This is a genomic window from Nocardioides sp. CFH 31398, assembly GCF_022436705.1.
Classification (GTDB): Bacteria; Actinomycetota; Actinomycetes; order Propionibacteriales; family Nocardioidaceae; genus Nocardioides.
This window is the reverse complement of the sequence record NZ_JAKUHT010000013.1, coordinates 114,800-229,774: the sequence shown is the minus strand read 5'-3', so window position 1 is coordinate 229,774 and position 114,975 is coordinate 114,800. Positions and strand designations below refer to the sequence as shown.

At 74.0% G+C, this 114,975-nt stretch carries 98 protein-coding genes and 4 tRNA genes (2 of these 102 only partly in view); 38 read left to right on the top strand and 64 right to left on the bottom strand.

Going from position 1 to position 114,975, the window contains the following annotated elements:
• On the bottom strand, nucleotides 1-1,640 hold the 5' portion of the coding sequence (locus MJ876_RS13590; RefSeq protein ID WP_240236896.1) for an FAD-dependent oxidoreductase. The gene continues 37 nt to the left of window position 1, outside the view; only the first 1,640 of its 1,677 coding nucleotides appear in the window; it begins with the start codon at nucleotides 1,638-1,640; its stop codon lies off the left edge, out of view.
• 36 nt (nucleotides 1,641-1,676) lie between these two features.
• Nucleotides 1,677-2,657 carry a diiron oxygenase gene (locus MJ876_RS13585; protein ID WP_240236894.1) on the bottom strand — a complete coding sequence of 327 codons (981 nt, stop codon included), beginning with the start codon at nucleotides 2,655-2,657 and terminating at the stop codon, nucleotides 1,677-1,679.
• A gap of 288 nt (nucleotides 2,658-2,945) precedes the next feature.
• Between MJ876_RS13585 and MJ876_RS13580 the strand changes: the two genes are divergently transcribed.
• Entirely contained in the window at nucleotides 2,946-3,923 is a 978-nt protein-coding gene (locus MJ876_RS13580) for a hypothetical protein (RefSeq protein WP_240236892.1), read from the top strand.
• 162 nt (nucleotides 3,924-4,085) lie between these two features.
• Here the strand turns inward: MJ876_RS13580 and MJ876_RS13575 are convergent, their stop codons facing one another.
• Both MJ876_RS13575 and thrS read right to left on the bottom strand, forming a co-directional pair.
• Entirely contained in the window at nucleotides 4,086-5,093 is a 1,008-nt protein-coding gene (locus tag MJ876_RS13575) for a hypothetical protein (protein ID WP_240236890.1), read from the bottom strand.
• Nucleotides 5,093-7,075, bottom strand: a complete 1,983-nt coding sequence (gene thrS, locus MJ876_RS13570) for a threonine--tRNA ligase (RefSeq protein ID WP_240236888.1) — start codon at nucleotides 7,073-7,075, stop codon at nucleotides 5,093-5,095. The genes MJ876_RS13575 and thrS overlap by 1 nt, the downstream gene beginning before the upstream one ends.
• Nucleotides 7,076-7,185: 110 nt before the next feature.
• Between thrS and MJ876_RS13565 the strand changes: the two genes are divergently transcribed.
• On the top strand, nucleotides 7,186-7,578 hold the full coding sequence (locus MJ876_RS13565) for a Rid family hydrolase (protein ID WP_240236886.1): 393 nt from the start codon (nucleotides 7,186-7,188) through the stop codon (nucleotides 7,576-7,578).
• 200 nt (nucleotides 7,579-7,778) lie between these two features.
• Here MJ876_RS13565 and MJ876_RS13560 read toward each other — a convergent pair whose 3' ends face one another.
• From MJ876_RS13560 to MJ876_RS13550, 3 genes are all read right to left on the bottom strand, one after another.
• A complete protein-coding gene (locus tag MJ876_RS13560; RefSeq protein WP_240236884.1) occupies nucleotides 7,779-8,543 on the bottom strand; it encodes a hypothetical protein in 765 nt (254 codons plus the stop codon).
• Between the two features lie 38 nt (nucleotides 8,544-8,581).
• A tRNA-Val gene (locus MJ876_RS13555) sits at nucleotides 8,582-8,656 on the bottom strand.
• 50 nt (nucleotides 8,657-8,706) lie between these two features.
• Nucleotides 8,707-9,528 (bottom strand): aminotransferase class IV, encoded by an 822-nt coding sequence (locus tag MJ876_RS13550; protein WP_240236882.1) that lies wholly within the window; start codon nucleotides 9,526-9,528, stop codon nucleotides 8,707-8,709.
• A gap of 174 nt (nucleotides 9,529-9,702) precedes the next feature.
• Between MJ876_RS13550 and MJ876_RS13545 the strand changes: the two genes are divergently transcribed.
• The 5 genes from MJ876_RS13545 (at nucleotide 9,703) to MJ876_RS13525 (ending at nucleotide 11,960) form a co-directional block, all read left to right on the top strand.
• Nucleotides 9,703-9,775, top strand: a tRNA-Gly gene (locus MJ876_RS13545).
• Nucleotides 9,776-9,806: 31 nt separating this feature from the next.
• Nucleotides 9,807-9,877 (top strand) — tRNA-Cys (locus tag MJ876_RS13540).
• A 19-nt stretch (nucleotides 9,878-9,896) separates the two neighbouring features.
• A tRNA-Val gene (locus tag MJ876_RS13535) sits at nucleotides 9,897-9,971 on the top strand.
• A 440-nt stretch (nucleotides 9,972-10,411) separates the two neighbouring features.
• Complete coding sequence (locus MJ876_RS13530) at nucleotides 10,412-11,041, top strand: hypothetical protein (RefSeq protein ID WP_240236880.1); 630 nt, start codon at nucleotides 10,412-10,414, stop codon at nucleotides 11,039-11,041.
• A gap of 772 nt (nucleotides 11,042-11,813) precedes the next feature.
• Nucleotides 11,814-11,960, top strand: coding sequence for a hypothetical protein (locus tag MJ876_RS13525; RefSeq protein WP_240236878.1), 147 nt, complete (start codon nucleotides 11,814-11,816; stop codon nucleotides 11,958-11,960).
• Nucleotides 11,961-12,150: 190 nt separating this feature from the next.
• Here MJ876_RS13525 and MJ876_RS13520 read toward each other — a convergent pair whose 3' ends face one another.
• The gene (locus MJ876_RS13520) at nucleotides 12,151-12,495 is read right to left on the bottom strand and encodes a hypothetical protein (RefSeq protein WP_240236876.1); all 345 of its coding nucleotides are present in this window, start codon (nucleotides 12,493-12,495) and stop codon (nucleotides 12,151-12,153) included.
• Between the two features lie 331 nt (nucleotides 12,496-12,826).
• Here MJ876_RS13520 and MJ876_RS13515 point away from each other — a divergent pair, with 331 nt between their 5' ends.
• A complete protein-coding gene (locus tag MJ876_RS13515; protein ID WP_240236874.1) occupies nucleotides 12,827-13,069 on the top strand; it encodes a DUF6411 family protein in 243 nt (80 codons plus the stop codon).
• A 3-nt stretch (nucleotides 13,070-13,072) separates the two neighbouring features.
• Here the strand turns inward: MJ876_RS13515 and MJ876_RS13510 are convergent, their stop codons facing one another.
• A complete protein-coding gene (locus MJ876_RS13510; RefSeq protein WP_240236872.1) occupies nucleotides 13,073-14,188 on the bottom strand; it encodes a glutamate--cysteine ligase in 1,116 nt (371 codons plus the stop codon).
• Nucleotides 14,189-14,251: 63 nt separating this feature from the next.
• On the opposite strand from MJ876_RS13510, the gene MJ876_RS13505 reads away from it, so the two are divergent.
• Entirely contained in the window at nucleotides 14,252-15,361 is a 1,110-nt protein-coding gene (locus MJ876_RS13505) for a spore photoproduct lyase family protein (protein ID WP_240236870.1), read from the top strand.
• On the opposite strand, the gene MJ876_RS13500 is transcribed toward MJ876_RS13505, so the two are convergent.
• Both MJ876_RS13500 and MJ876_RS13495 read right to left on the bottom strand, forming a co-directional pair.
• On the bottom strand, nucleotides 15,358-16,719 hold the full coding sequence (locus MJ876_RS13500) for a hypothetical protein (protein ID WP_240236869.1): 1,362 nt from the start codon (nucleotides 16,717-16,719) through the stop codon (nucleotides 15,358-15,360). The two genes, MJ876_RS13505 and MJ876_RS13500, sit on opposite strands and share 4 nt — an antisense overlap.
• A gap of 11 nt (nucleotides 16,720-16,730) precedes the next feature.
• Nucleotides 16,731-18,110: a lipopolysaccharide biosynthesis protein gene (locus tag MJ876_RS13495; protein ID WP_240236867.1), complete on the bottom strand. Its 1,380-nt coding sequence runs from the start codon at nucleotides 18,108-18,110 to the stop codon at nucleotides 16,731-16,733.
• A 54-nt stretch (nucleotides 18,111-18,164) separates the two neighbouring features.
• Between MJ876_RS13495 and MJ876_RS13490 the strand changes: the two genes are divergently transcribed.
• A complete protein-coding gene (locus tag MJ876_RS13490; RefSeq protein ID WP_240236865.1) occupies nucleotides 18,165-19,796 on the top strand; it encodes a polysaccharide biosynthesis tyrosine autokinase in 1,632 nt (543 codons plus the stop codon).
• On the opposite strand, the gene MJ876_RS21805 is transcribed toward MJ876_RS13490, so the two are convergent.
• Entirely contained in the window at nucleotides 19,720-20,376 is a 657-nt protein-coding gene (locus tag MJ876_RS21805; protein WP_308192603.1) for a hypothetical protein, read from the bottom strand. The two genes, MJ876_RS13490 and MJ876_RS21805, sit on opposite strands and share 77 nt — an antisense overlap.
• A gap of 5 nt (nucleotides 20,377-20,381) precedes the next feature.
• Nucleotides 20,382-21,311, bottom strand: coding sequence for a hypothetical protein (locus MJ876_RS13480; protein WP_240236861.1), 930 nt, complete (start codon nucleotides 21,309-21,311; stop codon nucleotides 20,382-20,384).
• A gap of 81 nt (nucleotides 21,312-21,392) precedes the next feature.
• On the opposite strand from MJ876_RS13480, the gene MJ876_RS13475 reads away from it, so the two are divergent.
• From MJ876_RS13475 to MJ876_RS13465, 3 genes are read left to right on the top strand one after another with little or no spacing between them, the layout of a single operon-like run.
• Nucleotides 21,393-22,661, top strand: a complete 1,269-nt coding sequence (locus MJ876_RS13475; protein WP_240236859.1) for a hypothetical protein — start codon at nucleotides 21,393-21,395, stop codon at nucleotides 22,659-22,661.
• A 59-nt stretch (nucleotides 22,662-22,720) separates the two neighbouring features.
• Entirely contained in the window at nucleotides 22,721-23,671 is a 951-nt protein-coding gene (locus tag MJ876_RS13470; protein WP_240236857.1) for a sulfotransferase, read from the top strand.
• A gap of 59 nt (nucleotides 23,672-23,730) precedes the next feature.
• The gene (locus tag MJ876_RS13465; RefSeq protein ID WP_240236855.1) at nucleotides 23,731-24,843 is read left to right on the top strand and encodes a glycosyltransferase family 1 protein; all 1,113 of its coding nucleotides are present in this window, start codon (nucleotides 23,731-23,733) and stop codon (nucleotides 24,841-24,843) included.
• Nucleotides 24,844-25,022: 179 nt separating this feature from the next.
• On the opposite strand, the gene MJ876_RS13460 is transcribed toward MJ876_RS13465, so the two are convergent.
• The 14 genes from MJ876_RS13460 to MJ876_RS13395 form a co-directional block, all read right to left on the bottom strand.
• Nucleotides 25,023-26,111 carry a glycosyltransferase gene (locus MJ876_RS13460; protein WP_240236854.1) on the bottom strand — a complete coding sequence of 363 codons (1,089 nt, stop codon included), beginning with the start codon at nucleotides 26,109-26,111 and terminating at the stop codon, nucleotides 25,023-25,025.
• A 54-nt stretch (nucleotides 26,112-26,165) separates the two neighbouring features.
• Complete coding sequence (locus tag MJ876_RS13455; protein ID WP_240236852.1) at nucleotides 26,166-27,086, bottom strand: sulfotransferase domain-containing protein; 921 nt, start codon at nucleotides 27,084-27,086, stop codon at nucleotides 26,166-26,168.
• Nucleotides 27,087-27,378: 292 nt separating this feature from the next.
• Complete coding sequence (locus MJ876_RS13450) at nucleotides 27,379-29,868, bottom strand: malectin domain-containing carbohydrate-binding protein (protein WP_240236850.1); 2,490 nt, start codon at nucleotides 29,866-29,868, stop codon at nucleotides 27,379-27,381.
• 315 nt (nucleotides 29,869-30,183) lie between these two features.
• Complete coding sequence (locus MJ876_RS13445) at nucleotides 30,184-30,567, bottom strand: phosphomannose isomerase type II C-terminal cupin domain (RefSeq protein ID WP_240236848.1); 384 nt, start codon at nucleotides 30,565-30,567, stop codon at nucleotides 30,184-30,186.
• 43 nt (nucleotides 30,568-30,610) lie between these two features.
• Nucleotides 30,611-32,026 (bottom strand): exopolysaccharide biosynthesis polyprenyl glycosylphosphotransferase, encoded by a 1,416-nt coding sequence (locus MJ876_RS13440; RefSeq protein ID WP_240236845.1) that lies wholly within the window; start codon nucleotides 32,024-32,026, stop codon nucleotides 30,611-30,613.
• A gap of 198 nt (nucleotides 32,027-32,224) precedes the next feature.
• Entirely contained in the window at nucleotides 32,225-32,872 is a 648-nt protein-coding gene (locus tag MJ876_RS13435) for a LuxR C-terminal-related transcriptional regulator (protein WP_240236843.1), read from the bottom strand.
• 16 nt (nucleotides 32,873-32,888) lie between these two features.
• Nucleotides 32,889-34,319, bottom strand: coding sequence for a HAMP domain-containing sensor histidine kinase (locus tag MJ876_RS13430; protein ID WP_240236841.1), 1,431 nt, complete (start codon nucleotides 34,317-34,319; stop codon nucleotides 32,889-32,891).
• A 448-nt stretch (nucleotides 34,320-34,767) separates the two neighbouring features.
• Entirely contained in the window at nucleotides 34,768-35,613 is an 846-nt protein-coding gene (locus MJ876_RS13425) for an ABC transporter permease subunit (RefSeq protein WP_240236839.1), read from the bottom strand.
• Nucleotides 35,610-38,387, bottom strand: a complete 2,778-nt coding sequence (locus MJ876_RS13420; protein WP_240236837.1) for an ATP-binding cassette domain-containing protein — start codon at nucleotides 38,385-38,387, stop codon at nucleotides 35,610-35,612. Before MJ876_RS13420 ends, MJ876_RS13425 begins: the two co-directional genes overlap by 4 nt.
• Nucleotides 38,388-38,483: 96 nt before the next feature.
• Nucleotides 38,484-39,140, bottom strand: a complete 657-nt coding sequence (locus MJ876_RS13415; protein ID WP_240236835.1) for a TrkA family potassium uptake protein — start codon at nucleotides 39,138-39,140, stop codon at nucleotides 38,484-38,486.
• 19 nt (nucleotides 39,141-39,159) lie between these two features.
• On the bottom strand, nucleotides 39,160-40,530 hold the full coding sequence (locus MJ876_RS13410) for a TrkH family potassium uptake protein (protein ID WP_240236833.1): 1,371 nt from the start codon (nucleotides 40,528-40,530) through the stop codon (nucleotides 39,160-39,162).
• A 13-nt stretch (nucleotides 40,531-40,543) separates the two neighbouring features.
• The gene (locus MJ876_RS13405) at nucleotides 40,544-41,647 is read right to left on the bottom strand and encodes an NAD-binding protein (RefSeq protein ID WP_240236831.1); all 1,104 of its coding nucleotides are present in this window, start codon (nucleotides 41,645-41,647) and stop codon (nucleotides 40,544-40,546) included.
• A gap of 10 nt (nucleotides 41,648-41,657) precedes the next feature.
• Nucleotides 41,658-42,053 carry a hypothetical protein gene (locus MJ876_RS13400; RefSeq protein ID WP_240236829.1) on the bottom strand — a complete coding sequence of 132 codons (396 nt, stop codon included), beginning with the start codon at nucleotides 42,051-42,053 and terminating at the stop codon, nucleotides 41,658-41,660.
• Nucleotides 42,054-42,058: 5 nt separating this feature from the next.
• Nucleotides 42,059-43,084 carry a YihY/virulence factor BrkB family protein gene (locus tag MJ876_RS13395; protein WP_240236827.1) on the bottom strand — a complete coding sequence of 342 codons (1,026 nt, stop codon included), beginning with the start codon at nucleotides 43,082-43,084 and terminating at the stop codon, nucleotides 42,059-42,061.
• Nucleotides 43,085-43,101: 17 nt separating this feature from the next.
• On the opposite strand from MJ876_RS13395, the gene MJ876_RS13390 reads away from it, so the two are divergent.
• Nucleotides 43,102-44,811 carry an acyl-CoA dehydrogenase family protein gene (locus tag MJ876_RS13390; protein WP_240236825.1) on the top strand — a complete coding sequence of 570 codons (1,710 nt, stop codon included), beginning with the start codon at nucleotides 43,102-43,104 and terminating at the stop codon, nucleotides 44,809-44,811.
• Complete coding sequence (locus tag MJ876_RS13385; protein WP_240236823.1) at nucleotides 44,808-45,827, top strand: TRM11 family methyltransferase; 1,020 nt, start codon at nucleotides 44,808-44,810, stop codon at nucleotides 45,825-45,827. The genes MJ876_RS13390 and MJ876_RS13385 overlap by 4 nt, the downstream gene beginning before the upstream one ends.
• A gap of 161 nt (nucleotides 45,828-45,988) precedes the next feature.
• Here MJ876_RS13385 and MJ876_RS13380 read toward each other — a convergent pair whose 3' ends face one another.
• Entirely contained in the window at nucleotides 45,989-47,389 is a 1,401-nt protein-coding gene (locus MJ876_RS13380) for a cation:dicarboxylate symporter family transporter (protein WP_240236821.1), read from the bottom strand.
• A 116-nt stretch (nucleotides 47,390-47,505) separates the two neighbouring features.
• Here MJ876_RS13380 and MJ876_RS13375 point away from each other — a divergent pair, with 116 nt between their 5' ends.
• Together MJ876_RS13375 and MJ876_RS22270 are read left to right on the top strand one after the other, a co-directional pair.
• On the top strand, nucleotides 47,506-49,116 hold the full coding sequence (locus MJ876_RS13375; protein ID WP_240236819.1) for an ATP-binding protein: 1,611 nt from the start codon (nucleotides 47,506-47,508) through the stop codon (nucleotides 49,114-49,116).
• Nucleotides 49,113-49,814 carry a response regulator gene (locus MJ876_RS22270; RefSeq protein ID WP_240236816.1) on the top strand — a complete coding sequence of 234 codons (702 nt, stop codon included), beginning with the start codon at nucleotides 49,113-49,115 and terminating at the stop codon, nucleotides 49,812-49,814. Before MJ876_RS13375 ends, MJ876_RS22270 begins: the two co-directional genes overlap by 4 nt.
• Before the next feature lie 378 nt (nucleotides 49,815-50,192).
• On the opposite strand, the gene MJ876_RS13365 is transcribed toward MJ876_RS22270, so the two are convergent.
• Nucleotides 50,193-51,635 (bottom strand): glycine hydroxymethyltransferase, encoded by a 1,443-nt coding sequence (locus MJ876_RS13365; protein ID WP_240236814.1) that lies wholly within the window; start codon nucleotides 51,633-51,635, stop codon nucleotides 50,193-50,195.
• 79 nt (nucleotides 51,636-51,714) lie between these two features.
• Here MJ876_RS13365 and MJ876_RS13360 point away from each other — a divergent pair, with 79 nt between their 5' ends.
• From MJ876_RS13360 to MJ876_RS13335, 6 genes are all read left to right on the top strand, one after another.
• Nucleotides 51,715-52,143 (top strand): hypothetical protein, encoded by a 429-nt coding sequence (locus MJ876_RS13360; RefSeq protein ID WP_240236812.1) that lies wholly within the window; start codon nucleotides 51,715-51,717, stop codon nucleotides 52,141-52,143.
• 53 nt (nucleotides 52,144-52,196) lie between these two features.
• Nucleotides 52,197-52,619 carry a hypothetical protein gene (locus MJ876_RS13355; RefSeq protein ID WP_240236810.1) on the top strand — a complete coding sequence of 141 codons (423 nt, stop codon included), beginning with the start codon at nucleotides 52,197-52,199 and terminating at the stop codon, nucleotides 52,617-52,619.
• A 261-nt stretch (nucleotides 52,620-52,880) separates the two neighbouring features.
• Complete coding sequence (locus MJ876_RS13350; protein ID WP_240236808.1) at nucleotides 52,881-54,596, top strand: nitrite/sulfite reductase; 1,716 nt, start codon at nucleotides 52,881-52,883, stop codon at nucleotides 54,594-54,596.
• Nucleotides 54,593-54,754 carry a hypothetical protein gene (locus tag MJ876_RS13345; RefSeq protein WP_240236806.1) on the top strand — a complete coding sequence of 54 codons (162 nt, stop codon included), beginning with the start codon at nucleotides 54,593-54,595 and terminating at the stop codon, nucleotides 54,752-54,754. Before MJ876_RS13350 ends, MJ876_RS13345 begins: the two co-directional genes overlap by 4 nt.
• Nucleotides 54,751-55,497, top strand: a complete 747-nt coding sequence (locus tag MJ876_RS13340; protein ID WP_240236804.1) for a phosphoadenylyl-sulfate reductase — start codon at nucleotides 54,751-54,753, stop codon at nucleotides 55,495-55,497. The genes MJ876_RS13345 and MJ876_RS13340 overlap by 4 nt, the downstream gene beginning before the upstream one ends.
• A 46-nt stretch (nucleotides 55,498-55,543) precedes the next feature.
• Nucleotides 55,544-56,296, top strand: a complete 753-nt coding sequence (locus MJ876_RS13335) for a sirohydrochlorin chelatase (RefSeq protein ID WP_240236802.1) — start codon at nucleotides 55,544-55,546, stop codon at nucleotides 56,294-56,296.
• Nucleotides 56,297-56,451: 155 nt separating this feature from the next.
• Here MJ876_RS13335 and MJ876_RS13330 read toward each other — a convergent pair whose 3' ends face one another.
• From MJ876_RS13330 to MJ876_RS13285, 10 genes are all read right to left on the bottom strand, one after another.
• Nucleotides 56,452-56,835: a DUF3037 domain-containing protein gene (locus MJ876_RS13330; protein ID WP_240236800.1), complete on the bottom strand. Its 384-nt coding sequence runs from the start codon at nucleotides 56,833-56,835 to the stop codon at nucleotides 56,452-56,454.
• Nucleotides 56,832-57,623, bottom strand: coding sequence for a HipA family kinase (locus MJ876_RS13325; protein WP_240236796.1), 792 nt, complete (start codon nucleotides 57,621-57,623; stop codon nucleotides 56,832-56,834). The genes MJ876_RS13330 and MJ876_RS13325 overlap by 4 nt, the downstream gene beginning before the upstream one ends.
• Entirely contained in the window at nucleotides 57,620-58,459 is an 840-nt protein-coding gene (locus tag MJ876_RS13320) for a polyphosphate kinase 2 family protein (protein WP_240236794.1), read from the bottom strand. Before MJ876_RS13320 ends, MJ876_RS13325 begins: the two co-directional genes overlap by 4 nt.
• A 10-nt stretch (nucleotides 58,460-58,469) precedes the next feature.
• Nucleotides 58,470-59,069: a regulatory protein RecX gene (locus MJ876_RS13315; RefSeq protein ID WP_240236792.1), complete on the bottom strand. Its 600-nt coding sequence runs from the start codon at nucleotides 59,067-59,069 to the stop codon at nucleotides 58,470-58,472.
• Nucleotides 59,059-60,111, bottom strand: a complete 1,053-nt coding sequence (recA, locus tag MJ876_RS13310; RefSeq protein WP_240236929.1) for a recombinase RecA — start codon at nucleotides 60,109-60,111, stop codon at nucleotides 59,059-59,061. The genes MJ876_RS13315 and recA overlap by 11 nt, the downstream gene beginning before the upstream one ends.
• Before the next feature lie 165 nt (nucleotides 60,112-60,276).
• Nucleotides 60,277-60,753 (bottom strand): hypothetical protein, encoded by a 477-nt coding sequence (locus MJ876_RS13305; RefSeq protein ID WP_240236790.1) that lies wholly within the window; start codon nucleotides 60,751-60,753, stop codon nucleotides 60,277-60,279.
• The gene (locus tag MJ876_RS13300) at nucleotides 60,750-61,931 is read right to left on the bottom strand and encodes a molybdopterin-dependent oxidoreductase (protein WP_240236788.1); all 1,182 of its coding nucleotides are present in this window, start codon (nucleotides 61,929-61,931) and stop codon (nucleotides 60,750-60,752) included. Before MJ876_RS13300 ends, MJ876_RS13305 begins: the two co-directional genes overlap by 4 nt.
• An 11-nt stretch (nucleotides 61,932-61,942) precedes the next feature.
• The gene (locus MJ876_RS13295) at nucleotides 61,943-62,623 is read right to left on the bottom strand and encodes a methyltransferase domain-containing protein (protein WP_240236786.1); all 681 of its coding nucleotides are present in this window, start codon (nucleotides 62,621-62,623) and stop codon (nucleotides 61,943-61,945) included.
• Nucleotides 62,620-63,360, bottom strand: a complete 741-nt coding sequence (locus MJ876_RS13290; protein ID WP_240236784.1) for a DUF2064 domain-containing protein — start codon at nucleotides 63,358-63,360, stop codon at nucleotides 62,620-62,622. Before MJ876_RS13290 ends, MJ876_RS13295 begins: the two co-directional genes overlap by 4 nt.
• The gene (locus tag MJ876_RS13285; protein WP_240236782.1) at nucleotides 63,357-64,046 is read right to left on the bottom strand and encodes a glycosyltransferase family 2 protein; all 690 of its coding nucleotides are present in this window, start codon (nucleotides 64,044-64,046) and stop codon (nucleotides 63,357-63,359) included. Before MJ876_RS13285 ends, MJ876_RS13290 begins: the two co-directional genes overlap by 4 nt.
• Nucleotides 64,047-64,097: 51 nt before the next feature.
• Between MJ876_RS13285 and MJ876_RS13280 the strand changes: the two genes are divergently transcribed.
• Nucleotides 64,098-65,507, top strand: a complete 1,410-nt coding sequence (locus tag MJ876_RS13280) for a hypothetical protein (protein ID WP_240236780.1) — start codon at nucleotides 64,098-64,100, stop codon at nucleotides 65,505-65,507.
• Between the two features lie 182 nt (nucleotides 65,508-65,689).
• Here MJ876_RS13280 and MJ876_RS13275 read toward each other — a convergent pair whose 3' ends face one another.
• Genes MJ876_RS13275 through MJ876_RS13265 form a run of 3 tightly spaced genes read right to left on the bottom strand, consistent with a single transcriptional unit; the run spans nucleotide 65,690 to nucleotide 67,771 of the window.
• Nucleotides 65,690-66,733, bottom strand: coding sequence for an NAD(P)-dependent oxidoreductase (locus MJ876_RS13275; protein ID WP_240236779.1), 1,044 nt, complete (start codon nucleotides 66,731-66,733; stop codon nucleotides 65,690-65,692).
• Entirely contained in the window at nucleotides 66,733-67,551 is an 819-nt protein-coding gene (locus MJ876_RS13270) for an S-methyl-5'-thioadenosine phosphorylase (RefSeq protein WP_240236778.1), read from the bottom strand. The genes MJ876_RS13275 and MJ876_RS13270 overlap by 1 nt, the downstream gene beginning before the upstream one ends.
• Nucleotides 67,552-67,576: 25 nt before the next feature.
• On the bottom strand, nucleotides 67,577-67,771 hold the full coding sequence (locus tag MJ876_RS13265) for a DUF3046 domain-containing protein (RefSeq protein WP_240236777.1): 195 nt from the start codon (nucleotides 67,769-67,771) through the stop codon (nucleotides 67,577-67,579).
• Nucleotides 67,772-67,833: 62 nt separating this feature from the next.
• On the opposite strand from MJ876_RS13265, the gene MJ876_RS13260 reads away from it, so the two are divergent.
• Together MJ876_RS13260 and MJ876_RS13255 are read left to right on the top strand one after the other, a co-directional pair.
• Entirely contained in the window at nucleotides 67,834-68,343 is a 510-nt protein-coding gene (locus tag MJ876_RS13260; RefSeq protein ID WP_240236776.1) for a GNAT family N-acetyltransferase, read from the top strand.
• A 65-nt stretch (nucleotides 68,344-68,408) separates the two neighbouring features.
• Nucleotides 68,409-73,187 (top strand): DEAD/DEAH box helicase, encoded by a 4,779-nt coding sequence (locus MJ876_RS13255; protein ID WP_240236775.1) that lies wholly within the window; start codon nucleotides 68,409-68,411, stop codon nucleotides 73,185-73,187.
• A gap of 9 nt (nucleotides 73,188-73,196) precedes the next feature.
• On the opposite strand, the gene MJ876_RS13250 is transcribed toward MJ876_RS13255, so the two are convergent.
• The 6 genes from MJ876_RS13250 to MJ876_RS13225 all read right to left on the bottom strand — a co-directional run bounded on the left by MJ876_RS13250 (nucleotide 73,197) and on the right by MJ876_RS13225 (nucleotide 85,814).
• Nucleotides 73,197-73,496, bottom strand: coding sequence for a helix-turn-helix domain-containing protein (locus tag MJ876_RS13250; protein ID WP_240236774.1), 300 nt, complete (start codon nucleotides 73,494-73,496; stop codon nucleotides 73,197-73,199).
• 363 nt (nucleotides 73,497-73,859) lie between these two features.
• Nucleotides 73,860-78,704, bottom strand: a complete 4,845-nt coding sequence (locus MJ876_RS22265) for an ExeM/NucH family extracellular endonuclease (protein WP_240236773.1) — start codon at nucleotides 78,702-78,704, stop codon at nucleotides 73,860-73,862.
• Nucleotides 78,705-78,825: 121 nt separating this feature from the next.
• Nucleotides 78,826-79,443: a CDP-diacylglycerol--glycerol-3-phosphate 3-phosphatidyltransferase gene (gene pgsA / locus MJ876_RS13240; protein WP_240236772.1), complete on the bottom strand. Its 618-nt coding sequence runs from the start codon at nucleotides 79,441-79,443 to the stop codon at nucleotides 78,826-78,828.
• Nucleotides 79,440-80,969 (bottom strand): 30S ribosomal protein S12 methylthiotransferase RimO, encoded by a 1,530-nt coding sequence (gene rimO, locus MJ876_RS13235; RefSeq protein ID WP_240236771.1) that lies wholly within the window; start codon nucleotides 80,967-80,969, stop codon nucleotides 79,440-79,442. Before rimO ends, pgsA begins: the two co-directional genes overlap by 4 nt.
• A gap of 82 nt (nucleotides 80,970-81,051) precedes the next feature.
• The gene (locus MJ876_RS13230) at nucleotides 81,052-83,115 is read right to left on the bottom strand and encodes a RodZ domain-containing protein (protein WP_240236770.1); all 2,064 of its coding nucleotides are present in this window, start codon (nucleotides 83,113-83,115) and stop codon (nucleotides 81,052-81,054) included.
• Complete coding sequence (locus MJ876_RS13225; protein ID WP_240236769.1) at nucleotides 83,115-85,814, bottom strand: DNA translocase FtsK; 2,700 nt, start codon at nucleotides 85,812-85,814, stop codon at nucleotides 83,115-83,117. Before MJ876_RS13225 ends, MJ876_RS13230 begins: the two co-directional genes overlap by 1 nt.
• Before the next feature lie 364 nt (nucleotides 85,815-86,178).
• Here MJ876_RS13225 and MJ876_RS13220 point away from each other — a divergent pair, with 364 nt between their 5' ends.
• From MJ876_RS13220 to MJ876_RS13210, 3 genes are read left to right on the top strand one after another with little or no spacing between them, the layout of a single operon-like run.
• The gene (locus MJ876_RS13220) at nucleotides 86,179-87,213 is read left to right on the top strand and encodes a 3-oxoacyl-ACP synthase III (RefSeq protein WP_240236768.1); all 1,035 of its coding nucleotides are present in this window, start codon (nucleotides 86,179-86,181) and stop codon (nucleotides 87,211-87,213) included.
• Complete coding sequence (locus tag MJ876_RS13215; RefSeq protein WP_240236767.1) at nucleotides 87,210-89,798, top strand: alpha/beta fold hydrolase; 2,589 nt, start codon at nucleotides 87,210-87,212, stop codon at nucleotides 89,796-89,798. Before MJ876_RS13220 ends, MJ876_RS13215 begins: the two co-directional genes overlap by 4 nt.
• The gene (locus MJ876_RS13210; protein WP_240236766.1) at nucleotides 89,795-90,799 is read left to right on the top strand and encodes an NAD(P)-dependent oxidoreductase; all 1,005 of its coding nucleotides are present in this window, start codon (nucleotides 89,795-89,797) and stop codon (nucleotides 90,797-90,799) included. Before MJ876_RS13215 ends, MJ876_RS13210 begins: the two co-directional genes overlap by 4 nt.
• A 72-nt stretch (nucleotides 90,800-90,871) precedes the next feature.
• On the opposite strand, the gene MJ876_RS13205 is transcribed toward MJ876_RS13210, so the two are convergent.
• From MJ876_RS13205 to gcvT, 8 genes are all read right to left on the bottom strand, one after another.
• Nucleotides 90,872-92,335 carry a phospholipase D-like domain-containing protein gene (locus tag MJ876_RS13205; protein ID WP_240236765.1) on the bottom strand — a complete coding sequence of 488 codons (1,464 nt, stop codon included), beginning with the start codon at nucleotides 92,333-92,335 and terminating at the stop codon, nucleotides 90,872-90,874.
• Nucleotides 92,336-92,391: 56 nt separating this feature from the next.
• A complete protein-coding gene (locus MJ876_RS13200) occupies nucleotides 92,392-94,077 on the bottom strand; it encodes a ribonuclease J (protein ID WP_240236764.1) in 1,686 nt (561 codons plus the stop codon).
• Between the two features lie 21 nt (nucleotides 94,078-94,098).
• Nucleotides 94,099-95,007 carry a 4-hydroxy-tetrahydrodipicolinate synthase gene (gene dapA, locus MJ876_RS13195; RefSeq protein WP_240236763.1) on the bottom strand — a complete coding sequence of 303 codons (909 nt, stop codon included), beginning with the start codon at nucleotides 95,005-95,007 and terminating at the stop codon, nucleotides 94,099-94,101.
• 50 nt (nucleotides 95,008-95,057) lie between these two features.
• Nucleotides 95,058-95,984 (bottom strand): LLM class F420-dependent oxidoreductase, encoded by a 927-nt coding sequence (locus MJ876_RS13190; RefSeq protein ID WP_240236762.1) that lies wholly within the window; start codon nucleotides 95,982-95,984, stop codon nucleotides 95,058-95,060.
• A 5-nt stretch (nucleotides 95,985-95,989) separates the two neighbouring features.
• Complete coding sequence (locus tag MJ876_RS13185) at nucleotides 95,990-96,484, bottom strand: dihydrofolate reductase (RefSeq protein ID WP_240236761.1); 495 nt, start codon at nucleotides 96,482-96,484, stop codon at nucleotides 95,990-95,992.
• A 7-nt stretch (nucleotides 96,485-96,491) separates the two neighbouring features.
• The gene (locus MJ876_RS13180; protein ID WP_240236760.1) at nucleotides 96,492-97,295 is read right to left on the bottom strand and encodes a thymidylate synthase; all 804 of its coding nucleotides are present in this window, start codon (nucleotides 97,293-97,295) and stop codon (nucleotides 96,492-96,494) included.
• Nucleotides 97,296-97,423: 128 nt separating this feature from the next.
• Nucleotides 97,424-97,681, bottom strand: coding sequence for a hypothetical protein (locus tag MJ876_RS13175; protein ID WP_240236759.1), 258 nt, complete (start codon nucleotides 97,679-97,681; stop codon nucleotides 97,424-97,426).
• A gap of 52 nt (nucleotides 97,682-97,733) precedes the next feature.
• Nucleotides 97,734-98,861: a glycine cleavage system aminomethyltransferase GcvT gene (gene gcvT, locus MJ876_RS13170; RefSeq protein WP_240236758.1), complete on the bottom strand. Its 1,128-nt coding sequence runs from the start codon at nucleotides 98,859-98,861 to the stop codon at nucleotides 97,734-97,736.
• 45 nt (nucleotides 98,862-98,906) lie between these two features.
• On the opposite strand from gcvT, the gene MJ876_RS13165 reads away from it, so the two are divergent.
• On the top strand, nucleotides 98,907-100,460 hold the full coding sequence (locus tag MJ876_RS13165; protein WP_240236757.1) for a leucyl aminopeptidase: 1,554 nt from the start codon (nucleotides 98,907-98,909) through the stop codon (nucleotides 100,458-100,460).
• An 85-nt stretch (nucleotides 100,461-100,545) separates the two neighbouring features.
• Here the strand turns inward: MJ876_RS13165 and MJ876_RS13160 are convergent, their stop codons facing one another.
• Nucleotides 100,546-100,938: a hypothetical protein gene (locus tag MJ876_RS13160; RefSeq protein WP_240236756.1), complete on the bottom strand. Its 393-nt coding sequence runs from the start codon at nucleotides 100,936-100,938 to the stop codon at nucleotides 100,546-100,548.
• Nucleotides 100,939-101,059: 121 nt separating this feature from the next.
• Between MJ876_RS13160 and lpdA the strand changes: the two genes are divergently transcribed.
• Genes lpdA through MJ876_RS13145 form a run of 3 tightly spaced genes read left to right on the top strand, consistent with a single transcriptional unit; the run spans nucleotide 101,060 to nucleotide 105,431 of the window.
• A complete protein-coding gene (gene lpdA, locus MJ876_RS13155) occupies nucleotides 101,060-102,451 on the top strand; it encodes a dihydrolipoyl dehydrogenase (RefSeq protein WP_240236755.1) in 1,392 nt (463 codons plus the stop codon).
• Nucleotides 102,452-102,478: 27 nt separating this feature from the next.
• Nucleotides 102,479-104,503: a 2-oxoglutarate dehydrogenase, E2 component, dihydrolipoamide succinyltransferase gene (gene sucB, locus MJ876_RS13150; protein WP_240236754.1), complete on the top strand. Its 2,025-nt coding sequence runs from the start codon at nucleotides 102,479-102,481 to the stop codon at nucleotides 104,501-104,503.
• A gap of 37 nt (nucleotides 104,504-104,540) precedes the next feature.
• On the top strand, nucleotides 104,541-105,431 hold the full coding sequence (locus MJ876_RS13145; protein WP_240236753.1) for a TIGR01777 family oxidoreductase: 891 nt from the start codon (nucleotides 104,541-104,543) through the stop codon (nucleotides 105,429-105,431).
• A 58-nt stretch (nucleotides 105,432-105,489) separates the two neighbouring features.
• Here the strand turns inward: MJ876_RS13145 and MJ876_RS13140 are convergent, their stop codons facing one another.
• Together MJ876_RS13140 and MJ876_RS13135 are read right to left on the bottom strand one after the other, a co-directional pair.
• On the bottom strand, nucleotides 105,490-106,116 hold the full coding sequence (locus MJ876_RS13140) for a PH domain-containing protein (protein WP_240236752.1): 627 nt from the start codon (nucleotides 106,114-106,116) through the stop codon (nucleotides 105,490-105,492).
• An 87-nt stretch (nucleotides 106,117-106,203) separates the two neighbouring features.
• Complete coding sequence (locus tag MJ876_RS13135; RefSeq protein ID WP_240236751.1) at nucleotides 106,204-106,767, bottom strand: hypothetical protein; 564 nt, start codon at nucleotides 106,765-106,767, stop codon at nucleotides 106,204-106,206.
• Between the two features lie 150 nt (nucleotides 106,768-106,917).
• On the opposite strand from MJ876_RS13135, the gene lipB reads away from it, so the two are divergent.
• From lipB to MJ876_RS13115, 4 genes are all read left to right on the top strand, one after another.
• A complete protein-coding gene (lipB, locus tag MJ876_RS13130; RefSeq protein WP_240236750.1) occupies nucleotides 106,918-107,661 on the top strand; it encodes a lipoyl(octanoyl) transferase LipB in 744 nt (247 codons plus the stop codon).
• 168 nt (nucleotides 107,662-107,829) lie between these two features.
• Complete coding sequence (gene lipA, locus MJ876_RS13125) at nucleotides 107,830-108,756, top strand: lipoyl synthase (protein ID WP_275694958.1); 927 nt, start codon at nucleotides 107,830-107,832, stop codon at nucleotides 108,754-108,756.
• A gap of 24 nt (nucleotides 108,757-108,780) precedes the next feature.
• Complete coding sequence (locus MJ876_RS13120) at nucleotides 108,781-109,527, top strand: DUF4191 domain-containing protein (protein ID WP_240236748.1); 747 nt, start codon at nucleotides 108,781-108,783, stop codon at nucleotides 109,525-109,527.
• Between the two features lie 136 nt (nucleotides 109,528-109,663).
• Nucleotides 109,664-109,888, top strand: a complete 225-nt coding sequence (locus MJ876_RS13115) for a hypothetical protein (RefSeq protein WP_240236747.1) — start codon at nucleotides 109,664-109,666, stop codon at nucleotides 109,886-109,888.
• 79 nt (nucleotides 109,889-109,967) lie between these two features.
• Here the strand turns inward: MJ876_RS13115 and MJ876_RS13110 are convergent, their stop codons facing one another.
• The 4 genes from MJ876_RS13110 to MJ876_RS13095 all read right to left on the bottom strand — a co-directional run bounded on the left by MJ876_RS13110 (nucleotide 109,968) and on the right by MJ876_RS13095 (nucleotide 112,476).
• Entirely contained in the window at nucleotides 109,968-110,393 is a 426-nt protein-coding gene (locus MJ876_RS13110; RefSeq protein ID WP_240236746.1) for a hypothetical protein, read from the bottom strand.
• Between the two features lie 181 nt (nucleotides 110,394-110,574).
• Nucleotides 110,575-111,324, bottom strand: coding sequence for a hypothetical protein (locus tag MJ876_RS13105; RefSeq protein ID WP_240236745.1), 750 nt, complete (start codon nucleotides 111,322-111,324; stop codon nucleotides 110,575-110,577).
• Nucleotide 111,325: 1 nt separating this feature from the next.
• Nucleotides 111,326-112,009, bottom strand: coding sequence for a SatD family protein (locus tag MJ876_RS13100; RefSeq protein ID WP_240236744.1), 684 nt, complete (start codon nucleotides 112,007-112,009; stop codon nucleotides 111,326-111,328).
• Between the two features lie 38 nt (nucleotides 112,010-112,047).
• On the bottom strand, nucleotides 112,048-112,476 hold the full coding sequence (locus MJ876_RS13095) for an RDD family protein (protein WP_240236743.1): 429 nt from the start codon (nucleotides 112,474-112,476) through the stop codon (nucleotides 112,048-112,050).
• A 171-nt stretch (nucleotides 112,477-112,647) separates the two neighbouring features.
• On the opposite strand from MJ876_RS13095, the gene glnA reads away from it, so the two are divergent.
• Entirely contained in the window at nucleotides 112,648-114,078 is a 1,431-nt protein-coding gene (gene glnA / locus MJ876_RS13090; RefSeq protein WP_240236742.1) for a type I glutamate--ammonia ligase, read from the top strand.
• A 144-nt stretch (nucleotides 114,079-114,222) separates the two neighbouring features.
• On the opposite strand, the gene MJ876_RS13085 is transcribed toward glnA, so the two are convergent.
• Nucleotides 114,223-114,975, bottom strand: the 3' end of a protein-coding gene (locus MJ876_RS13085) for a hypothetical protein (protein ID WP_240236741.1). The gene runs 921 nt beyond the window's last position; the window shows 753 of its 1,674 coding nt (coding positions 922-1,674); the start codon falls outside the window, past its right edge; it ends in the stop codon at nucleotides 114,223-114,225.

Below are 114,975 nucleotides of genomic sequence, written 5' to 3'. Positions count from 1 at the left end.
TTGGCTCCGGCAGCCACCTCGTCGAGCTCCGGACGCGTCGTGATCTTGCTGCGCGGACGTCCCTCCGCCTCACCCCGGCGGCGCTCCTCGGCGTCGATGGCGCGCCAGCCCCGCCGACCGTGGGCCGCGACGCCGCGCGAGCGCAGCAGGGCCGGCAGGTCGTCGGCCCGCTCGGTGGTCCCGCGACGCCGCGCCGTCCCGGCGTCCAGGTCGTCGAGGATGCTCGTGACCGTCTCGGCGGCGTCCGACTTGTTGGTGCCGAGGAAGCCGGTCGGGCCCCGCTTGATCCAGCCGACGACGTACGTCCCGGGCTCGACACGACCCCGCTCGTGGGGGACCGTCCCCACGGCCTCGTCGAACGGCAGGCCGGGCACCGGCCGCGCCCGGTAGCCGACGGAGCGGAGGACGGTGCCGGTGGCGAGCACCTCGGTCTCGTCGGTCACCACGGCCCGCCAGACGCCGTCCGCGTCGGCCTCGAGGCGGGTGCGGGCGACCTCGAGCCCGGTCACGCGGCCCCCCTCGCCGAGCACCCGCACGGGCACCGTGAGGAACCGCAGCACGATGCGGCGCAGGCCGGGTCGGGGCGTGCGCGCGGCGAGGTCGGCGAGCAGCCGCTCGGTCTGGGACTCGCCGAGCCCGGCCCCGTTCGTCTCCACGACGACGTCGATCTCCCCGGCGTCCGCGAGACCGACCAGGCCGACGAGCTCCGGCACCGTGAACGCCGCCTGAGCCGGGCCGCGACGCCCCAGGACGACGACCTCGCGCACGCCGCTGCTGGCGATGGCCTCGTACGCCGGCCGCGCGATGTCGGTGCCGACCAGCCGCTCGGGCGCGGCGGTGAGGATCCGCGCGGCGTCGAGCGCCACGTTGCCGTTGCCGACGACCACGACCCGCTCGTGCGACAGGTCGAGGCCCAGGTCCTGGTGGTCCGGGTGGCCGTTGTACCAGCCGACGAGGTCGGTGGCGGAGACCGAGCCGGCGAGGTCCTCGCCGTCGATCCCGAGCCGACGGTCGGTGGACGCGCCGACGGCGTACACGACGGCGTCGTAGCGCGCGGTCAGCTCCTCGTGGAGGAGGTCGCGGCCGACCTCGGCACCGAGCAGGTAGCGGAAGCCGGGCTGCGACTCGATCTGCCCGAAGAGCCGCTCGGCCTGCTTGGTGTGCTGGTGGTCGGGGGCGACGCCGGCGCGCAGCAGCCCGTACGGCGTGGGCAGGCGGTCCAGGACGTCCACCCGGACCTCCGGGTGCTTGAGCAGCTCGTCGGCGGTGTACAGCCCGGCCGGCCCGGCCCCGACGACGGCCACCGCGACCTCGCCCTCGCCGCGGTCGCCGAGGAGGCGGCGCTGCTTGCCGACCACCGCGAGCGGCGTCCGGTCGGGGTGGCTGAACACGTCGTAGTACTCCGCGTTCATCGCGGCGAAGACCTGCTGGTCGGGCGCGAGCGCGGTGTCGGGCTTGATCGCGTCGACCGGGCAGGCGGTGGCGCACGCCCCGCACCCGACGCACGAGCGCGGGTCGATGTAGACCATCTCCGCCTCGGCGAACCCGGGCTCACCGGGTGCGGGGTGGATGCAGTTGACCGGGCACGCCAGGACGCACGAGGCGTCGGCGCAGCACGGTTGCGTGACGACGTACGCCATCGGTGCGGTCCTGCCTGCTCGTGCCGGTGCGCCGCCTCAGGCGGCGGCGGAGGAGGGCTCGCTGCGGAAGCGCGCGGCGCGGCCGTCGATCTTCAGCAGGCGCCACAGGAGCCGCGACGAGCGGGTCATCAGGCCGCTGTTCTCGGCGAGCATCCGGACGTCCGCGAACAGGTCGCGCAGCATCTTCCGCGAGGCGGGGTCGCGCCAGTAGAGGTCCTTGACCACCCAGCGCGGCACGCCCATCTGCGCCTGCGCCTTGCGGCTCGGGACGACGATGACGTCGCAGAGGAAGCGCATGAGGATCGGCAGGATCAGGGCGACGGCGGCGCGGCGCACGCGGCTGAGGCGGGGCGCGTGGTTCTCGACGTACTGGTGGGCGAACCCGATGTGGCGGGCCTCCTCGGCGACGTGGATCTGCATGATCCGCTGGAGCAGCGGGTGCATCGTCCTCCCGGCGCGGAGGATGGACTTCTGCAGGTGGTCGATCGGCTCCTCGCCGGCCAGGACGCCGAGGAAGAACGGCAGCGGCGTCCAGCGCGCGAAGAGCGGCAGGAAGGGCGCGAGCACGCGGAACAGGAGCGGGCCGCCGGGGGCGTCGACCCCGGTGCGGTTCACGAACTCCTGGAACATCTGCGTGTGGTGGGTCTCCTCGGTCGCCTCGTGCGTGCAGTAGCGGAACTCCGCCGAGCGGTTCGGGAGCGCGAAGGTGTAGTTCATGAGGCCGGCGACGAGGATCTGCTCGAACTGCAGGCCGACCTTCGCGACGTTGGCCTGACGCATCAGGCCGATGCGGATCTGGTCCTCCTGCGGCAGCGACCGGTACCAGCGGTGCCCGCCGAGGGTGTCGACCTCCGGGAGGATCCAGCGCGGGTCGTCCGGGTCGACGGCGTACGCCGGGTCGTCCCAGGCGATGTCCTCGAACGCGTCGAAGTGCTGGTCCACGCTGGCCTCGGAGAGGATCCGCAGCCGGTCCTCGTAGGCGGCCGCGCTGGTGGTCTCCTGCTCGACGGCGGTCATGGTGCACTCCTCGCTGGTCGGGGACGTGTCGCATGCTGCTGGGACGTTCGGTGACGCTGTGTCGCAGATAGGTTAGCGCGACACGGCGTCCCGTGTACAGCAGTATGCGTGACGCCGCGTCCCGAGTATCGACACCGTGTCGCAGACACGCCGTCACAGGCACTTTCCCGAGGTCGAGTCGGCACGTCTGCGCACGGATCCGGGGTCGAGTCGGCACGTCTGCGCAGGTTCTCCACAGGCACCGAACCCGCAGGTGTCCGTCGTCCGGCCGACGGGCAGGTCTGCGGCATGACCCTCCTCGCCCCCACCGCCACCCCCTCCTTCCTCCCGCCGGACTCACCCCTCCCTCGCGACCGGCCCTTCACCCGCGCCGAGGCGCTCGACCTGGTCCCGAACCCCCGGGAGCTGACTCGTCTGTGCGGACGCGGTCTCCTGCGACGACCGGTCAAGGGGGTGTACCTGGCGACGGAGGCCGGTGACTCCCCCGCGCTCCGTGCCGCGTCGATCGGGCTGGTGGCGTCGTCGGACTGCGTGGTGTGCGACCAGCACGCGGCGTGGCTGCTCGGGACGACCGGCGCACTCGCGCCCGGCGAGCACCTCGCCCTGCGCCCCCTGTCCCTCTTCCGGCCGTCGGGTCGGGGGCGGGTGCGCACCGAGATCGTGGACGGCGGCGAGCGCAACCTGCGCGAGGACGACGTCACCTCGGTGCACGGCGTCCGCGTCACCACACCGCTCCGGACTGCGCACGACCTGGGTCGCGTCCGGCACCCCGATCGGGCGATCGCCGGCATGGACGCCGTCGCCCGTCTCGGCACGTTCTCGATCGAGGAGCTGCTCGCTGGCGTCGAGCGGTACGCCCGGATGCGGTGGGTGACCACGTTGCGGGAGATCGCGCCCCTGGTCGACCCGCGCGCCGAGTCCCCGGCGGAGTCCGTGCTCCGTCTGCGGTGCCTGCAGGTGGGCGAGGCGCCCTTCGAGCCGCAGGTGGGCGTCGTCGAGGACGGTGTCGAGATCGCGCGCCTCGACCTGGCCAACCGTGAGCTCAAGGTCGCGATCGAGTACGACGGCGAGGAGTGGCACGCCGGTCCGGGACGACGCCGGCACGACGCACGGCGCCGGGAGTACCTCACCCGGATCCACGGCTGGACGTTCGTCGTGGTCGTCCGCGACGACCTCTTCGGACCGGACCAGGTCATGCTCGAGGCGCGGATCCGTCAGGCGGTCATCGCCGCGCGACGGCGGGCCGGCGCGCGCCCGTCGTACTGAGCTGCGCAGACGTGCCGACTCGGCGTCTCCCACGTGCGCAGACGTGCCGACTCGACCCCTCCCAGCTGCGCAGACGTGCCGACTCGACCCCTCCCGGCTGCGCAGACGTGCCGACTCGGCGTCTCTTCGGGAGGGAGGCGTGTCCTCGCGGCCCCCGCGCACTCAGTACTGGTGGAAGTACAGGTCCAGGTCGCGCGCGGCCCCGTCGCAGGTGAGGTTCTGGTCGCGGCTGGCCTCGACCCACTGCCCCATCACGGCCTCGCCGCCCTGGATGACCCAGTCGTCGCCGCACCGGCTCAGCGCCTCGGCGGCGGAGGTCTGGCCCGCGGCCCGCCACTCCGGGATCCCCAGCTCCAGGTCGCCGACCACGCCGGCCCACAGCGCCGGCGTCGAGTAGACCCCGATGCCGTAGCCCGAGTCGGTGTAGCCGCGCGCGATGCCCCGCACCACCTCGGCGTTGGCGGCCGGGTCGGCGCTCCACTCGAAGTCCGGCACCGGTTCGACGTCGATCCACACGAACGGCGTCTCGAAGCCCGTCGCCTCCATCGACGCGACGTTGTACAGCGCCTGCTGGTAGCCCGTGTTGCGCAGCGCCCCCGCCGGCGTCGAACCGTCGTACGGGCCGTCGTCCGCGTGCTCCTCGAGCTGCGCGGCGTCCGGGTAGCTCGCCACCGAGTACGCCGAGATCAGCTTGCCCGAGCGCCGCGTCTGCGCCACCTGGTCGGCCAGGCACGGGTTCGGCGTGAAGCCGGGGCCGTTCGTCAGCCCGACGATCACGTACTCCGCCTCGGGCAGCGGGCCGGGCATGCCGAGCGTCCGCTTCTCCGGGATGCCCATGCCCACCGGGCACTGCGGCCACGAGATGTCGCTGCCCAGCACGTTCCCGGAGCGCGGCGCGATGCGGGTCTCCTCGGCGAGGCCCTCCGCCTGCTCGGCGAGGTCCTGCGCGCCCTCCCCCGGCTCGCCGGCGCGGTCACCGTCGGTCGGGGACGGCGTCGCCTGCGTCGGGTACGGCGAGGGGTCGGTCTCGCCCGACGGGCTCGGCACGCCCTCGTCCCCGGCCCCCGACGACGGGGACGACGACTCGTCCGCGCCGCCGCACCCGGCGAGCGCGAGCACGCCGACGAGGGCGGCGGCGGTCGCCGCCGCCCGCCCCCGTCGTCCGCGCATCAGACCTGCTCGCGCGACGCGACCGCGGCGGCGACGCGCTCGATGGCTTCGGCGACCGGGACCTGGTTGTCCTGGCGGCCGTCGCGGTAGCGGAACGACACCGCGCCGGCCTCGACGTCCGCGTCTCCGGCGATGACCATGAACGGCACCTTCTGCAGCTGCGCGTTGCGGATCTTCTTCTGCATCCGGTCGTCGGAGTCGTCGACCTCGACCCTCAGGCCCTTCGCCCTCAGCTGCTTCGCGACGTCGTACAGGTAGTCCGCGTGGCGCTCGGCGATCGGGATGGCCTGCACCTGGACCGGCGCCAGCCAGGGCGGGAAGGCGCCGGCGTAGTGCTCGACGAGCACGCCGATGAACCGCTCGATGGAGCCGAACTTCGCCGAGTGGATCATCACCGGCTGCTGCCGCGAGCCGTCCGCGGCCTGGTAGGTCAGGTCGAAGCCGGCCGGCTGGTTGAAGTCGTACTGGATGGTCGACATCTGCCAGGTCCGCCCGATGGCGTCGCGCGCCTGCACGGAGATCTTGGGCCCGTAGAAGGCCGCGCCGCCCGGGTCCGGGACGAGCTCGACGCCCGAGTCGGTGGCGACCTTCTCCAGCACCGCGGTCGCCTCGTCCCACTGCGCGTCGTCCCCGACGAACTTGTCGGGCTTGGAGTCGTCGCGGGTCGACAGCTCGAGGTAGAAGTCGTCGAGCCCGAAGTCGCGCAGCAGCCCGAGCACGAAGTCGAGCAGGTGCTTCACCTCGCCGGGCGCCTGCTCCTTGGTGACGTAGGAGTGGGAGTCGTCCTGGGTCAGGGCCCGCACCCGGGTCAGGCCGTGGACGACGCCGGACTTCTCGTAGCGGTAGACCGACCCGAACTCGAACAGCCGCAGCGGCAGCTCGCGGTACGAGCGCCCCTTGCTGCGGAAGATCAGGTTGTGCATCGGGCAGTTCATCGCCTTCAGGAAGTACCGCGACGACTCCAGCTCCATCGGCGGGAACATGGTGTCCTCGTAGTACGGCAGGTGCCCGGAGGTGTGGAACAGCCCCTCCTTGCTGATGTGCGGGGTGCCGACGTAGTCGAAGCCCTCCTCGATGTGCCGACGGCGGACGTAGTCCTCCATCTCCCGCTTGATCACCCCGCCCTTGGGGTGGAAGACGGCCATGCCGGAGCCGATCTCGTCGGGGAACGAGTAGAGGTCGAGCTCGCGGCCGAGACGGCGGTGGTCGCGCTTCTCGGCCTCCTCGATGCGGTGGAGGTAGTCGGCCAGCGCGTCCTTGCTCGGCCACGCGGTGCCGTACAGGCGCTGCAGCTGCTTGTTCTTCTCGTCGCCGCGCCAGTACGCCGCCGCCGAACGCATGAGCTTGAAGGCCGGGATCCGCTTGGTGGTCGGCAGGTGGGGACCGCGGCAGAGGTCGGACCAGGCGACCTCGCCGTCGCGCCGGACGTTGTCGTAGATGGTCAGCTCGCCGCCACCGACCTCGACCGACGCCCCCTCGGCGGCGTCCTCGACGCCGGCGCCGCCCTTGAGGCCGATGAGCTCTATCTTGTACGGCTCGGCCTTGAGCTCGTCGATCGCCTCGGCGTCGGAGGTGACGCGGCGCTCGAAGCGCTGGCCCTCCTTGATGATCTTGCGCATCCGGGTCTCGATCTTCTCGAGGTCGTCCGGGGTGAAGGGGGTCTCGACGTCGAAGTCGTAGTAGAAGCCGTCGCGGATCGGCGGGCCGATGCCGAGCTTGGCGTCGGCGAAGAGGTCCTGCACGGCCTGCGCCATCACGTGGGCGCAGGAGTGGCGGAGGATGTCGAGGCCGTCGGGGCTGTCGACGGCGACGCCCTCGACGACCTGGCCGTCCTCGACGTCGCGCGACAGGTCGCGCAGCTCGCCGTCCACGCGGGCGGCGACGACGTCCGGGTCGTCGCGGAACAGCTCCCAGAGCCGGGTGCCGGCCTCGACGCTGCGGTCCTCGCGCTGCTCGGCGTGGACGAGGGTGATCTCGGGCATGCGGCACTCCTTCGGTGGCGCTGCGGCATACGGCGCCGCGGCTCGTGGGTGAGCCGATCGTATCGGCGTGCAGGGCTCGCACCCCACCGGGTTTCGGGCAGCATCCGGGCATGGACCACCTGCTCTCCCCCGCCCACGCCGCCCTCGGCGCGCAGTGGGCCTTCAGCGACGTCGTGGCGGCCTCCGGGCTCCTGCTCTGCTCCGGGGTGACCGGCGCCCGCCCCGACGGGAACGTGGACGACGACCCGGCGACGCAGTTCGAGACGGCCTTCGCGCACCTCGGGCGGGCCCTCGCCCTGGCCGGCGCGACGACCGCCGACGTCGTCGAGCTCACGACGTACCACGTCGGGCTGCGGGAGCACCTCGAGACGTTCGCCGCGGTCAAGGCGCGCCACGTCGCGGCGCCGTACCCGGCGTGGTCGGCGATCGGCGTCGCCGAGCTCGCCGTGCCCGGCACCCTCGTCGAGCTCCGCGCCGTGGCGAGGGACCCGCGGTCCCGCTAGGTCGCAGCCCGGACCGCCCTCGCCCCCGTGCACAGGGCGGGCCGAGCGACGAGACGGTCCGCCGCGATCTCGGGTCGCGGGATCCGCCGGAGACATCCTGGGGCACGTCGGGCCGTCCATCGGGCCGCCGGGCATCGATTGCAGGAACCTGCACCGTGATCCGGGTCGCAACCCGCGTCCGAGGCGGGCCCGTACCCGGACTAGTCCTGCGCGCGCAGCCGCCCGAGCGCCACGCCGGCGGCGAAGCGTGAGCCGACCCCCAGCCGGTCCTTCACCGCGGCGACCTCGGCGCGCAGGGTCCGGACCGAGATGCCGAGCAGCTCGGCCGCCCTGTCGTCGGCGACGTCACGGGTGAGCAGGGCGATGACCGCGCGCTGTCGGGCGCTGAACTGCGCCAGCGCCGCGGGCCCGCGCTCCGCCACCTCGGCGGCGGGACGCGCGGCCCGACGCGCGGCCTGCCAGTAGGCGCGGGCGGCGGCCAGGACGGCGGGGTGCTCGACGATCATCAGCGAGCGCTCGTCGCCGACCTGCGGGCCCTCGAGCATGACCTTGTGCTGGTCGAGGATCTTCATCTCGAACGGGACGAAGCCGAGGCGGGACTCCGACGGCTGCCCGCCCAGCAGCTCCGGCAGGTCGTCGCCGAACCCGTGGTCGGCGAAGACGCTCTCCATCCGGGTGCCGGTGTCGATGATGCGCCGGTTGTTCCGCAGTCCGGCCAGGATCCCCGCGGCCCCGGACGGACTGGCCGTCCGCGTCGCGAGCAGCTCCCGCCACCCGAACGAGGCCGCCATGACGTAGTCGAAGAGCTGCTCACCACGGGCGACCACCCGGCCGTGGTCGTCACCCTCGGTGGCGGCGTACCGGGCGGCGAAGGCGTCACGCGCACGGCTGAGGCGGAGCGCCGCCTCGAGGACCTCGTCGTGCAGGCCCGGACCCGGGGACGGTGGGTCGGAGGACGGCGTCACGATGAGCTCCCCACGATGCTCAGCGGCTGGTACGGAACTGGTGGGCGATACTGGGTTCGAACCAGTGACCTCTTCGGTGTGAACGAAGCGCGCTACCACTGCGCCAATCGCCCGGGACGGAGCCGGTGCCGCTCACGCGGCGTCCGCGACTTTAACGCATGGCTCAGGGGTCGACGTCCTCGCCCTCCCTGGCCCGCCACGCGGCCTGGGCCTCGGCCGTGACCGGACCCGGCGTCGACCACTCCCGACTCCCCCAGCGGTGCACGGGCTGCACGGCCCGGGTGGTCGAGACGATGAACACCTCGTCGGCGGCCTCGGCGACCCCGATGGGCTCGTCGACCTCGCGGCCGCCGTACCACTCGAGGACGAGGGCCCGGGTGACGCCGGCGAGGCAGCCGGAGGCGAGCGTCGGCGTCCGCAGCTCGCCGTCGACGACGTAGAACACGTTGCTGCCGGTCCCCTCGCAGAGGTTGCCGGCGAGGTTGGCGAAGATCGCCTCGCTCGCGCCGTGCTTGCGCGCCTCGGCCAGCGCGACGACGTTGTCGGCGTACGAGGTGGTCTTGAGCCCGGCGAGCGCACCCCGCTCGTTGCGCAGCCACGGCACGGTGACGATCGCCGCCGAGGCGTCGCTCGGGCCGATGGGCTCGGCGGCGACGACCACGGTCAGCGGGCCGTCGCCACGACCCGAGCCGAGCGGTCCGGGCCCGCCGGTGACGGTGATGCGCAGCTTGCCGCGCTCGAGGTGCTCGGCCGCCAGGGTCGCGTCCACGCCCGCGCGGACGTCGCCCAGGTCGACGCCGGTCAGCCCCAGGCCGGCGGCGGAGACGAGGAGCCGGTCGAGGTGGCGGGTCAGCGCGAACGCGCGACCGTCGTTGACCTCGACGGACTCGAACACCCCGTCCCCCACCACGAGGCCGTGGTCGTCGACGCGCAGCGTGGGCGCGGTCGGGTCGTCGAGCAGCTGTCCGTTCACCCACACGTGCACGTGAATCACCCTAGGAGGAGAGCGTGTCGCCCGTGGCGCACCCGGTGGGTCACAGGCGACACGATCGCCGCCCGCCCGGGCCTCCCGCGCCGAGGGAGGGGGGTGATTTTGCGGCCCCTGAGGCATCGGCTAGTGTTCCTGACGCACTCACGGCCGCAAGGTCGGGAGCCGCAAGCGGACGTAGCTCAGTTGGTAGAGCGCAACCTTGCCAAGGTTGAGGTCGCGAGTTCGAGCCTCGTCGTCCGCTCGGAGAGGTTCTCTCTTGGTTGGGCCTCCATGGTGGGTTGGCCGAGAGGCGAGGCAACGGACTGCAAATCCGTGTACACGGGTTCAAATCCCGTACCCACCTCGACACCACAACTCCACACGGGCGATTGGCGCAGTGGTAGCGCGCTTCCTTGACACGGAAGAGGTCACTGGTTCAAACCCAGTATCGCCCACCAGATCAGATACCGCCTCTGACCTGCGGAAACGCAGAGTCGGAGGCGGTTTTCCGTTGTTCTCGTCCGCGGGCTCCGACCTGCCCGCGACGCTGTCGGAGGACAGATTTCCGGCACCCGGTCGTGCCGTCGGAGGTGGCGGCACCGCCGAGGACCGAGCCCCGCTGCACAGGCGCCCGAGCGAGGGCCGCCCCGCCCGGCATGGGGTGCAGGCGGGACGGCCAGGAAGAAGTCTGGCCCCCGTCTCGCAAGGTAGACCGGAGGCGCGGTCACGGCTCCTGCTGCGATCTCGCAAGACCCGGTCGGGCGTCGTCGAGGAACGGCCGAGGCCGCGAGATTCGGCAAAGTCACGGTGGCCGATCCGGACGGGTGCGACCATGCGCGCGTCGAGCCAGTCGGTGCGGCACCCCCGGGTCTCCGGACCCACGTCGTGAAGAGGTCGCATGCGCGCCACCCGTCCCTTGCTCCGTTCGATCACCTCGGCTGCTGTCCTCGCTGTCGCGGCCTCGCTGCTCGTCACCTCCCCCGCGCAGGCGGAGACTCGGAACACGTATGACCCCATCGGCGACGCGACCCTGTCCGGCGACCCCGACTTCCCCGGCCGAGAGGGGGTCGAGGCGAGTGCGGACATCCGCCGCCTGCGCGTCGACACCACCGAAGGCATCGTGACGGCCGTCATCACGGTCGCTGACCTGACCCTCGCCTCCACCGACTACACGAGCGCCTCGGTGCGATTCGTCAGCAACCTGGGCGACGACCGGAGAGCGACGCTGCGGGGCGAGGGCTCCCGCAAGCGTGCGGTCCTGACCGACGACGCCACGGGCCAGCCCGTGGAGTGCGACGGCCTGGAGGTCCGCCGCTCCGCCAGGAAGGACCAGTACAGCTTCTCGCTGCCGGCCTCCTGCCTGGGTGATGAGGTCAGCTCATTCCAGTTCGGTGCCCTCGTGTTGATCGGGGACGTCACCAGCGGCAATCCCGCCTGCTGCCCCAACAGCTACATAGACGACGCTCGCCGCGACGGCAGGCTGGGCAAGCGGATCAAGCTCGGGAACCGAGCCGTCGTCATCGAGTGAGCACGGGGTCTGCTCACCCACCAGGAGGCCGCCCGGCGCCTCGGGTGGGCGAGTCGACCGGTCGACCCCAGTCACCGAGCCGGGCTCGCGCCCGGCTCGACTCGAGGAGCGGGCCGACGTCGAGGCCGAGCGTCCTCGCCGTCGCGACCTGCACGCCAGTTCAACTCCCGTGCCCGACCGGACGGCAGTGTGCTGGTCCCGTCCGAGGTGTGGCCGGCGCCGGCGTGCGCGCACCGGGCTGAGACACCCCCACGCCGCGAGGGGCGAGACGTGGGGGTGTCACGGGGGATCGATCGTCGTCCGGGCGGCAGCAACGCAGAGGCCCCCCAAGTACATCGCTGCTCGGGCCCGGGACCGGCCCCGGGTGAATCGTAAGGCAGTTGAGGGTTCGGCCGCAGGAGAACGTCAGCCGTCGCCGACTGACGGCCGCACCCCGGCTCTCGACCCAGCAGGGCGCGGGCGTGCGCTGCCCACGGCGGCCGTCGAGCGGGTCCGATGGTTCCGGCGGGGCAGGCGGGCCGCGCATCTCCCTGGGGGGCAGAGAGGAGCGGCCCGCCGCATCGTGCTGTCGGAGCAGCCCGATGTCTCCGACGTCGGGGACCGTACTCCGCCGCCAGGGTCCGGGGGTGGTTTCCACAGAAGTCCACAGGAAGTGGACAGGCGCCGACAACCATCCGCCTCGGGGGCATCGCGGGTGCCCCGTGACCGCCGCGGTCCGTCGCCGGGGCCGGTCGGGACGAGTGCCCGGCGCCGCTCCGGCAACCGTGCGGAGGTGATTGCGAAGAAGTGGATCCCGTTCCTCGCCCTCGGCGCCGTGCTGCTCGTCGCGCTCGTCCTGCTCGGCGTCGGAGGTCTCGTGGGCGACGACGCCGACACGGGCCCCGAGCAGCAGCCGACGCGGACCAGCAACCCGGAGTAGGGCGACGGGCGCGGTCGTCGTGCGACGTGGGTGGCCGTCCCACCCAGCATGGGGTCCAGGTGGGACGGCCAGGAACGACACTAGGGATCCAGCCTCATCCGCGGCTCAAGGATCGGACCCGGCCCGCACTGGACCGTTGCAAGAGACGCTCATGGAGCCGTGGCCCGGTGCCGACGACGCGCCGTCGACCTCAGCCGCCACGGCGGTGGTGGGCGAAGATCAGGGCCAGGGTGCCGTCGGCGCAGTCACAGGCCCGGACGGACCACACCGCCCCGTTGCCGTCGGGCGCCACCCACGAGGCCAGGGCGCCCTGCTCGGAGAGCTCGAGGCTGTCGCCGATCTCCGCCATGAGGGCCAGCTCGACGGCGTCCTCCGCCGGAGCGCCCCACTGCAGCAGCGCCGAGTCCATGACCGCGTCGATCGCCTCGCCCACGGTCGCGAACGCCGGCCGGTCACTGGGGTAGGCGAGCGACGAGACGCCGTCGAGCTGGTGAGGCTCGCCGTGGACCTGCTGCTCCACCGCGTGGAAGTGCATGGCCCCCGCCCGGGTCGCAGATCGTGTCCTACCGTGCTGTGGACGGTGCCCGTCGAGACGATCGCTACACGTGCTCGGCCCCATCGGTGTCGGGTCACGGTCGGTCCGGGTCCTCGGCCCCCGGGGCGCCCGGTCGAGGCCACGGCGACGGAGGCGAGCGCACAGGCGCACCCGGCCAGCGCGATCCCGGTGGTGGGGCCCTGACCGGCTGACCGGCCCGCGACGGGCCCGTGGGCGACTCCCCGGCGATGCTTGTTGCGTGCACCGGTCGTGGGGTCCACAGTGATCCAGACCAGACCGGGACCTCCGCCCCGCTGGCCGGGAGCCCGTCATGGTCATCGCCGTCATCATCGTCATCGTCGTCGTCCTCGCCGTCCTGGCGTTCCTGCTCCCCCGCCTGTCCCGCCACCCCGAGCGCGCGACGAAGAAGACCGTCGGCACCGCCGGGAACGTGGCCGGCAAGCTCCCCGGCCCGCTGGGACGCTGGGGCCGCAAGCCGTTCGACTCGACCGCGAAGTGGGCGGGCAAGGGCGCCTCGGCCGGGCGCAAGGGCCGGGGCAAGACGCCGGCCTGACGGTCAGGGACCGGCGCCGTCCGCCCAGGTCGCCTCGGTGCGGGCGGCGAGGTCCAGGACGACGTCCCGCACGGTCCCGCCGCGCTCGTACGCCGACCGCTGCCAGGAGGCACCGCCGCGGGCGAGCACGCGCTCCAGGCCGTCGTCGACACGCTCCAGGTCGCCGGCCTCCGCGAGCAGGTCCGCGAGCTCGTCACGGACGACCCGCAGCACCTCGCGGGCGGCTGTCGTCTCGCCGGTCACCGGGTGCAGCAGAGCCCCGGTGACGCCGTCGCGGGACGCCCGCCACTGCGCGGCGCGGAGCTCCTGGACCCGCCACGACGGCAGCGTCTCGCCGGCGTCCTCGGCGCGCACGGACCTCTCGACGAGCGCACGGGCGAGGGCGGCGACCAGCAGGGCGTCCTCGACGTCGGTGCACACGTCGGTCACCCGGAGCTCGACGGTCGGTGTGCCCTGGCCGAGGCGGGCGTCGAAGTAGAGCATCCCCTCGTCACGGGCCGCACCGGACGCGAGCAACCGCTCCCCGACGCGCCGGTACTCGGCGAGCGAGCCGAAGGGCTCGGCCGGCCCCGCCGTCGGCCAGCGCGACCACACCTGCGCCCGCCACGACGAGTAGCCGGTGTCCTGGTCGTCGTAGAAGGGTGAGTTGGCCGAGATCGCGAGCAGCACCGGCAGCCACGGCGCGACCCGGTCGATGACCGCGACCCCCTGCTCCGGGGAGTCGACGTCGACGTGGACGTGCATGCCGCACGTCCCCGCCGCGCGGGCCAGCGCGCCGAAACGGTCGACGATGTCGCGGTAGCGGTCGTCGGGTGACGGCACCGCCCCGTCGGAGGCGCGCGGCACCACGCCGCACGCGACCAGCGCGAGGCCCTCGGCGCCCGCGGCCTCCCCCGCCGTACGACGGGCGCGGCGCAGGTCGTCGCCGATCGCGGCCAGCGACGTCGACGGCGCCGAGGCCGTCTCGACCTGGTGGCGGAAGAGCTCCATCTCGACCGGCAGCGCGTCGTCCTGCGGGTCGGCCTGCCCCTGCAGCACCCGCGGCGCCGCGGACCTGACCTGTCCCGTCGCGGGGTCGACGAGCAGCAGCTCCTCCTCCAGACCGACGCTGCGCACCATCCCGCGACGCTAGTGGGTCGCCCGTGCGGGAAGCGGACCCCGGGGGGCCTCGGTTGACCAGGGGTGAGCCCCGCACCCGGCACCGACCTGCTCGCCGACGCCCCGACCCGCCTGTGGCGTCCCCGCCACGTCCTGGTGACCCGGTCAGCCGCCGAGCGCGACCACGGCCGGCGGATCGTCGAGCGCTGCGAGGCGGCTGGCGTCGACGACGTCCGGCTGCTCGACGGGGACCGCCTCCCGACGCTGCGCGGCGAGACCGAGCGCGAGACCTACGCGCGGGCCAAGCGGACCCTCGCGGTCGTCGTCGCCCCGCCGAGCCAGCTGCGGCCGCAGCCCATCCCGCCCAGCGCCGACTGGCGCCTGGACCTCGCGAGGGGCTGCCCGGCCCACTGCCAGTACTGCTACCTCGCCGGCTCGCTGCAGGGCCCGCCCGTCACCCGCGCCTACGCCAACCTGGACGACGTGCTGGCACCGGTCCGCGACCTCGCCGGCTCCGGCACGGTGACCACCGGGGACGCCGCGCGCGGCGACGAGGGCACGACGTTCGAGCTGTCGTGCTACACCGACCCCCTGGGTCTCGAGCGGGTGACGGGGTCGCTGTCCACCGCGATCACGCAGGTGGGTCGCGGCGAGCACGGCGACGGCGTCGGTCTGCGCTTCACCACCAAGTACGACGACGCCGCGGCCCTGGTCGGCCTCCCCCACGGCGGACGCACCCGCATGCGGGTGTCCGTGAACTCGGCGTCCGTCGCGCACCGCTTCGAGGGCGGGACGGCGAGCGTCGCCGCGCGCCTCGCGGCGCTGCGCGCCGTGGCGGCCGACGGCTACCCCGTGGGAATGACGGTGGCGCCGGTGATGCCGCTGCCGGGTTGGCGCGAGGAGTACGCCGCCCTGCTCGGCGACGCCGCGGCGGCGCTGTCCGGGCTGCCGGACGTCGACCTCACCGTCGAGCTCATCACCCACCGCTTCACCGAGGCCAGCCGCCGGGTGCTCCTGTCGTGGTACCCGGGCACGCGCCTCGACCTCGACGAGTCCCACCGCACCGAGAAGCGCTCGAAGTTCGGTGGGGTGAAGTACGTCTACCCCCGCGAGGTGATGCGCGAGATGCGCGACACCCTGGAGTCGCAGGTGGCGACCCGGCTGCCCCGGGCGCGCGTCCTCTACTGGACCTAGGTCGGTGCGGGCGCGGGCTCGGTGTCCTCGGCCGGCTGCTCGACCCGCCGTCGTCGCGGTGCGACGTAGAACGACAGCACCCACAGCGGCACCAGCCAGATGACGAACTTCATCAGCACCTGGTTGTCCCAGCCGAGCGGGAGCACGAACACCGCGGCGACCACGGCGACGCCGGTGTTGAAGCCGCTGGCCGGCCGCCGTCGTTGCGCCGCGGCGAGCATGCCGATGACGAGCCCCGAGACCAGGCCGCCGAGCGGCAGGCCCCACCAGCCGAAGTTGAGGTACCAGACCGCCGCCGCGCCCATCGGCCAGCCGTTGAGCTTCCGGGGCTCGTAGACCTGGCGGAACCACTTGCCCGGCGGGATGCCCGTCGGCTTGTCCTTCCACACGAACCGCGGCACGACGCCGACGGCCCCGTTCGCGAAGTCCTCCCCCTGCCGCAACGGGTAGCGCGACGGGAAGTCGCGGAACGACAGCATCGCCGCGTCGAAGTAGATCGAGTTCGTGCCGACCGCCGCCTGCCGCCACGAGCTGGACGCGGCGTAGTTGGCCTGCACCTCGCCGTGGCTCAGGTTGTCCCGGGCGATCCGCATGCCGGACGCCGCCACGACGACCAGGACGACGGCCACCAGCAGCCGGGCCAGCACCCGCTCCCGTCGCACCGGCCGGCGACGGCGACGGTCGGGCTGCAGACCCAGGATCAGCACCACCGCCACCACGATGAGCACACCCCGGCTCCCCCACATGAACACGAAGAAGGCGTTCGCGAACGCGCTCAGCAGGACGGCGGCCCGCACCCAGCGCGACGGCAGCCCTTGTCGTCGCATGTCGATGAAGGTCGTGACCGCGACGATGGCGCCCACGCCGGAGATCGACCGCAGCGCGTAGAGGCCGCCGAGCGCCTTGTCGTACTTGCTGGCGACGATGACGCCGCCGACCCCGCCGTACCGGGCCATCAGGTAGACCGAGACCAGGGTGCCGACCGCGGTGAGCACGAGCGTGACGGTCAGCGCCCGCCGCAGGTCGGTCTCGGCGGGCGCGAAGAACGGCGCCCACCCGTGCGACCCGGAGCGGCTGATCGCGGCGATGCCCAGCATCGCGAAGGCGAGGTAGAGGCTCAGCGCGAGCAGCGTCGACGGCAGCAACGACGGCATCTCCTCGGGGAAGAACAGCTCCGTCGGGTAGGGCACGTCCAGGCCGAGGATGAACATCATCGGGCGGAAGCCGTAGAAGAGGCAGAAGACCAGCACGAACAGCAGGACCATGTCCGTCGGGCCCCGCCCGAGCATGACCGCGCAGGTCACCAGCAGGCCGAAGAACAGCGTCGCCGCCAGCAGCGAGGCGAAGGTGAGCTCCACAGCGGTTCCCCCTAGCCGGACGTCCTCCGCAGCAGGGTCAGCTCGGGACGCAGTGTGACGTGGGTGGCGATCCCGAGAGCCCGACGGCTCCGCCACCACATCACTGTGAACACGATCGACGAGACAAGCAAGGCCGAGATCGCGAGTCCGTGCAACCCGAGGGTGAGGGCGGCCGGGACGCCGAGGGCCACGCGGAGCACCACACCCAGCCACTGGACGCGCGCGGCGACGTCCTCGCGGCCCAGCATCGAGAGCGCGGTCCCGGCCATCCCGGTGGCCACGTTGCCGATCGACCCGACCGACACCAGCAGCAGCACCGGGACTGCTGCGGAGAACCCCGGGCCGTAGACGAGACCGAGGACCGGGCCCGGTGCCACGAGGATCGGCAGGGCGAGCACGAGCGCGAGGACCGTCGCGAGGGTGGCCCCCGTCCGCACCAGGCGTTCGAGCTCGGGACGACGGTCGCCACCGGCGTCGGCGGGCGGCGGGGCGGGCGCGGTGACCGAGCGCGCGATCACGGGTGCGAGGACGACCTGCAGCGCGGTCAGCGGGAGCACGAGCAGCAGGGCGAGCCGCTGACCGGCCGAGAACATCGAGGTGTCCACCGCCGTCAGCACCAGGCCGGCCAGCCAGATCTCCGTCGTGCCGTTGAGGAACGTGGCCACCTGCGCGGAGAGGAACCGCCAGTCCCGCCCCACCGTGTGCCGCAGGTCGCGGAGCAACCGCGCCCGCGGGCCGGGCAGGCCCCGCCACCGCCGCCGCACCACGAGCCACGCCGAGGTCACGGGGACGACGAACCCCACGGCCACCGCCGCGACGGCGCCGACGAGGTCCCACCCGGGCGCCAGCCACCACACCAGGACGACGCAGCCCGCCTGGAGCCCCGCGACCAGGGCGCCGCCGGAGCGGCCCTCCAGCATGCTCGCGAACCGCACGTGGCCCAGCCCGCGCACGTAGTTGGCCCACAGCTGCTGCTGACCGCCGAGGACGACGAGCGCCCCCACCGCCACCGCGAGCGTGACCCGCTCCGGGCCCGAGGAGTCCTGCGCGAGGACCCAGGTGGCGACGCCCCCCACCAGGCCCGCGACGGGGAGCGTGGTGAGGCACACGGCCCGCACCCCGTTGCGCAGCACGACCATCGCGGCGGGGTCCGCGCTGTCGCGCAGCCGGGCCACCTCGCGCAGCCCGGAGCGGTGCGAGCCGACCAGACCGACCTGGCTGAGCAGCCCGGCGGCGGTGAGGCTGACGACGAAGAACCCGAAGTCGTCGGGCCCCAGCCACCGCCCCGCCGCGGCGTTCAGGCCGAGCACGCCGAGCACCGACCCGGCGTACGACGCGACGAACCAGACCATGGCCCCGCCCACCGACGTCCTGGCGCGATGGGGGTCCATCCGGCTTAGACTGCCCCAAACAACGAATGCGGGGGGCGTTCGCGGATGACAGACATGACTGCTGTCGGAGCCTCGGACCGACCCGGCCTCCGTGACCACGCGCGCGCCCTGCGCCGACGGTGGCGCACGGGTGTCGCCGTGCTGCTGCTCTGCGTGGGGCTCGCCCTCGCCTACTCGCTGGCCGCCACCCCGACGTACGCCGCGTCGGCCGACGTGCTGCTCGAGCCGTCCGGTCCCCAGACCGACACCGGCGACGGCCAGATCGACGCCGAGGAGGTCGCGACGCAGACGCAGGTCGTCACCTCGCTGCCGGTGGCCCGCCTGGTCCAGTCGCGCTACGGGCTCGCCTCCCCGCCCGACCTCGACGAGCTGGTCACCGTGCAGGCGGTGGGCACCAGCCGCGTCCTGCGGATCACCGCCCAGGACTCCGACGCCGACCGCGCCGCACGGACGGCGTCGGTGGTGGCGACGGCGTACCTGCAGTTCCGCGAGCAGGACTCGGTCGGCAGCTACGAGCAGGCGCGCGAGCGGCTGGCCTCCGAGCGGGCCGACGTCGAGACCCGGCTGGGGCAGATCGACGACGAGCTCGCCGACCAGCCCGGTCAGGAGGCCCTCGCCAGCGAGCGGCGGACCCTGCTCAGCACGCAGACGCAGCTCGACTCCCAGGCGGACGCCCTCACCGAGTCGCTGACGACGGCCGCCACCGGCGGTGAGCTCCTGCGGAACCCCGAGGCGCCGGAGGCCCCGGTGACGCCGCAGACGCTGCTGAACGTCGTCCTCGGCGGCCTCGTCGGCCTCGTCCTCGGCGTCGGCGCCGCCCTCCTGCGCGACCGCCTCGACGACAAGGTGCACGAGGAGGCGACCGTGCACCAGACCCTCGGTGGTGCCGTGCTGGGGCGGGTCCCCGAGTGGCGCGACCGGGCCCTGTCGGAGCGGGTCGCCACGCTGCTCCGGCCCCACGACCCGGTGAGCGAGGAGTACCAGCGCCTCGCCGCGAACCTCCGCTTCGTGCTCGCCACGCGGACCACCGACGCCGCGCCCGTCGTCCTCATGACCTCCGCGCAGCAGGGTGAGGGCAAGACGGTGACGAGCGCCAACCTCGCCGTGGCGGCCGCGCGGCTCGGCCTGCGCGTCGTGCTCGTGGACGGCGACCTGCGACGCGCCGCCGTCGCCCCGCGCTTCGGCCTGGGCGACCCGCCGGGGCTCTCCGACCTGCTCGCGAGCGGGCAGCCGGCCGACACCCACCTGCTCGACGTCGGGGTCGACGACCTCCGCGTGCTCGCCGCCGGCACCCCCGCCCCGAACCCCGCCGCCCTGCTGAGCTCGCCACGGATGGGCGAGCTGCTCGACGAGCTCGTCGCCTCGGCCGACCTCGTCGTGGTCGACAGCCCGCCCGTGCTCCTGGGGGCGGACACCCTCGAGCTCGTCACCCGGGCCGACCTGGTGGTGGCGGTGACGCGGGTCGGGGTCACCCGACGGCGTCAGCTCGTCGCGCTGCGGGAGGCGCTGCGCACCGTCGGGGTCACCCCCGCCGGCGTCGTCCTCAACGGGGTCGACGAGTCACACCTGACGAGCTACGACTACCGGCGGGCCCGGCCCGCGGAGGACGTCACGACGTCGCCGGACGCGGCGTCCCCGGGCCCGGCGGAGCCGGAGGCCCGCCTGTCGGGCCAGGCGCAGGGTTGACCGGCCCCGCCGCGCCGTACCCCGCCGCGTCGTACCCCGTCAGCCGGTCGCACGCCTGCACCAGGCGGGCCACCACCGCCCGGAGCTCCTGCGGCCCGCGCCCGACCGGGTCCGGCACGTCCTCGGGGACGCCCGGGCCCAGCTCGAGGGGACGCCGCCGGTGCGCCCGCGCCGCGACCTCGGCCAGGGGTCCCCCGAGGGGGACGTCGTTGCCGTCGGCCGGCCCGGGGCCGGTCAGGCGGACGAGCTCGAGCAGCGTGAAGGTCCGGGGCACAGCGGCGGGCAGGGTGCGCACGAGCGCCGAGCGCTGCGCCTCGGTCATGGCCAGCACCAGGGCGGACGCCGCCAGGAGGTCCGCCGTCACCGGTCGGGAGACGTGGTCGGCGAGGTCGACGCCGGCCCGCGCCGCGACGGCGACCGTGTCGTCGTCGGCCCGCAGGCCGGGCTCGGCGTGGAGCCCCGCCGACGCGACCTCGCGGCGTCCGCCCGGACCACGCCGCAGCAGGCCCGCCGCCACGGGGCTCCGGATCAGGTTGGCCCGGCAGACCACCAGCAGACCCCCCGCCGTCGTCCCCGTCACCGCCGTCAGCCCCCGGGGGCACCCGGGACCGGCAGGCACAGCACGCGGCTGTTCTCGCCCTCGCTGCCCAGCAGCACCCAGCGCCCGTCCTCGGTGAACGTCACGGCCTCGCCCTGACGCTGCTGAGGCAGGTCCACCACCTCGGTCTCGTCGCGGAACCCGTCGCCGAAGAACGCGCGGCGCTGGGTGCGCAGGACGATGCGCTCCCCGTCCGGCGAGAACGCCCCGCCGCTGACCGCCGCCGGCGCCTCGCTCACGGCCCGCAGCACGTTGACGCGGTCCTCGCGCAGCCGCACCGGCGCGACGTACGCCGTGCCGGACGGCTCCTCCTTGGTCACCACCCACACCCGGTCGTCACGCGGGTCGACGAGCAGCGCCTCGGCGTCGTGCGGCCCGTCCTCGTACTGCAGCTCGTACGTCGTCGCGGCCAGGGTCGTGCTCGTCAGGACGTCCGGCTCCTCGACGACGGCGACCGACACCGAACCACGGACCTCGTCGTTGTCGCCGATGTCGCCGACCCACAGCCGACCGTCGGGCGTGGTCGCGACGTCCTCCCAGTCGACGCCCAGCACGGCCAGGTCGAGCACCGCGCGGGTGCCGCTGGCGTCGACGGCGAACACCGACGGCGCGTTGCCGGCGTCGTTGTGCGTGTAGAGCACGCCGGGGTGCACGCGGCTCAGCGCCATGCCGCTCGACTCGGTGATCCGCGGGTCGTCGATCGTCCAGCCCCCGGGTCGCGGGCAGGAGGTCGGACCCGCGCCGCCGGCCCCGTCGCTCGGGACCTCGCCGGCCCCACCGTCGCCCGCTCGCGCCGCGGGCTCGTCCGTCCGGCCCGCGGGCTCCAGGGGGTCGGCGGGTGCGGCGGACGAGCACCCGGTCACCAGCAGCGCGGCGGCCGCGAGCAGCGTCGTCCGCATCTCGGTGCTCGTGGTCACAGCCCACCCCCGCCGCCGTCGGGTCGCCTAGTCTGCCCCCACGATCCGGGTCCCGACAACGGGCCGAGGGCGGGAGCGGGGATGCGCGGGCAGCACCGGCAGCGCGGGCAGCACGGGCCCGAGGACGGGCGGGCGGAGGCCGACGGCCTGCTCCTCGGCTCCGCACGCGTGCTGTGGCCGGAGGGTGTCAGGCTCACCCGGGGGCGCCGTCCGCCGGCGGGGACGTCGGACTGGCTGGTGCTCCCGGCCGTCGCCGCGCCCCGCTGGCTGGTGCCCGCGCGGGCGCCGTGGACGTCCGCCGCGCTGGAGGGCCAGGAGTCCTCGCGCCTGCGCCGACTCGGGGCGGCGGCGCTGGCGGCGGGCCACCGCCGCGGGCTGCTGGCCCGTCTGCCCCTCCGGCGGCTGCGGGTGGCCGACACCGGGTCCCTCGTCGCGGCGGTGCGGGACCACCTCGGCGGGCCCGCCGACGTCGCCGTCCGCCTCGGCAGCTGGCAGCACGCACGGACCGTGGTCCTGCGCGCCCTGGCCCCGGACTCCTCGACCCTCGCCTTCGGCAAGCTCGGCATCGACCCCGCCGGCCGGGCCGCCGTCCGGGCCGAGACCGACGCCCTCGAGCGTGTCGGCGGCCTCGGGCTGCGCCTCGTCGTCCACTCGACGGTGCTGCACCGGGGCACGTGGCGCGGACACGAGCTGCTCCTGGTCTCCCCGCTGCTCGCGGACGACGGCGGGACGGGGGGCGGGGACGCGGGCCGGCCCGTCGACGCCATGCGCGAGCTGGCCGCCGCCCCCGGGTCGCGCACCGCCCCGCTGGCCGACAGCGGCTGGTGGGCCCGCACGACGCGGCGCCTGGCCGACGTGGACGACCCCACGCTGCGCGCCGAGCTCGGCTCCCACCTCCAGGCCGTCGGCCGCGCCGCGGGGACCGCCCCGCTGGGTCTCGGCCCGTGCCACGGGGACTGGACCGCGTGGAACATGGTCCGCGACGGCGAGCGGGTGCTGCTGTGGGACTGGGAGCACTACGGCGAGGACGTCCCGGTGGGGTTCGACGCCGTCCACTTCCTCGCCCAGGAGCTCCGGGTGCACGAGGGCACCGGGGACGCCGAGGAGCGGGCGTGGCTGGACCGGGCCGGCGCCGCGCTCCGGCAGGACCTCGGTCTGCCCGTGGCCGAGCAGGACGTCGTCCTGGCGGCGTACCTGCTCGACGTGAACCTGCGCTTCGTGCTCGACCGGCAACGGACCCCGCTGGCGGCGGTCGCCCGCCGGGGCTGGGGGCTGCCGCTGCTGCGGAGCGCCGTCGCCGCGCTCGGGGAGGACAGCGGCGGGCCGGCGGAACGTACCCAAAACGGGTGACGACCCCCGGATCCCGAGCGTCGACCCTGGTGCCGTCGGCGTCGACGGGAGGGGGTCCGATGACCGAGGGGGGTCCGACCTTCGTGGTCGCCGGCGCGGGGCGTGCGGGGACGACGGGGCTGCTGGAAGGTCTGCGTCGTCGTCCCGACGTCCACGTGACCACACCGAAGGAGCCGCACTACCTGGCCCTGCACGGCACCCGGGTCGACTTCCGGGGGCCCGGGGACGAGGAGAGCCTCAACCGGACGGCCGTCACCAGCGAACGCGACTACCTGGCGCTGTTCGCCGCGGCGGGCGACCGTCCCGCGCGGGGCGAGGGCTCGGTCTCGACGATGTACCACCACGAGCGCGCCGTCCCCGAGCTCCTGCGGCTCTCGCCGGACGCGCGGGTCGTGCTGCTCCTGCGGGAGCCCGTGGAGCGCGCGTGGTCGAGCCACCAGTACCTGAGGGCCCAGGGACGCGAGCCCGAGGCCGACTTCCTCCGCGCCGTGGCCGACGAGGAGTGCCGCGTGCACCAGCGCTGGCACCACCTGTGGCACTACACCGCCATGAGCCACTACGCCGAGGCGGTCGAGGCGATGACGCGCACGCTGCCGCCCGGTCACCTGCGGGTCTGGTTCCACGACGACCTGGAGGCCGACTACGAGGGCACCCTCGACGAGGTCGCCGCCTTCCTCGGCCTGCCCGCCCTGCCCCGGCCCACGGAGGCCGTCCCGCGGGTCAACGTCTCCGGCAGCCCGCGACACCCGCGGCTCCAGCAGGTGCTCTGGCGGGCGCAGGGCCACGACGTCGCCCGCCGCGCCGGCCGGCTCGTGACCACCTGGCGCTTCCGCGAGGCCGTGCGGCGCCGCATGCTGCAGCGCCACGGCGTCCCGGACGACGTCCGCTCGTCGCTCGGCCCCCTGTTCGCCGACGACCTCGCCCGGCTCGACGCCGTGCTGCCGGAGCACACCCGGCGCCCCGCGTGGCTGCTCGACGCGGTCTCCGACGCCGGCCGTCCGGCGCGATGACCACGGCGGTCCGCCGGCGCGGTGTCCCCCGCCGGCTCCACGTCGACGGACGGTTCCTGATGCAGGACGTGACCGGCATCCAGCGGGTCGCCATCGAGCTGGTCACCGCGCTCGACGAGCTCCTCGCCGAGGGTGCCCTGCCGGGGCTCCAGGTCGTCGTCTGGGCGCCGGCACGGGGTGACCTCGTCACCGTGCCGCGCTTCCGTTCCGCCGTGCTGCGACGGTCAGGCCGCCTCACCTCCCACGCGTGGGAGCAGCTCGAGCTGCCGGGACTGGTGGGCGACGAGCCGCTGCTGTGCCTGGGGAACCTCGCCCCGCTGTCGCTGCTGCTCACGCGGCACCGGCAGGTGCACACGATGGTGCACGACCTGTCGTACTCGTACTTCCCGCAGGCCTACAGCCGATCGTTCCGCCTGCTCTACTCCACGCTCGTGCCGGTCGTCCTGGCCCGGTCGCAGCGGGTCTTCACGGTCTCCCGCAGCGAGCGCGACGCGATCCTCGAGAGGCACCCGCGCCTGATCACCTCGGCGCGGCTGACCGCGGTGCAGAACGGCGGCGGCGAGGGCGCCGGGACCGCTCGGGGCTCGGCCGACCCGGCCACCCTCGAGGCCGGCCACCCCGACGTCCCGGCGCGCGACCTGCGGGACCGGCGCTGCCTGTACGTCGGCTCCATGACGCGCCGCAAGAACGCCGACGGACTGGCGCGGGCCGCGGTCGAGCTGGCGAGCACCGACGCCGTGGACTTCCACCTCGTCGGGGGCACCGGCGCCCAGTTCGGGGCGTCCGGCGCACGGGTCCCCGAGCACCTGCACGACCGGGTGAGGCTCCTCGGCCAGGTGAACGACGTGGAGGCGCTCGAGGAGCAGTACCGGCGGGCGTCGGTGTTCCTCTTCCCCTCCCACTACGAGGCCTCTCCCCTGCCGCCCGTCGAGGCGATGCGGTTCGGCTGCCCCGTGGTGGCCGCCGACATCCCGAGCCTGCGTGAGCGCTGCGGCGACGCCGTCCTCTACTGCGACCCGCACGACGTGGGGTCGATGACCCGCCAGGTCCGCCGGCTCCTCGACGACCCCGCGCTCTGGTCCCGGATGCAGGCGGCGGGCCTCGACCGTGCCGCCGGCTTCTCCTGGGCGTCGCAGGCCTCGACGGTCCTGCGCCACGTCGTCCCCGCCTGAGGCGTCGGGGGCCGACCGCACCACTGGGCGGTGGTGCGGGCGGCCCCGGCTGCGCAGACGTGCCGACTCGACGTTCCCCGGCTGCGCAGACATGCCGACTCGACGTCCTCCGGCTGCGCAGACGTGCCGACTCGACGTCCCCCGGCTGCGCAGACGTGCCGACTCGACGCCGGGGGGGCTCAGGCGGCGTGGACGTGGGTGTCCTCGCCGGCGAGGAGGGCGCGGATGGTGCGCTGGAAGGTCGCGGGGGCGTAGCGGACGGCGTGGCGGCGGATCCGGTCCGGGTCGAAGGACCCGGGCAGCTGCTCGAGCGCCTCCAGGAACGCCTCCTGGGTCGGCGCCTCCGCGAACACCCCGGTGACCCCCTCGACCATGGAGTCGAGGAACCCGCCGCCGCGCAGGAGGACGGCGGGGGTCCCGAAGCCGAACCCCTCGACCGGCGTCAGGCCGAAGTCCTCGTGGGAGAGCGACACCACGGCGGCGGCGTTCGCGTACAGCCACCGCAGCTCGTCGTCGGTGACCCCCTGCAGCCGGGTGACGTTCGACAGGGTCTCGACGCCGTCGTACCCGCCGACGACCACGAGGCGTGCCGTGCCGTGCCGGGCGACGGCCTCCGCGACGACGTCGATGTGCTTGTAGCCACGGCCGCGGCCGACGCTGAGCAGGAAGCCCGGCTCGACGCCGGCGACCGCGCGCCGCGGCCCGGCGGGGTCCAGCGCGCTCGGCGGGTTCACGACGACGGCGTCGATGCCGTAGACCGCCTTGATCCGCCGGGCGACGGCGCTGGAGTTCGCGACGTACAGGTCGGCGGACTCCGCTGCCGCCCGGTCCCACCGCCGCAGGCGGGGTGACATCGAGCGCGCGGCCGCGGTGACCGCCCGAGAGCGGTCACCGAAGTAGTCCTCGGCCTGGTAGAGCCACCGGGCCGGGTTGTGGCAGTAGACGAGCTTGCGCACCCCGGGCGGGACCCGCAGGCCGTGCGCCCACCCGGAGCTGCTGCACACCACGGCGGAGGCCCCGGGCGGGGTGATCCTGTCCCAGGCGTGCGCCAGCAGCGGGAAGGCCCGCCGCGGGTCGTGCCGCAGGGGCACGTACCGCTGCAGGTGCGAGGTCCGCACCGGGTGGTCGCCGAAGCCGGCGAAGGTGCTGCGGGACTCGTGCAGCGAGGTGACGAGCACCGAGTCGTCGAAGGCCTCGAGGAGCGTCAGGGCGACGCGCTCGGCGCCACCGCGCTGGGTGCAGTAGTCGTGGGCGATGCAGACGGTCATGCGTCTCACCTGGTCCTGTGGTGGCGGGCTGCCGGCACGCCGAGGTGGCCGGGGTCAGTCCCAGCCGAGGTCACGGCCGAGACGCTCGGCGAGCGCCTCGTTGTGCGGGCGGTAGTACTCCGCGAGCCGGGCTCGGGTCCGCGGGTCCATGGGCGGCTTCGACCGTTCGTTGTAGGTGCGCAGGTCGACGCCGTCGTGGTGGCGCAGGCCGAGGAACCGCTCGACGCGGCGGAACTCGGCGGCCGGGTCGGCGTACATGTCCTCGGCGCGGAGGACGAGCACCTGCTCGGCCGGGTAGGTGTCGAGCCAGGAGCTCAGGTGCTCCAGGTAGCGGCCCCGGGCCAGGTAGGTGAACTGGTCGTGGGCGAGCGAGTAGTAGCAGGGGTCGTTCCGCAGCCGCTCCTCGTCGACCCCGGCCAGGCGGCCCGGTTCGGCGTCGATGGCCGCCTCGAAGGTGGGAAGGGTCTCCGTGCCGGCGGCGACGCGGTCGTGGTAGTTCGAGTAGGCGCGGCTGACCGGGTCGCGGAGGACGGCGATGATCTTCGCGTCCGGCACCACGGACCGCGCCCGCCCGGCCGCGGCGGGGTGGAACATGTAGTACGGGCTCGCCTCGCCGACCACCGCACCGGGGTGCCGCAACCGGGCCCGCGCGGTCGGGAAGTGGCCGCGGTACCAGTCGACGCCCTCGTGGAAGGCGATGTCGAAGAAGTGCGCGCTCTTCAGCGGCTGGTAGGACGGGAACATGCGCAGGTGACCGGGGTGCTGGATCAACCAGTTCGTCAGCGACGAGGTCCCACCCTTCTTGGCCCCGATGATCAGGTAGTCGGGCAGCGGGCGCAGGCCACCGGTCGCGGCGCCGAAGCGCCGGACGGCGGTCTTCAGCGCGAGCTGGGCGGGTCGGGGCGTCGCCCGGCGCACGGCCTGCACCGACCGGGGCATCTCGACCCCGCGCACGGGGCGGACGGTCTGGGTCACGGGTCTCTCCTGGTGGGTCCGACGGGCGGTCAGTTCTGGGCAGTCCGGGCACGGCTGAGCACGTCTGGGCACGTCCGGGCTGGGCCCGGCACGGCACGGTCGGCGCATGGGGTCGCCGTCGCGCCGTGCCGGGGGTGGGCGGGGCCCCGGGGGCCCACCCCCGGGGCCCCGGGCCCCGGTGGCGGGGGGGGGGGGGCCCCGCCCGCCCCGGCCGGCCGCTGGGGCCCCCCGCCCCGCGGGGGGGGGGGGGGGGGGCCCCGGCCCCCCCCCCCGCGCCCCCCGGCCCCCCGGGTCAGGGGGCTCGGAGGAACAGGGCCCCGTTGCTCCACGAGCGGCCGTCGACGTCGGGCCCGCTCATGACGGTGCTGGCCCCGACGGCGCCGTCCTGCCAGGCGACGGACCGCAGGGTCCCGTCGCTGCCGGCGTACTGGAGCCGGCCGTTGGCCAGGAAGCCGCCGGTGACCTTGCTCCAGTCGATGCCCGCGGTGCTCGGGACCGTGAACCGCACCGCTCCCACCACCGAGCTCTCGGGGGTGAAGTAGCGGTAGTACAGCTGGTTCTGCCCGCGCATCGTGTAGTACATGCGACCGGTGGTCCGGTCGAACCACATGCCGCGGACGCCGGGCAGCTCGGCGGCGAACTGGGTCAGGTCGTTCAGGTCGACCGTGCGTGGCGCCCCGAAGGTGGAGCCGTTGTAGCTCCGCCAGGTGAAGGTGCCGTCGGCCCAGCCCGTGTAGAGCCGGCCGTCGACCATGAAGGCCCCGCGGGCGCTGCTCCAGTCCACGCCACCCGAGGGGACCTGGGTGGTGGTCGTGGCGCCGGACGTCGTGAGCGAGGTGCGGTAGACGTCGTCGGTGCTGCTGTCGACCGGGGTGACGTCGGTGCGGACGACCTCGATCGCGCTGATCAGCGGGTTCTCGGCGACGTGCGAGAAGTCGATGTCCACGTTGCCGTCGCTCGTGACGTCGAAGGCCCGCATCGTGCCGCGCGAGTCACCGCCGGCGTCGGCGACGATGTCGTAGTCGTCGAGGACGGTCGAGCCCTCGACCGCGACGTCGAACACGCGCTGCCCGACCTGGCTGGTCCCGCCGTACCCGTTGGCGAAGTACAGCCGGACCTGCAGGGGCACGCCCACGGGCGCGGGCAGGTTCCACTCCATCCGGGGGTCGCCGTTCGGGTCCCACCGCTCGTCGGTGAAGACATCGGTGGGGGTGGTCGCCGGCACCTGGGCGGTGCGGCTGAACTGCTGGCCCCAGGACGCCGTGGCGCTGCCGTCGCTGCGCAGCGGCGAGCTCGCGTCCTGGTCGGCCTCCCAGTCGCCGTACGCGTCGAGCGACGGGATCGTCGGGCCACCCGCGTTGATGCGGTGGAGCACGGGGCTCGGACCCGTCGGGTTGCCGAGGGTGCCGGCCAGGAACGCGTCACCGGGCAGCGAGCCCGTGTTGTCGGGCGGGATCGACTTGCCCCCCGCGAGCGGCATCAGCCCGAGCCGGCCGGTGGCCTCGTTGCCCAGGGTGTCGCCGTCGTGCGCCACCCACAGGCCCTGGGCCGTCGAGACGAAGCGGTTGACCCCCCAGCGCAGCGGCAGCTTGCCCGCGTTGAACGAGAACGGCAGACCGTTGCGGGGGTCGAGGGCCGCCATGCCCTTGCGGTCCACGGAGCCCGGCCCGGCCGCGTCACCGGCGTAGGGGTCGTTCGCCCAGCGGAAGTGCCCACCGATGTAGACCGCCGAGCCGGTGACGTGGATGGCGTTGCTGGTGTCACCGCCCATGTAGTCGACCCAGGTCGGCTGCTGGTTCGGGGCGGAGCCGGCGAGCTCCCACCGGCTGATGGCGTCGCACATGGTGCCCGAGCCGACGCCGCCGGAGAACGCGCCGCCCGTCGCGACGGCGAACCAGCGGCCGTCGGGCGAGACGTCGACGCCGAGGGTGTACGTCGGGAAGTTCGGGTGGCAGCCGGACGCGAAGCGGGTCGTCGACCAGCCGCTCACGCTCGCCCGGGCGCCGGCCGTGTCGAGGACGGCGACCTGGGCCCGGGGCTGGCCGCTGACCGTGCGGAAGTTGCCGATGGCCACGAGCCTCGAGCCGTCGGGCGTGACGGCGAACTTCTCGACGCCGACGCCGCGGTTGCCCGACGGGATCGAGGCGGACGAGGAGTCGTGGAAGACGTCGGCGAAGGTGACGTCGTCAAGGTGGTCCGTCAGGGCCCCCGTGGTCGGGTTGAGCGCGACGAGCCCGACGCGGGGCAGGCCGCCCACGGTCTTGAAGTAGCCGCCGACGTACAGCCGCCCGTTGACGAGCTGGAGGTCGGTGACGATGTTGTCGAAGCCGGGCGAGCGGAACGTCGTCATGACCTGGCCGGTGCTCACGTTGATGCGGGCGACGCGGTTGGTCCGCGCGAGGCCGTCGACGTTCGAGAACTGGCCGCCGACGTAGACGCTGACCCCGTCGCCGGCGGGGACGACGTCCCACACCCGCGTCGCGATGTCGGGGGTGAACGTGGAGCTGATGGCCCCGTTCGCGTCGAAGGCGAGGATGTTCTCCCGGGTCACCGCGGTCCCGCCACGGGGTCGGACGCGGGTGAAGCTGCCGCCCACGACCGTCGTGCTCCCGACCGTCGCGACGCCGAAGGCGCCCGCCCCGTCCTCGATCACCGGCACCGTGTCGGCCGGGTTGGTCGAGACCACCCGGTCGTGCTGGGTCCCGGCGTGGGCAGGGGTCAGGGCGGCGAGCAGCACTGCCGCCGCCCCCAGCCCGACGCCCCACGTCCTCGTCCACCGCATGTCGTGCTCCTCTGGTCCGCGGGCGCGCGCTCACGCGTCCGGATGCCGTTGCTGGCACCGCGCCCGGCCGCGGTGGTCACAGTGTTCGTCCGCCGGCCAGCACCCCGCCTGCCCGAAATGGGTGATGTTCGGCGACGTCCTCGAGGGCGCGGGCAGCCGCTGGTCCGCGGTGGTCGGGCAGCCTGCGGACCACGCCGCGGACGGGTCACGACGACGCGGGACGGCCGTCGCGACCCGGCGGCTCGACCACCGTGGTGCCCGGGTCGTGCGGCCCCGGTGGGGCGCGCCGGGTCAGGCGCCGGGTCAGCCGCCGCGTCAGGCGTCGGTGCGGCCGAAGTCGTCGCTGAGGCGACAGATGTCGTCCTCGCCCAGGTAGGCCCCGCGCTGCACCTCGACCACGACGAGGTCGACGTCCTCGCCGTTCGCCAGCCGGTGCGCCGCACCCTGGGGGACGTCGACGGACTCCCCCGGCCCGGCGTGCCGGACCTCACCGTCGAGCGTGCAGGTCGCCCGTCCGTGGATGACGACCCAGTGCTCGCTGCGGTGCTCGTGGGTCTGGTAGGAGAGCCGGCGTCCGGGCAGCACGAGCAGCCGCTTCACCTGGTAGCCGGGGCCGGCGTCCACCACGCACCAGCTGCCCCAGGGCCTGGTCTCGGACGCCAGGACGGCGCCTGCGGACAGAGCGGTGTCGATGCTCATGCGGGCTCCTGGTGGTGGTCGGGTCGCGACGGGTCGCGGGAGGTCAGTAGGCGCCGCGGTGACCGAGCACGGCCCGGACGGTGCGGCACAGGATGGTCACGTCCAGCCCCAGTGACCAGTTGTCGACGTAGGCGAGGTCGAGACGGACGGTCTGGTCCCAGGACAGGTCCGAGCGGCCGGAGACCTGCCACAACCCCGTGAGGCCGGGCTTCACCGCGAGGCGTCGCGTCGGGTCGACGTCGTACGCCGAGACCTCCGACGGCAGCGCGGGGCGCGGGCCGACCAGCGACATCTCACCGCGCAGCACGTTCACCAGCTGCGGCAGCTCGTCGACGGAGTAGCGCCGCAGCCGTGCGCCGAGCGGGGTCACCCGGGGGTCGCTCCGCATCTTGAAGAGCACGCCGTCGCCGCAGTCGTTCGTGGCGGCCAGTGCCGCGAGCCGGGTGTCGGCCCCCTGGGTCATCGTGCGGAGCTTCAGCATGACGAAGGGCCGTCCGTCCCGACCCACCCGCACCTGCCGGTAGACGGCCGGCCCGGGCGAGCCGCGGCGGACGGCGACGCCCACCGCGACCAGCAGCGGCAGCGCGAGCAGGAGGACGACCGACGCGGTGAGGCGCTCGACCACCTCCTTGGCCCACCGGCTGGGCCCCCGGCTCGGCGCGGGGCGGACGTGGAGCATCCGCAGGCCCCCGGCCCGGACGAGGCTGGCCCGGGACGGTGACACGTCCAGCAGGCCGGTCCCGACGTAGAGGTCGATGCCGGCGCTCTCGAGGGCCCAGGCGGAGCGGCGCAGGCAGGCGGGGTCGAGCCGACCACCGGGGGCGAGGACGACGGTCGCCGCGCCGCTGTCGAGCGCGGCCGCCGTCAGGCGTTCGAAGCCCGAGGTGACCGGGACGCCGAAGCCGCCGTCCGGCTCCGCGGTGGGGAGGACGACGCCGACGACGTCCCAGCGGCGATCGGTGGCCGCGTGCAGCTCGACCAGGACGCGCCCGACCTCGTCCGGCTCGCCGGCCAGCACGACGGGAACCGGTCGCGAGGACCGCCACAGGCCGCCGACCACCCGGTGCGAGGCCGACAGGACGACCATCGCGGCGGTGAGGAGCAGCAGCCGGCGCAGGTCGACCGCGGGCCCGACGACGGCCGCCGAGACCGCGGCGCCGACGGCCAGCTGGGCTCCGCCGGCGCCGACCGTGCGCACCGCCGCGGCCTCGGGTCCCGCGCGGTAGGCACCCGCGCAGAGCAGCAGCCCCGTCCAGATCACCGGCAGCGACCAGGCCCAGACCGGCACTCCCCCGGAGCGCTCGTGCTCCACCGTCAGGACGACGAGGACGGCGACGACGTCGAGGGCCGGGCCGAGGCGGCGGACGGCGGAGCCCGACCTCAGCCGCGCGCCCTGGCGGCGGACCTGGTCGGTGAGGCCGGGGCCCACCGGGGTGGAGATCGGTGTCGACGTGGCCACGTGCTGCCCTCCCATGAGACGAGTTCCTGCGTCGACTCCCGGGCGGCGACGTGGCCGCCACAGTAGGAGCGCCGTCTCGGGCTCGGCATGCCACAAATAGGGCATGTCCTGGACCGTCCCGCCGGCGCTCGGAGGTGTGGGCGCAGGCCGGACCGCCCCGTCGGACCGAGGGGTCACAGGGGCGGACCGGGATGCTCGTCAGGTGCGGCTCAGGCGCCACCCGGCACGGTGCGCGATGCCGACGGCAGCGAGCTGCGACGACACCTCCAGCTTGGCCAGGATCGACTTCACCTGCGTCCGCACGGTGGCCTCGGCGACCACGGCCTGCTCGGCGATCTCCCGCACGGTCCGGCCGGACACCAGCTGGTCGAGGACCTGCTGCTCGCGGCGCGTCAGTCGTTCGAGGCGGGTGTTGAGCTCCTCGACGGCGCGGCGCTGCTCGCTGAACAGCCGCAGCAGGTGGTCGCGCTCAGCGGGGGCCATCGCCGGGAAGCCCTCGTGGACCCGTCGCACCGTGGCGACGACCTCCCGCAACGGGCGGCCCTTCGACAGCACCGTCCGGGCACCGTGGCGCAGGCACTCCCCCCAGCGGGCGCGGTCGCCGGAGGCGGTGACCACCACGACGCGGACGCCGGCGTGCGCCAGGGGCCCGATGAGGCGGACGCCGTCCCCGCTCCGCCCCAGGTCGAGGTCGAGCAGCACGATCTCGGGCCGGGTCCGCAGGATCGTCGACAGCAGCAGGGCGGTCGACATCCCGTCGTCCGCGGGCTCGATCCTGCGGACGTCGAAGCCCTCGGAGCTGAGGGTCATCTCGAGGGCCTCCGCGAGGAGGACGTGGTCCTCCACGACGGTCAGGCGCGGCCTACCCGGCGACGGCACGACGCGACGTCCTCACGACCGGCAGCTCCACGACGAAGGCCGTCCCGGCCCCGTGACCCGGCGACCACCGCAGGTGCCCTCCCTGCTCGGCCACCAGCTGCTGGGCGACGTGCAGCCCGATCCCCTGGCCCGACGACCCTCGCCCGCGCACGCCCCAGTCGAACAGGGAGTCGCGGACGTCGGGGTCCACCCCCGGGCCGTCGTCCGACACGACGATCTCGACCCGGTCCGCGCACGGCCGGACGTCGACGGACACACCCTCGCCCCCGGCGTGGCAGGCGGAGTTCTCGAGCAGGATCCCGACGACCTCCGTGACCTGGTCGGGCCGACCACAGGCGACCACCTCGCTCGGCCGCCAGTCCACGTCGACGCCGCGGGCGCCCAGGCGCGTCACCAGCGGTCGGATGGCCTCGTCCAGGTCGACGGGCTGCAGGGCCGACACGTCGTCCGCGGCGAGCAGCCGCTCGACCCGGGCCGTCTCCGACTGCAGCATCTCGGCGAGCCGCGCGGCACGGCCCGGCGACAGCCGCCCGGCGTCCTGCAGCAGCTGGGAGGCCGAGGCGATCCCGGCCACCGTGGCCTTGATCTCGTGCAGCCTGGCCCTCTCGACGCGGTTCTGCTCCTCGGTCTCGGCCAGTCGGCACCGGAGACGGGCGAGCACCAGCTGGCCCTCGCGGATCGAGTGACGCAGCAGGCCGATGCTCGTGCTGAGCAGCAGGACGCCGGCAACGACCTGGCACACCACCATCACCCCGGTCGTCGGCGACCCGGGGCGGAGGTAGAGGGCGATCTCGCCCACCACGAGCAGCCCCACGGCCGCGGCGATCCGCGCGAGCACCCAGCTCGGCAGGCCGGGCACGCGGCTGACGGCCCAGGCCACCGCCAGGCCGACCCCGAGCACTGCCAGCCCGAGGGCGACGGTCGCGACGTGCGGCACGGCCAGCGGCGGCGCGAGGTCGACGAGCACCCAGCGGACGGCGGCGGCCGTGAGCCCACCGCACAGCCCCAGGAGCAGCGGGTCGGTCAGCAGGATGGCCCGCCGCACCAGGGACGCACCGGCGAGCAGCAGCAGGCCCACGGCCAGGTGGACCGTCAGCATCCACCCCTCGCCGCGCGCCATCCGGCCGGGCTCGGCGACGTACAGCGTCTCCAGCAGCGCGGCCTGGGTGGCGACCAGGGTCACCGCGGCCACCAGCCAGGCGGCCGCCGGGTGGGTCACGAGACGCCAGTGCACGTACAGGACCAGGGACACCCCCAGCCCGATGACGGCGACGGTCAGGCCCCCGTGGGCCAGGACTCGCTCGACCGGCAGGTCGAGCTGGGCCGCCAGGAGCAGCGGCGTGAGGAGCACGGCGACGACGACGGCGGTGCCGCCGGGTCCCCACACGTCCCTCGGCATGGTTCGAGCACTCATGATTTCCCCCCTCGGATTGCACCGAAGGCCCCCCACACACGCTTGCGCGCCCCCATGCCCGCAGCGGACCCGGGGCCGGCCTCGCCTCCCCGCGACCCGGCCCCTTACCCCATCCAGCCCCCGAGAGGTGGATGAACAGACGATACGCCCCTCCGGGGGGCTGCGGGATACCGCAAATTGGGTACAGGGCGCCGCCGAGGACCTGTCAGACCCACCAGCCACCGGCGACCCGCGCACGGTGCGCGGGCCCGGCGCGGCGGGCGGCCCCGAGCCGAGGGGGGTTCGTCCGGGGCACCCGTGACGCGACGGGAGTCCGGTGACTGGTGGGCCGCTCGGTGGGAGAGAAGACGACCCACCACCACCGTGCGCCGTCGGCGGCCCGGTCGCATCCCAAGAGTTGGGGACCTCGGTGACGGGGCACCGCCGCCCGTCGACGGCGGCGCACGCCTCAGGTCAGCACGTCCTTGCGCGCGAACACGACGTACGACGCCCCGAGCAGCAGCACGGCCCAGCCCACCGACCAGGTGGCGCCGGTGGCCATGGCGGAGCCGTCCACCTCGGCGGCGAGGACGTCGGCCCACGCGAACTGGAAGTGGGTCGGCAGCGCGTCGCGGAGGTCCCCGAGCGCGTCGATCGTGTCGAGGATGCTCGACACGATCGTCACCACCACCGCGGTGCCGACCGCCCCGAGCGGTGCGTCGGTGAGGGTGCCGACGAAGAACGCGAGCGCGCCGACGAACAGCAGGTTGACGAAGAGGTAGGCGACGGCCACGCCGAGCCGTGGCCACAGGTCGGGCCACGCGATCGTCTCGCCGGCGAGCCCCTGGTACGGCGCACCGCCGTACGCGACGAGGCCGACGAGGAGGGTCCAGGCGGGCAGCAGCACCAGGGCCACGGCGGTCGACAGCGCGGCCACCGCCAGCTTCACCGTGAGCAGCCGCCCGCGGGGCACCGGGGCGACGAGCAGGTAGCGCAGCGAGGCCCAGCTGGCCTCCGCGGGGACCGCGTCGCCCCAGAACAGCGCCACCACGACCACCAGGAGGAACCCGGTCGAGGCGAACAGCGTGAAGACGGTGAGGTTCGCGGCCCCCACCTGCGCCAGGTCGACGAACGACGGCGCCGCACCGGGCTCGTCGTCGCCGCCGAGGGCGAAGGCGCCGACGAGCAGCAGCGGCAGGAGGAGCAGGAAACCGAGGATCAGGCGCGTGCGGCGACGTCCGAGCTGGCGTCGGACCTCGGCGCCGAGGGGCAGCGGACGGCGGGCGGGGCGGGCGGGTCGTGCGGGGGTGCTCACCGGGGGGCCTCCTCGAGCTGCGCGGGACGGTCCTCGCCGACCAGGCCCATGAAGACCTCCTCGAGGTGGCGGCGCCCGTCGACCCCGACGACGCCGTACCCGGCGCGGACCAGGGTCGCGACGACGACGTCGCGGGTCGGGGTGCCCTCGACGCGCAGCCGCCCGTCCTCGGTCGGCCGCGCCGCGGTGACGCCCGCGGTGGCGCCCAGCAGCGCCGCCGCGCCCTCGACGTCCTGGCCGTCGGCGAGGGCCACCACGGTGGTGCCGGTGTCGTCGGTGAGCTCGTCGACGGCGCCGGTGAGCACGACGCGACCGCGGTGCATGACGACGACGTGCGTGCAGGTCTGCTCGACCTCGCCGAGCAGGTGGCTCGAGACCACCACCGTGCGCCCCGACGCGGCGTACGACGTCAGGACGTCGCGCATCGCCCGGATCTGCGGCGGGTCCAGGCCGTTGGTCGGCTCGTCGAGCAGCAGCAGGTCGGGGCTGCCGAGCATGGCCTGGGCGATGCCGAGCCGCTGCCGCATGCCCTGCGAGTAGGAGCGGACCGGCTTGTCGGCCGCGGCGCCGAGGTCGGCGACGGCGAGGGCGTCGTCGAAGCCGGCCTCGTCGGCGGGGCGGCCGGTGGCCGCCCAGTAGGCGCGCAGGTTCTGACGTCCGGTCAGGTGGGGCAGGAAGCCCGGGCCCTCGATCAGGGCACCGACCCGGCCGAGCACGGCCGACCCGGCCTCCACGCGACGTCCGAGCACGGTGACGGACCCGTCGTCCGCGCTGATCAGGCCGACGAGCATGCGGATCGTGGTCGTCTTGCCGGCGCCGTTGGGGCCGAGCAGGCCGACGACCTGGCCGCGCTCGGCGCGCCACGAGACGCCGTCGACGGCACGGAAGCCGTTGCTGTACTCCTTGACCAGCCCGTCGACGACGAGCGGGACGTCGTCGGTGCCGGGCGGACCGGCCCGCCGGCGGCGTCCGCCGCGGACGGCGCCGACGACGGCACCGAGCACCGCGAGGCCCAGCAGCGCCGCGACGCCGGCGAGCAGCGGGGTCGGGACCAGCGGACCGGAGGAGCCGCCCGCCTCGGTCTCGGGGACCGGCAGCGTGAGCGCCGAGTCGGTGAGCCCCACGCTGTAGGCGCGGGCGTCGCCGGGCACGGCGTACGCCGCGTCGGTGCTGGCGACGACCAGGCGCAGGCGCTGGCCCGGCTCGACCCGGTACGCCGAGGTGGGCAGCCGCACGGTGACGGTGCGGGTCTCCCCCGGCGCCGGCACCTCGACCCGCAGCGGCGAGACCAGCTGGCGCGGCAGGACGGCGCTGTCGTCCTCGGCCACGACCCACAGCGAGGCGAACAGGGTCGCGTCCTGCGCCGTGCTGGTGACCTCCATCCGCACGCTCGGGGCGCCGACGACCGTGAGGGTCTCGCCCACCGGCGCGGTGTCGAACACCGCGGTGGCGCCGGGCAGGGCCGCCAGCCGGAAGCTCTGGCCGAGGCCGCCGAGGGCGTCCAGGGCCCCGCCGGTCCCGGGCAGGGTGGTCAGCGCCGACGGCTCGCCACCGGGCGGGCTGATCACCGGCTGCACCGGCCCGTCCAGCGTCAGCTCGGTGGTCGCCGGATCCGTCACGTCCTCGTACGACGGCGCGGTGAGCCGCTCGGGCTCGCCCTCGCCCAGCGCCGGTGCGGGCAGGACCAGGTCGAAGGCCGTGCCCGGGTCCGGACCGCCGCGCAGGTGGTGGTCGAACCAGCCGAGGGCGCCGTCGACGAGGTCGTCCTCGTCGATCACCGGGACGGCGTCGTGGCCGCCGTCGACCCAGCGGACGGCCACGTCCGTGCCGGCCTCGGTCAGGGCGCGGGCGGTGGCGTCGGCCTGGTCGAGGCCGAACAGCGAGTCGGACTCGCCCTGCAGCAGCAGCGTCGGGGCCCGGACGCGGTCGAGCACGGGCGCCGGCGACGAGCGCCGCAGGGTCGCGAGGGTCCCCTCCGCGGGGCGGCCGGTCTGCGCCACCTGCTGGTAGAGGCGGCAGATCGCGGGCGCGAACCGACCGCAGACACCCCCGGGCAGCGCTTCGGAGGGGGCCCCGGACGGGGCCCCGGGGAGGGAGCCCCCCACGTCGGCGGCGCTGCCCAGCGGCTGGCCCGCGCCGAACAGCAGGGCGGCCCAGCGCTCCTTGAACACGCCCGCGGGCACGGCACCGGGGCCGTCGGCGTTCTGACCGAACAGGGCGGTGCCCAGGTCGTTCCACGTCACCGCGGGCACGACGGCGTCGACGCGGTCGTCGTACGCCGCCCCCATCAGCGCGGCACCCCCGCCGTACGACGCGCCGGCGATGCCGACGACCGGGTCCCCGTCGCCGTCCAGGCGGACGTCGTCCCGCTCGGCGAGCGCGTCGACGAGGGCGGAGACGTCGGCGATCTCCCACCCGGGGGCCGAGAGGTGGATGAGGCCGCCGGAGTCGCCGAAGCCACGGGCCGTCCAGGTCAGGACGACGTACCCCTCGGCGGCGACGGCGCGGGCCTGGTCGACGAGGTCGTCCTTGGACCCGCCGAAGCCGTGCGCGAGCATCACGGCCGCGCGGCGTCCCTCGGCGTCCGCGCCGGGGGCGTCGGCGGCCGGGGTGAAGACGGAGACGTCCAGGGCGGTCGGGCCGCGACCCGGCTCGGGGCGACCCTGGACGGTCCCCTCGGTCTCGGTGACCTCGACGCCGTCGCCGTCGGAGGTGAGGACGAACCCGCCCACCGCCGCGGCGAGGAGCAGCAGCACCACGAGCGCCCCGACCACCCGCCCGCGCGTCAGCTCCGGCTCCCTCTCACGCGCCCAATCTAGGAGGGCGCACCTATCCCGGCCGGGGAGCGGGCACGGTGGCGGCCGAACGGCTCAGGAGAGCTCGCTGAACCTCTCGACGTCCTCGCGGCGTCCGGACACGATCACCAGGCAGTCCCCCGTGACCACGGTCTCGGCCGTGGCGTGGTGGAAGTCGGCCCCGCGCTCCTTCACCCCGATGACGGTCACCCCGTGGCGTCGCCTCACGCCGGTCTCGCCGAGCGGGACGTCGAGGATCGCGGCGGGCGGGTGCATCTTGACGATGGCGTAGCCGTCGTCGAGCTCGATGTAGTCGAGCAGCCGGCCGGCGACGAGGTGCGCGATGCGGCGTCCGGTGTCGTGCTCGGGACGGACGACGTGGTCGACGCCGAGCTGCTCGAGGATGCGCGCGTGCGCCGCGGAGATCGCCTTCGCCCAGATCGAGGGCACCCCGAGGGTCTTCAGCACCGAGCAGGTGAGGATCGAGCCCTCCAGGTTCGACCCGATCCCGACGCACACCCGGCGGAACTCGTCGATCCCGAGCTGGCGCAGCGCCTGCTCGTCGGTCGAGTCGGCCGCCACCGCGTGGGTGACCTCGCCGGACATGCGCTGGATCGTGTGCTCGCTGGAGTCGATGACCATGACCTCGGTGCCCTGCGCCATCAGCTCGCGGGCGAGCGACTCCCCGAAGCGTCCGATGCCGATGACCGCCACGGCGTCCCTGTCTGCCACGCCCCGCATCCAACCAGGCTCAGCCGATCAGCGGGCGACCCTCGGGGTAGCGGTAGAGGGTGGGGCGGTCGCGCAGCGCCAGGGCGGAGACCAGGGTCATCGCGCCGATGCGCCCGACGAACATGAGCACGACCAGCAGCACGTGCGCCGACCGGGGCAGCTCGGGCGTGCCGACGATCGACAGACCGGCCGTCGTGAAGGCCGACGCCGTCTCGAACGCCGCCACCTCCAGGTCGAGCCCGGTGAGCGCCATCATCGCCAGCGTGGCGACCAGCAGGATGGTCAGCGTCAGGGTCGCGACCGCCAGCGCCTGACGTTGGGTGCGGTCGCCGATCCGGCGGCCGGTCAGCTCCACGTCGCGCTGCCCGCGGACCTCGGCGAGGATGACCAGGCCGAGCAGCACCCAGGTCGTCACCTTGATCCCGCCGCCGGCGCTGGCCGCGCCACCGCCGATGAACATGAGGATGGTCGTCACGAGCGCCGACTCGCCGGTGATCGCGCCGTAGTCGACGGTGGTCAGCCCCGCCGAGCGCGGCATCACCGACATGGTGAAGCCGCCGAGCAGGCGGGTCGCTACGGGCTCGCCGCCGAGGGTGGCGGGGTTGGTCCACTCGAACGCGGTGAGCGCCACCCACCCCAGCAGGAGCAGGGCGACCCAGCCGCCGAGCGTCATCTTCGTGTGCAGCGACCACTCCCGCACCGGGAGCACGCGCTTGCGGAGCTCCAGCAGCACGGGCAGGCCGATCGAGCCGAGGAACACCCCGACGCAGGCCGGGAGCACGATCAGCGGGTCACCGACGAACCGGCCGAGGCTGTCGGACCACAGGGAGAAGCCCGAGTTGTTGAAGGACGACACGGCGTGGAAGAGGCCGTACCAGGCGGCACGGCCGAGGGGCTCGTCGTACCCGAGCCACAGCCGGAGGGTCAGCACGACCGCGAGCACGCCCTCGATGACGACGGTGACCTTGATGAGGCCGAACAGCACCTCGCGGACCTCGCCGAGGCCGACGGTGTTCGTCTCGGCGACGGCCGTGAGGCGGCTGCGCAGCCCGAGGCGCTTGGTCACCAGCAGCCCGAGCAGGGAGGCCAGCGCCATGATCCCGAACCCCCCGGCCTGGCAGAGGACGAGGATCATCACGTGCCCGAAGCTCGACCAGTACGTCGGGGTGTCGACCGACGTCAGGCCGGTCACCGACACGGCGCTGGTCGCGGTGAAGAACGCGTCGAACAGCGAGGGCGACTGCGCCCCGGCCCTCGAGACCGGCAGCAGCAGCACCACGGTGCCGAGCGCGATCACGCCGGCGAAGCCCAGCACGATCGCCGGCCCGGGGCGGTCGGACAGGCGGCGCCGGCGTCGCCGCCCGAACTCCTGCGACTCGAGCGTGCTCACCGGGCGCCCCGGCTCAGTCGTCGGACTCGGTGGAGACGGTCTCCCCGTGCGTGCCCGGACGCGGCGCCCAGGGGCGCTCCTGCGCGGGACGGACGACGATGAGCCGGTCGCCGCGGGCCAGCCGGGTCACCACGGGGTCGAAGTAGCGGTACACCTTCTCGTCGCGCACGACGGCGATCACCTGGTCGGGCACCGACTGCGGCGGCGCACCCACCTCGGCCACGAGCAGGTCGCGCTCGGCCACCTCGAGGCCCTCGCCGCGCGAGAGGAGGTCCTCCATGACCGTGCCCAGGGTCGGGGACAGCGTCGACAGGCCGAGCAGCCGCCCGACGGCGTCCGAGGAGGTGATGACGGAGTCCGCGCCGCTCTGGCGCACCAGGGGCACGTTCTCGTGCTCGCGGACCGCCACGACGATCTTCGCCTCCGGGTTGAGCTGGCGCACCGTGAGGGTGGCGAGCACGTTGGAGTCGTCGCGGTCGGTGGTGATGATGACCTGCGCGGCGTCGGCGACACGGGCGCGGCGGAGCACCTCGCGCCGGGTCGCGTCGCCCACCACGACGGCGAAGCCGTCCTCGTGGGCGTCCTCCCGGGCGTGGGGGTCGGAGTCGACGACGACGACGTCGTCGCGCGACAGCCCGTTGCCGAGCAGGACGTCGACCGCGCTGCGGCCCTTGGTCCCGTAGCCGACCACCACCACGTGCTGTCCCATCCGTCTCCTCCATCGCAGCACCCGCAGCGCCTCGCGGCCCTGCGAGGCCAGCACCTCGAGCGTCGTACCGATCAGCAGCACCAGGAAGGCGATGCGCAGCGGCGTGATGATGAACGCGTTCACCAGCCGGGCCTGCTCGCTGGCGGGCGCGATGTCGCCGTACCCGGTCGTCGAGAGCGTGACCGTCGTGTAGTAGATCGCGTCGACGAGGCTGATCTCGTTCGCGGGGTCGCCGTTGTCGTTGTAGCCCTCGCGGTCGAGGTAGACGAGGGCCACCGTCAGCACCAGGATCCCCAGCGCCAGCAGCAGCCGCTTCGCGAGCTGCCAGACCGGCGAGCTCTCCTGCTCGGGGAGGTCGACGCGTCCCCGGTCACCCGGGGCGGTCACCTCCGCGGGTTCACCGGCCACGAGCGGGAACCTAGTCGACCACGGCGCCGTAGATGAGCACCCGCCCCGACGACTCCTCCGGGTCGTCGGTCGCCTCGTCCTCCGGGGCCTGCGTCGTCCGGACGACGACGAAGCGGAACTCGTCCCCGGTCTCGGGGCGCTCGCTGCCCGCGCTGCGCTCCCAGCGACCGCAGAGGACGTCGTCGTCGCCCTGCTCGTCGGCGACGTCGAGGTCCGACTCCTCGAGGGCCGCGACGGAGTCGCCGGACAGGCACAGCAGGTTGCTGCTCGCGTCGAACGAGTCGACGGTGCCGGTGGTCCGCTCGGGGCCGTCCGGGCCGGCGACGACGCCCAGCAGGTATCCCGCGAGGAGGACCAGGGCGGCGATCGCGACGGCGACCGGGGTCGGCATGTTCACGGTGCCCACGGCGGTCAGTGTTCCACGTCCCCCTGCTCGGACGGCGGCGGCTCGGGGTCGGCCGGACGTCGGCGCCGCGGGCGGCCGTTGACCGTACGACGCAGCCGCGCGGCGAGCTCGCGCCGGGCGGTCGCGGTGGCCTGCTGACCGATGACCTCGTCGAAGGCGGCGTTCAGGGCGGCGCCGATCAGCACGGCGATGGCGAGGAGGTAGAGCCACAGCAGGATCGCGATGGGCGCCGAGAGCGGCCCGTACACCGAGCGGGACTCCTCCGCGCTGACGGTGAGCACCCAGCGCAGCACCGACGACCCCGCGACCCAGACCAGCAGCGAGAAGACGGCCCCGGGCAGGTTGAAGCTCCACTGGGTCCGCACGGGCACGGACACGTGGTAGAGCGTGGCGAGGAAGCAGATGCACACGACCAGGACGGTCGGCCAGTAGAACATCGCGAGGAACTCGAGCCGCTCGGGCAGCAGGCTCGCCACGAGCCGGGGCCCGGCGACGACGAGCGGGATGCCGATCATGCCGGTGAGCAGGCCGAGCAGGTAGAGCCCGAAGGACAGCATCCGGGTCGCGACGATCCCCCGTTGCCCGCCCAGGCCGTGCATGATCGTGATGGTGTCGACGAACACGTTCAGCGCCCGCGAGCCCGACCAGAGCGCGAGCACGAACCCGATCGAGATGACGTCGGCGCGGCCGCCCGAGAGGACCTCGTCGATGGTCGGGGCGATGATGCGGTCCACGGCCGAGTCGGTCAGCGCCTGGGTGGACAGGTCGAGGATGGCCTGACGGACGTCGGTGACCTGGGTCGGCGGGAAGCGCTCGGTCACGAAGCCGATCGCCCCGGCGAGCGCGAAGATCAGCGGCGGCAGGGAGAGGACGGCGAAGAACGCGGCCTCGCCCGCCAGGCCCGCGACGCGGTGGCGCAGGCACGACGCGGTGGTCACGGTGACGAGTCGGCGGACGAGGAACAGCAGGCCGCCCTCCCTCGAGCCCTGACCCGCGGCGGGTGCGGGCACAGCCCGACCCCCTGCGCTCATGGACCTACGGTATCCGCATGAGAGCCGCCTCCGAGGTCTCCGCCGACGCCTCCGCGCGCCTGTCCCCGCGCCTCGCGTCGCGGGTCTCCCCCAACCAGCCGTTGCCCCTGGAGGGGCACGACGTCGTGGCCGGGGACGCCGCGCTGGTCGACGCCGTCCGACGGCACGCCCGGGGCACCGCCGACGACCTGCTCGCCGGCCTCGGGCCGCTGGGTCGTCTCGCCGGCTCCGCCGAGGCGCGCGAGCACGGCCGGCTCGCCAACGAGCACCCGCCGCGGCTGCGCACGGTCGACCGGTACGGCACCCGGGTCGACGAGGTCGAGTTCCACCCCTCGTGGCACTGGCTGATGGAGCGCGGGGTCGGGTTCGGGCTGGGCGGGACGCCGTGGGCCACCTCGTCGGACGAGCCCGGCGGGCTCGACGCGCACCTGCGCCGTGCCGCGGGGTTCCTGGCCTGGAGCCAGGTCGAGCCGGGCCACGCGTGCCCGCTCTCCATGACGTACGCCGCCGTCCCCGCCCTCCGCGCGAGCCCCGCGCTGGCCGCGACCTGGGAGCCCGCGCTCACCTCGACGTCGTACGACCCGGGCCTGCGGCCGGTCGCCACGAAGCTGGGCGCGCTCGCCGGGATGGGGATGACGGAGAAGCAGGGCGGCTCCGACGTCCGCGCGACGACGACCACGGCGACCCCGACCGGACCCGCGGCCGACGACCCGTACGTGCTGGAGGGCCACAAGTGGTTCACGTCGGCGCCGATGAACGACGTGTTCCTCGTGCTCGCCCAGGCGCCGGGCGGGCTGTCGTGCTTCGTCGTCCCCCGGGTGATGCCCGACGGCACCCGCAACGCCCTCGAGGTCGTGCGGCTGAAGGACAAGCTGGGCAACCGGTCGAACGCCTCGGCCGAGCTGGAGCTGGCCGGCACGCACGGGTGGCTGCTCGGCGAGGAGGGCCGCGGCGTCCGGACGATCATCGCGATGGTGTCCGCGACGCGGCTCGACTGCGTGCTGGGGTCGGCCGCGCTGATGCGCCGTGCGGTCGCCGAGGCGTCCTGGCACGTCGCGCACCGCTCCGCCTTCGGACGCCGCCTCGCCGACGCGCCGCTGATGCGCAACGTGGTCGCCGACCTCGCCGTCGAGTCGGAGGCCGCGACCGCGCTCGCGCTGCGCCTGGCCACCGCCGTCGACCGTGACGACCCGCTGCTGCGCATCGGGCTGCCGCTGGCGAAGTTCTGGGTCTGCAAGCGGACGCCGGCCGTCGCGGCCGAGGCGTTGGAGTGCCTGGGCGGCAACGGCTACGTCGAGGAGTCCGGGATGCCGCTGCTCTTCCGGGAGTCGCCGCTGAACTCGGTGTGGGAGGGCTCGGGCAACGTCAACGCCCTCGACGTCCTGCGGGCGCTGGGTCGTGAGCCGGCCGCCCTCGACGCGTGGGTCGACGAGGTCGGCCGCGCCCGCGGTGCCGACGCCCGGCTCGACCGCGCGGTCGACGAGGTGCTCGGCATGCTCGGCGAGCTGCTCGCGGACCCGGTGGGCGCCGAGGGCCTCGCCCGCCGTCTCGCCGGCCGGATGGCGGCCTGCCTGCAGGGGGCGCTGCTCGTGACCGGCGGGCCCGCGCAGGTCGCCGACGTCTTCTGCGCCTCCCGCCTCGCCCCGACCGCCGACGGCACCTTCGGCGCGCTGGCCTCCGGTGACCACGCGGCGATCGTCGAGCGCGTCACGCCGGCGGTGCCGTGACCCGCTACCTCGCGCTGCGCGAGCCGTCGGCGAACCACGTCTACACGCAGGCGGCGGGCCCGCTCGCGCTGGCCGAGCTCGCCCTGCTGTGCCCGGAGGCCGCCGACGTCGCCGAGGTCGACCTCGCCGGCGTGTCGTACGTGGCCCTCGACGCGGACGGCGTCCCGCCCCTGCTCGGCCACCACTCGGCGCTGCTGGCGCTGTTCGAGGACGCCGGCTCGCCCGGCGAGCCGCTGCTGCGGCCGGTGGGCGTGGAGCGGCCCGAGGTGCTCCCCGAGGACCTCGTGACGATCCCGAAGTACCCCGGCAAGACGAACGAGCAGTTCACCCGGCTGATGGTGAACCTCGCGCTGGCGGCCGTCCGCCGTCCCGCCGGTCGTCGACGCGTGCTCGACCCGATGTGCGGGCGCGGGACCACCCTCACCACCGCCCTGCGCCTCGGCCACGACGCCGTCGGGGTCGACCGCGACCCGAAGGTCCTCGACGCCACGGCCGCGTTCCTGAAGACCTGGCTGCGCCGCGGCCGCCTCAAGCACTCCGCCGACGTGACCCCCGTCCGGCGCGAGGGCAGGCGGATCGGGCGCCGGCTCGACGTCACCCTGACCCCGCCGGCCGGCGGCGAGCCCCTGGCCCTCGCCCAGCTGGAGGGCGACGGACGGCGCTCGGCCGAGCTGTGCGGGCGCCGCGGCTTCGACGCCGTCGTCCTCGACGCGCCGTACGGCGTGGTCCACGGTGCCCACCGCGGTCGGCCGGGCGCCCAGGACGCCGGCGTGCGTGAGCGCTCCCCCGGGTCCCTGCTCGCCGAGGGGGTGCCGGTGTGGGCCGGCCAGCTGCACCGCGGCGGCACCCTGGCGATCGCCTGGAACACCCGCACGCTGTCCCGGGACGAGCTGCTCGCGACCGTGCGGGACGCCGGGCTCGAGCCGCTGGACGACGGCCCCTGGCGCGACCTCTCCCACCGCGTCGACTCCTCCATCCAGCGCGACCTGCTCGTCGCCGTCCGCCCCACGGACTGACCGGGCCCTCACGGGGCCAGGTGGCTCCTCGACCACCGGGGCCTCCGCCGCCCCCGGAGGTCGAGCCTGTCGAGACCCCTGCCTCCCGCACCCGCGGACGACAGCGCCCCGGACCTGGTCCACCAGGTGGACCGGATCCGGGGCGTCGTGCGTGTCGCTCCTCAGCCCTTCGCGAGCTGCGGCGCACCCTTCTCCGCGACGGCGTCGGTCATCGGGGCGTCGGCGCCGTGGTCGTCGACCATCGTCGACTCGTCGAAGGGCAGGTCGCCCTTCAGCACGCTGTCGAAGCGCTGGCGGTCGATGCCGCCGGTCCAGTGGCCGATGAGGACCGTCGCGACGGCGTTGCCGGCGAAGTTCGTCAGGGCGCGGGCCTCGGACATGAACCGGTCGATGCCGACGATGAAGCCGACGCCGTCCACCAGGTCGGGGCGGTGCGACTGCAGGCCACCGGCGAGGACGGCCATGCCGGAGCCGGTGACGCCCGCGGCGCCCTTGGCCGCGATCATCATGAACAGCAGCAGGCCGATCTGCTCACCGATGCTCAGCGGGTCGCCGAGGGCGTCGGCGATGAAGAGCGAGGCCATGGTCAGGTAGATCGCGGTGCCGTCGAGGTTGAACGAGTAGCCGGTGGGGATGACGACGCCCACGGTGGTCCGGTCGACGCCGGCGTGCTCGAGCTTGGCGATGACGCGCGGCAGGGCCGACTCGGAGGACGACGTCGCGAGGATGAGCAGGAACTCGCGGCCCAGGTACTTCAGCAGGCCGAAGATGCCGACGCCGGTGGCGGCCTTGAGCAGCGCGCCGAGGACGACGAAGACGAACAGCAGGCAGGTGATGTAGAAGCCGATCATCAGCACGCCGAGGCTGGCGAGGGCGCTCACGCCGCCCTGGCCGGTGACGGCGGCGATGGCGCCGAACGCGCCGATCGGGGCGGCCCACATGATCATGGCGAGGACCCGGAAGACGACCTTCTGCAGGTGGCCGATGACGGTGAGGACGGGCTGGCCGGCGGCGCCCATGCGCTGCAGGGCGAAGCCGACGAGCAGGGCGACGAAGAGGGTCTGCAGCACCGAGCCCGAGGTGAGCGCGGAGAACAGCGAGGTCGGGATGATCCCGAGCAGGAACTCGGTGGTGCTGCCGTGGCCGTCCGCGGCCTTCGACTGGCCCTCGGCGGCGAGCTCGGAGGTGAGGTTCAGGCCCTGGCCCGGGTCGAGCAGGTTCCCGACGACGAGGCCGATGGCCAGGGCGACCGTCGACATCACGAGGAAGTAGACGAGCGCCATCCCGCCGACCTTGCCGACCTTCGTGGCGCTGGCGACCGAGCCGACGCCCAGGACGATCGTGCAGAAGATGACCGGCTGGATCATCATCTTGATCAGGTTGATGAAGCCGTCGCCGATGGGCTCGAGCTGGACGGCGAAGCCGGGGGCGACGAGCCCGACGAGGATGCCCAGCGCCACCGCGGCGATGACGGCGAGGTACAGGGCGTGCGTGGCGCGCGCCGAGGAGCGCTTCTGCTCCGTCGGCTGCGGCGCCTTGGGTGCCGGTGAGGTGGTGGCCATGGGGTGTCCCTTCGTTGCCGGCCGCCGCGGACGTGGCGGCCGTCACGCACTCTGGTCGGCGCTGTGAGGCCGGTCACCCTTGTGGTCGTTGAGTTCACGGGCGGCATGATGTGCGCATGCGTGGGCGGGGCTGGTCGGTCGCACGCCAGGTGCTGCTCCTCCAGGTCGTCCTGGTCGTGGTGACGGTCCTGGTCACCGCGGGCCTCGCGTCGTACGACGCCCAGCGCGACGCCCGCGCGGCGGCGACCGAGCGGGCGGTCGCGGTGGCGCGGGCGGTGGCCGACTCCCCCGCCGTCGTGCAGGCGCTGCGGCGCGACGACCCGTCGGCGACCCTGCAGCCCTTCGCGGAGGAGGTCCGGGCGGACACCGGCGTCGACTTCGTCGTCATCATGACGACGCAGGGCATCCGCTGGACCCACCCGAACCCGGCGCTGATCGGCGAGCCGTTCGTCGGCGACCTCGGCAGCGCGCCGGACGGCGGCGTCCTCACCCAGGAGTTCGAGGGCACGCTCGGACCGTCGGTGCGTTCCGTCGTCCCGGTGCGCGGGGACGCCGGGCCCGTCGCCCTCGTCTCGGTGGGCATCACCGTCGACTCGATCCGCCGCAGCCTGACCGACGACCTCGCGCTGGTGGGGATCGCGGCGCTCGTGCTGCTGGTGCTCGGCCTGGGCGGCGCCGCCCTCGTCCACCGGCGGGTCCGCCGCCAGACGCACGGCCTGGGCGAGCAGGAGATCACCCGGATGTACGAGTACTACTCGGCCGTCCTGGGCGCCGTCCGCGAGGGTCTGCTCCTCCTCGACCGTGACGGCCGGGTGCAGCAGGTCAACGCCGAGGCCCGCCGGCTGCTCGCGCTGGGGGAGGACGCCGCCGGGCGGTCGCTGGCCGACCTGGGGCTGCCCGCCGTCCTCGTCGACGCCGCGACCGGCGGCGAGCGCTCCCCCGACGACCTGTACCTCGTGGGCGACCGGGTCCTGCTGGTCAGCACCTCGCCGGCCACCTGGGAGGGCAGCGAGGTCGGGTCGGTGGTCACGTTGCGCGACCACACCGAGCTGCGGGCCGTCACGGGCGAGCTGGACGCCGTCCGCGGGCTCACCGAGTCGCTGCGCGCGCAGAGCCACGAGTCGGCGAACCTCCTCCACACGGTGGTGTCCCTGCTGGAGACCGGCCGGGTCGAGGAGGCGGTCGACCTGGTCACCGAGGAGCTCCAGCTCGCCCAGCTGCTCACCGACCGGGTCATCGACTCCGTCGGTGACCCGGTGGTGGCCGCGCTGCTGCTCGGCAAGCTCGCCCAGGCGACCGAGCGCGGCGCCGTGCTGGAGGTCGTCGGCGACCTCGGTGCCGACGGCGAGGTCCCGCGGGAGGTCTCCCGCGACCTGGTGACCGTGGTCGGCAACCTGGTCGACAACGCCTTCGACGCCGTCAGCGGCCAGTCGGAGCGCCGGGTGCGGGTGGAGCTCGGGGGCGGCGAGCGCCTGCGGGTGGTGGTCGGCGACAGCGGCCCCGGGTTCGACTCCGACGCCGTCACCCACGCCCTGGAACGGGGGTGGAGCACCAAGTCGGGCGGGGACGCCGCCGGTCGTGGTCTCGGTCTGGCCCTGGTGTCCGCGGCGGCCCGTCGCCACGACGGCGAGGTCACCCTCGGCCGCTCGGAGCTCGGCGGGGCCCGCATCGAGGTCGAGATGGACGCGCGGACCGCTCGTCCCACGACCGCCGGGGCGCGACCGTGACCGTCCGGGTGCTCGTCGTCGAGGACGAGCCGATCGCCGCCGAGACCCACGTCGCGTACGTCGGCCGGGTGCCCGGTTTCGCCGCCGTCGGGTCGGCGTCCTCGCTCGCGGAGGCGGTCCGGGTCCTCGAGACCGAGCGGGACGCCGGGACCCCGGTCGACCTCCTGCTCCTCGACCTGCACCTCCCGGACGGCCACGGCCTCGCCCTGCTCACCCGCCTGCGGGCCACCGGGCACTGGTGCGACGTCGTCGCCGTCACCTCGGCGCGCGACGCGGACGTCGTCCGCCGGGCGGTGGCCCAGGGGGTCGCGCTCTACCTGCTCAAGCCCTTCACGTTCGCCACGTTCCGCGCGAAGCTGCAGCGGTACGCCGAGTACCGCGGCAGCCTCGTGTCCGACGGCAGCGAGGTCGTCCAGGACGAGATCGACCGTGCCTTCGGCACCCTGCGCTCACCGGTCTCCGACGCCCTGCCGAAGGGCATGAGCCCGGAGACGCTGTCCCGGGTCACGGCCGCCGTCCGCGACACCACCGGCACCGAGGCCGGCGGCGCGTCGGCCAGCGAGGTCGCCGCCGCGACCGGCACCTCCCGCGTGACGGCCCGCCGCTACCTCGAGCACCTCGCCGAGCAGGGCGCCCTCGAGCGCCGGCCGCGCTACGGCGCCGGCCGCCCGGAGCTGGAGTACCGCTGGCGGACGTGACCCAGCGCCGAGTCGGCCCGAACGCACGCCGCACACACGCCGAGTCGGCCCGAACGCACGCCGCACACACGCCGAGTCGGCCCGAACGCACGAGGTACAGGTGCCGAGTCGGCCCGAACGCACGTAGGTCCCGACACGCCCGACACCGGAGTCCACGATCATCCCTGTCGGCGCTGCGTGATCACGGCCAGACGAGCGGGCGTTCGGGACGACTCGGCGTCCCCAGGACGCGCGTTCGAGACGACTCGGCGTCCCCAGGACGCGCGTTCGGGACGACTCGGCGTCCCCAGGACGCGCGTTCGGGACGACTCGGCGTCCCCAGGACGCGCGTTCGGGACGACTCGGCGTCCCCAGGACGCGCGTTCGGGACGACTCGCGTCAGGACAGGTCGATGCCCGGGTAGAGCGGGTGGGCGTCGAGGAGGTCGGCGGCCTCGGCGCGGACCTTCTCGGCCACGCCCTCGGCCAGCGTGTACGTCGCCTTGGACGGCGCACCCGCCTTCGTCGTCCCCGGCTCGGTCTGGGTGAGCACCTGGGTGACCAGCTCGGCGACGGCGTCGAACTCGTCCTTGCCGAAACCGCGGGTGGTCAGCGCGGGGCTGCCGAAACGGATGCCGGAGGTGTACCAGGCGCCGTTCGGGTCGGCCGGCACCGAGTTGCGGTTGGTGACGATGCCGGCGTCGAGCAGGGCGGCCTCGGCCTGGCGGCCGGTGAGGCCGTAGCCGGAGACGTCGAGCAGCACGAGGTGGTTGTCGGTGCCGCCGGTCACGAGCTTCGCGCCGCGGCGGTTGAACCCCTCGGCGAGCGCCTGGGCGTTGTCGGCGACCTGCTGGGCGTAGGTGCGGAACGAGTCCTGGCGGGCCTCGGCGAACGCGACGGCCTTGGCGGCCATGACGTGCGAGAGCGGGCCGCCCAGGACCATCGGGCAACCGCGGTCGACGCTGGGCGCGTACTCCTCGGTCGCCAGCACCATGCCGCCGCGCGGCCCGCGCAGCGACTTGTGGGTGGTCGTGGTGACGAGGTGCGCGTGCGGCACCGGGTCCTCGTCGCCGGTGAACACCTTGCCGGCCACGAGGCCCGCGAAGTGGGCCATGTCGACCATGAGGGTGGCGCCGACCTCGTCGGCGATCTCGCGCATCTTCGCGAAGTTCACGCGACGCGGATACGCCGAGTAGCCGGCGACGAGCACCAGCGGCTTGAACTCGCGGGCCTTGGCGGCGACGGCGTCGTAGTCCAGGAGCCCGGTCTCCGGGTCGGTGCCGTACTGCTGCTGGTGGAACATCTTCCCGGAGATGTTCGGGCGGAAGCCGTGCGTCAGGTGGCCGCCGGCGTCCAGGCTCATGCCGAGCAGGCGCTGCTCGCCGAACTTCCGGCGCAGCGTCTCCCAGTCGGCCTCGGAGAGCTCGTTGACGTTCTTCAGGCCCGCGTCGGCCAGCGTCGGCTGCTCGATGCGGTGCGCCAGGATCGACCAGAAGGCGACGAGGTTCGCGTCGATGCCGGAGTGGGGCTGGACGTAGGCGTACTCGGCGCCGAACAGCTCGCGGGCGTGCTCGGCGGCGAGCGACTCGACGGTGTCGACGTTCTGGCAGCCCGCGTAGAACCGGTGGCCGACCGTGCCCTCGGCGTACTTGTCGGAGAACCAGGTGCCCATCGTCATGAGGACGGCGGGCGAGGCGTAGTTCTCCGAGGCGATGAGCTTGAGCGACCCCCGCTGGTCGGCGAGCTCGGCGCGGGTCGCCTCCGCGATCCGCGGCTCGACGGAGGCAATCACCTCCAGCGCCTGCGAGTAGGCGGAGCTGGTCAGGGCGTTCACGTCGGCCATGGCTCCCAGCGTAGGTCCCGTCGGCGGTCCGGCGGGAGTCGCGGGTTTCCGCCGGGACCCCAGGGGAACCCTCCCCGGCATGCCGACCACCCGCCACATGCTCGCTCCCCTGGCGGCCGCGGCCGCCGCGACGCTGCTCGCCGGCTGCGGTGGCGGCCCACCGGAGCTCTCCGAGGCCATGGCCGCCGTCTGCGACGAGGACACGACCTACGAGCCGGAGCCGAGCCCCTTCGACGACACCGACCCCTCGGACCCCGAGCCGCTGGAGGAGCTGCGCTGCGAGCGCAGCGCGCTCACGCTGTCCGGCAACGTGTACGACGAGGACCCCTCGTCGTACCTGCAGGGCCTGTCCGACTCCGTGGAGTCCGGCGACGGCGGCGACTACTGGACGGCCGTCGCCGAGGGCGACGGTCGATGGGTCGTCGTCGGCTTCAGCGCAGCTCCGAGCGACGAGGACCCGGAGTTCCTCGACCCGCTGAAGGAGATGGGCTTCGAGGTCGACAAGTGAGGCCCGGCCGGACGTGGGACCGTCATCGCGCCAGGGCTGCTCTCCCCCTGCTGGTGGCGACGCTCCTCGCCGTTGTCGCGGGCTGCACGGGCCCACCCGCCGACGACCCCGCCTCCGCGCTCCGCGCCGTGTGCGGCGAGGACGCCGAGATCGTGGAACAGGACGTCCACCCCCTGGACGAGGATCCTTCCTGGCAGGAGCCGCCCCTCGAGTGCGAGGTGGACGGTCACCGAGTGGAGGGGTACGACCTCCTGCTGTCCGGTGACAGGCTGGCCTCCGAGATCAACCGCGAGCAGGACGTCTTCTTCAGCGGCAACGGCGGGACGCTCGGCTGGGCGACGTCGGAGGACGTCGACGACACCCACGGGATCCTCGTCGAGATCTTCCCCCTGGACGACGGGGAGGCCGACATGGACCTTCTCGACCCGCTCGAGGGCGACGGGTGGGAGACGGGTCTGGGGTACACGGAGGAGTGAGTCGGCGCAGGCCGACGTATCCACATGGTGGACTCGCTGTCCACATCATGGGATCTCAAGTTGTGGGCAGGCCGTCCGCAGCGTGAGACTGGGCCCCATGATCTCGCCGGCGACGCACGCCCACCTCGTGGAGCGTCGCCACGTGGACCTCGGGCGCACCCGCTCCATGTTGTGTCCGTCCTCCTGAGGCGCCGACCCGCTGTCCCGCGTCCGACCACGCCGTCGGGCCACCCTGCGACCTGATCGAGGACCTTCTCCCGCATGCCTGACCTCCGGTACAAGCCCGAGCCCGCGAAGCACACCGAGATCCCCCGGCCCAAGCGGGCCGAGGGCCAGTGGGCACTCGGCTACACCGAGCCGCTGAACAAGAACGAGCAGTCCAAGAAGGACGACGACCCGCTGAACGTGCGGGACCGGATCCTCTACATCTACTCGAAGCGCGGCTTCGCCTCGATCGACCCGGCCGACCTCCGTGGCCGCTTCCGCTGGATGGGGCTGTACACCCAGCGCAAGCCCGGCATCGACGGCGGCAAGACCGCGGTGCTCGACGAGGAGGAGCTGGACGACGAGTACTTCATGCTCCGCGTCCGCTCCGACGGCCAGCTGCTCGCGCCGGCCGCCGTCCGCGCCCTGGGCAGCATCGGCGTCGACTTCGCCCGCGACACCGCCGACGTCACCGACCGCGAGAACATCCAGTACCACTGGATCCGCATCGAGGACGTCCCCGAGATCTGGAACCGTCTCGACGAGGCCGGGCTGTCCAGCCTGGAGGCGTGCGGCGACTCGCCGCGGCCCTTCCTCGGCTCCCCCGTCGCCGGTGTCGCCGCCGACGAGATCATCGACGGCACCTCGGCCCTCGACGAGATCCGGGCCCGCTACATCGGCGACCCGGCCTTCTCGAACTTCCCGCGCAAGTTCAAGACCGCGCTGACCGGGCACCCGAGCCACGACGTCTCGCCGGAGACGAACGACGTGGCCTTCGTCGGGACGACGCACCCCGAGCACGGGCCCGGTTTCGACGTCTGGGTCGGCGGCGGGCTGTCCACCAACCCGAAGCTGGCCGTGCCGCTGGGCGTGTGGATCCCGCTGGACGAGGTCGCCGACGTCTGGGCCGGCGTCGCGGGCATCTTCCGCGACTACGGCTACCGCCGGCTGCGCTCGAAGGCGCGCCTGAAGTTCCTCGTCGCCGACTGGGGCGGGGAGAAGTTCCGCGAGGTGCTCGAGAACGAGTACCTGGGCAAGAAGCTCGTCTCCTGCCCCTCGCCGCCGTCGCCGGGCACCCTGCGCGACCACATCGGCGTCCACGACCAGAAGGACGGCAAGAAGTACGTCGGGGTCGCCCCGACCGCCGGCCGGGTCTCCGGCACGCTGCTCACCGGCCTGGCCGACCTGATGGAGAAGCACGGCGTCGCCGGGGCCCGGCTCACGCCGTACCAGAAGATCGTGCTGATCGGCGTCGAGCCCGACGCCGTCGACGCCCTGCTCGACGACCTCGACGAGCTGGGCCTGTCGGCCCGGCCCTCGCAGTGGCGCCGCAGCACGATGGCCTGCACCGGCATCGAGTTCTGCAAGCTCGCCATCGTCGACACCAAGGACCGTGCCCGCGACCTCGTCGCCGAGCTCGAGCGGCGCTTCCCGGACCTCGACACCCCGATCACGGTCAACGTGAACGGCTGCCCGAACGCCTGCGCCCGCACCCAGGTCGCCGACATCGGCCTCAAGGGCCAGCTCGTCACGGTCGACGGCGAGCAGGTGGAGGGCTTCCAGGTGCACCTGGGCGGCACCGCCGGGCTCGACGCGGTCTTCGGCCGCAAGCTGCGCGCCCACAAGGTCACCAGCGCCGGTCTCGACGACTACATCACCTCCGTGGTCAGCAACTACCTCGTCGACCGGACCGACGGCGAGGCCTTCGCCGCCTGGGTGGCCCGGGCCGACGAGGAATTGCTGCGGGGTGACAAGACGCTGGAGAAGGCATGACCTCCTCCCGTGCAGCTTCTCCCTTCCACTGCCCCTACTGCGCCGAGACGGACCTCTGGCCGCGGGAGGAGACGGGCGGCTGGGAGTGCCGGGCGTGCCTGCGCGCCTTCGCGGTGACGTTCCTGGGCCAGATCACGCCGTCGGGGGGCGCGCGATGACGACCGCGACCACCCAGGCGGCCCGTGACTTCAAGGGCACCCACACCGAGGGACGGAGCTCGGAGGAGCTGCGCGAGCTGGTCAGCCACATGGGCGCGGAGCTCGAGCTGGCGCCGGCGGAGCAGATCATCGAGTGGGCCGTCGCCACGTTCGGGGCGCGCTTCTGCGTCACCGCGTCGATGGCGGACGCCGTGCTGTCCCACGTGGCCTCGAAGGTCGCGCCGGGCGTCGACGTCGTGTTCCTCGACACCGGCTACCACTTCGTCGAGACCCTCGGCACGCGGGACGCCGTCGCCGCGACCCTGCCGGTGAACGTCATCAGCGCGAAGCCCGAGCTGACGGTCGCCGAGCAGGACGAGAAGTACGGCAAGGACCTCTTCCGCCGCGACCCCGACGCCTGCTGCGCCATGCGGAAGGTGGCACCTCTGAGCCGCATGCTGTCCGGCTACGACGCCTGGGCGACCGGCATGCGTCGCGCCGAGACCCGCAACCGGGTCGTCGCCCCCGTCATCGGGTGGGACGCCCGCAAGCAGAAGGTCAAGGTCTCCCCGCTCGCCCGCTGGTCCGACGAGGACGTCGACCGCTACGTCGCCGAGAACGGCGTGCTCGTGAACCCGCTGGTCCACGACGGCTTCCCCTCGATCGGCTGCGAGCCCTGCACGCGCCGCGTCGCCCCCGGCGAGGACGCCCGCAGCGGTCGGTGGGCCGGCACGTCGAAGACCGAGTGCGGCATCCACCTCTGACCCGACCGTCCCCACCGACCCGCACACCGCCCGACAGGAGACCGCGATGACAGCTCCCGCGCTCGTCGCCCTCGCCCACGGCAGCCACGACCCCCGCTCTCGGGACTCCGTCACGGCGCTCGTGACCGAGGTCCGCCGTGCCCGGCCCGACCTCCGCGTGGAGCAGGCCTCGCTCGAGCGGCCCGACGCCCGGGGGCCGTCGCTGACCGACGTCGTGGCCCGCCTGGCGGCCGACGGGGTCGAGGAGGCGGTCGTCGTCCCGCTGCTGCTCACCGAGCCGCACCTGGCCGGTGCGGACGTCGACAGCGCGATCGTGGACGCCGCCGCCCGCCACCGGTCGGTCCGCCTGCGCGCGTCCGCTGTCCTGGGTCTCGAGCCGGCGTTCCTGGAGGTCCTCGACGTCCGCCTGCGCGACGCACTGGCCGCGGCCCGGGTCTGCGAGCTGGACGCGCTGGTGCTCGCGGCGTCCGGATCGACCGACCACCTGACCAACGCCGCCGTGGCCCGCCTGGCGCGGCTCTGGGGCACCCACCACAAGCTGCCCGTGACCGCGGCGTACGCCGCGTCCGCCCCGCCGGCGACGGGCGAGGCCGTCCGCGCCTTCCGCGGCGAGGGCCGTCGCCACATCGCCGTCGGCTCGCTGTTCCTCGCGCCCGGGGTACTCCACGACCGGGCCGCCGAGCTCGCCCTCGAGGCCGGGGCCGTGGCTGTCTCGGCGCCGCTCGGCCCCCACCCCGAGGTCGCCCGCGTCGTCCTCGCCCGCTACGCCGTCGGCGCCGTGGAGCTCGTTCCCGTCTAGCACCGGCGGTCGAGGTGCGAGGCGCGCGGCGCCGAGCCTCGAGACCCCGTGAGAGCCGTGGTCGCCGGGTTTCGAGGCTCGCTGCGCTCGCACCTCAACCAGCGGTCAGGCAGCGGCCAGGGTCTGGTGCGGTCGCCGCTCGACCACCGTGCGGGTCAGCGCACGTACACGTCCAGCAGCCGCGCGAGGCACGCCCGGGGGTCGTCGGTGATGCCCCCGTGGACGGGTCCGGGGCGCAGCACCGTGCTGCGCGGCGCCTTCAGGTAGCCGAAGCGGTGGCTGCGGGCGCCGCGGGCGGCCTCTCCCCCGGCGTCGGTGTCGCCGGCGCAGACCGCGTCGACGAACCGCAGTGCCGTCTCGAGGTCGGCGGGGTCCACCGACGGGTCGAGCGCGCGCAGCCGGTCGGCGTCCAGGTGCCAGGCGGCGCCCAGCAGGTCGGCGTCCTGGCTGTGCAGCACCACGCCGACGTTGAGGAACTCCTCGCGGTGCGCGCGGGGCACGCAGCGCAGGACGACGTACTCGTACGCCGAGCCGGTCACGCGTCACCGCCGGGCAGCCACTGGCGGGTGCCGAGCCGGGCCCGCAGGAAGGCGACGTACGCCGCACGCAGCGCCGCCGGGTCCTCCGCGCCGGGCACCGGGTCCAACCAGGCGTCGGGGACGCGGGCCAGCACGGCCTCGAGCACCTCGTCGGTCAGCGCCGCGCCCAGCTCCTCGTCGAGCTCCCGTGCGCGACCCGCGGACGACGCGAGCAGGTGGTCGCCCGCGTCCCAGCGCTGGGCGGCGAACCGGGCCGGGTCACCGACGCCGCCCGGCCAGGAGTGGTGGAAGTACAGCGCGGCCCCGTGGTCGATCACCCACAGGCGGCGGTGCCACCACAGCAGGTTCGGGTTGCGCCAGCTGCGGTCCACGTTGGCGCACAGGGCGTCCAGCCACAGCACACGGGCGGCGACGTCGGGCTCGGCGCTCGCCTGGCCGTCGTAGCCGAACGCCCCAGGGAGGAAGTCGACGCCGAGGTTGAGGCCGACACTGGCCCGCAGCAGGTCCTGGACCTCCTCGTCGGCCTCGTAGCGGGTCAGCGCCCGGGTCAGGTCCACGGCGACCTGGCGCGGTGTCGCCAGGCCGATCGCCTCGGCGATCCCGGCGACGACGACCTCGGCCACGAGCACGCGCGGGCCCTGGCCGGCGCCGCGGTACTTGACGACGTACGTGCCGAGGTCGTCGGCCTCCATGAGACCCGGCAGGGAGCCTCCCTCGCGCAGCGGGGCGACGTAGCGGGTGGCGACGACGGTGCGCAGGCCGTCGGGGTCCTCGCTCGGCTGGGTCACGAGATCGGGTCCTCCTCGAGCAGGCGGCGCCGCTCGGCCTCCACGTCGACCTGGGAGGGCGGCCAGACCGGGGCCATCTCGGCGAGGGTGTCGCGCAGCAGGTGGGCCACGGCGAGGTTGCGGTACCACTTCCGGTCCGCGGGGACGACGTACCAGGGCGCGACCTCGGTGCTCGTCCGCTCCAGGGCCGTCTCGTACGCCGCGGCGTAGTCCGACCACCGCGCGCGGTCGTCGATGTCCGACGCGGCGAGCTTCCAGTGCTTTGTGGGGTCGTCCATGCGCGACAGCAGTCGCTCCTTCTGCTCGTCGGGCGAGATCAGCAGCAGGCACTTGAGCACCCGGGTCCCGGACTCGACCAGCTCGGCCTCGAAGTCGTTGATGGCGCCGTAGCGGCGCTCGATCTCCGCGTCGTCCGCGAGACCCCGCACCTTGACCGCCAGCACGTCCTCGTAGTGCGACCGGTCGAAGACCCCGATCTGCCCGGGGTCCGGCAGGGCACGCCGGATGCGCCACAGGAAGTCGTGCGCGAGCTCCTCGGCGCTCGGCGCTCCGAACCCGGTGATGCGCAGGCCCTGCGGGTCGACGAGACCGGCGACGTGGCGCACGGTGCCGCCCTTGCCCGCGGTGTCCATGCCCTGCAGGACGAGCAGCACCCGCCGCGTGGAGCCCGTGGTCCGCTCGGCGTACAGGCGCTCCTGCAGGTCACCGAGCTCCGGGGCGACCGCGGCCAGGGCCTCGCGGCCGGCCGCCTTGTCGCCATCGAAGCCCGGCGTCGCCCGGGTGTCGTACGACGCGAGGTCGACCTCGCCGGGCGGCAGGCGGAGCAGCTCGAGCATGGCCGCCAGCCTAGGAGGAGACGTCCTCCGGCAGGTCCGCGGCGTCCTCGCGGTCCTCGGCCAGGACCTCGCGGACCACGGCGTACGCCACGCCGGGCGGGTGGCCCTTGCGGGCGAGCATGCCGACGAGGCGCTGGGTGGCCTTCGGTGTCTCCACCCCGCGCAGCGACCGCAGCCTGCGCCGCACCAGGGTGCGCGCCGCCTCCCGCTCGTCGTCGGGGTCCACCTCGTCGAGCGCCGCCCAGACGTCGGTGTCGGCGACCCCCTTGCGGCGCAGCTCGGCCGACAGCGCCCGTCGGGCCAGACCCTTGCCCGGGCCGCGTGAGGCGACCCAGGCCCGGGCGAACGCCTCGTCGTCGATGAGGCCGACCTCGGTGAACCGGTCCAGCAGACGGGTGGCGACGTCGTCCGGGACGTCCTTCGCCGCCAGCTTCTCCGCCAGCTGCGCCCGGCTGCGGGCCTGCGCGGTGAGCTGGTTCAGCAGGATGGACCGCGCCCGCTCCTCCGCCTCGGCCTCCGTCTCCGGGGCCCTCTCCCGCGGGGGTGCGGGCTCGGTCGTCCTCCTGGCCCGACGGCGCCCCGACGGCCCGGTGGTCGACCTAGAAGTCATCGACACCGATGGGCTCGTCGGACAGGTCGTCGGCCGGGTTGTCGACCGTCGGGCCCACGCCGAGCTTCTCGAGGATCTTCTTCTCGAGCTCGTCGGCCAGGTCGGGGTTGTCGCGCAGGAAGCCGCGGGCGTTCTCCTTGCCCTGGCCCAGCTGGTCGCCCTCGTAGGTGTACCAGGCACCCGACTTGCGGACGAGGCCCGCCTCGACGCCGACGTCGATCAGACCGCCCTCGCGGCTGATGCCCTTGCCGTACATGATGTCGAACTCCGCCTGCTTGAACGGCGGGGCGACCTTGTTCTTCACGACCTTGACCCGGGTCCGGTTGCCGACCATGTCCTGGCCGTCCTTCAGGGTCTCGATGCGGCGCACGTCGAGGCGGACCGAGGAGTAGAACTTCAGCGCGCGACCACCGGTCGTGGTCTCCGGCGAGCCGAACATCACGCCGATCTTCTCGCGCAGCTGGTTGATGAAGATCGCGGTCGTGCCGGCGCCGTTGAGGGCACCGGTCATCTTGCGCAGCGCCTGGCTCATCAGGCGGGCCTGGAGGCCGACGTGGGAGTCGCCCATCTCGCCCTCGATCTCGGCACGGGGCACCAGCGCCGCGACGGAGTCGATGACGATGAGGTCGAGGGCGCCGGAGCGGATCAGCATGTCGGCGATCTCGAGGGCCTGCTCGCCGGAGTCCGGCTGCGAGACCAGCAGCGCGTCGGTGTCGACACCGAGCGCCTTCGCGTAGTCGGGGTCCAGCGCGTGCTCCGCGTCGATGAAGGCCACGACGCCGCCGGCGCGCTGGGCGCTGGCCACCGCGTGCAGGGCGACGGTCGTCTTTCCGGAGGACTCCGGGCCGTAGATCTCGACGACACGGCCGCGCGGCAGGCCGCCGAGGCCGAGCGCGACGTCCAGGGCGATCGACCCCGTGGGGATCACCTCCAGGGGGGCGCGGGTCTCGTCGCCGAGCCGCATCACCGACCCCTTGCCGAACTGCTTCTCGATGTTGGCGAGCGCTACGTCGAGCGCCTTCTCGCGGTCTCCACCGGCCATGGTCCACTCCGTCCTCGAGGTCACCGGCCGGGCGTCTGCCGACCTGTGGGTGACGCTAGGTGCGGCCACCGACAACGGCCGGGGCTGCGCCCCGGGGCTGTGGAGGACTCGACCCGTCGTCCGCCTGTGGACACCACAGTAACGAACAGATGTTCGACGCGGGAGCTACGGTCGCGGCGTGTCGGAGGGCGTGTCGGAGGGTGTGTCGTCGAGCGACGCGCTGAGGTCCTCCGGGCCGGTCCGACGCCGTGCGGACCGCACCAGCGCGCCGGCGACGACCACCCCCAGCACGACGCCGACGAGCACGAGGTAGCCGGTCGTGTAGTCCCGGTCCAGCAGCGTCGGGTTGTCCGGCAGGGCCCCGAAGCGACCCAGGAACGGGATCGCCACGACCGTGACGGTCGCGAGCACGACGAAGGCCAGTCCCGCCGGGGCGCGCCACGAGGTGGGCAGCAGGCGGCCGAGCAGAGCGACGAGGACCAGCGTGACGGGAACCAGCAGCAGGTCGTGCACCAGCGCCCCGCCGATCAGCCACACGAGCGCCGAGACGATCTGCTCGCGGTCCTCCCCCGCCAGCAGGAACCCGCCGTACGCCGCGACGGCGGTGCCCACGACGGCGAGCAGCAGGCGGCCGGCGCTCACAGCGTCTCCAGGCGGGTGACCCACTTGGTCTGCAGGACCCCGGGGCGGTTGGGAGCGATGACGCGGCAGGGGTAGCCGTGGTCCATGGACAGCGTCTCGCCGTTGACCTCGAGGGCGAGCAGGGTCAGCGGGTCGTCGGCGAAGCTCGCCGGCAGCCGCGACGCCGAGAAGGCCCCCCGCGTCTGAAGCGAGTAGACCCCGACGTCTGCGCCGCTGGTGCCGACCGCCGCCATGACGTCGCTCATGCGGGGCCCGGTCCAGGTGGCCGACGCGCTCCACCCCTCCACGCAGGCGATGGGGAGCTCGACGGTCTGCTGCGGCAGGGCACGCAGGTCGTCCAGGGTCAGCTCGGTGGTGTCCCCGCCGCGGACGAGGGTGAGCCGCCAGGACGACCCGACCGCGTCGTCGCCGACGCCGGCGGCCTCGGCGGAGCGGTTGATGGGCAGGCCCTGCGGGCCGTCACCGGTGCGCACGCCGAGCACGGAGACCCACCGCAGGAACGGCACGGTGGCCCCGGCCGTGGCCACCGCCGCGACGGCCGCGGCGGCCCAGGTGCTGCGCAGCAGCCCGCGGCGCGACAGGGCGCCGGGACGCTCGACCGCGGTCGTGACGTCGTACGGCGGCGGGTGCTCGGGGTCGTCGTCCTCGACGTCGCGGGCGTAGGCCCCCCGGATGACCGGGAGCTTGAGCGCGACGTGGACGACGATCGCGCCGATCGCCAGCCAGGCGACGGCGTAGTGGGTCGGGCGGAAGGAGAACGACCAGGGGTACCACTGCGTGGAGTTCATCAGCCCGGTGACGAGCTGGAAGACGCCGGCGGCGACCAGGACGAGGGTGGCCAGCCGCTCCAGGCCGTGGACGACGGCTGCGCGCGGCGGCCAGGCCACGACGGGCTTGAACAGCCGCGGGTAGACCGTCCACAGCTTGACGAGCAGGAGCGGGATCGTGGCCGTGCCGGTGATGACGTGCAGGCCCTGGGTGACCCGGTAGCCCCAGGTGGGGCGGGTCGGGAAGGCGACCAGCGGGTCGGGCACCTGGGCCCAGTGGCTGATCAGCCCGGTCAGGAAGCAGACGCCGAAGGTGATCCCGAGCCACGTGCCGATCCTGGCGGCGACGGCCGGGCTGTGAAGCCGCGAGGTGAAGTCCGCCTGCGACGGGGCGCGCACGGACAGGGCCACCGGGTGCTCCGTCAGTCCGCGGAGACGAGCACGGTGAACCACCGCTCGCCGTACTGGTGGAACTCCTGGACGGCCAGGCCGACCTCGGCCGCGACCTCGTCGATCGCGTCCGTGCCGACGACCGACCAGCGGAACGGCCGGCTGCGCAGGCCGCCGGCCTCCAGGCACGCCCACATCGTGGAGAAGCCGGCGCCGGGCGGGGACAATTCGACCACCACGCGGCCGCCCGGGTCGAGCAGCTCCTTGGTCCGGGCGAGCAGCGCGACGGGGTCGCCGCCGATGCCGATGTTGCCGTCCGCGAGCAGGGCGCTCTGCCAGCGTCCCTCGCCGGGCAGGGTGTCGAAGACGTTGCGGACGATCGCGGACACGCCGCGGTCGCGGGTCTGCAGCACGGCCTCGTGCACCACGTCGATGCCCAGCACGGTGTGCCCGACGTCGGCGAGGTGCTCGGCCATGCGACCCGGGCCGCAGCCGATGTCGAGGGTCGGGCCCTCGCACAGGGCGAGCAGGGCGCGGTCGGCCGCGTCGGCCTCGCGCTTCCACTCGGAGACCGGGAGGTGCTCGGGGGCGTCGCCGACGCCCACGACGGTGCACGACTCACCGCGCAGCGCGGCGGCGAACACGGAGGTGAAGGAGGCGTCGGAGGTGACGCCGGCGTCGGCGAGGACGTCGTCCGCGGGTTCCAGGCTCATCGGGTGGCACCCACGTCCACCCCGACGTCACGGGTGCCGGCGCGGGCGACCAGGCCGGTCCAGGCGCGGGCGAACTCGCCGTCCGGGGCGAGCCCGACGACCGCCTCGGCGTCGGCGACGGTGTCGACGTCGCGGAGCACCGGCAGGTCGGCGACCGTCAGCCCCCCGGCCACGAGGGCCGCGTGGGTGTCGTCGTACGTCGTGGGCGTGGACATCGGCACGGGCGCGAGGAGCCCGGCGCCCGCGGGGTCGCGCAGGGCGAGCACCCACCAGCCGCCGTCCTCAGCCGGCCCGAGCGCGGCGTCCGCGGACCCCAGGGCGTCGGCGGCGGCGCGGAGCGCGGCCCCCGTCACCTGGGGTGTGTCCATGCCGATCTGCACCGTGGTCCCTCCCGTGCCCCGCTGCGCCATCGCGCGCGCGGCGTCCTCGTGGGCGGCGGCGATGCGCTCGCCGAGCCCGTCCCCCCGCTGCGGCGCGACGTGCCAGCCGTCGATCGCCGCCGTCAGCTCCTCGCCCCGCACGGCCTCCGCCAGGTCGCCGGCGAGCGCCAGGTGGCACCGGTCGGCCCCGAAGGCGTCGGTGCAGGCGCGGAGCGTGTCGAGCAGCGCGGCGGCGGCCGCCTCCGCGGCCTCGTCGAGCCCGATGTCGGCGCCCAGGCGGGTCTTCACGGCTCCGGCGACCGGCGCCTTCGCCAGCACCAGGGCGTGCGCAGGGGACAGTCCGTCCTGCGTCGTCATGAGAGCACCTTCCAGAAGTCCCGCGCCGTTCGTACCGTGCCGGTGACCGACCCGGACACCTTCGAGCGGGTGCCCTCGGCGCGGGGGTGGTAGCCGACGTCGTGCTCGCTCACCCGCCAGCCGGCCAGGGTCACCTTCTGCAGCAGCTCCACAGGGTATCCGAACCGCCTGTCCCGCACGTCCAGGTCGAGCAGCGCCCGCCTGCGGCAGACCCGCATCGGCGCGATGTCGTGCGCGTCCATCCGGATCCGCCGGCGCAACCAGGCCACGATCAGCTGGTTGCCCGCGCGGGCGTGCCAGGGCCACACGCCCCGGCGCACCGGACGACGCCGGCCGACCGCCATGTCGGCCCGCCCCGAGCGGACGTCGTCGAGCAGGACGAGCAGCTCGTCGGGGTCGAAGGAGCCGTCGCCGTCCATGACGGCGAGGTAGTCCCTCGTCGCGGCCTCCACCCCGGCGTGCACGGCTGCGCCGTACCCCGGGACCGTCTCCCGCACCACCTGGGCGCCGTTCTCGACGGCGACACGGGCCGTGTCGTCGGTGGAGTTGTTGTCGACGACGATCACCGAGAAGGCCGCGGGGATGCGCGGCAGCAGGTCGCGCAGCGCCGGCCCCTCGTCCTTGCAGGGCAGGACGAGATCACAGCAGGGCTGGGCGCCCGACGACTGCTTCTCGGTCGACGACATAGGGGACAACCTATGTCGGACACGGTTGGGCCATCTCCTAGGCTCCCCGGCATGTCGACCACCCGGCGCGCCGACGACCTCGCGACCACGCCGGGCAGGGCCTCCGCCCGGGGAGCCGCGATCGGCCTAGCGGTGACGCTGGTCGTGATGGCGGCCTCGACCGCCGTGCCCCTGCTGACGGGGTGGGAGGTGTGGACGCACTCGACCATCGAGGGCGACGAGTTCCCGCCGCTGCACTCGCGCTGGGACCCGAAGGTCGGCCCCGGGACGATCCCGGCCGTCGCGATCGCCGTCCTGGGCCTGCTGTTCGCCCGGAAGGTCGCCGAGCGCCTGTCGTGGCGGCCCCTGCTCGCCGTGTCGTACGTCGTGGGGCTGGGCTGGCTGCTGTCGCTGGCGTACGTCGACGGCTCGTACGGGATCTCGCGGGTGCTGGGGAACCCGTACGAGTACCTGATCACCGCCCGGGAGATCACCGACATCCCCGCGATGATCGACGGCTTCACCGAGCGGATCCCCTACGCGCACCCCGACAACTGGGTGGTGCACATCGCCGGCCACCCGCCGGGGATGTTCCTCTACTTCGTGTGGCTCGACCGCCTCGGGCTGGGCGGCGACTGGATCTCCGGCATCGTCGTCACCCTGGCCGGCGCGACCACTCCCCTGGCGCTGATGGTGGCCATGAGGGCGCTCGGCGCCGAGGCGATGGTGCGCCGCGCGCTGCCCTTCCTGGTGCTCGGCCCCGCCGCCCTGTTCACGGCGGTCTCCGCCGACGCCCTCATCGCAGTCACCGCCTCGTGGGGCCTCGCCCTCATGGCGATCGCCGGCACCCGCTCCTCACGGGGCGCCATGGCGGCCTGGGGCGCGGCGGCGGGCGTCGTCCTCGGCTGGACGGTCATGACGTCCTGGGGCATCCCCCTGATCGGCCTGGTGGCGCTGACGATCCTGTGGCTGACCCGCTCGTGGTGGCTGTTCCCGGTGGTCGCGGGCGCCGCGCTCGTGCCCGTGCTGGTCTTCTCGTTCTACGGCTTCCACTGGTGGGAGGCGTTCCCCGTGCTGCGCGAGCGCTACTGGGACGGCCTGGCCTCCGACCGCCCCGCGGCGTACTGGATGTGGGGCAACCTCGGCGCCCTGGCGTACGCCGCCGGCCCCGCCGTCGGCGCCGGCCTCGGTCGCCTCGCCGCGATGCGGCCCTCCCGGCTCGACACCGTCGCCGAGGAGACCGGCACCGACCGCCGCGCCGTCACGGTGACCGTCGCCCTGTCGCTCGCCATGGCGGCCGCCGTCACCGCCGCCGACCTGTCGCGGATGAGCAAGGCCGAGGTCGAGCGCATCTGGCTGCCGTTCGTGCCGTGGCTGCTGCTCGCCACCGCCCTGCTCCCCGCCCGCTGGCGCACCCCCCTGCTGGGGCTCGGGCTGGTCGTGGCGCTCGTCGTCCAGCACCTGTTCTACACGTCCTGGTAGCGCTCGTCACACGTGTCGCAGGGGCCTCACCTGTCGCGGGTTTCACCAGCCGGCTGGTGATGTCCCGACCTGGCCCCCGAAGCTTCGTCAGCCAGGTCGCGACATCACGGGTCGGCTGGTGAAACCCCCGGATCGGCCCCGGATCGGCCCAGATCAGCCCCGACCCCGGATCGACCCCGGGATCAGGCCCGGAGCGGGGCGGTGGCGAAGTCGGCGAGGCCCTCGGTGGGGCGGACGCGGGCGGTGAAGCCGAGCTCGGCGGCGGCGCGCTCGGGGGAGGCGACGATGTGGCGGACGTCGCCGAGGCGGTACTGCCCGGTGACGACGGGCTCGATCCCGCTGCCGGTGCCGGCGGCGACGCGGCGGGCGACGTCGAGGATGGCGACGGGCTCGCCCGAGCAGACGTTGTACGCCGCGTGGGAACCGACCGGCGCCCGGAGGACGGCGTCGATCGACAGCACGTTGGCGCGGGCGACGTCGGTGACGTGGACGAAGTCGCGCATCTGGCCGCCGTCCTCGTAGACGGTCGGCGCCTCGCCGCGCTCGAGCGCGGAGCGGAACATCGCCGCGACGCCCGAGTACGGCGTGTCGCGGGGCATGCCCGGGCCGTAGACGTTGTGGTAGCGCAGCGACACCGCCGCCGCGCCCGCCTGTCGGACCCACGCGATCGCGTAGTGCTCCTGCGCGACCTTGGAGGCGGCGTAGCTGCTGCGGGGGTCGAGGCGGGCGTCCTCGTCGACGGTCTCCCACCCGAGCGGCTCGCCGCAGACGGGGCACGGGTTCTCGAACGCGCCGCCGTCGAGGGCCTCCGTGGTGCGGGTGCCCGGGAGCTGGTGGCCGTGGGTGGGGCAGGCGTAGCGCCCCTCGCCGTACACGACCATCGAGGACGCCTGCACGAGCCGGGAGACGCCGTGCTCGGTCATGGCGGCCATCAGGACGGCGGTGCCGAGGTCGTTGTGGCCGGCGTACTCCGGCATGTCGGCCACGGTCACCCCGGCGCCGACCATCGCGGCCTGGTGGCAGACGACGTCGACGCCGTCGAGCAGCTCGCCCCAGGCGCCGGCGTCGCGGACGTCGAGCTGGTGGACGCCGTCCGGCGCCGCGGCGGCCCCGTGGGCCGCGGGGAGCATGAGGTCGACGCCGACGACCTCGTCGCCCCGCTCGGTGAGCTGGGAGGCGATCTGCGCGCCGATGAACCCGGCAGCGCCGGTGAGCAGGACGCGCATCAGCGGCCCGGGATCTCGTAGGTGAGCTCGACCCCGTCGGTCCACGCGGCGCAGGAGCAGCCGTCGGGGTCGGGCAGGTCGGCGATGGTGTGCGTCAGCAGCTCCTTGAGCCGCTCGATCCTGCTCGCGAACAGCGCGAACACCTCGTCCTGGGAGACCCCGGAGCCCTCCTCGACGCCGGCGTCCATGTCGGTGACCAGGGCGATCGCGGAGTAGCACATCGTCATCTCGCGGGCCAGCACCGCCTCGGGGTGCCCGGTCATGTTGACGAGCGTCCAGCCCTGGGCGGCGTAGTGCTGCGACTCCGCCCGCGTCGAGAAGCGGGGGCCCTCGATGACGACCATCGTGCCGCCGTGGGCGACGTCGTCGCCCTGCACGGCCGCGGACAGGCGCCCGCAGTACGGGTCGGCGAACGGCAGGTGCACCGCGCCGGTCTCGACGTAGGACTGGGTGCGGGTGAAGGTGCGGTCGACCAGCTGGTCGGGCACCACGATGTCGCCGGGGGCGACCTCGGTGCGCAGGCCCCCCACGGCGCACGGCGCGAGGACCTGTCGCACGCCCAGCGACCGCAGCGCCCAGAGGTTCGCCCGGTAGTTGATGGCGTGGGGCGGGAAGGCGTGGTGCTGCCCGTGCCGCGGGAGGAACGCCACCGAGCGCCCGGAGACCGTGCCGATCGCGATCGTGGACGACGGGTCGCCGTACGGCGTGGTCACGGTGTGCTCGACCGGGTCGTCGAGGAACGAGTAGAAGCCGGTGCCGCCGATGACGGCGACGTCGGCGGAGGGCTGGTCCTGGGGCTCGGCCGCGGGTGTGCTCACAGCCGAACTCTGCCAGCCCGGGCCCTCAGCGCTGGGACGCGGGCAGCCCCAGGACCTCCCAGACCGCCGCCCAGACCTGCTTCGGGGGGACGCCGGCCGCGAGCGCCTGCTGCGGCGTGCGGCCGTCGAGGGCGGCGATGACGGTCTGGCCCGCCCAGAACTCCGCGTAGTCCTCCCCCAGCGCCTCACGCAGGCGTGCCCAGAGCTCGGTGTGCCTCACCCGGCCATCCTCCCAGCCGGACCCACGGGCGCGCCGGGGCCGGGGTCCGCGATGATGTCGCGATGCCTGGCTATGCCACCCGCTCCGCGACCGAGCGCGACCTCGCCACGATCGCCTCGATCTACAACCACGCCGTCGAGCACAGCCACGCCACCTTCGACCTCGAGCCACCCGACCTCGACTACTGGCGCGCCCGCCTCGACGGGCAGCACCCGGGCGACCACCTCCTCGTCGCCGTCACCGAGGACGACGACGTGGTCGGCTACGCCTACTCGTGGTCCTTCCGGCCGCGTCCGGCGTACGACTACACCCGCGAGACCTCGATCTACCTCGACACCTCGGTGCGCGGGCAGGGCATCGGCCGGATGCTCTACCCGGCGCTGCTGCAGACCATGGCGGTCTCGGGGGTGCACACCGCCGTCGCCGCCGTGGCGCTGCCGAACCCGTCGAGCGAGAACCTGCACGTGCACTGCGGTTTCGAGAAGGTCGGCCACTTCAAGGGCGTGGGCTGGAAGTTCGGCCAGTGGATCGACATGGCCTTCTACCAGCGGATGCTCGTCACCCTCCCCTAGCCGCTCCGATCCGGGGTACCCGGCTCACCGAGGGCACCGTCGGTGCCGTCGGGAAGGATGGGCGGGTGAGCACGCAGGCGGAGGGACCGGGGGGAGCCGTGGCCCTGGAGGGGTTCAGCCCCGCGACGCGCACCTGGTTCTCCGCCGCGTTCGCCGAGCCGACCGCGGCGCAGGCGGGCGCGTGGGCCGCCATCCGCAGCGGCCGCCATGCCCTGGTCGTCGCCCCCACCGGGTCGGGCAAGACCCTGTCGGCGTTCCTGTGGTCCATCGACCGGCTGCTGACCACCGAGCCGCCGGAGGAGCCGCAGCACCGCTGCCGCGTCCTCTACGTCTCGCCGCTGAAGGCGCTGGCGGTGGACGTCGAGCGCAACCTCCGTGCGCCGCTGGCGGGCATCGGGCACACGGCCGCCAGGCTGGGGCAGTCCGTGCGCGACGTCGCGGTGGGGCTGAGGTCGGGAGACACCTCGGCCGCCGACCGCCGCAGCCTCGCCAGCCGCCCGCCCGACGTCCTCATCACGACGCCGGAGTCGCTGTTCCTGATGCTCACCTCCCAGGCGCGGGAGTCGCTGCGGGGCGTCGAGACGGTGGTCCTCGACGAGGTCCACGCCGTCGCCGGCACCAAGCGGGGCGCCCACCTCGCCCTCACCCTCGAGCGGCTCGACGCGCTGCTCGACAAGCCGGCGCAGCGCATCGGCCTGTCGGCCACCGTGCGCCCGCACGAGGAGGTCGCGCGCTTCCTGGGCGGCACGGCCCCGGTCGACGTGGTCGCCCCGCCCTCGGCAAAGGAGTGGGACCTCACGGTCGTCGTGCCCGTCGAGGACATGTCCCACCCCGCGCCGTACGACGACTCGCGGCTCGCCGCTCCCCCCGTCGAGCCGGTCGAGCCGCCCACCGGCGAGCCGATCCCGCCCGACCCGGACGCCGAGTCCGACGACGACCCCTTCGCGCACCTGTTCGGCGGCGCGGGCCCCGGTCCCGGCACCAGCCCGCCGGCGGCGCCGGCTGACCCGGAGCGGTCGGGGTCGTTGTGGCCGCACGTCGAGCGCAGCGTCCACGACCTCGTCGTGAAGCACTCCTCGACGATCGTGTTCGCGAACTCGCGTCGCCTCGCGGAGCGGCTCACGGCCAAGCTCAACGAGATCGCGGCCACCGACGCGGGCCTCGCCGCGGACGACGCGGCGGACCCCGACCTGCCGGCGGCCCAGAACCCCGGGCAGTCCGGCACGTCGCCCGGCGCGGCCCCGCTGGTCGCGAAGGCGCACCACGGCTCGGTGTCGAAGGAGCAGCGCGCGGTCATCGAGGACGAGCTCAAGCGCGGCGTCCTGCCCTGCGTGGTCGCCACCTCCAGCCTCGAGCTGGGCATCGACATGGGCGCGGTCGACCTCGTCGTCCAGGTGGAGTCCCCGCCGTCGGTGGCCAGCGCCCTGCAGCGCGTCGGACGGGCGGGTCACCAGGTGGGCGAGGTGTCGCGCGGCGTGCTCTACCCGAAGCACCGCGGCGACCTCGCGCAGACCGCGGTGGCGGTGCAGCGGATGCGCTCCGGGGCCATCGAGTCGCTGCGGGTGCCGGCGAACCCCCTCGACGTCCTCGCGCAGCAGGTCGTGGCGATGACCGCGCTCGACGCGTGGGACGTCGAGGAGCTCTACGCGCTGGTGCGCCGCAGCGCGCCGTTCTCGCAGCTGCCCCGCGGCGCCTTCGAGGCGACCCTCGACCTGCTGAGCGGCCGCTACCCCTCCGAGGAGTTCTCCGAGCTGCGCCCGCGCATCGTGTGGGACCGCGTCGCGCAGACCCTGACCGGCCGCCCCGGCGGCCAGCGCCTCGCGGTCACCAGCGGCGGCACCATCCCCGACCGCGGCATGTTCGGCGTCTTCCTGGCCGGCGGCGAGGGCCCCGGACGTCGTGTCGGCGAGCTCGACGAGGAGATGGTCTACGAGTCCCGCGTCGGTGACGTGTTCGCGCTGGGGGCCACGAGCTGGCGCATCGAGGACATCACCCACGACCGGGTCCTCGTCACGCCCGCCCCCGGTGTCCCGGGCCGGCTCCCGTTCTGGCGGGGTGACTCGCTGGGGCGCCCCTCCGAGCTCGGCGAGGCCATCGGCGCCTACACCCGCGAGCTGGCCGGGATGGACCCCGCGGCGGCGCGGGCGCGGGCGCGCGAGAACGACCTCGACGAGTGGGCGGCGGACAACCTCGTCGCCTACCTCGGCGAGCAGACCGACGCGATCCCCACGCTGCCCAGCGACCGGTCGCTCGTCGTCGAGCGGTTCCGCGACGAGCTCGGCGACTGGCGCCTGGTCCTCCACTCGCCGTACGGCACCCCGGTGCACGCGCCCTGGGCGCTGGCGATCAACGCCCGCCTGCGGGAGCGGTACGGCGTCGACGGACAGGCCGTGGCCTCGGACGACGGGATCGTGATCCGCATCCCCGACACCGACGGCGAGCCCCCGGGCGGCGACGTGGTGGTCTTCGAGCCCGACGAGATCGAGGACGTCGTGACCACCGAGGTCGGGTCGTCCTCGCTGTTCGCCTCGCGCTTCCGCGAGTGCGCGGCCCGCGCGCTGCTGCTCCCCCGCCGCGACCCCGGACGACGCTCGCCGCTGTGGCAGCAGCGCCAGCGCGCCGCCCAGCTGCTCGAGGTGGCCGTCCGCTACCCGTCGTTCCCGATCGTCCTCGAGGCCGTGCGGGAGTGCCTGCAGGACGTCTACGACCTGCCCGGCCTGGTCGGGCTGATGAGGCGGGTCGACCGGCGCGAGGTCAGCGTCACCGACGCCGAGACCTCGTCGCCGTCGCCGTTCGCCCGGACCCTGCTGTTCGGCTACGTGGCGCAGTTCGTCTACGAGGGCGACTCCCCCCTGGCGGAGCGCCGGGCCGCGGCACTGTCGCTCGACTCCAGCCTGCTGGCCGAGCTCCTGGGCCGCGCGGAGCTGCGCGAGCTGCTCGACCCCGACGTCCTCGTCGAGGTGGAGGCCGAGCTGCAGCGGCTCGCCGACGACCGCCGCTGCCGCGACGCCGAGGCCGTGGTCGACATGCTGCGGCTGCTCGGCCCCCTGACCACCGAGGAGATCACCGCGCGCAGCGTCGAGGAGGCCGGGGCGGACGTCGTCCGCGACTGGCTCGCCGACCTCGCGAGGGCGCGCCGCGTGGTGGAGGTCCGCGTGGCCGGGGAGGCCCGCTGGTGCGTCGTCGAGGACGTCGCCCGCCTGCGCGACGGCCTCGGCGTCCCCGTGCCCCCGGGGACCCCGTCGGCGTTCACCGACCCCGTCGAGGACCCGATCGGCGACCTGGTCTCCCGCTACGCGCGCAGCCACGGGCCGTTCACCGCCGACGAGGTGGCGGCCCGGCTGGGGCTGGGGGCCGCCGTCGTCCGGCAGGCCCTCGGCAGGCTGGCGGCCTCGGGGCGGGTCGTGGACGGCGAGTTCCGCCCCGCCGGTGCCGGCACCGAGTGGTGCGACGCCGAGGTCCTGCGCAAGCTGCGGCGTCGCTCCCTGGCGCGGCTGCGCAAGGAGGTCGAGCCCGTCGACCCCCAGGCGCTGGCGCGGTTCACCACCGCGTGGCAGCACGTCGTCGTCCCGGCCACCGGTCGCCGCCGCGGCGGGCGGGCCGGGCTGCGCGGCGTGGACGGCGTCCTCCAGGCGGTGGAGCAGCTGGCCGGGACCCCGGTGCCGGCGTCGGCGCTGGAGTCGCTCGTGCTGCCGGCCCGGGTCTCGGACTACTCCCCGGCGATGCTGGACGAGCTCACCGCGTCCGGCGAGGTCCTCTGGTCCGGCCACGGCTCGCTGGCCGGGTCGGACGGCTGGGTCTCCCTGCACCCCGCCGACATCGCACCGCTGACGCTGCCCGACAGCGAGGCCGCGGCCGCCCTTGAGGGCAGCGAGCTCGCGGACCGTGTGCTGGAGGCCCTCGAGCCCGGGGGCGCGTGGTTCTTCCGCCAGCTCGCCGACGCCCTGGGCACGACCGACGACGCCGCCCTGGCCGCGACCCTGTGGGACCTGGTCTGGGCCGGGCGCGTCAGCAACGACACGCTCGCCCCGCTCCGGGCGCTCGTGGGCGGGGGGCGCACGACCCACCGCAGCCGCCGGGCGCCGGCACGGACCCGCTCCCGCCGGCCGGGGCGTCCCGGCCGCGGCGGTCCGGGCGTGCCCACCCGCTCCGGGCCGCCAGAGACCGTCGGCCGCTGGGCCGCGCTGCCCGCGCTGGACGACGACCCGACGCGTCGCGCGCACGCCGCCGCGGAGAACCTCCTGGAGCGGTACGGCGTCGTCGTCCGCGGTGCCGTCGTCAACGAGCGGGTGCCCGGCGGGTTCGCGGGCGTCTACAAGGTGCTGTCCGCGTTCGAGGAGTCCGGCCGCTGCCGCCGGGGCTACTTCGTCGAGGGTCTCGGGGCCGCGCAGTTCGGCACCGCCGGCTCGGTGGACCGGTTGCGGACCTTCGCCGAGCTGCCGACCGACGCCGAGCCGGTCGCCGTCGCGCTGGCCGCGACCGACCCGGCCAGCCCGTACGGCGCCGCGCTCGCCTGGCCCGACCGGCCCACCGGGGAGGACGGCGGCACCGGGCACCGGCCCGGCCGCAAGGCGGGGGCCATGGTGGTCACGGTCGACGGTGCGCTCGTGCTGTACGTCGAGCGCGGCGGTCGCACCCTGCTGACGTGGAGCGACGACGAGAAGGTGCTCACCCCGGCCGCAGCCGCGCTTGCCGAGGCGGTGGCCGCAGGCTCGCTCGGCCGGTTGACGGTCGAGAAGGCGGACGGCACCCAGCTCCTCGGCGCGGGCACGACCCCGTTGCGGGCGGCCCTGGACGCCGCCGGGTTCGTCTCGACGCCCCGAGGCCTGCGGCTCCGGTCCTGACCCGGGAGGTCAGGCCGCGGAGGGGACCCGGCGCTGCGGCGCCGGAATGACGATCGGGGCCGGCACGCGCGCGGCCTCCTCGATCGCGGTGAGCTCGCTGACCTCACGCAGGACGTCGGACAGCGCCACGTCGAGGGCGTCGCACAGCGACGCGAGCAGCTCGGACGACGCCTCCTTGCGACCCCGCTCGACCTCGGAGATGTAGCCGAGGCTGACGCGCGCGTCGGCCGAGACCTGGCGCAGGGTGAGGCCACGTTCGGTGCGCAGGCGACGGAGGACCTGGCCCAGCAGGCTGCGGAACACCACCACGATGGCCTCCTCTCCACGTCGCTGACTGCCCGAGTGTTCTCGCAACGCTACTAGAGGCCCGGTTCTTCCCGACGCCGGACCGCCGTCGGACGCCGAGTCGGCACGTCTGCGCACGTCAGGACGGTCGAGTCGGCACGTCTGCGCATCCCAGGATGTCGCCGCCGACCGAGGAGTCGATATGCCCGCGCCCGCGGCGCGACCACAAGTCGTACGGCTCCATGACCCTGGGGCTGCTCAGACGTGCCGACTCGACCCCGAATGGGTGCGCAGACGTGCCGACTCGACGTTGCAACAGCGACCGGGAGCCGCCCCCGAAGGTGACGGCTCCCGGCCTGGTGCTGCTGTGCTGCTGTGCTGGTTGTGCTACTGGCGGACGACCCGGAAGGTGAGGGTCTGCGGACCACCGTCGGCGACCACGTCGTCGGCGGCGCTGTCGAAGGTGACCTCGACGGTCTTCTCGCCCGGCCCGAAGGTACGGGTGAGCTTGAACCGACCGTTGGCGTCGACCTCGCCGGAGCCGAGCTCGCGACCGTCGCGGGTGACGGTGACCGTGCCGGTCACCGGGACCGCCACACCGTCGCGCTCGGCCGTCACCCGGGTGACGATGTTGATCGGCTCACCGGCCACCCGCGGGCGGGGGTTGGCCACGACCTTCAGGGTCGGGTCCACCGGCTCGCCCACCGGGGGCTCGTCACCCGCGGCCACCGGGACGGTGACCGTGGTGCCGCTCGGGTTCGCCACGAAGTCCACCACCGAGCCCTCGGGGGCGTCGGCGGGGACGTCGACGCTGATCTCCGAGGTGCCGCCGGCGACGGTGCCCACCTGACCGAGGTCGGTCTCGGTGCCGTCGGGCGCCACGAGGGTGGCGGTCACCGCGGTGTTCGTTGGCGCGCCACCGGCCCGCATGTCGAGGCGGCTCAGGGTGAACGTCTCCGTCGTGCCCGTCGCCAGCTCGGCCGGCAGGTTCGTCTCGTCCACCTGCTGGCGGGCGAAGTCCGGCGCGATCGGCTCGGAGCCCTCGCCCTGCGAGGTGTCCTGCAGGTAGCCGATCCACACGTCACGGTCCACCAGACCCGTGTCGCGGGCGTCGCCCTCGGCGAAGGCGGTGAAGTTGTCACCGCCGGCGGCGAGGAACGAGAACGTCGAGACCGTGTAGGTCTCCGCCGGGTCGAGCGCCTCGCCGTCGATGCGGACGGAGGTGATCCGCTCGCCCTCCGGCGCGGTGCGGTCCGTGGTGACCTGGACGTTGTCCGACAGCCCCAGGTGCAGGTACGGGCGGTCGGCACCGGCCGGCTGGAACTGCTGCTCCATCACGTCGAGCAGCTGCTCGCCGGTCAGGTCCACCAGCGAGACGTTGTTGGTGAACGGCAGGACCGTGTTGGCCTCCGCGTAGGTCACCACGCCGTCGGTGTTCTGCGGGTTGTTCGACGTGTTGCCGGCGAACGTCAGGTCGGCGCGGAGGCCACCCGGGTTCACCACGCCGAGGTCGGGCGTGCCCGCGCTCTCGGGCAGGCCGTCGCGCAGTGCGTTGCCGACCAGCTCACCGATCGGCGACTCGTCCCCGCGGTCCTCGGTGCCGCTGGAGGTGCGGGCGCGGGTGATGTCGGCGCTGATGCGACCGACCGGCACGTTGCCCACGACAGCGGCGTCCCGGATCGCCTGGTCGACGATCTGCTGGACCTCGCCGACGACCGGGAAGCGGTCGATCAGGTCGGCCCGGGGGGTGGTGACGCGGTCACGGACCGCGATGGTGCGGGTCGTGACCTCCTCGGTGTCGCGGTCGTAGGTCATGGTCACCCGACCGACGTGCTCGCCGTACTGGCCGGCCTGCACGATGGCCCGGCCCCGCGGGGCGCCGTTGGGCTGGCGCAGTGCGTAGACCTGGTGGGTGTGACCGTTGAAGATCGCGTCGATGTCGTCGCTGACGCCGGCCAGCTGCTGGAACTCGCTGTCCGCGTCGGTCGCCGCGATCGCCTGCTCGTACGTCGCGTCCTCGGCGAAGCCCTGGCCGCCGGCGTGGGCCAGCAGCACGATCACGTCGGCCTCACCGTTCGAGTCGTCACCGTCGGAGAGCTGGGCGGCGACCCGGTCGGCCGCCTCGGCGGCGTCCCCGAACTCGAGACCCTCGATGCCGGCCGGGCTGACCAGCGACGGGGTCTCCTGGGTCACGACGCCGATGGCGCCGATGGTCACGCCGTCGATCTCGTAGGTGGCGTACTCCGGCAGCGCCGGGGTGGTCGTGCCCTCCTCGTAGACGTTCGCGCCGAGGTAGGGGTAGTCGACGAGCTTGTCGCCCTCGACGCCCACCCGGTCGACCAGGTCGTCGTACCCGGCGTCGAACTCGTGGTTGCCGACCGAGGAGCCCGCCATGCCGAGCGCGTTGAACACGTCGAAGGTCGGGACGTCCTCGTTGATGGCCGAGTTGAACTCCGAGGCGCCGTACAGGTCGCCGTTGCCGAGCAGCAGGGTGTGGTCGCGACCGCCGGGGGCGTTCTCACGGATCTGCTCGATCGTCCCGGCGTACTGCGCGGTGCCGGTCTGGGCCCCGTCGGACGAGGTCGAGTTGTTGATGCGGCCGTGGAAGTCGTTGGTGCTGACGATCGTGAGGTCCACGGTCGGCTCGGTCTCGGCCGGGTTGATGCCCACGACCATCGGGTCGTGGTCGGAGGCCCGGAACACGTTGTCCTCGTAGAACTGCGTCCGGTTGTAGTTGTAGCGGCTGTACTCGAAGGCGATCGACTCGCCGGAGTTGATCGACCAGTAGTCCGCGCCGGTCACGAGGCCGCGGGCGGCGGCGTTGCCGACGAAGTGGTCGAGGGAGCCCGACAGGCCGGAGAACGAGTAGGAGTAGTCGCCCGCCTGGTCGGAGCTGATCTTCCGGTAGCCCTCGCCGTAGAGGACCTGCATCGGGTCCTCCTGCGTGTAGGAGTTGAAGTCACCGGTGAGGAACACGGCCTCGACCTCGCGGTCGGCCGCGAACTCGTCGGCGAACGCCGCGAGGGCGGTCGCCTGGCGGGTGCGGTCGCCGTTGTAGCCGCCCTGGCCGGTGTCGACGTTGTCACCGGTCGCGCCCGAGGTGCTCTTCGACTTGAAGTGGTTCACGACCACCGCGAACTCGCTGGCGGCGCCGCTGCCCACCGGGCGGAAGACCTGCGCCATGGGCTCGCGGGCGTTCGCGAAGACCGGCTCGTCACCGATGGACGCCGAGGCGCCCACGGTGCGGACCGCGGCTCGCTTGTAGATGATCGCGTTGCGGATGACGTCCTGGTCGGCCACGTCCGGCAGCTGCGAGGCGTCCGGGCTGGGCACGAACGCCCAGGTGCCGGCGCCCGCCGACGCGTTGAGGGCGTCGACGAGGCGGCTGACCGCGAAGTCGCGGTCCTTGCCGAAGCGCGCGGAGTTCTCGATCTCCTCGAGGGCCACGACCTCGGCGTTGGTGCCGAGGATGCCCTTGACGATCTTCACCTCCTGGCGGGCCAGGTTCTCCTCGTCCCAGGCGCCGCGGGGGCCGTCGGGGTCGCACGAGTCGACGGTGATGGGGTTGCCCTGGCGGTCGTCGAACGCCGAGCAGTCGGCCGGGCCCTCGTCGATCCACTCCACACCCGTGGTCGGGAAGTAGTTGAGGACGTTGAAGGTCGCCAGCTGGACCGAGCCACCGACGTTGCGCGGGGCGGCGTTCGCGGCGCGGGTGTTGGTGAAGGTCGCGGGAGCGGTGTCGTTGCCCGTGACCCGGCTGCGCGGCTGGAACTTCCAGACGTTGTTGCGGAAGTCCATGATCACCGGCTGCGTGATCGTGGCGCGCGAGCCGACCCGGATCGGGTTCGCCCTCGTCAGGTAGGGCAGCGGGGTGCTCTGCGACGAGTTCGTGTAGTTCACGCTCGCGCCGTCGTCGAGGTTGATCCGACGGTTCGCGTTGGCCGCGTTGGCCGCCGAGATCGCCGCGGTGTCCTGCGCGTCGATCGTCTCGGTGGGCTGCACCAGCGGCGTGGTGCCGCTGGCCAGGCCGACCTCGCCGAACGAGTTGATGTTGTACGTGTCGGTCACGGTGAACGCGACCGAGGACGCCGGCTGCACCAGCATGGACTCGACGGTCTCCCGCGCCGCGCTGGTGGCCGGGTAGGTGCTGAACGTGGTCGGGGTGACCGCGGGCAGCGGGGTGTCGAGCGCGGTGACCGAGCCCGTGTCGCCCGGGGTGATCTGCGTCAGGCCGTTGAACTCGCCCGCGGTGCCGGTGACCTCGACCGAGTCGCCGACGGCGGGGTAGGTGTCGAAGCCGCCCTGGCCGCCGTAGACGAAGATCGCGTCCGAGGCGCTCCTGGTGCCGAGGGCACCGCCGGTGCCGCCGGTCTGGATGACGAAGCCGTTGAAGCCGCCGGTCGGGTACGCCGCAGTGACGACGCCCTCGGTGGTGACGGCCCGGCCGTTGTAGCCGGTCTGGGTGCCGGTGCCCTGGATCTCGGCGATCGTGAGGTTCTCCGGCTGCTGCGGCGGGGCCGTGGTGTCGCCCTCGGCGGCCGTCGGGGACGGCGCCGCGCTGGTGAAGTCGGGGGCGTTGTCGTCGGTGTCGACGCCCTCGGTCGCGCGGACGGCGGCGAGCGTGCTGCTGAGCGCCTCGCCCGTCGCGTTGGTCTCGTAGCTCGTGACGGCGGTGTTCGACGCGCCGTAGCCGACCATGTCGATGACCCCGGAGGCGGCGGAGAGGTCGCCGGTGGCGGTGACCGCCGTCGTCGTCGCCGCCAGGATGACCTGCCCGTTGGTGCCCGACATGGCCAGCGCGCTGCCGTCCTGGTCGGGGGCCAGCGCCGCGCCGGTGGTGCCGGTCGTGCTGACCTTGACCAGGAAGCTGTCACCGGCCGGGACCTGCTGGGCGGCGTCCAGCGGGAGCACCGACGGCGTCTGGGTGGACTGGTACGCCGCGGAGCGGTACTGCAGGCTCTTGCCGGCCAGGCCGATGGGCTCGTCGGTCGGGTTGTAGAGCTCGACGTAGTCGGCGTTGAACGGGGCGCCGGAGTTGCCGCCCCCGCCGTACACCTCGTTGATGACGAGGTCGGAGCCGTCGGGCTCGGCCGCCGCCGGGGCCGCGGTGGTGACCGCGAGGCCCGACGAGGCGACGGCGAGGCCGGCGACGCCGGCGAGGAGCCGCCGGGCGCGGCGGCGTGGACTGGTGCCCGCGGCGGGAGACGCGGGAGGGGGTGTGGCGAGGGTCACTCGGGAGACCTTTCGGGCACGGAGGTGTCGTCGACGGGGAAGTCGTCTCGGACCCTAATCGCGCCCACCGACATCAAAGCCGTCAGACAGGTGACGGTTTGGTGTCGATTGGTCTAGACCACTACAGCACGCGCTTCGCGCTCGTCCGGTCGGCGTCCCGGCGCGCCCGCCAGACGTCGCGGTAGAACTCGTAGCCCGACCAGAGCGTCATGACGACGGCCGCGGCGAGGACGACCTGGGTGACGTAGAACAGGACCTCGCCGGGCAGGTCGAGGGCACCGTCGACCTGCAGCAGCGGCAGGCTCAGCCCGCCCAGCGCGAGCGCCTGCAGCGTGGTCTTCACCTTCCCGCTCTGCGCCGCCGGCAGGACGACGCGACGCAGCAGCGAGAGCCGCAGCAGCGTCACCGACCACTCCCGCAGCAGCACGACGATCGTGACGACCCACCAGATGTCGCCGACGATGCTGAGCCCGATGAAGGCCATCCCCGTCAGCGCCTTGTCGGCGATCGGGTCGGCGATCTTGCCGAAGTCGGTGACCTGGCCGCGGGCGCGGGCGAGGTCGCCGTCGATCTTGTCCGTGATCATGGCCGCCGCGAAGATCACGAAGGCGACCGTGCGCCACAGCACCGACTCCCCGCCGTCGACCAGCAGGGCGGCGCCGAAGAACGGCACCATCGCGATCCGCAGCGCGGTGAGCGCGTTGGGGAGGTTGAGGTTGCTGACCTTCTCGTCCGTCACGACCGCGTCTCCCCCGCCGGCCGGCCCCCCGCCGGCGCCACCACGGGCTCGGCGACGAGGTCCGCCCCCTGCGCGTCGACGACGACGGCCTCGACCAGGTCACCGACGGCGTGGCCGTCGCCGGTCAGCAGCACGGACCCGTCGACGTCCGGGCCCTGGTGCTCGGCCCGGCCCTCGGCGCCGTCCTCGCCGACCGACTCGACCAGCACGCTCACGGGCTCCCCGATGCGCTCCTCGGCCCGCTGGGCGGTGAGCTGCTCGACGAGTGCGGTCATGTGCTCCACGCGGGCGGCGATCTCGTCGGCGTCGTGCTTGCCGTCGAGGGTGGCGGCCTCGGTGCCGTCCTCGTCGGAGTAGCCGAAGACACCGGTGACGTCGAGGCGGGCGGCCACCAGGAAGTCGCACAGCGTCTCGAGGTCGTCCTCGGTCTCGCCGGGGAACCCGACGATCACGTTGGATCGCACCCCGGCCCGCGGGGCGGCGGCCCGGACCTGCTCGAGGAGGGCCAGGAAGGAGTCCTTGTCACCGAAACGACGCATGCGCCGCAGCAGCGGTCCCGACGCGTGCTGGAACGACAGGTCGAAGTAGGGCACGACCCCCGGGGTTCCCGCGATGGCGGAGACCAGACCCGGGCGGGTCTCGGCGGGCTGCAGGTAGGAGACCCGCACCCGGTCGACGCCGTCGACGGCGGCGAGCTCGGGCAGCAGCGTCTCGAGCAGCCGCAGGTCGCCCAGGTCCTTGCCGTACGACGTCGTGTTCTCGCTGACGAGGAACAGCTCGCGCACGCCCTCGCCGGCGAGCCAGCGCGCCTCGCCGAGCACGTCGGAGGGGCGGCGGGAGACGAAGGAGCCGCGGAAGGCGGGGATGGCGCAGAAGCTGCACCGGCGGTCGCAGCCCGACGCCAGCTTGAGCGGCGCGGTGGGCCCGGAGCCGAGGCGCCGGCGGACCGTGCGCGGTCCGCTCGCCGGGGCGAGCCCCTCCGGCAGGTCGGGCGCCGCGACCACGGGGGCGACCTGGTGGCCCGGCACGCTCACGGTGGAGGCGTCGCGGTCCACCGGGGAGATCGGCAGCAGCCTGCGCCGGTCGGACGGCACGTGCGAGACGTGCTCCTCGCCCGCGAGGATCGAGCGCAGCCGGTCGGCGATGTCGGGGTAGTCGTCGAAGCCGAGGACGGCGTCCGCCTCGGGCAGCTCCCCGGCCAGCTCGACGCCGTACCGCTCCGCGAGGCAGCCGACCGCGACCACGGCGCGGGTGACGCCGTCCGCCTTGAGGTCGGCCGCGGCGAGCAGGGTGTCGACGCTGTCCTTCTTCGCGGACTCGACGAAACCGCAGGTGTTGACGACGACGGTGCCCGCGTCGGCGGGGTCGTCCACGAGCCGGAAGCCGTCGGCCTCGAGCCGGCCGGCCAGCTCCTCGGAGTCCACCTCGTTGCGGGCGCAGCCCAGGGTGAGGACCGCGACGTCGAGGGGAGCCGGGGTCGGGTGGCCGTCGGCGGGCTCGGTGGCTGGCTCAGTGGTGGTCGTCATGGCGATCCCCCAGTATGACGGCCGGGCCGGGTCCGCCCCAATGCGCGGCCCGGCCGCCGGTCCCGGTGGCCTCCTGCACCTCTCAGCGCGGGGGGACCAGGGTGTCGCTGGCGGGCTGGCCCGCCTCGCCGAGCGGCCCGTTGTCGCGGCCGTCGAGGGTGGTCTCGATCGCCCCGCCGTCCGAGGTCTGGATCCTCACGGGCGGGGCGAGCTCGAGCTCGGTGCTCTCCCCCATCGCCAGGTCGTCGTCGAAGCGGACCTCGCCCTCACCGTCGGTCACCGTCACGGTCGCGCCCGCGTTGACCGCGGTGATCGTCAGCGGGACCGGGTCGGCGACCGGGGCCGGGGACGCCGGGCCCGCGGAGCCGTTCAGCGCCGGCGCCGGGTCGAGGTCGACCGGGTCGTCCATGACGAGACGGGCGACCGACCAGGCGAGGACGACGACCATCACGGCGGCCACCAGCACCGACCACGACGGCCCACCGCGGGTGCCACGGATCGAGCCGTGGGACCCCGTCGCCAGCTCGGCCGCGAACACGCGGCGCGGGTCGATCGGGGCGTCGGAGTACCGCTCGTCGTACGCCGCGAGCAACGGGGCGGCGTCCACGCCGAGGACCCGCGCGAGGGTGCGCAGGTGCCCGCGGGCGTAGAAGTCGCCGCCGCACGGCGCGAAGTCGTCGACCTCGATGGACTCGATGACGTGCGGCCGGATCCGGGTGCGCTCCGCGAGCTGGTCCACCGACAGCGAGAGCCGGGTGCGGGCCGCGGCGAGCTCGGGACCGACGACCGGGTCGGCGGCCGGCTCGACCCCGAAGTCGTCGATGGCGAGCGGCTCGACCGGGGCGCCGCCCTGGGCGATCGGGCGGACCCGGGCGCCCCACACCTCGTCGTCGCCGACGAGGTCGACGCTGCCCGGCCGGCGCAGGGCGCGGACCTCCGGCAGGTCGTCGGCACGGGCCGGCTGCTGCCCGGTCCGGGCGACGTCGGCGTGACGGACCTCGCTGCGTGCCGCCGCGCGGCGCTCGCGGGCCGGCTCGGGGGTCTCGGTGACCTCGTCGACCTCGTCGACCTCGTCGACCTGGGGCTTCTCGGGGGTCACGTCGTGCTGGACGTCCCTCGACCGGGTCGTCCCGGTCGACGGCTCCGCGTCGTCCTGGTCGCCGTCCTGCTCCCGGTCCTGCTCCCGGTCCTGCTCCTGGTCCTCGCCGCGGTCCTCGTCGCGGTCGGAGAGCCAGGCGATGAGACGGGCCAGGGTCGGGCGGGGGTCGCGCACCCGGCGCTCGGACGCGGGCACCGCGACGGCCTCGGGGACCTCGGTGTCCTCGGTGTCGTCGGCGTCGCCGGTGTGCTCGGTGGCGGCGGGCTCGGGCTCGGGCTCGGGCTCGGGGCCGCGGACCCGCGCGGCCGGGGCCGTGAGCGGGACGGGCGCGGTGACCTCGGTGTCGGGGTCCTCGGTCTCGGGAGCCGTCCGGTCGGTGACCTCGGGCGCCGGCTCGGCGGCGGGCTCCGGCTCGACGATGCGGGTGTCGGCGCCGGCGAGGCTGCGCAGGACGTCGCCGACCTCGTCGGCGGCGACCCCGGAGAGCCGGGTCGACAGGCCCAGGGGCACCGCGAACGGCGCACCGTGGAGCGTCGCGGCGACGCGGGCGTGGCGACGTCCGGAGCCGTCGAGGCCCTCGAGGAGCGGGGTCGTGGCGCGGGGCACGAGCACGATCCGGCCGTCGCGGCCGAGGCCGCGACGCGGGTGGTGCTCGACCCGGTCGAGCCCGCGCCACGGCAGACCCTCCCAGGTGCGGCCGAGCCGGACCCGGACGCCGTGGGCGTCGGCGACCAGCAGCGGCGTGCGTGCGTCGAGCAGGCTCCACAGCCACGCCACCGCGAGGACGGCGGTGACGCCGGTCAGCGCCCAGTCCAGCGGCGCGCCGGTCGTCGTGGCGCGCCCCAGGTAGGCGATGGCGATGGCCGCCGCGACCACGCCGACGACGCCGGCGAGCACGCGGTTGCGGCGCACCTCGACGACCTTCGGCTCGGGTCGCTCGGCGGGGGGCCGGCGCTCGCCGTCGACCGCCGTCATGGTCCCCGTGTCGGGACCCGTGGCGCGGGCGGGACCCGCCCCGCGCTCGTCGTACTGCTCCGCTGCACCCATCACTGCTCCCCTTGCACCGTGGCGATGACGCCGTCGACCTCGTCGGGCTTCACGAGCACGTCACGCGCCTTGGAGCCCTCGCTGGGCCCCACCACGCCACGGCTCTCCAGGATGTCCATCAGTCGTCCGGCCTTCGCGAACCCGACGCGGAGCTTGCGCTGCAGCATCGAGGTCGAGCCGAACTGGGTGGAGACGACCAGCTCGATGGCCTGCACCACGAGCTCCAGGTCGTCGCCGATGTCGTCGTCCAGCTCGCGCTTGGACGCCGCCGGCGCGGTGACGTCCTCGCGGTACGTCGGCGTCAGCTGCTCCTTGCAGTGCGCGACCACCTGGGCGATCTCGCTCTCCGTGACCCACGAGCCCTGCACGCGGACCGGCTTCGAGGCGCCCATCGGCAGGAACAGTCCGTCACCCTGGCCGACCAGCTTCTCCGCGCCGGGCTGGTCGAGGATGACGCGGCTGTCGGCCAGCGACGACGTCGCGAACGCGAGCCGCGACGGCACGTTGGCCTTGATGAGGCCGGTCACGACGTCCACGGACGGCCGCTGCGTCGCGAGGATCAGGTGGATGCCCGCCGCCCGCGCGAGCTGGGTGATGCGGACGACGGCGTCCTCGACGTCGCGCGGCGCGACCATCATCAGGTCGGCCAGCTCGTCGACGACGACGCAGAGGTAGGGGTACGGCGTCAGCTCGCGCTCGCTGCCCGGCGGCACCTCGACCTTGCCCGCCCGCACCGCCCGGTTGAAGTCGTCGATGTGGCGGAAGCCGAAGTTGGCGAGGTCGTCGTAGCGCATGTCCATCTCGCGCACGACCCACGCCAAGGCCTCGGCGGCCTTCTTGGGGTTGGTGATGATCGGGGTGATGAGGTGCGGGATGCCCTCGTAGGCGTTCAGCTCGACCCGCTTCGGGTCGACCATGATCATCCGGACCTCGTCGGGCGTGGACCGCATCAGCAGCGAGGTGATCATCGAGTTGATGAAGCTCGACTTGCCGGAGCCCGTGGCGCCCGCGACGAGCAGGTGCGGCATCTTCGCGAGGTTCGCGACGACGAAGCCGCCCTCGACGTCCTTGCCGAGCCCCGCGACCATCGGGTGGTGGTCGCCGCGGGCGACGTTCGACCGGAGCACGTCGCCGAGGGAGACGATCTCCTTGTCGAGGTTGGGGATCTCGATGCCGATGGCGGACTTGCCCGGGATCGGCGACAGGATCCGCACGTCGGCGCTGGCGACGGCGTACGCGATGTTCTTGGAGAGCGCCGTGACCTTCTCCACCTTCACCGCGGGGCCGAGCTCGACCTCGTAGCGGGTGACGGTCGGGCCCCGCGTGTACCCGGTGACGGTGGCGTCGATGGTGAACTCGCGCAGCACCTGGGTGAGCCGGTCGACGACCTCGTCGCTGGCCTTCGACCGCGCCTTGTGCGGCGAGCCGGGCTTGAGGACCTCGCTGGTCGGCAGGGAGTAGGTGACGTCCCCGGACAGGGAGAGCTGCTCGACGCGCTGCGGCAGGTCCGCGTGCGGCGGCGGCTCGAGCTCGACCTTCTCCTCGGGCTCCGGGCGCGCGCCGGGGCGACGGCGGGGCGACGTCGGGACGGGCTCCGCGGCCACGAGGTCGAGCGCGGGGTCGTGCGACACGGGGGCCGGCTCGGGCGCGGCCTCGCGGTGGTCGTCACGGCCGGTGTGGCCGGTGTCGTCGGCGTGGTCGTCCAGGCTCTGCGCGACGTCGATCGGGTCCGGGGTGCTGCGACGACGCGTGGAACGACGGGCGACCTCGGGGTCCTCGAGGACCGGGGAGTCGTACGCCGGGTCGCCGTCCCAGGGGTCGAGCTCGTCGTCGTAGCGGTCGTCGGCGCCCTCGCTGCGCGGCGCCATGCCCATGAGGCGCTCGTAGCCCTCGCGCAGCCGCGTCGGCACGCGGTGGACGGGGGTGGCCGTGATGACGAGCAGGCCGAACAGGGCGAGCAGCACGAGGAGCGGGACGACGAGGTACGCCGTCCGCAGCAGGTCGAGCAGGAGGCTGGCGACGACGAAGCCGACCGCTCCCCCGCCGTCGCGCAGCGGGGTGGCGTCGCCGTAGAGGGGCTGCGGGTCGCCGGCGGCGATGTGGACGACGCCGAGGACGCCGAACGCGAGCGCCGTCCAGCCGATCACCTGGCGACCGACAGGGCCGTTGCGCTCCGGGTCGCGCATCGTGCGCCACCCCATGGCGACGAGCATCAGGGGCACGAGCCAGCCGACGGTGCCGACCGAGCCGGTGACGATGGTGCGGACCAGCTCCATCGCGCCGCCGGGCAGCTGGAACCAGACGCCGGTGGCGACGACCAGGGCGAGGCCGATCATCAGCAGGCCGGCGCCGTCGCGACGGTGCTCCGGCTCGAGCTCGGCCGCGCCGTGCCCGACGCGGCGGACGACGGTGGCGACGGCGGTGGCGGCCCCGGTCCAGAGCGCCGCGAGGGCGCGGAGGACGAGGCCGAAGAAGCGGGCGACCGGTCCGGGGCCGTTGCGCACCGCGCGCGGCGGCACCCGCTTGGGCGCAGGACGCTTCGCCGGGGGTCGCTTGGACGCCGGGGTGCGGGTGGTCGTCCCCCGGGTGCGGGTGCTCGATCCGCCCGTCGTGGACGACCGGGACCGGGTGGTCCCGGACGTGCCGGAACGGGTGCTCGAGCTCCGCGACCCCGACGGGGAAGACGTACGGGTCGCCATGGAAACCGACCCTAGGGCTTCGTCACACCAGTCACACGCTTCACACGCGTGTGTCGGCCGACGGGTCTGTCACAGGCTGTGACCGAGGCCCTCCTCCCCGGATCTGGAGGGCCTCCGGGCCCCGACGAGGGGCCACGAGGCCCGCGCGCGGACCGGCGGTCCCGACGCGCCCGCCGCCGGCGCTCCTCCCCGCTCGACCACCTCGGCGCCTCCCCTGATGGTCGCGGCGTCCGGGTCGGACGACTGCTGAGTGCACGCATGTCGGCTACCGCGGGGTACGGCCCCGAGGACCGGAGGGGGGCGGGGGCGCGCCTACCGTCGAGGAGCCGACATCCACGGCACTCACCGACGTCAGGACCCACCCGTGTCCCAGAACTCGACCCACCACTACACCCGCGCGAGCGTCCTCTCCGTCGAGCGCGTCGAGGCTCCCGTCCGCGTGACCTCCGCGGAGATCGACGACCGACTGACCGACGTCTACCGCCGTACCCGGATGCGCGGCGGGCTGCTCGAGAGCCTCGTCGGCATCCGCGAGCGACGCTGGTGGGGCGAGGGTGAGGACGACGCCGACTTCGTCGCCGGCGCCGCCGCCGCCGGACAGGCCGCCCTCGCGGCGAGCAGGGTCCCCGCCGAGCGGATCGGCCTCATGGTCAACACCTCGCTGAGCCGCCACTGGCTGGAGCCCGCGACCGCCGTGGTCATCCACGACCGCATCGGGCTGCCGACGTCCTGCCAGAACTTCGACACCACCAACGCCTGCCTCGGCTTCATGAACGGCATCGAGATCGCCGCCACGATGATCGAGACCGGGATGATCGACTACGCGCTCGTCGTGGACGCCGAGGACTCCCGGCCGGTGTCGGAGTCGACCATCGAGCGCCTGTCGAACGACGTGTCGACGTCGCGCGACGTGATGTCGGAGTTCGCGGCGCTGACCCTCGGGTCGGGCGCCGTGGCGATGGTGCTCGGCCCCGCCGAGGACCACCCGGAGGGCCACCGGGTCGTCGCCGCGGTGAGCCGCGCCGGCACCGAGCACCACGAGCTGTGCGTGGGCGACAACGAGTCGATGGTCACCGACCTCAAGGGTCTGCTCGAAGCTGGCCTCGACCTGTCCGACGCGCTGTGGACCGAGGCCGCCCGGGCCCACGGGTGGGACGGCGGGATGGACCGCTACGTCATCCACCAGGTCTCCCAGGTCCACACCGACGCGCTGTGCGACCGGCTCGGCATCGACAAGGAGCGCGTGCCCCGGACCTTCCCCGAGTACGGCAACATCGGGCCCGCCTCCGTGCCCTTCACCCTCGCCGGCGAGGCCGGCTCGCTGGCCTCCGGCGACCGGGTGCTGCTCATGGGCATCGGGTCCGGCCTGAACGCCTGCGTCCTCGAGCTGGCCTGGTGAGCGCGCTGCGCACGGTGGGGACCGGGCCCGTGCCCCGGGCTCTGCCCGGCCTCGACCCGACCTGGTCGCGCACCGTCGTCGTCCCCGACAGCCGCGGCGTCGAGCGCACCTGGCACCTGCTCGACAACGGCGCCGAGCCCGTCCACGGCACGCTGGTGTGCGTCCACGGCAACCCCACCTGGTCCTACCTGTGGCGTCACCTGCTCGCCGGGGTGCCCGACGGCTGGCGCGTCGTCGCGCCCGACCAGCTCGGCATGGGTTTCTCCGAGCGGCTCGGGGACGACGACCCGCCGTACACCGTCGCCGAGCGCGTCGCCGACCTCGGCCGCCTCACCGACGCCCTCGGCATCGACGGCCCCGTCGTCAGCGTCGGGCACGACTGGGGCGGGATCATCTCGCTCGGGTGGGCCCTCGGACGCCGCGACCGGCTGCGCGGGATCGTCGTCGGCAACACCGCGGTCGCGCAGCCCCCGGGCGACTTCGGGCCGCCGCTGATCCGGCTGGCGCACACGCCCGGCGTCCGCCCGTTCGGGTGCGTCGCGACCCCGATCTTCGTCCGCGCCACCTCGGCGCTGTCGTCGCCCGCGCTGCCGAAGGACGTCCGCGACGCCCTCGCCCTGCCGTACGGCGACTCGCACCACCGGCGCTCGGTCGGGGACTTCGTCGCGGACATCCCGTTCTCCCCCGGCCACCCGTCGTACCCGGCGGTCGCGACGATCGCCGAGGACATCCGCGACCTCGACGTGCCCGCGCTCATGATGTGGGGGCCGCGCGACCCGGTCTTCGGGGAGCGCTACCTGCGCGACCTGCGCGACCGGCTGCCGCGGGCGCAGGTGCACCGCTTCGAGGGCGCCTCCCACCTCGTCACCGAGGACGCACCCGAGCACGTGGACGCCGTCGCGGCGTTCCTCGACGACCTGCTCGACCCGCCCGCCGACGCCCGACCCGTCGCCGAGAGCTCGTCGGGCGGCGCCGACCGCATGTGGACCGCCCTGGACGCCCGCGCGGACGACGACTCGGTCGCGGTCGCCGCGGGCGGCGCCACCGTGTCCTGGCGCGACCTCGCCACCCGGGTCACCGCGCTCGCCGCCGGCCTCCGCGCGGCCGGCGTCCGCCCCGGCGACCGCATCGGGCTGCTCGTGGAGCCGTCCACCGACCTCACCACGATCGTGTACGCCGCGTGGCGGGCCGGCGCGGTCGTCGTCGTCGCCGACAAGGGGCTGGGGTTCGCCGGGATGCGGCGCGCCCTGCGCGGCGCCACCCTCGACCACGTGGTCGGACGCCGCACCGGCCTCGCCGCCGCCCGCGCGATGGGGCTGCCCGGCTCGCGGATCTCGGTGGACCCGCTGGCCGCACCCGTCGCCCTCCTGCTGGGCGTCTCGCAGCACCTCGACGGCCTCGTCGCGCTCGGCGCCGGCGCCACCGCGGGCGACCTGCCGGAGCCGGACCTCGACGCCGACTGCGCGATCCTCTTCACCTCGGGTGCGACGGGCCCGGCCAAGGGCGTCGCCTACACGCACCGCCAGGCGCGCGCCGAGGTCGACCTGGTGAGGGCGACGTACGACCTCGGCCCCGACGACGCCTTCGTCGCCGCCTTCGCCCCGTTCGCGCTGTTCGGGCCCGCCTTCGGGCTCGCCTCCGCCGTGCCGGCGATCGACGTCACCGCGCCGGACACGCTCACCGCGCCGCTGCTCGCGGACGCCGTGGCGGCGGTCGACGCGCGGGTGGTGTTCGCCTCCCCCGCCGCGCTGCGCCGGGTCGTCGCCACCCGCGAGGAGACGACGGACGACCAGCGCGCCGCGCTCGCCGGCGTCCGGCTGCTCATGTCGGCCGGCGCGCCCGTGCCGCTGGGCGTGCTCGAGCAGGTCGCCGAGGTCCTCCCCGGCGCGGCGCTGCACACGCCGTACGGGATGACCGAGGCCCTGCCCGCCACCGACGTCTCCCTGGACCAGATCCGCGAGGCCGGCCCCGGCGAGGGTGTCTGCGTCGGGTGGCCGCTGGAGGGCGTGTCCGTCGGGGTGGTCCCCTTCGGCGAGGAGGCCGCCGGGCCGCTCGAGACGGCGGCGGGGACGGGTGAGATCTGCGTGCGGGCCGCGCACGTGAAGGACCGGTACGACGACCTGTGGCTCACGCAGCGCCGCTCGACGGCGTACGCGGGCTGGCACCGCACCGGCGACGTCGGCCACCTCGACGACGCCGGCCGCCTGTGGGTCGAGGGACGGCTCGCGCACGTCGTCCGCACCGCCGACGGCGTCGTGACCCCGGTGGGGGTCGAGCAGCGCGCCGAGACGGTGGACGGCGTGTCCGCGGCCGCCGCCGTCGGCGTGGGCCCCGAGGGCACCCAGCAGCTCGTGGTGGTCGTCGTGGGTGGGTCCGCGTCCTCGCGCCGGAGCGGACCACGGGGGCCGCTCGGGGTGCGGGGCGCGGACCTCGACCTCGCGGACGCCGTCCGCGCGGCGGTGGGGCGACCGGTCGCGGCGGTGCTCGTCGCGGACCGGCTGCCGCTCGACGTGCGGCACGCGTCGAAGGTCGACCGGGCCGAGGTCGCGCGCCAGGCCGCCCGGGCGCTGGCGGGGCGCCCGTGAGGGTGCTGGTCACCGGCGCGTCCGGGCTGCTCGGGGCGACGACCGCCCGCGCGCTCGCCGCGCGGGGCGACGAGGTGACCGTGATGCAGCGCCGGCCCTCGGGGCTCGGGCTGCGCGAGGTGCTCGGCGACCTCGGCGACCCGGCCTGCGCCGGGCTGGTGCGCGAGGCGGCGCGGGGGCAGGACGCGGTCCTGCACCTCGCCGCGAAGGTCGACGTCGTCGGCCCCGCCGCGGAGTTCGAGCGCGCCAACGTCGGCGGCACCGGCGCGGTCGTCGACGCCTGCCGCACCGAGGGGGTGGCGCGACTGGTGCAGGTGTCCTCGCCGTCGGTCGCCCACGCCGGCCACGCCCTGGTGGGCGTCGGCGCCGGCCCCGCGGACCCCGCCTCGGCGCGGGGCCACTACGCCCGCACGAAGGCCACCTCCGAGCTGCTCGCCCTCTCGGCGGACTCCCCGGGTACCGGCCTCGCGGTGCTCGCCGTCCGCCCCCACCTGGTCTGGGGGCCGGGCGACACCCAGCTCGTGGCGCGGCTCGTCGAGCGCGCCCGGGCCGGCCGGCTGCCGGTGCTCGGGTCGGGCACGGCGCTCATCGACACCACCTACGTCGACGACGCGGCCGACGCCCTCGTCGCCGCGGTCGACGCCTGCGGCTCGCCCGACGGCGCTCACGGGGAGGCCCTGGTGGTCTCCGGCGGCGAGCCGCGCACGGTCGCCGAGATCCTCACCCGCGTCTGCCGTGCGGCCGGCCTCCCGGCGCCCCGGCTGCGACTGCCCGTGGCGGCCGCGGCCGCGGCCGGCGCCGTCGTGGACGGCGTCTGGGCGGCCACCCGTCGTACGGACACGCCGCCGCTGACCCGCTTCCTCGTCGAGCAGCTCACCACCGCCCACTGGTTCGACCAGCGCCGCACCCGCGAGGTCCTCGGCTGGACGCCGCGCGTCGGGATCGACGAGGGCTTCCGCAGGCTCGCGGCGTCGTACGGCGAGGAGCCTCGAAACCGGTGACGAGCCCACGTTCACGCGCGGGGTCCCGAGGCTCCTCGCCCGGGCGCGTCGCACCTCGACCGCCGTGCCTCCCTACATCAGCGAGGACGCCAGACGGCAGACGTTGTCGACGTAGCGGGCGCGCAGGGGCTGGGTGCGCCACTCGTCGAGGGTGAGCTCGCGGGAGACGGCGAGGTACTCGGCGTCGCTGGCCAGCAGCCGGTCGACGAGGTCGCCGCCGAAGCCGAGCAGCATGACCTCGTAGTTCAGCGCGTACGAGCGGTAGTCCATGTTCGACGACCCGATGACGCCGACGTGGCCGTCGACGGTCATGTACTTCGCGTGGAGGACGGCGGGCGCCGGGTAGAGGTGCAGGTGGACGCCGGCCTGGAGCAGGGTCGTGTAGTACGAGCGCTGGGCGTGCCCCACGACGAACTGGTCGGCCTTCTCCCCCACGAACACGTCGACCCGCACGCCGCGGTAGGCCGCCGAGGTGATCGCGGTCAGCAGCGCCTCGTCGGGCACGAAGTACGGGCTGGTGATCGACACCGAGCGGACGGCCTGGTGCACGAGGTGGGTGAACATCCGCAGGTTGGGCTCGGTGGGGAACCCCGGTCCCGACGGCACCAGCTGCATCGCGTCGTACCGGCCGCCGGGCGGGTGCGACTCGTGCCCGGCGAAGAACAGGTCGGGCGCGAGCCGCTCGCCGGTCTCGGCGTACCAGTCGGTCGCGAAGACGGCCTCGATCGCGGTGACGACCTCGCCGCCGACCTGGATCGACAGGTCCTTCCACAGCCGGCCGACCCGGGCGTTCCTCTCGCTGCCGTACGACGGCGCGATGAGGTTGTGGGAGCCGACGAAGGCCCGCGTGCCGTCGACGACGAGCAGCTTGCGGTGGTTGCGGAGGTCGGGCCGGCGCCAGCGGCCGCGGAACGGCTGGATCGGCATCATCAGCCGCCAGTCGATGTCGGCCTCGGTGAGGCGGCGCTGGAGGGCGGCGAACCCGTCGTACGCCCGGGAGCCGAGGTGGTCCATGAGGAAGCGCACCTCGACGCCGCGCGCCCGGGCGGCGACGAGCGCGCTGAAGACGGGGTCGGTGACGTCGTCCCAGCTCGCGATGTAGAACTCGACGTGGACGAACCGCTCGGCGCGGTCGATCGCCTCCGCCATCGCCTTGAAGGCCGCGGCGGTGTCGCCGTAGGTGCCCTCGTCCGACCCGACGACCACCGGGATCCCGGTCAGCGTGCGGTTCATCCGCGGCAGCGTCGTCAGCCCGGGCCCGGGGGCGGCGCCGTCGGGCACGCCCGGCATGGCCATCGTGTGCTCGATGAGCAGCCGGTTCGCCTCGTTCTGCAGGTCGTGTCGCCGACCGGTGACGAACGGGCTGCCGATCATCCAGTAGAGGGGCAGCCCGACGACCGGGATGAAGAAGATCGCCATCAGCCACGCGGACGACGACCCGGGGTTGCGGCCCTCGGGGACCGTCCCGACGGCCGCGACCTTGACGACGTACTCGACGACCAGCAGCGTGCTGGCGACGAGGCTGGCGACGTCCACCGGCGCAACCTAGCGCGCCGGGGACGCCGCCCACGTCGACGAGGGCGGCAGAGCCCTCAGGACTCGATGACCACCGGGATGATCATCGGGCGGCGCTGCAGCGACTTGTTGACCCAGCGGCCGACGACGCGGCGCACGGTCTGCTGCAGCTGGTAGGAGTCGCGGACGCCCTCGGCCACCGCGGCGTCGATCGCGTCGATGATCGGCTGGCGGATGTCGTTGAACCGCTTGTCGTCCTCGGCGAGCCCGCGGGCCTGGATGGTCGGGCCGGCGGCCACCTTCCCGGTCACGGAGTCGACGACGACGATGACGGAGACGAAGCCCTCCTCGCCGAGCACGCGGCGGTCCTTCAGCAGCGACTCGGTGAGGTCGCCCACCGACGAGCCGTCCACGAACACGTAGCCGCAGTCGACCTTGCCGACGACCTTCGCGACGCCGTCGGCGAGGTCGACGACGACGCCGTCCTCGGCCATGACGACGTTCTCGACCCCGGTACGGCGGGCCAGGTCGCCGTTGGCGCGCATGTGCCGGATCTCGCCGTGGATCGGCAGCACGTTCTTCGGCTTGACGATGTTGTAGCAGTACAGCAGCTCGCCGGCGCTGGCGTGACCGGAGACGTGCACGAGCGCGTTGCCCTTGTGGACCACCTCCGCGCCCCAGCGGGTGAGCCCGTTGATGACGCGGTAGACCGCGTTCTCGTTGCCGGGGATCAGCGAGCTCGCCAGGACGACGGTGTCGCCCTCCTCGATGTGCACGAAGTGGTGGCTGCGCTGGGCGATCCGCGACAGCGCCGACAGGGGCTCGCCCTGAGAGCCGGTCGAGATCAGCACCTGCCGCTCGGGCGGCAGCTTGGCGAGCTCCTTGGCGTCGACCATGACGCCCGGCGGGACGGTCAGGTAGCCGAGGTCCTGCGCGATGCCCATGTTGCGGACCATCGAGCGGCCGACGTACGCCACCTTGCGGTTGTTCGCGACCGCGGTGTCGAGGATCTGCTGCACGCGGTGGATGTGGGACGCGAAGCAGGCGACGATGATCCGCTGCTTGCTGCGCGCGAAGACCCGCTCGAGGACCGGGGTGATCTCCTGCTCGGAGGTCGTGAAGCCGGGGACCTCCGCGTTGGTGGAGTCGGTCATGAACAGGTCGACGCCCTCGTCGCCGAGGCGGGCGAAGGCGTTGAGGTCCGTGATCCGGCCGTCGAGCGGCAGCTGGTCCATCTTGAAGTCGCCGGTGTGCAGCACGGTGCCGGCGCCGGTGCGGATGACCACCGCCAGGGCGTCCGGGATGGAGTGGTTGACCGCGACGAACTCGAGCTCGAACGGGCCGAAGGTGAGCGACTCGCCCTCCTTCACCGGGAAGTGGACGGTCTCCTTGAGCCGGTGCTCGCGCAGCTTGGGCCGCACCAGCGACAGGGTGAGGTTCGAGCCGACGAGCGGGATGTCGTTGCGCTCGCGCAGCAGGTACGGCGTCGCGCCGATGTGGTCCTCGTGGCCGTGCGTCAGGACGAGCGCCTCGACGGCGTCGAGGCGGTCCCGGATGGGCTCGAAGTCGGGGAGGATCAGGTCGACGCCGGGGTGGTGGTCCTCGGGGAACAGCACGCCGCAGTCGACGAGCAGGATCCGGCCGTCGTACTCGAAGGCGGTCATGTTGCGACCGACGTCGCCGAGGCCGCCGAGGGGGATGACGCGCAGGGCGCCGGGGGCGAGCGGCCCGGGTGCGGACAGCTCGGGGTGGGTGTGGGTCATGGGTCCTTTCCGGGACGTGGGTCAGAGGAGCCCGGCGGCGACCAGGCCGGCGCGCAGCGCGGCCACCTCGTCGTCGTCGAGCTCGACCAGGGGGCCGCGGACGCGGCGGTTGTCGAGCACGCCGAGCAGCTCGAGCCCGGCCTTCGCGGTGGTGGCGCCGTAGTTGGCGGCGCCCATGACGGCGTCGACGGCGGGCATCGTGGCGGTGTACGCCGCGAGCGCGCCGGCCGTGTCGCCGGCGTGCCAGGCGTCGACCATCTGCCGCAGGCGGTCGCCCGCGACGTGGCCGACGACGCTGACGAAGCCGGCCGCGCCGTGCGCGAGCCAGCCGAGGTTCGCCTCGTCGTCGCCGGAGTAGACGGCGTAGCCGAGCTCGCGGAGCCGGACCCCGCGGGCGAAGTCGCCCACGGCGTCCTTGACCGCGACGACGGGGTCGAGCGTGATGGCGGCCTCGTAGGTCTCGAGGCCGATCTGGGTGGCGGTGCGGCCGGGGACGTCGTACAGCATCACGGGGACGTCGGTCGCGCCGACGACGGCCCGGAAGTGCTGCAGGACGCCGGCCTGGCCCGGCTTGGAGTAGTACGGCGCCACGAGCAGCAGCCCGTCGGCGCCCAGCTTGGCGGCCTGCTCGGCGAGCTCGACGCTGTGGGCGGTCGAGTTCGTGCCGACCCCGGCGACCACGACGGCGTCGTCGCCGACGGCGTCACGGACCGCGCGCAGGATCTCGCCGTCCTCGGCGACGCTGGTGGTGGGCGACTCCCCCGTCGTCCCGGAGACCACGACGCCGTCGTGGCCGTGCGCGACCAGGTGGCGCGCGATCGCGGCGGTGCCGTCGAGGTCGACGGAGCCGTCGGGGGCGAACGCGGTGGCCATCGCGGTGAGCACGCGACCGAACGGTGCTCCCGGGTCGGAAGGGGTCGCGGCGCTCATGGGACTCAATCTAACGCCGGACGCCGACATCCCCGACTCCGGCGCGCTCCTCACACGTGCGGCATGACCTCCGCGGCCACGAGGCGCAGGTGGTCGAGGTCGCCGAGGTCGAGGACCTGGAGGTAGACGCGGTCGCACCCGGCGTCGGCGTACGCCCGGAGCCGCTCGACGGCCTGCTCGGGGGTGCCGGCGACGCCGTTCTCGCGCAGCTCGTCGGGCTCGCGGCCGATGGCGGCGGCCCGGCGGGCGACCTCGCCGTCGTCGGCACCGACGCAGAGCACCTGCGCCGCCGACCACTGCATCGTCGAGGGGTCGCGCTCGACGCCCTCGCAGGCGGTGCGCACCATGTCGAAGGTCTCCCGGGTCGTGGCGAGGTCGCTGAAGGGCACGTTGAACTCGTGGGCGTACGTCGCCGCGAGCGCCGGGGTCCGCTTCCTCCCGCGCCCGCCGACGATGACCGGCAGCGGCTCCTGGACCGGCTTGGTCAGCGCCGGGGAGTCGACGACCTCGTGGGCGCGGCCGGCGTAGGAGAACGTCTCGTGGACCGGGGTGGCCCACATCCCGGTGAGGATCGCGAGCTGGTCGGTGAGGCGGTCGAACCGCTCGCCGAGGCTCGGGAACGGGATGCCGTACGCCGTGTGCTCGGCCTCGAACCAGCCGGCGCCGAGGCCCAGCTCGACGCGCCCGCCGCTCATCTGGTCGACGCCGGCGACGGTCACGGCGAGGGGCCCGGGGTGGCGGAACGTGGCGCTGGTGACCAGCGTGCCGAGCCGGATGGTGCGGGTGTCGCGGGCGAGCCCGGCGAGCGTCGTCCACGCGTCGGTGGGGCCGGGGAGCCCGTCGCCGTCGCCCATCGACAGGTAGTGGTCGGAGCGGAAGAACGCGCCGTACCCCTCCTCCTCGGCGGTGCTCGCGACGGCGAGGAGGTCGTCGTACGTGGCGCCCTGCTGGGGCTCGGTGAAGATGCGCAGCTCCATGGCGCTCAGCGTGCCAGCCGCCGGCGCAGGAAGACGCGCTGGTAGCCGTCGTGGGGCTCGCGCGCGGTCTCCTCCCACTCCGCCGCGTCGTACGCCGGGTAGAAGGCGTCGCCCTCCGGCTCGAGGTCGACCTCGCTGACCACCTGCTCGTCCGCGAGCGGCAGCGCGGCGGCGTACACCTCGCCGCCACCGGCGACCATCACGTCACCGGGCTGCTGGGCGGCGAGCGCGAGCGCGTCGTCGAGGGTGTGGGCGACGAGGACGCCGTCCGCGCTCCAGTCGGGGTCGCGGGTGAGCACGATCGTGGTGCGACCCGGCAGCGGGCGACCGATCGACTCGTACGTCGTCCGCCCCATCAGCAGCACGTGGCCGAGCGTGACCTCCTTGAACAGCCGCTGCTCGCCGGGGAGCCGCCACGGGATGTCGGGGCCGTTGCCGATGACGCCGTTGCGGGCCACGGCGGCGACGAGGACGACCCGCTTCCCGCCGGCCGCCCCCACCCCGGCCTCAGACGGCAATGGGGGCCTTGATGCCGGGGTGGGGGTCGTAGCCCTCGACCGCGACGTGCTCGAGGTCGAACGCGTCGAGCTGGGTGACGCTCGGGTCGAGCCACAGGGTCGGCAGCGGGCGCGGCTCGCGGGTGAGCTGCAGGCGGGCCTGGTCCAGGTGGTTCGAGTAGAGGTGCGCGTCGCCGAGGGTGTGCACGAAGTCCCCCACGCCGAGGCCGGTGACCTGGGCGACCATGTGGGTCAGCAGGGCGTAGCTGGCGATGTTGAAGGGGACGCCGAGGAACACGTCCGCGCTGCGCTGGTAGAGCTGGCAGCTCAGCCGGCCCCCGTCGGTGGGGTCGACGTAGAACTGGAACATCGTGTGGCACGGCGCGAGCGCCATCCGCGGGACGTCCGCCACGTTCCACGCCGACACCACGTGGCGGCGCGAGTCGGGGTCCGAGCGGATCGCCTCCACGACCTGGGCGAGCTGGTCGACGTGCCCGCCGTCCGGGGTGGGCCAGGAGCGCCACTGCGCGCCGTACACCGGCCCGAGGTCGCCGTCGGCGTCCGCCCACTCGTCCCAGATGGTCACGCCGCGGTCCTGAAGCCACTTCACGTTGGTGTCGCCGCGCAAGAACCACAGCAGCTCCGCGAACACCGAGCGCGTGTGCACCTTCTTCGTGGTGACCAGCGGGAACCCCTCCCGCAGGTCGAACCGCATCTGGTGCCCGAACACGCTCCGCGTGCCGGTGCCCGTCCGGTCCGCCTTCTCGACGCCGTGGGTCAGGACGTGGTCGAGGAGGTCGAGGTACGCGCGCACGCGGCCAATCTAGACCTCGCCGCGGACACCCGCCGCCGGCCGCACCGGCGGGCTCGGACGCCGCGGGCGGTCGAGGTCTCGACAGGCTCGACCGGCGGTGGCCCGGACCGGCGCGGAGCCGCGGCGCGTCAGGCGCGCAGCGACATCGGCCCGTAGACGCGGCGGTCGAGCTCGAAGAGCGTGACCTGCTCGACGCCCTCGTCGGCGAGCAGCCGCCAGACCTCGCCCACCCACGACTCGGCGTCGCCCTGGTTGGGGAAGCGGGCGTCGGCGTGGGCCTCGCCCACGCGGACCTCGGCGCCGGCGGCGTCCTCGAGGCGCCACCACCAGGGCCGCTCCGCCGGGGTGGGCGGACGGAACGTCGGCGGCTGGTCGGGCAGGCTCATGCCCGCAGGCTACGCGCGGCCGCCGACAGCGAGCGGGAGGACGGCGGAGGCGTCAGGACCGCACCGACGTGTCGAGGAACGGCGGCCGGACGACCTCGAACGGCTGCGGGCGGCCGCGGACGTCGACCTCGACGACGGCGCCGTCCTCGATGCCCCTGCCGGTCGCCAGGTAGGCGAGGCCGACGCCCGTCCTCAGCGTCGGCGAGAAGGTGCCCGAGGTCAGCTCCCCCACCGGCTCGCCCTGGAACGTCACCGTCATGCCCGGGCGCGGGATCCCCCGGCCGGTCGCGCGCAGCCCGCGCAGCGAGCGGGCGGCGCCGGCCTCGCGCTCGGCGCGGAGGACGGTGTCGCCCCAGAACGACGGCTTGTCCCAGCCCACCGCCCACCGCATCCGGGCCTGCACCGGCGTCGTGTCGAGCGAGAGGTCCTGGCCGTGGAGCGGGTAGCCCATCTCGGTGCGCAGCGTGTCGCGGGCGCCGAGCCCGGCGGGGGTCAGGCCGTGGGGCTCACCGGCCTCGACCAGCGCGTCCCACAGGGCGCCCGCGGAGGCGGCCGGGGCGACCAGCTCGTAGCCGTGCTCGCCGGTGTAGCCGGTGCGGCACACCACCAGGTCCGCCGAGCCGCCGGGCACGGGCGCCTCCAGGAAGCTCATGTAGTCGTGTCCGGTGGGCAGCCCGAGCGCGTCGAGGACGGCGGCGGACGCCGGCCCCTGGACGGCGAGCACCGCGTGGTCGGTGTGCTCGTCGTCGACGCGGACGCCGTCGGGCGCCTCGGCGACCAGGCGGCGTACGACCTCGGCGGCGTTGGCGGCGTTCGGCATCAGCAGCAGGCGCTCGTCGGAGTGCAGGTAGACGATCAGGTCGTCCACGACGCCGCCCGTCGCGGGGTCGCAGCACAGCGTGTACTGGGCCTGGCCGGGACTGATCCGCCGGAGGTCGTTGCTCAGCGTCGCGTTCACGTACGCCGCCGCGCCGGGCCCCGTGACCTGCACCGTCCCGAGGTGGCTGACGTCGAACAGCCCGACCCTCTCGCGGACCGCGGTGTGCTCGGCGACGACGCCCGTGGCGTACTCCAGCGGCATCTCCCAGCCACCGAAGGCGGCGAGCTTCGCACCGAGCGCGGCGTGCCGGTCGGCGAGGGGCGAGGGCTGCAGGGGCGAGGCGGCGGTCGTGTCGTCCACAGGCGGCGACGCTAGCGCAGGCCGACGTTGTCTACGCTCGTACGGATGACCACGTACGCCCTGCGCAAGGCCAGCCCCGCCAGCACCCGCGCCGACGCGGTGGTGGTGGGGGTCCTCCCCACCGACTCCGGGCCGCGCCTGCACCCCGCGGGCGATGCCGTCGGCGAGGCGTGGGGCCGCCGGCTCCAGCCGCTGCTGGCGACGCTGGGCGTGACCGGCGAGGCCGGTGAGGTCCACCAGGTGCCGACCGCCGGGACGATCACCTCGCCCCTGCTCGTGCTCGTCGGGCTGGGCTCCGCGGACGCCCCGTCGAAGGGCGGCAGGAAGCGCCGCGGGTCGCTGCCGACCAGCGTGGGGCACGACGCCGTACGCCGGGCCGCCGGCGTCGCCGCCCGCAGCATCCCCAACGCCGCCTCGGTCGCGCTGGCGCTGCCGGCCGACGAGCCCGCGCTGGTGCGCGCCGTCCTCGAGGGGTGGATCCTCGGCGGCTACACGTTCGACCGCTACCGCAGCGAGGCGAAGGCCTCCGACCGCCGTCCCGGCGAGGTCGTGATCCTCACCGACGGCGCACGGCGCAAGGAGACCGTGGTCGCCTTCGAGGAGGCCGAGCTGCTCGCGGGGGCCGTCGCCGCCGCCCGCGACTGGGTGAACACCCCGGCCGGCGACCTGACCCCGCCGCAGTTCGTCGAGGCCCTCACCGAGGCCCACGGCACGCTGACGAAGGGTCGGGGCGCCCCGAAGGTCGGCCTGCGCGTCATCGAGGAGGACGAGCTCGCCGAGCTGGGCTGCGGCGGCATCCTCGGGGTCGGCAAGGGCTCCGCCGCCCCGCCGCGCCTGGTCGAGCTGACCTACGAGCCGAAGGGCGCGACCAGGCACCTCGCCCTGGTGGGCAAGGGCATCACGTTCGACTCCGGCGGCCTGTCCATCAAGCCCGCGGCGTCGATGGCGACGATGAAGCTCGACATGGCCGGCGCCGCCGCCGTCACCCACGCGACCTTCGCGATCGCCGCGCTCGGCCTGCCGGTGCGCGTCTCCACCTTCGTGCCGCTCGCCGAGAACATGGTCTCCGGCACCTCCACCCGCCCCGGCGACGTGCTGACGATGTACCGCGGCAAGACCGTCGAGGTCTCCAACACCGACGCCGAGGGACGCCTGATCCTGGGCGACGCGCTCGGCCGGGCGGTGGAGGCCGGGCCCGACGCGATCGTGGACGTCGCCACCCTCACCGGGGCGATGGTCATGGCGCTGGGCGAGCGGGTCACCGGCGTCCTCGGCACGGACGACGTGGTCCAGCAGGTCCTCGACGCCGCCGGCGCCGCCGGCGAGGCGTCCTGGGGCATGCCGATCCCGGAGGAGATGACCGACCGGGTGAGGTCCAGCAAGATCGCCGACCTGGCCCAGGCGGACGGCGTCCGCTGGGGCGGCGGCCTGTTCGCCGCGGCCTTCCTGCGCGAGTTCACCGACGGCCTGCCGTGGGCGCACCTCGACATCGCCGGGCCGTCGTTCAACACCGGCGACGCCTGGGGCCACGTCACCGCCGGCGGCACCGGCACCGCCGTGGCGACCCTCGTGGACCTGGCGCGCGCCTACGCGGAGTAGCCCCGTCGACCCGTCGCGGTCCCGACGACGCGCGCTCGCTGCGCCGGCGTGCCGCACGACCACCCGACGCCCGAGGGGGCCGGGCTCAGCCCTCCAGCAGCCGCTTGCGCTCGGCCTTCTCGGCCGCGCGCTTGCGCGAGTTGTAGTCGCGCATGCGCTGCGGGATGCCGACCAGGCCGGCGTCGTAGCTCGGCACCTGGTGCTTGTTGCAGAAGGAGTGCGCCCACTGCACCGACGGGACGCGGCGTCGCGTCCACTCGCCGTCGTGGGCCACCAGCAGCAGGGTCACGTCGCTGACCGCGGTGCGGGGCTCGACGAACCCCTCCACGCCGCGGCGTGCGGTCACGAACTCCCGCAGATGCTTCTCGTCCTCGTGGTCCGAGGCGCGCACGGTGGTCGAACCGGTGCGGGCCGTCTCCCCGCCGGGACGGCGCATCCGGGTGCCGCCTCCGCGGCGGAACCGGTCGAACAGGGCCATACCTCCATTGTGCCAACTCGCTGTGCACCCGGTGTCCCCTCGACCCCCATGGGTGGTTGGATGGTCGCGCCGTGACGCCACCTCCGTCACCGGCACCGCGACGACGGGGAGGCGAGGCGCAGTGACGCAGGACAGCGCGGGCACGCACGCCGACGTGCTGGTGCTCGGAGCCGGGTCTGGTGGCTACGCGTGCGCACTCCGCGCGGCACAGCTCGGCCTCCGCGTCATCCTCGTCGAGAAGGACAAGGTCGGCGGCACCTGCCTGCACGTCGGCTGCATCCCGACCAAGGCGCTGCTGCACGCCGCCGAGGTCGCGGACGCCGCGCGCCACGCGGAGTCCGTCGGCGTGCGCGCCACGCTCGACGGCATCGACATGCCCGCGGTGAACGCCTACCGCGACAAGGTCGTGGGCCGCCTCTACAAGGGCCTGACCGGCCTGGTGAGGGGTCGCGGCATCACCGTCGTCGAGGGCGCCGGCCGCGTCACCGGGCCGGGCACCGTCGAGGTCGACGGGACGACGTACACCGGCGAGCACCTCGTGCTCGCCACCGGCTCCTACGCCCGCTCCCTGCCCGGCATCACCCCGGACGGCGACCGCGTGCTGCTCAGCGACCACGCCCTGGCCCTCTCCGAGGTGCCCGAGTCGGTCGTCGTGCTGGGCGGCGGGGTCATCGGCTGCGAGTTCGCCTCCGTGTGGGCGAGCTTCGGCGCCCGGGTGACCATCGTCGAGGCGCTGCCGCGGCTGGTCCCCGGCGAGGACGAGGCGTCGTCCAAGGCCCTCGAGCGCGCGTTCAGGAAGCGCGGGATCACCGTCCGCACCGGCACGGCGTACGAGAGCCTCAAGGTCGGCGAGGGCAGCGTCGCGCTGACCGTCACGGGCGGCGAGGTCGTCGAGGCCGAGCGGATCCTCGTCGCCGTCGGACGCGGTCCCGCCACCGAGGGCGTCGGGCTCGAGAACCTCGGCGTCACCGTCGACCGCGGGTTCGTGCTCGCCGACGAACGGTGCCGCACCGGGGTCGAGCGGACGTACGCCGTCGGCGACATCGTGCCCGGCCTGCAGCTCGCGCACCGCGGGTTCGCGCAGGGCATCTTCGTCGCGGAGGACATCGCCGGGCTCGAGCCCGAGCCGGTGGACGAGTCCGCGATCCCCCGCGTGACCTACAGCCACCCCGAGGTCGCCTCGGTCGGCTTCGACGAGGCGTCCGCCGTGACGGCGTACGGCGAGGACGCCGTCGAGACCGTCACCTACGACCTGGGCGGGAACGGGAAGTCCCAGATCCTGGGTACCTCCGGCTTCGTGAAGCTCATCCGCCGCACGGACGGTCCCGTCGTGGGGATCCACATGGTCGGCGAGCGCGTGGGCGAGCTCGTCGGCGAGGCCCAGGTCATCTACGGCTGGGAGGCTCACCCCGAGGACGTCACGCCGCTCGTCCACGCCCACCCCACGCAGCACGAAGCACTCGGTGAGGCCCACCTGGCCCTCGCCGGCAAGCCGCTCCACGCTCACGCCTGACCGAACACCTGCGAAGGAAGAAGCCTCATGGCCACCGAAGTCACCCTCCCGGCCCTCGGCGAGTCCGTCACCGAAGGCACCGTCACCCGTTGGCTGAAGTCGGTCGGTGACGAGGTCGCCGTCGACGAGCCCCTGCTCGAGGTCTCGACCGACAAGGTCGACACCGAGATCCCCTCGCCGGTCGCGGGCACGCTGCTCGAGATCAAGGCCGAGGAGGACGAGACCGTCGAGGTGGGCGCCGTCCTCGCGACCGTGGGCGAGGAAGGCGAGGGCTCCGGCTCGGCCGACGACGGGGCGAACGACACGGCCACCCCGGAGGCGCAGCCCGCCGACGAGGACGAGGCCGCGAAGAAGGCCGAGCAGGAGGAGCAGATCGCCGAGGAGAAGGGCGGCGAGCTGCCCGACGGCGACGTGACCCCGGAGAAGGAGAAGCAGGACGACACGCAGGCCCCGGCCGCGGAGTCCGGCGACTCCTCGCAGGCCTCCGGTGGCTCCGGTGGCTCCGGGGGCTCCGGGGGCTCCGGCGGTGGGTCCGACGACGCGACCGCGGTGACGCTGCCCGCGCTGGGCGAGTCGGTCACCGAGGGCACCGTGACCCGCTGGCTGAAGTCGGTCGGTGACGAGGTCGCCGTCGACGAGCCGCTGCTCGAGGTCTCGACCGACAAGGTCGACACCGAGATCCCCTCCCCCGTCGCCGGCACCCTGCTGGAGATCAAGGTCCAGGAGGACGAGACCGTCGAGGTCGGCGCCGAGCTCGCGCTCGTCGGCTCCGGCGAGGGCGGCACCGCGACCCCCGAGGCGCAGCCGAAGGACGAGGACGAGGCCGAGAAGAAGGCCGAGCAGGAGCAGGAGATCGCCGAGGAGAAGGGCGAGCTGCCCGCCGGCGACGAGACCCCCGAGTCGGAGAAGTCCGACTCCCCCGCGGGCGACTCCGGCTCCGACGCCGGCTCCGAGGAGCAGGGCGCCGCCGCCGAGACGAACGCCGAGGAGCCCGCTGCCGAGAAGGCGCCGGCCCCGACCAAGGAGGACGCCGCCCCGGCCGCGTCGTCCACCACCTCGAGCTCGTCGTCCTCGTCGTCCTCGTCGGGCGGCAGCGCCGGCGACGGCGCGGGCTACGTGACGCCGCTCGTGCGCAAGCTCGCCGCGCAGCACGACGTCGACCTGTCCAGCATCACCGGCAGCGGCGTCGGCGGTCGGATCCGCAAGCAGGACGTCCTCGACGCGGCCAAGGCCCGCGAGTCCGCGGCGGCCGAGGCCCCGGCGCAGTCCGCTCCCGCGGCGTCGTCCGCCCCGGCCGCCTCCGCCGCGGCGCCGTCCGCCCCCGCGGTGGACCCGTCGCCGCTGCGCGGGACGACCGAGTCGATGTCGCGCCTGCGCAAGGTCATCGCCACCCGCATGGTCGACTCGCTGCAGACGTCGGCGCAGCTGACCCAGGTCATGGAGGTCGACGTCACCAACGTCGCCCGCCTGCGCGACGCGAAGAAGGCCGAGTTCCAGGCCCGCGAGGGCGTCAAGCTCACCTACCTGCCGTTCTTCGCCAAGGCCGCGATCGACACCCTCAAGCAGCACCCGAAGCTGAACGCGACGATCGACGCCGAGAAGGGCGAGGTCGCCTACCACGACCGCGAGAACGTCGCCTTCGCCGTGGACACCGAGAAGGGCCTGCTGACCCCGGTCGTCAAGGACGCGGGCGACCTGTCGATCGCCGGGCTGTCGAAGAAGATCGCCGACGTCGCCGAGCGCACCCGCACCAACAAGATCGGCCCGGACGACCTGTCCGGCGGCACCTTCACGATCACGAACCTCGGCAGCTTCGGGGCCCTGTTCGACACCCCGATCATCAACCAGCCGCAGGTCGCGATCCTCGGCCCCGGCGCCGTCGTGAAGCGGCCCGTGGTCATCGACGACCCGAATCTGGGCGAGACCATCGCGGTGCGCCACATGGTCTACCTGGCGCTGACCTACGACCACCGCCTCGTGGACGGCGCCGACGCCGGTCGCTTCCTCCGCGAGGTCAAGCAGCGTCTCGAGGCCGGACAGTTCGAGGTCTGAGACCCGTCAAACCCGTCCACCCTGGAGGGCTGAGGTCATGAAGGTCGTCGTCGCAGGATCCTCCGGGTTCCTCGGCAGCCACCTGGTACGCCGCCTGCGCGAGCGCGGGCACGAGGTCACCCGCCTCGTGCGCCGCGCGAGCGAGGGGCCGGACGAGTCCACGTGGGACCCGGAGGGCGGGGCGCTGGACCGCACGCTGGTCGGTGGCGCCGACGTGGTGGTGAACCTCGCCGGCTCGCCCACCGCGGGCAACCCGCACTCGAAGGCGTGGGCCCGGGAGCTGCGGGAGACCCGCGTGCGGACGACGAGCCTGCTCGCCGGGGTCGTCGCGGACGCCGAGCGCAAGCCCGCGTTCCTCGCCGGCAACGGGATCTCCTACTACGGCGACCACGGCGCGGAGCCGCTGTCGGAGAGCGCCGACAGCCGCGGCGACGCGCTGCTGACGTCGGTGACCCGGGAGTGGCAGGCGGCCGCCGACCCGGCCGCCGAGGCCGGCGCCCGGGTGTGCGTCCTGCGCACCGCGCCGGTCATGGACCGCCGCGCCGCGCCGCTGAAGATGCTGCTGCCTCTGTTCAAGGCGGGCCTCGGCGCCCGCCTGGGCGACGGCAGCCAGTACATGCCGATGATCTCCTGCCGCGACTGGGTCGCCGCGACCGTGCACGCCGCGGAGCACGAGACCCTCAGCGGTCCGCTGAACCTGGTGTGCCCGGACGTCCCGACGAACGCCGAGTTCACGCAGGCGTTGGCGTCGGCGGTCCGCCGCCGTGCGTTCTTCGCGGCGCCGGCTTTCGTCCTCGACAAGGCGGCGGGGGCGATGGGCCCCGAGCTGCTGGGCTCGGTCCGCGCGCGCCCGGTCGCGCTCGAGGGGTCGGGCTTCACCTTCCGCGACGCCGACGTCCGCGACGTCATCGCGACCGGCCTGCGCTGACACAAGCCGACACCGATGGCCGCGACCGGATCGAGATGCGGGTTTGAGTTGGTTGGCGCTAGAGCCTGCCAAGCAGTTCGGTCTTCTTCTCGGTGAATTCCTGTTCCGTGAGGATCCCCGCCTGATGCAGCTCACCGAGCGTACGGATCTGGTCGAAGACTCGCGCGGCGTCGTCGCCTGGTACGGCGGGTGTAGGCGCCTTGGCGCCGGGCTGAATCGACGGGTTGTTTGACGGCACGTCCCTTGCCGCGAATGCCTGCGGAGGCATGGGGCCGGTCATGGGCGGTGCCTGATGAAGGCTGCCAGCGCTGATACGAGCGCGAACTGCATCCACGATGTTCTTGCCGTCCGACTTACTCACGTTCTTGATTTCCGACTTGTTCCCAGAGACGAACACAGTAACCGTGCCCATGAGCATGCCGGTTTGCCACTGGATCGAGCTGATCTTGTCGAAGGGAAAATCCTCAGACAGCTTCGCTGTGAACCCATCCTTCAGGAACAACAAACGTCTGTCCGTCATGACCAAGATCCCCATGCCCGGGCCGTAGGTGCCTGAGGCCAACGCAAACACCGACTCACCGTGCCAGAGGTGTTCGGGCAGTCGTTTGATCTCGCGCTTCGCCCCGATCTTCGTCTCCATCTTCGCCATGGCGGCGGCAACGTCGGGGCGCAGTTCTTCGCTCATGATCGATGACCCTATGCAAACAAAGGCAGTCTGTCGCTCTAGGCGGGTATCCCATGGTCGACGCCCGATGAGGCGAGAGGCTCGGCCTCACCGGACAGACGTGAGCAGCCAGTCGCCGTCGACGAGCCGCCAGGTCATGCGGTGGGTGGTGGCGGCGTCGACGGGCAGCGCCTCGCTCGTCTGGCCGTCGGTCACCGCGCCGCCCACCACCCGGTCGGTGACGGCGAGGACCCGTCGTACGGGGGTGGCCCGGCGGACCTCCGCCGACAGCACCTGCGTGCGCAGCCCCTCGACGCGGAGCCCGCGCTCGGCGTACCGGGTCAGCATGGCGACGTCCGCCGCCCCCGCCGCCGACCCGGGCGCGTAGAGCCGCTCCAGGGCCGCCGGGTCCCCCTCCGCCCAGGCCCGGGAGCGGGCCTCGTCGAAGGCGCGGAGCATGTCCAGGCCGTCGGGGCCCCGCGGCACGTCGAGGGGGTCCTCCGGTGACGCCACCGGGGCGTCGGCGGAGGCGTAGCGCGGCACCGCCTCGGACGTCGAGCTGCTGACGACGCCGGTGACGACGACGGCCGCGGCGACCAGCACCGCCGAGGCGAGGACGGCGAGCAGCGCCACGACGGGTGGTCCGGTGCGGCGACGGGCGGCGTGTCTCACGTCGTCCACCCTCACCCGCCGGGCGTCGGCGCGCATCCGGTCATCCACAGGCCAGGCGGGCCCCGGGGGTCACCGCTGGTCGAGGTGTGAGGCGCCCCGGCGCCGAGCCTCGGGGCCCGGTGACCCACCTCCGGGGCTAACCTCGACGACGTGGATCTCGACGTGCAGGTGCTGGGGCTGGGCGACGACGCGGTGGACTACCGCGAGGCCTGGGAGCGCCAGCGCGAGGTCCACGCGGAGGTCGCCTCCGGCCAGCGTCGGCCGACGCTGCTGCTGCTCGAGCACCCGCCGACCTTCACCGCGGGTCGTCGTACACGCCCCGAGGACCACCCCCTCGACCCCGCCGGCGCCCCCGTCATCGACGTCGACCGCGGCGGCACCATCACCTTCCACGGCCCCGGGCAGCTGGTGGGCTACCCGATCGTGGCGCTGCCCGAGCACGTGCGGGTCGTGGACTACGTCCGCCGCGTCGAGGAGGCCCTCATCGGTGTGTGCGCCGAGCTCGGGGTCGAGACCGCCCGGGTGCCCGGCCGCAGCGGGGTCTGGCTGAGGGCGGACGAGCCGGGGCGCGGGCTGCGTCCCGAGCGCAAGGTCGCCGCCCTCGGCATCCGCGTCTCGAGGGGCGTGACGATGCACGGGTTCTCCCTCAACTGCGACGTCGACCTCGGCTGGTTCGACCGGTTCACGCCCTGCAGCATCGACGACGCCGGGGTCACCTCCCTGAGCGTCGAGCTCGGTCGCCGGGTGACGACGACCGACGTGCTGCCGCTCGTCGAGCGCCACGTCCGGGACCTCCTCGCCTGGGCGCCGTACGCCGCGACACCGGACTACGAGCCCCGCCCGGACCCGGCGAAGCGCGGCCCGCGCGTGGAGGTGCTGCGCCCCGGCGCGTGAGCCGGCTTGGGGGTGCCCCGGACGACGGGGCAGGCCGCCGCTGGGCGCCGGCGTCCACCTGGGCGTGCTCCTGACGCTCCTGGCCGCGGCGGCCGTCGCCGCGAGTCGGGCCCTCCGACCCGTGCGGCGTAGGCTGCCGGGGTGACCATCGCACCCGACGGACGCAAGATGCTGCGCCTCGAGGTCCGCAACAGCGAGACCCCGATCGAGCGCAAGCCCGAGTGGATCAAGACCCGCGCGAAGATGGGCCCGGAGTACCGCAAGCTCCAGGACCTGGTGAAGGGCGAGGGCCTGCACACCGTGTGCCAGGAGGCCGGCTGCCCCAACATCTTCGAGTGCTGGGAGGACCGCGAGGCCACGTTCCTCATCGGTGGCGACCAGTGCACGCGGCGGTGCGACTTCTGCCAGATCGACACCGGCAAGCCGCAGCCGCTCGACCGTGACGAGCCCCGCCGCGTCGCGGAGTCGGTGCAGAAGATGGACCTGCGCTACGCCACCATCACCGGCGTCGCCCGTGACGACCTGGAGGACGGCGGCGCCTGGCTGTACGCCGAGACCGTGCGCGCCATCCACGAGCTCAACCCGGACACCGGTGTCGAGAACCTCATCCCCGACTTCAACGGCAAGCCCGACCTGCTGCGCGAGGTCTTCGAGTCGCGCCCCGAGGTGCTCGCCCACAACGTCGAGACGGTGCCGCGGATCTTCAAGCGGATCCGCCCAGCGTTCCGCTACGAGCGGTCGCTCGACGTGATCACGCAGGCCCGCGACTTCGGCCTGGTCACCAAGTCGAACCTCATCCTCGGCATGGGCGAGACCCGCGACGAGGTCAGCCAGGCGCTGCGCGACCTGCACGAGGCCGGCTGCGAGCTGATCACGATCACCCAGTACCTGCGCCCCTCCGTGCGCCACCACCCCGTCGAGCGGTGGGTGAAGCCGGAGGAGTTCGTCGAGCTGAAGGACGAGGCCGACCAGATCGGGTTCTCCGGCGTGATGAGCGGCCCGCTGGTGCGTTCGTCGTACCGGGCCGGGCGGCTGTACCGTCAGGCGATGGACGCGCGGGCCACCGCCTCCGAGATCACCACGGCGACCGCCTGACGCAGGAAGAGGCACAGCACCACGATGTCGAGCACCACCGGGCAGACCCGCGCCGAGAAGCGCGCCGCGAAGAAGGCGGCCAAGGCGGAGGGGGGCGGCGGCCGCCTCTCCCAGATCCGCGACACCTATGCGATGACGAAGCGGGCCGACCCGAAGATCGGCCTGATCCTCGCGCTCAGCTTCGTCGTCGGCGCGCTCGTCGGCTTCGGGATCTTCTTCTTCATCCCCGGCCCCAGCCTGCTGTTCGCCATCCCCGGCGCGATCCTCTTCGGCCTGCTGGCCACGGTCATCGTCTTCGGACGGCGTGCCCAGGCGTCGGCGTACTCGCAGATGGAGGGCCAGAAGGGCGCCGCCGCGGCCGCGCTCACGATGCTCAAGCGCGGCTGGAAGACCGACCCCGCCGTCGGCTTCAACAAGCAGCAGGACGTCGTCCACCGCGTCATCGGCCCGCCCGGCATCGTCCTGGTCGGCGAGGGTGACAGCCAGGCCCGCCTGCGCACGCTGATGGTCTCTGAGCGCAAGAAGCACGAGCGCGTGCTCGGCGACGTCCCCGTCCACGAGGTCATCTGCGGCCGCAACGACGGCGAGGTGCCGCTGCCGAAGCTCGTGAAGCACATCCGCAGGATGGACAAGCAGGTCAAGCCCGCCGAGCTGACCGACGTCCGCGCGCGCATCAAGGCCGTCGACGCCCGCCGCGGCACCGTCCCGCTGCCCAAGGGCCCGGTCCCGACGAACATGAAGGGGATGCGCCAGAACATGCGCGGCCGCTGACCCTCCCGTCCAGGGAGGTCGAGAACCCAGCGAGCCCCGGCGAGCGACCCTCGAGCACGAGGTGGTCGAGCAGGGAGCGAGCCCTGGCGAGCGACCGCGTCGAGACCGCCGACCCGGGCTCGGAGTGGAGGCGCCGGTGCTGACGATCCTGCTCGTGTACGTCGCGGGCTTCGTCCTGACGTGCGTCGCCGTCGCCGCTCTCGCCCGCCGGTACGAACCGCTGGGTCGCGGCCGCGTCCTGATCTTCGCCGGACTCTGGCCTCTCGTCCTCGCCGGGCTCCTCCTCACCGGCGCCGTCTTCGCGCCGATCGAGCTCGCAGCGCGCCGGCGGCGCCGTCGCGACGAGGGCTCCGGGCGCTGACCGGCACGTCGCGCCGCTCGAGGAGTCTGGAGCGCAGCGTCGGGCCTCGACCACCGGGGCCGCGGGTCGACGGACAGCCTCACGCGCCGCCGGTCGAGCTCGTCGAGACCGTGCCCGCCCGCACCGACGCACCACGCGCCCGCCGCGACGCCGCCGCAGCGAGGACGACGAGCACGGCGCCCATCACCCACAGGTTGACCTCGCCGGCGACCCAGGACGTCGAGGGGACGACGGCCCGGCCGACGACGTCGCCGACCGCGGCGGCCACCGCCGCCACGGCCAGGCAGCCGAGGACCAGTCCGGCGCGAGCGGGCAGGCCACGCCCGGCGCCCAGGGCCAGACCCGCGGCGACCGCGGCGACGACGGCCGCGAGCAGGCCGGGGTAGAAGAGGACGCCGGCGGCGGTGCCGTACGGCTCACCCGTCACGGCGATGGCGACGGACTTCAGGGCGAAGAGGGCGACGGCGGTCAGCGCGGCCACCAGCGGGAGCTGTCGGAGGGTCATGGTGGTCATGCTCGATCGCTCTCCGCGCCGTCGTCGTCACCCGCGGGAGTGATACGGGCGCTGACTCGGGTCGCCGGGTTTCGAGGCTCGCCCGCTCGTTCCTCGCGGGCTCGCACCTCAACCGACGGCGGACCTCGCGGGCTCGCACCTCAACCGACGGCGGACCTGGCGGGCTCGCACCTCAACCGACGGCGCCGGCGACGAGCGCCAACGACCCCAGCGCCAGCGACCAGCTGACGAAGGAGCCGACGAGGAAGTACTCGGTGAGCTGGTGGACCTGCGCCTGCTCGGTGGGTGACTGCAGCTCCGGCCAGCGCAGGAGGCCCTTGGCCGCGATGACGATGCTCGCCGCCGTCACCTGGCCCGCGAGGCCGAGGCCGAGGATCAGCAGCCGCTCCATCGGACCCAGCAGCCGCCCACCCTTCAGCGCCTGCGAGGGCCGGCTGGCGGAGTCGATGATCTCGGGGGCGGCCGTGCGGGTGGCGGCGAGCACCAGCCGGACGGCGAGGTTGCCGGTCGCGAGCTGGACACCGACCAGCGCGACGACGAGCAGCAGCCGGTCGGGGTCCGCGGCGGCGACGGACCAGGGCAGCTCCCGCGCCCACGTCGCGAAGGGGCCGCCGGCCGCCGGGGCGAGCGGTGAGGCGAGGAGCGCCAGCACGACTCCCCCGCCCAGCGTCGACAGCGCCAGCAGGGCGGCGAGCGGGGTCCCGGCGGGCGTGGTGGCCAGCCGCACGAGCAGGCTCCAGCCGACGACGACGGCGCCCGCGAGCAGCAGGACGCCGACGTCGGTCGGCCCGGCGCCGACCAGGGCCCCCGCGACCAGCACGGTCAGCGCACCGACGATCTCGGGCACCACCGGCTGCGACCAGCGGCCACGGACGAGGTCGACCACGGCGACCCCGAGCAGCAGCAGCGCCAGCCACGTCACGTCAGACCCCCTCCAGCAGGTGCTCGGCGGCCACCAGGGCGGTGATGCCGTCGCGGCGTACCCGCTGGGAGACCGCCGACGCCGAGATCTGCTCGGACTCCGCCAGCTCCAGCTGCGACCGCCCCTCGAGGACGCCGAGCAACAGCCTGCACGAGCGCACCGACATCGCGCCGACGACCTGGTCGCGACAGATCAGCAGCGACTCGACGAGGGAGGCGTCCGGCCCGCCGCCCGTCGCGGGGTCGGCCCGGTACGACGTCCGCCGGTGCCGCAGGCCCGCCCTGCCCGCCTCGGCCTCGACGCCGGTGAGGGCGTCGCGGGCGACCCACCACGCGGTGCCGTCCTCGATCCCCCGCTCGGCGTCCACCACGGTCACGTCGCCGCGGCCGAGCCCGAACCGGACGTCGCAGCCCGGCTCCCCCACCAGCAGGGCCATCCGCAGCCACAGGGTGGTGCGCAGCGCCTGACCGAGGGAGGCGAAGGCGCCCTGGAACTCGTCGCCGACGGTGACCCTCAGGGGCGTCGCCGGGCCGAACCGCTCGTTGGCCTCGGCGAGCACGTCCACGACCCGCCGGTGCAGCGCGGCGCGGTCGGACGACGTCCGCGACGCCACCAGGTCGGCGATGACGGCGATCGTCGCCCCGCTGCCCGCGGGCGCTGATGAAGCCTGAGGCTGCACATCCATCTGATGAAGGTATCATCTTCACCAGAGTCAGATGAAGGTCAGACCTTCACCAGCTTGACCGTCCGGGTGCCGGCGGCCAGGTCGTGCAGACCACGGCCGTCCTCCTTGAACACGAGCGGAGGGATCACCAGCGCGACGAGCACCTGCCGCAGGAGCAGCCGCATCGGGTTCACCGCCGACCGGATCGTCGCGCCGGGCCCCGCGGGGATGGTCCGCAGGCCCGTGACGAGCTTGCCGAACGAGCCGCCCGCCAGTGCGGTGAACAGGGACGACTCGACGACGAAGACACCCAGCGTGATCAGGCCCGGGGTCTGCTCCCCGCTGCCGTAGTAGCCGTCGAACCCGACGAAGGCGACGACGACCAGCGTCGAGGCGATCCAGTCGACGAGCAGCGCGCCCATCCGCCGCGCCCAGCTGGCGTACGTCGGGTCGCTCGTCCCGGTCACGTCGGCGGCCTGCTCGCTCACGCCTCCACGCTAGCCAGCGCCCCCCGGGAGGACCACGCGGACGAGCCGCCGTCGGCCGTGAGACCTGTTACACGCAGGAAACAATCGGGATACGGTCAAGAAATCGCCCGTCCCTAGGTTGGGTGGCACCCCGCAGTACACGTACGGCCGTCCGCGGCCCCAGGAGGATGAATGTTCGAGTCCAGCGAGGACCTGCTGAAGTACATCAAGGACGAGGGCGTCGAGATGGTCGACGTCCGCTTCTGCGACCTGCCCGGTGTGATGCAGCACTTCACGGTGCCGGTCTCCTCCTTCGACCAGTCGGTCTTCGACGACGGCCTCGGCTTCGACGGGTCCTCGATCCGCGGGTTCCAGGCCATCAACGAGTCGGACATGTCGCTGTTCCCCGACCCGACCACCGCGTACATCGACCCGTTCCGGAAGTCGAAGACGCTGAACGTCAACTTCTTCATCCACGACCCGATCACCGGTGAGGCCTACTCCCGCGACCCGCGCAACATTGCGCGCAAGGCGCTGGCCTACCTGTCGAGCACGGGCATCGGCGACACGGCGTACTTCGCGCCCGAGGCCGAGTTCTACATCTTCGACTCGGTCCGCTACTCGACCGACGTCAACGCCGGCTACTACCACATCGACTCCGTCGAGGGCTGGTGGAACTCGGGCAGCGAGGGCCAGGGCGGGGAGGCCAACCTGGGGTACAAGACCCGCCTGAAGGGCGGCTACTTCCCCGTCGAGCCCTACGACCACTACTCCGACCTCCGTGCGGACATGGTCAAGAACCTCGAGGCCTGCGGCCTGCAGGTCGAGCGCGCCCACCACGAGGTCGGCACCGCCGGGCAGGCGGAGATCAACTACAAGTTCGACACCCTGCTCAAGGCCGCCGACGACGTGATGAAGTTCAAGTACCTCATCAAGAACACCGCCTGGCAGGCCGGCAAGTCCGTCACCTTCATGCCCAAGCCGATCTTCGGCGACAACGGCTCCGGCATGCACGTGCACCAGTCGATCTGGAACGAGGGCGAGCCCCTGTTCTACGACGAGTCCGGGTACGGCGGCCTCTCCGACACCGCGCGCTGGTACATCGGCGGCATCCTCAAGCACGCCCCGTCGCTGCTGGCGTTCACCAACCCCTCGGTGAACTCCTACCACCGCCTGGTGCCGGGCTTCGAGGCCCCGATCTCGCTGGTCTACTCCTCGCGCAACCGCTCCGCGTCGGTCCGCATCCCGATCACGGGCGCGAACCCGAAGGCCAAGCGCATCGAGACCCGCTTCCCCGACCCCTCGGCCAACCCCTACCTCGCCTTCTCGGCGCTGCTGCTGGCCGGCCTGGACGGGATCAAGAACAAGACCGAGCCCGCCGCGCCGATTGACAAGGACATCTACGAGCTGCCGCCGGACGAGATGGCCGAGATCGACCAGGTGCCGACGTCGCTGAACGCCGTCCTCGACGCGCTCGAGGCCGACTACAGCTACCTCACCGCCGGCAACGTCTTCACCCCCGACCTGGTGGAGACCTGGATCGACTACAAGCGCTCCGAGGAGATCGCCCCCGTGCAGCTGCGCCCGCACCCGCACGAGTTCGAGCTCTACTACGACATCTGAGAACCACGCTGGTCGCGTCGCACCACGCTGGTCGAGCTCGTCGAGACCCGAACCGCCGGTCCCCGCTCTCGCGGGGGCCGGCGGTTTCGTCGTCCGGGGCCGTGCTCCCGTCCGGCCCGGACGGGGCCGGGCACACGACAGGCCCTACCGCAGCTGCCAGCGCCCGCCGCGGCGCACCAGCGTGCCCTCGACGGAGCCGCTCAGGCTCTCGATCACGGCCCCGACCTCGATCTTCCTTCCCGCCGGGACGTCGGTGTAGCCGTACCCCGCCTCGTCCATGACGTCGCCGTAGCAGTCCGCGGGCCGCCGGGCGTAGCCGGGGATCGGCAGGATCGGGCCGCCGTACGACCACGCGGTGGCGTCGACCGGGGCGACGTCCCAGCGCGGGCGGCAGGGGCGGCGCCGGTCCGGGTTGCCCGTGGCGCGGAACGCCTCGCCGCCGGTGACGACGAGGCCGTCGACGGTCGGGTTCGGCAGGGGCAGGCGCACCACGTCGAAGGCGCGCGCGCCCTCGCGCCACAGCAGCGACTCCTCGGCCCCGCGCGACACCAGCAGGGACGGCTGCAGCTGGACCTGCGGCACGAACGCCGGCCTGTCGAGCGGCCGGGCGACCCACCTGCGACCGTCCGCACTGCCGAGCGCGAGCCCGGACACGGGCGTGGGCCCACCGTACTGGTCGCCGGACGCGGCGTCCTCGGGCCAGCACGCCACGAGGAAGACGACGTCGGTGCTGTCGGTGAGGTACTCCGCCTCCGCACCCCGGCACCGCTGGCCCGGCGCCGCGCGGGCCACGGTGGCTGGCCGGGTCCACTCGCGCTCACCCCGGGGCCGGTACTGCGCCACGATCCGCCGGCCGTCGGGCGACCCGATGGCCGTGGTGCTGCCGTCCTCCAGCCG

Bases quoted from the DNA above. Each gene is read 5' to 3' on its own strand.
- MJ876_RS13430 (WP_240236841.1), bottom strand. From the start codon at position 34,319: ATGAGTGCTCGAACCATGCCGAGGGACGTGTGGGGACCCGGCGGCACC.
- MJ876_RS13380 (WP_240236821.1), bottom strand. From the start codon at position 47,389: ATGGCCACCACCTCACCGGCACCCAAGGCGCCGCAGCCGACGGAGCAG.
- MJ876_RS13395 (WP_240236827.1), bottom strand. From the start codon at position 43,084: ATGAGCGCAGGGGGTCGGGCTGTGCCCGCACCCGCCGCGGGTCAGGGC.
- recA (WP_240236929.1), bottom strand. From the start codon at position 60,111: ATGGCCGGTGGAGACCGCGAGAAGGCGCTCGACGTAGCGCTCGCCAAC.
- MJ876_RS13510 (WP_240236872.1), bottom strand. From the start codon at position 14,188: ATGGTGCGCAGCGTCGGTCTGGAGGAGGAGCTGCTGCTCGTCGACCCC.
- MJ876_RS13365 (WP_240236814.1), bottom strand. From the start codon at position 51,635: ATGGCCGACGTGAACGCCCTGACCAGCTCCGCCTACTCGCAGGCGCTG.
- MJ876_RS13515 (WP_240236874.1), top strand. From the start codon at position 12,827: ATGGTCATCGCCGTCATCATCGTCATCGTCGTCGTCCTCGCCGTCCTG.
- MJ876_RS13580 (WP_240236892.1), top strand. From the start codon at position 2,946: ATGACCCTCCTCGCCCCCACCGCCACCCCCTCCTTCCTCCCGCCGGAC.
- MJ876_RS13320 (WP_240236794.1), bottom strand. From the start codon at position 58,459: ATGCTCGAGCTGCTCCGCCTGCCGCCCGGCGAGGTCGACCTCGCGTCG.
- MJ876_RS13390 (WP_240236825.1), top strand. From the start codon at position 43,102: ATGAGAGCCGCCTCCGAGGTCTCCGCCGACGCCTCCGCGCGCCTGTCC.
- MJ876_RS13520 (WP_240236876.1), bottom strand. From the start codon at position 12,495: ATGCACTTCCACGCGGTGGAGCAGCAGGTCCACGGCGAGCCTCACCAG.
- MJ876_RS13575 (WP_240236890.1), bottom strand. From the start codon at position 5,093: ATGCGCGGACGACGGGGGCGGGCGGCGGCGACCGCCGCCGCCCTCGTC.
- MJ876_RS13345 (WP_240236806.1), top strand. From the start codon at position 54,593: ATGACCTCCTCCCGTGCAGCTTCTCCCTTCCACTGCCCCTACTGCGCC.
- MJ876_RS13460 (WP_240236854.1), bottom strand. From the start codon at position 26,111: ATGACCGTCTGCATCGCCCACGACTACTGCACCCAGCGCGGTGGCGCC.
- glnA (WP_240236742.1), top strand. From the start codon at position 112,648: ATGTTCGAGTCCAGCGAGGACCTGCTGAAGTACATCAAGGACGAGGGC.
- MJ876_RS13335 (WP_240236802.1), top strand. From the start codon at position 55,544: ATGACAGCTCCCGCGCTCGTCGCCCTCGCCCACGGCAGCCACGACCCC.
- MJ876_RS13165 (WP_240236757.1), top strand. From the start codon at position 98,907: ATGACCACGTACGCCCTGCGCAAGGCCAGCCCCGCCAGCACCCGCGCC.
- sucB (WP_240236754.1), top strand. From the start codon at position 102,479: ATGGCCACCGAAGTCACCCTCCCGGCCCTCGGCGAGTCCGTCACCGAA.
- thrS (WP_240236888.1), bottom strand. From the start codon at position 7,075: ATGCCCGAGATCACCCTCGTCCACGCCGAGCAGCGCGAGGACCGCAGC.
- MJ876_RS13285 (WP_240236782.1), bottom strand. From the start codon at position 64,046: ATGTCGTCGACCGAGAAGCAGTCGTCGGGCGCCCAGCCCTGCTGTGAT.
- lipA (WP_275694958.1), top strand. From the start codon at position 107,830: ATGCTGCGCCTCGAGGTCCGCAACAGCGAGACCCCGATCGAGCGCAAG.
- MJ876_RS13100 (WP_240236744.1), bottom strand. From the start codon at position 112,009: ATGGATGTGCAGCCTCAGGCTTCATCAGCGCCCGCGGGCAGCGGGGCG.
- MJ876_RS13360 (WP_240236812.1), top strand. From the start codon at position 51,715: ATGCCGACCACCCGCCACATGCTCGCTCCCCTGGCGGCCGCGGCCGCC.
- MJ876_RS13375 (WP_240236819.1), top strand. From the start codon at position 47,506: ATGCGTGGGCGGGGCTGGTCGGTCGCACGCCAGGTGCTGCTCCTCCAG.
- MJ876_RS13275 (WP_240236779.1), bottom strand. From the start codon at position 66,733: ATGCGCGTCCTGCTCACCGGCGCTGCCGGGTTCATCGGCGCGCAGATC.
- MJ876_RS13495 (WP_240236867.1), bottom strand. From the start codon at position 18,110: ATGGACCCCCATCGCGCCAGGACGTCGGTGGGCGGGGCCATGGTCTGG.
- MJ876_RS13120 (WP_240236748.1), top strand. From the start codon at position 108,781: ATGTCGAGCACCACCGGGCAGACCCGCGCCGAGAAGCGCGCCGCGAAG.
- MJ876_RS13445 (WP_240236848.1), bottom strand. From the start codon at position 30,567: ATGAGCATCGACACCGCTCTGTCCGCAGGCGCCGTCCTGGCGTCCGAG.
- MJ876_RS13450 (WP_240236850.1), bottom strand. From the start codon at position 29,868: ATGCGGTGGACGAGGACGTGGGGCGTCGGGCTGGGGGCGGCGGCAGTG.
- MJ876_RS13110 (WP_240236746.1), bottom strand. From the start codon at position 110,393: ATGACCCTCCGACAGCTCCCGCTGGTGGCCGCGCTGACCGCCGTCGCC.
- MJ876_RS13145 (WP_240236753.1), top strand. From the start codon at position 104,541: ATGAAGGTCGTCGTCGCAGGATCCTCCGGGTTCCTCGGCAGCCACCTG.
- MJ876_RS13225 (WP_240236769.1), bottom strand. From the start codon at position 85,814: ATGGCGACCCGTACGTCTTCCCCGTCGGGGTCGCGGAGCTCGAGCACC.
- dapA (WP_240236763.1), bottom strand. From the start codon at position 95,007: ATGAGCGCCGCGACCCCTTCCGACCCGGGAGCACCGTTCGGTCGCGTG.
- MJ876_RS13350 (WP_240236808.1), top strand. From the start codon at position 52,881: ATGCCTGACCTCCGGTACAAGCCCGAGCCCGCGAAGCACACCGAGATC.
- MJ876_RS13470 (WP_240236857.1), top strand. From the start codon at position 22,721: ATGACCGAGGGGGGTCCGACCTTCGTGGTCGCCGGCGCGGGGCGTGCG.
- MJ876_RS13290 (WP_240236784.1), bottom strand. From the start codon at position 63,360: ATGACGACGCAGGACGGACTGTCCCCTGCGCACGCCCTGGTGCTGGCG.
- MJ876_RS13490 (WP_240236865.1), top strand. From the start codon at position 18,165: ATGACTGCTGTCGGAGCCTCGGACCGACCCGGCCTCCGTGACCACGCG.
- MJ876_RS13585 (WP_240236894.1), bottom strand. From the start codon at position 2,657: ATGACCGCCGTCGAGCAGGAGACCACCAGCGCGGCCGCCTACGAGGAC.
- MJ876_RS13475 (WP_240236859.1), top strand. From the start codon at position 21,393: ATGCGCGGGCAGCACCGGCAGCGCGGGCAGCACGGGCCCGAGGACGGG.
- MJ876_RS13565 (WP_240236886.1), top strand. From the start codon at position 7,186: ATGGACCACCTGCTCTCCCCCGCCCACGCCGCCCTCGGCGCGCAGTGG.
- MJ876_RS13200 (WP_240236764.1), bottom strand. From the start codon at position 94,077: ATGACCCACACCCACCCCGAGCTGTCCGCACCCGGGCCGCTCGCCCCC.
- MJ876_RS13140 (WP_240236752.1), bottom strand. From the start codon at position 106,116: ATGAGCGAAGAACTGCGCCCCGACGTTGCCGCCGCCATGGCGAAGATG.
- MJ876_RS13175 (WP_240236759.1), bottom strand. From the start codon at position 97,681: ATGAGCCTGCCCGACCAGCCGCCGACGTTCCGTCCGCCCACCCCGGCG.
- MJ876_RS13230 (WP_240236770.1), bottom strand. From the start codon at position 83,115: ATGGGTGCAGCGGAGCAGTACGACGAGCGCGGGGCGGGTCCCGCCCGC.
- MJ876_RS13465 (WP_240236855.1), top strand. From the start codon at position 23,731: ATGCAGGACGTGACCGGCATCCAGCGGGTCGCCATCGAGCTGGTCACC.
- MJ876_RS13295 (WP_240236786.1), bottom strand. From the start codon at position 62,623: ATGAGCCTGGAACCCGCGGACGACGTCCTCGCCGACGCCGGCGTCACC.
- MJ876_RS13530 (WP_240236880.1), top strand. From the start codon at position 10,412: ATGCGCGCCACCCGTCCCTTGCTCCGTTCGATCACCTCGGCTGCTGTC.
- MJ876_RS13160 (WP_240236756.1), bottom strand. From the start codon at position 100,938: ATGGCCCTGTTCGACCGGTTCCGCCGCGGAGGCGGCACCCGGATGCGC.
- MJ876_RS13315 (WP_240236792.1), bottom strand. From the start codon at position 59,069: ATGACTTCTAGGTCGACCACCGGGCCGTCGGGGCGCCGTCGGGCCAGG.
- MJ876_RS13190 (WP_240236762.1), bottom strand. From the start codon at position 95,984: ATGGAGCTGCGCATCTTCACCGAGCCCCAGCAGGGCGCCACGTACGAC.
- MJ876_RS13340 (WP_240236804.1), top strand. From the start codon at position 54,751: ATGACGACCGCGACCACCCAGGCGGCCCGTGACTTCAAGGGCACCCAC.
- MJ876_RS13280 (WP_240236780.1), top strand. From the start codon at position 64,098: ATGTCGACCACCCGGCGCGCCGACGACCTCGCGACCACGCCGGGCAGG.
- rimO (WP_240236771.1), bottom strand. From the start codon at position 80,969: ATGACGACCACCACTGAGCCAGCCACCGAGCCCGCCGACGGCCACCCG.
- MJ876_RS13260 (WP_240236776.1), top strand. From the start codon at position 67,834: ATGCCTGGCTATGCCACCCGCTCCGCGACCGAGCGCGACCTCGCCACG.